109 protein-coding genes, 2 tRNA genes, 1 other RNA gene and 1 pseudogene (1 of these 113 running past the window's edge) are annotated in these 101,932 nt (G+C 56.6%); 54 read left to right on the forward strand and 59 right to left on the reverse strand.

Annotation, left to right across the window (positions count from 1 at the left end; translation table 11 throughout):
* Positions 1-6, reverse strand: partial view of a Zn-dependent oxidoreductase gene (locus ABLV64_RS12000; protein ID WP_080936108.1) — the beginning only. 1,011 nt of this gene lie to the left of the window's left edge; 6 of the gene's 1,017 nt are visible here — the first part of the coding sequence; the start codon lies at positions 4-6; its stop codon lies off the left edge, out of view.
* Between the two features lie 297 nt (positions 7-303).
* Here ABLV64_RS12000 and uxuA point away from each other — a divergent pair, with 297 nt between their 5' ends.
* The 4 genes from uxuA (at position 304) to mtgA (ending at position 5,465) form a co-directional block, all read left to right on the forward strand.
* Positions 304-1,368: a mannonate dehydratase gene (gene uxuA, locus ABLV64_RS12005; protein ID WP_025999212.1), complete on the forward strand. Its 1,065-nt coding sequence runs from the start codon at positions 304-306 to the stop codon at positions 1,366-1,368.
* 148 nt (positions 1,369-1,516) lie between these two features.
* The gene (gene arcB / locus ABLV64_RS12010; RefSeq protein ID WP_017899921.1) at positions 1,517-3,856 is read left to right on the forward strand and encodes an aerobic respiration two-component sensor histidine kinase ArcB; all 2,340 of its coding nucleotides are present in this window, start codon (positions 1,517-1,519) and stop codon (positions 3,854-3,856) included.
* A gap of 233 nt (positions 3,857-4,089) precedes the next feature.
* Positions 4,090-4,743 (forward strand): isoprenoid biosynthesis glyoxalase ElbB, encoded by a 654-nt coding sequence (elbB, locus tag ABLV64_RS12015; protein ID WP_004206211.1) that lies wholly within the window; start codon positions 4,090-4,092, stop codon positions 4,741-4,743.
* Complete coding sequence (gene mtgA / locus ABLV64_RS12020) at positions 4,740-5,465, forward strand: monofunctional biosynthetic peptidoglycan transglycosylase (protein WP_017899919.1); 726 nt, start codon at positions 4,740-4,742, stop codon at positions 5,463-5,465. Before elbB ends, mtgA begins: the two co-directional genes overlap by 4 nt.
* A gap of 62 nt (positions 5,466-5,527) precedes the next feature.
* Here mtgA and npr read toward each other — a convergent pair whose 3' ends face one another.
* The 11 genes from npr to ABLV64_RS12075 form a co-directional block, all read right to left on the reverse strand.
* A complete protein-coding gene (gene npr / locus ABLV64_RS12025) occupies positions 5,528-5,800 on the reverse strand; it encodes a PTS phosphocarrier protein NPr (protein WP_002918431.1) in 273 nt (90 codons plus the stop codon).
* The gene (gene rapZ, locus ABLV64_RS12030) at positions 5,797-6,651 is read right to left on the reverse strand and encodes an RNase adapter RapZ (protein ID WP_004206208.1); all 855 of its coding nucleotides are present in this window, start codon (positions 6,649-6,651) and stop codon (positions 5,797-5,799) included. The genes npr and rapZ overlap by 4 nt, the downstream gene beginning before the upstream one ends.
* 45 nt (positions 6,652-6,696) lie before the next feature.
* Positions 6,697-7,185 (reverse strand): PTS IIA-like nitrogen regulatory protein PtsN, encoded by a 489-nt coding sequence (gene ptsN / locus ABLV64_RS12035; protein WP_004144926.1) that lies wholly within the window; start codon positions 7,183-7,185, stop codon positions 6,697-6,699.
* 70 nt (positions 7,186-7,255) lie between these two features.
* Positions 7,256-7,543, reverse strand: a complete 288-nt coding sequence (hpf, locus tag ABLV64_RS12040; protein WP_004206206.1) for a ribosome hibernation promoting factor — start codon at positions 7,541-7,543, stop codon at positions 7,256-7,258.
* A gap of 22 nt (positions 7,544-7,565) precedes the next feature.
* Positions 7,566-8,999, reverse strand: a complete 1,434-nt coding sequence (rpoN, locus tag ABLV64_RS12045) for an RNA polymerase factor sigma-54 (protein ID WP_032456660.1) — start codon at positions 8,997-8,999, stop codon at positions 7,566-7,568.
* Positions 9,000-9,046: 47 nt separating this feature from the next.
* Entirely contained in the window at positions 9,047-9,772 is a 726-nt protein-coding gene (gene lptB / locus ABLV64_RS12050) for an LPS export ABC transporter ATP-binding protein (RefSeq protein WP_004206203.1), read from the reverse strand.
* Between the two features lie 6 nt (positions 9,773-9,778).
* A complete protein-coding gene (gene lptA, locus ABLV64_RS12055; protein ID WP_002918415.1) occupies positions 9,779-10,324 on the reverse strand; it encodes a lipopolysaccharide ABC transporter substrate-binding protein LptA in 546 nt (181 codons plus the stop codon).
* A complete protein-coding gene (lptC, locus tag ABLV64_RS12060; protein ID WP_004206202.1) occupies positions 10,293-10,868 on the reverse strand; it encodes an LPS export ABC transporter periplasmic protein LptC in 576 nt (191 codons plus the stop codon). Before lptC ends, lptA begins: the two co-directional genes overlap by 32 nt.
* A complete protein-coding gene (gene kdsC, locus ABLV64_RS12065; RefSeq protein ID WP_348843286.1) occupies positions 10,865-11,431 on the reverse strand; it encodes a 3-deoxy-manno-octulosonate-8-phosphatase KdsC in 567 nt (188 codons plus the stop codon). Before kdsC ends, lptC begins: the two co-directional genes overlap by 4 nt.
* 14 nt (positions 11,432-11,445) lie before the next feature.
* Positions 11,446-12,432, reverse strand: coding sequence for an arabinose-5-phosphate isomerase KdsD (gene kdsD / locus ABLV64_RS12070; protein WP_017899916.1), 987 nt, complete (start codon positions 12,430-12,432; stop codon positions 11,446-11,448).
* A gap of 14 nt (positions 12,433-12,446) precedes the next feature.
* Positions 12,447-13,424 (reverse strand): calcium/sodium antiporter, encoded by a 978-nt coding sequence (locus ABLV64_RS12075; protein ID WP_004206198.1) that lies wholly within the window; start codon positions 13,422-13,424, stop codon positions 12,447-12,449.
* A 209-nt stretch (positions 13,425-13,633) separates the two neighbouring features.
* Between ABLV64_RS12075 and mlaF the strand changes: the two genes are divergently transcribed.
* The 7 genes from mlaF to murA all read left to right on the forward strand — a co-directional run bounded on the left by mlaF (position 13,634) and on the right by murA (position 18,440).
* On the forward strand, positions 13,634-14,446 hold the full coding sequence (gene mlaF / locus ABLV64_RS12080) for a phospholipid ABC transporter ATP-binding protein MlaF (protein WP_004206196.1): 813 nt from the start codon (positions 13,634-13,636) through the stop codon (positions 14,444-14,446).
* A gap of 7 nt (positions 14,447-14,453) precedes the next feature.
* On the forward strand, positions 14,454-15,236 hold the full coding sequence (gene mlaE / locus ABLV64_RS12085) for a lipid asymmetry maintenance ABC transporter permease subunit MlaE (RefSeq protein ID WP_004150949.1): 783 nt from the start codon (positions 14,454-14,456) through the stop codon (positions 15,234-15,236).
* Positions 15,237-15,240: 4 nt separating this feature from the next.
* Positions 15,241-15,792 (forward strand): outer membrane lipid asymmetry maintenance protein MlaD, encoded by a 552-nt coding sequence (gene mlaD, locus ABLV64_RS12090; RefSeq protein ID WP_004206195.1) that lies wholly within the window; start codon positions 15,241-15,243, stop codon positions 15,790-15,792.
* Positions 15,793-15,810: 18 nt separating this feature from the next.
* The gene (gene mlaC / locus ABLV64_RS12095; RefSeq protein ID WP_004206194.1) at positions 15,811-16,446 is read left to right on the forward strand and encodes a phospholipid-binding protein MlaC; all 636 of its coding nucleotides are present in this window, start codon (positions 15,811-15,813) and stop codon (positions 16,444-16,446) included.
* Positions 16,446-16,736, forward strand: a complete 291-nt coding sequence (gene mlaB / locus ABLV64_RS12100; RefSeq protein WP_004206192.1) for a lipid asymmetry maintenance protein MlaB — start codon at positions 16,446-16,448, stop codon at positions 16,734-16,736. Before mlaC ends, mlaB begins: the two co-directional genes overlap by 1 nt.
* Positions 16,737-16,872: 136 nt before the next feature.
* Positions 16,873-17,127, forward strand: a complete 255-nt coding sequence (ibaG, locus tag ABLV64_RS12105; protein ID WP_004144910.1) for a BolA family iron metabolism protein IbaG — start codon at positions 16,873-16,875, stop codon at positions 17,125-17,127.
* A gap of 53 nt (positions 17,128-17,180) precedes the next feature.
* Entirely contained in the window at positions 17,181-18,440 is a 1,260-nt protein-coding gene (gene murA / locus ABLV64_RS12110) for a UDP-N-acetylglucosamine 1-carboxyvinyltransferase (RefSeq protein WP_004206190.1), read from the forward strand.
* A 54-nt stretch (positions 18,441-18,494) separates the two neighbouring features.
* Here the strand turns inward: murA and sfsB are convergent, their stop codons facing one another.
* Together sfsB and ispB are read right to left on the reverse strand one after the other, a co-directional pair.
* Complete coding sequence (sfsB, locus tag ABLV64_RS12115) at positions 18,495-18,767, reverse strand: DNA-binding transcriptional regulator SfsB (protein ID WP_004206189.1); 273 nt, start codon at positions 18,765-18,767, stop codon at positions 18,495-18,497.
* 197 nt (positions 18,768-18,964) lie between these two features.
* The gene (gene ispB, locus ABLV64_RS12120) at positions 18,965-19,936 is read right to left on the reverse strand and encodes an octaprenyl diphosphate synthase (protein ID WP_004206188.1); all 972 of its coding nucleotides are present in this window, start codon (positions 19,934-19,936) and stop codon (positions 18,965-18,967) included.
* A 260-nt stretch (positions 19,937-20,196) separates the two neighbouring features.
* On the opposite strand from ispB, the gene rplU reads away from it, so the two are divergent.
* The 4 genes from rplU to cgtA all read left to right on the forward strand — a co-directional run bounded on the left by rplU (position 20,197) and on the right by cgtA (position 23,039).
* Entirely contained in the window at positions 20,197-20,508 is a 312-nt protein-coding gene (rplU, locus tag ABLV64_RS12125; RefSeq protein WP_002918379.1) for a 50S ribosomal protein L21, read from the forward strand.
* Positions 20,509-20,528: 20 nt separating this feature from the next.
* Positions 20,529-20,786, forward strand: a complete 258-nt coding sequence (gene rpmA, locus ABLV64_RS12130) for a 50S ribosomal protein L27 (RefSeq protein WP_002434222.1) — start codon at positions 20,529-20,531, stop codon at positions 20,784-20,786.
* Between the two features lie 93 nt (positions 20,787-20,879).
* The gene (locus tag ABLV64_RS12135; RefSeq protein WP_004206187.1) at positions 20,880-21,845 is read left to right on the forward strand and encodes a DMT family transporter; all 966 of its coding nucleotides are present in this window, start codon (positions 20,880-20,882) and stop codon (positions 21,843-21,845) included.
* Positions 21,846-21,860: 15 nt separating this feature from the next.
* Complete coding sequence (cgtA, locus tag ABLV64_RS12140) at positions 21,861-23,039, forward strand: Obg family GTPase CgtA (protein WP_004206186.1); 1,179 nt, start codon at positions 21,861-21,863, stop codon at positions 23,037-23,039.
* 52 nt (positions 23,040-23,091) lie between these two features.
* Here cgtA and dacB read toward each other — a convergent pair whose 3' ends face one another.
* Complete coding sequence (gene dacB / locus ABLV64_RS12145) at positions 23,092-24,525, reverse strand: serine-type D-Ala-D-Ala carboxypeptidase (protein ID WP_004206185.1); 1,434 nt, start codon at positions 24,523-24,525, stop codon at positions 23,092-23,094.
* Positions 24,526-24,760: 235 nt separating this feature from the next.
* Between dacB and greA the strand changes: the two genes are divergently transcribed.
* Positions 24,761-25,237: a transcription elongation factor GreA gene (gene greA, locus ABLV64_RS12150; RefSeq protein WP_002918375.1), complete on the forward strand. Its 477-nt coding sequence runs from the start codon at positions 24,761-24,763 to the stop codon at positions 25,235-25,237.
* A gap of 152 nt (positions 25,238-25,389) precedes the next feature.
* Here greA and yhbY read toward each other — a convergent pair whose 3' ends face one another.
* On the reverse strand, positions 25,390-25,683 hold the full coding sequence (gene yhbY, locus ABLV64_RS12155) for a ribosome assembly RNA-binding protein YhbY (protein ID WP_002918374.1): 294 nt from the start codon (positions 25,681-25,683) through the stop codon (positions 25,390-25,392).
* 123 nt (positions 25,684-25,806) lie between these two features.
* On the opposite strand from yhbY, the gene rlmE reads away from it, so the two are divergent.
* From rlmE to ABLV64_RS12190, 7 genes are all read left to right on the forward strand, one after another.
* Entirely contained in the window at positions 25,807-26,436 is a 630-nt protein-coding gene (gene rlmE, locus ABLV64_RS12160; RefSeq protein ID WP_002918373.1) for a 23S rRNA (uridine(2552)-2'-O)-methyltransferase RlmE, read from the forward strand.
* A 99-nt stretch (positions 26,437-26,535) separates the two neighbouring features.
* Positions 26,536-28,470 carry an ATP-dependent zinc metalloprotease FtsH gene (gene ftsH / locus ABLV64_RS12165; protein ID WP_004206183.1) on the forward strand — a complete coding sequence of 645 codons (1,935 nt, stop codon included), beginning with the start codon at positions 26,536-26,538 and terminating at the stop codon, positions 28,468-28,470.
* 96 nt (positions 28,471-28,566) lie between these two features.
* Positions 28,567-29,415 (forward strand): dihydropteroate synthase, encoded by an 849-nt coding sequence (gene folP, locus ABLV64_RS12170; RefSeq protein WP_004206182.1) that lies wholly within the window; start codon positions 28,567-28,569, stop codon positions 29,413-29,415.
* The gene (gene glmM / locus ABLV64_RS12175) at positions 29,408-30,745 is read left to right on the forward strand and encodes a phosphoglucosamine mutase (RefSeq protein WP_004206179.1); all 1,338 of its coding nucleotides are present in this window, start codon (positions 29,408-29,410) and stop codon (positions 30,743-30,745) included. The genes folP and glmM overlap by 8 nt, the downstream gene beginning before the upstream one ends.
* A gap of 229 nt (positions 30,746-30,974) precedes the next feature.
* Complete coding sequence (secG, locus tag ABLV64_RS12180; protein WP_002918369.1) at positions 30,975-31,304, forward strand: preprotein translocase subunit SecG; 330 nt, start codon at positions 30,975-30,977, stop codon at positions 31,302-31,304.
* Between the two features lie 9 nt (positions 31,305-31,313).
* A tRNA-Leu gene (locus tag ABLV64_RS12185) sits at positions 31,314-31,400 on the forward strand.
* A gap of 297 nt (positions 31,401-31,697) precedes the next feature.
* Positions 31,698-31,946 carry a hypothetical protein gene (locus ABLV64_RS12190; protein ID WP_072206933.1) on the forward strand — a complete coding sequence of 83 codons (249 nt, stop codon included), beginning with the start codon at positions 31,698-31,700 and terminating at the stop codon, positions 31,944-31,946.
* 41 nt (positions 31,947-31,987) lie between these two features.
* Here the strand turns inward: ABLV64_RS12190 and ABLV64_RS12195 are convergent, their stop codons facing one another.
* The 3 genes from ABLV64_RS12195 to argG all read right to left on the reverse strand — a co-directional run bounded on the left by ABLV64_RS12195 (position 31,988) and on the right by argG (position 35,039).
* Positions 31,988-32,539: a YfaZ family outer membrane protein gene (locus ABLV64_RS12195; RefSeq protein WP_049003352.1), complete on the reverse strand. Its 552-nt coding sequence runs from the start codon at positions 32,537-32,539 to the stop codon at positions 31,988-31,990.
* Positions 32,540-32,892: 353 nt separating this feature from the next.
* Entirely contained in the window at positions 32,893-33,522 is a 630-nt protein-coding gene (locus ABLV64_RS12200; protein WP_004206175.1) for a winged helix-turn-helix transcriptional regulator, read from the reverse strand.
* Between the two features lie 173 nt (positions 33,523-33,695).
* Entirely contained in the window at positions 33,696-35,039 is a 1,344-nt protein-coding gene (argG, locus tag ABLV64_RS12205; protein ID WP_004144895.1) for an argininosuccinate synthase, read from the reverse strand.
* Positions 35,040-35,346: 307 nt separating this feature from the next.
* On the opposite strand from argG, the gene ABLV64_RS12210 reads away from it, so the two are divergent.
* The 12 genes from ABLV64_RS12210 to mtr all read left to right on the forward strand — a co-directional run bounded on the left by ABLV64_RS12210 (position 35,347) and on the right by mtr (position 49,048).
* Positions 35,347-35,423 (forward strand) — tRNA-Met (locus tag ABLV64_RS12210).
* Between the two features lie 208 nt (positions 35,424-35,631).
* Positions 35,632-36,084 carry a ribosome maturation factor RimP gene (gene rimP, locus ABLV64_RS12215; RefSeq protein ID WP_002918364.1) on the forward strand — a complete coding sequence of 151 codons (453 nt, stop codon included), beginning with the start codon at positions 35,632-35,634 and terminating at the stop codon, positions 36,082-36,084.
* Positions 36,085-36,111: 27 nt separating this feature from the next.
* Positions 36,112-37,599 carry a transcription termination factor NusA gene (gene nusA / locus ABLV64_RS12220; RefSeq protein ID WP_002918252.1) on the forward strand — a complete coding sequence of 496 codons (1,488 nt, stop codon included), beginning with the start codon at positions 36,112-36,114 and terminating at the stop codon, positions 37,597-37,599.
* 24 nt (positions 37,600-37,623) lie between these two features.
* Positions 37,624-40,314 (forward strand): translation initiation factor IF-2, encoded by a 2,691-nt coding sequence (gene infB / locus ABLV64_RS12225; RefSeq protein ID WP_004206173.1) that lies wholly within the window; start codon positions 37,624-37,626, stop codon positions 40,312-40,314.
* Positions 40,315-40,416: 102 nt separating this feature from the next.
* Complete coding sequence (gene rbfA, locus ABLV64_RS12230; RefSeq protein WP_002918248.1) at positions 40,417-40,818, forward strand: 30S ribosome-binding factor RbfA; 402 nt, start codon at positions 40,417-40,419, stop codon at positions 40,816-40,818.
* Entirely contained in the window at positions 40,818-41,762 is a 945-nt protein-coding gene (truB, locus tag ABLV64_RS12235) for a tRNA pseudouridine(55) synthase TruB (RefSeq protein ID WP_004206172.1), read from the forward strand. The genes rbfA and truB overlap by 1 nt, the downstream gene beginning before the upstream one ends.
* A gap of 148 nt (positions 41,763-41,910) precedes the next feature.
* Positions 41,911-42,180 (forward strand): 30S ribosomal protein S15, encoded by a 270-nt coding sequence (rpsO, locus tag ABLV64_RS12240; protein ID WP_002918244.1) that lies wholly within the window; start codon positions 41,911-41,913, stop codon positions 42,178-42,180.
* A 242-nt stretch (positions 42,181-42,422) separates the two neighbouring features.
* Positions 42,423-44,558, forward strand: coding sequence for a polyribonucleotide nucleotidyltransferase (gene pnp, locus ABLV64_RS12245; protein WP_004206170.1), 2,136 nt, complete (start codon positions 42,423-42,425; stop codon positions 44,556-44,558).
* A gap of 108 nt (positions 44,559-44,666) precedes the next feature.
* Entirely contained in the window at positions 44,667-45,551 is an 885-nt protein-coding gene (gene nlpI, locus ABLV64_RS12250) for a lipoprotein NlpI (RefSeq protein ID WP_004206169.1), read from the forward strand.
* A gap of 104 nt (positions 45,552-45,655) precedes the next feature.
* Positions 45,656-45,736, forward strand: coding sequence for a protein YrbN (gene yrbN / locus ABLV64_RS12255; protein ID WP_085903200.1), 81 nt, complete (start codon positions 45,656-45,658; stop codon positions 45,734-45,736).
* On the forward strand, positions 45,729-47,660 hold the full coding sequence (gene deaD / locus ABLV64_RS12260) for an ATP-dependent RNA helicase DeaD (protein WP_004206168.1): 1,932 nt from the start codon (positions 45,729-45,731) through the stop codon (positions 47,658-47,660). Before yrbN ends, deaD begins: the two co-directional genes overlap by 8 nt.
* 143 nt (positions 47,661-47,803) lie before the next feature.
* Positions 47,804-49,048: a tryptophan permease gene (mtr, locus tag ABLV64_RS12265; protein ID WP_004206167.1), complete on the forward strand. Its 1,245-nt coding sequence runs from the start codon at positions 47,804-47,806 to the stop codon at positions 49,046-49,048.
* A gap of 44 nt (positions 49,049-49,092) precedes the next feature.
* On the opposite strand, the gene ABLV64_RS12270 is transcribed toward mtr, so the two are convergent.
* From ABLV64_RS12270 to ABLV64_RS12280, 3 genes are all read right to left on the reverse strand, one after another.
* A complete protein-coding gene (locus ABLV64_RS12270; protein WP_065878028.1) occupies positions 49,093-50,100 on the reverse strand; it encodes an LLM class flavin-dependent oxidoreductase in 1,008 nt (335 codons plus the stop codon).
* A gap of 143 nt (positions 50,101-50,243) precedes the next feature.
* On the reverse strand, positions 50,244-51,122 hold the full coding sequence (locus tag ABLV64_RS12275; protein WP_064150911.1) for a U32 family peptidase: 879 nt from the start codon (positions 51,120-51,122) through the stop codon (positions 50,244-50,246).
* Between the two features lie 5 nt (positions 51,123-51,127).
* Positions 51,128-52,123: a peptidase U32 family protein gene (locus tag ABLV64_RS12280; RefSeq protein WP_004206164.1), complete on the reverse strand. Its 996-nt coding sequence runs from the start codon at positions 52,121-52,123 to the stop codon at positions 51,128-51,130.
* 221 nt (positions 52,124-52,344) lie between these two features.
* On the opposite strand from ABLV64_RS12280, the gene ABLV64_RS12285 reads away from it, so the two are divergent.
* Together ABLV64_RS12285 and ABLV64_RS12290 are read left to right on the forward strand one after the other, a co-directional pair.
* The gene (locus ABLV64_RS12285) at positions 52,345-52,869 is read left to right on the forward strand and encodes an SCP2 domain-containing protein (protein ID WP_002918231.1); all 525 of its coding nucleotides are present in this window, start codon (positions 52,345-52,347) and stop codon (positions 52,867-52,869) included.
* Entirely contained in the window at positions 52,863-53,366 is a 504-nt protein-coding gene (locus ABLV64_RS12290; RefSeq protein ID WP_004206163.1) for an N-acetyltransferase, read from the forward strand. Before ABLV64_RS12285 ends, ABLV64_RS12290 begins: the two co-directional genes overlap by 7 nt.
* Here ABLV64_RS12290 and ABLV64_RS12295 read toward each other — a convergent pair.
* Complete coding sequence (locus ABLV64_RS12295; RefSeq protein ID WP_025999208.1) at positions 53,353-53,643, reverse strand: GIY-YIG nuclease family protein; 291 nt, start codon at positions 53,641-53,643, stop codon at positions 53,353-53,355. The two genes, ABLV64_RS12290 and ABLV64_RS12295, sit on opposite strands and share 14 nt — an antisense overlap.
* Positions 53,644-53,692: 49 nt before the next feature.
* Between ABLV64_RS12295 and ABLV64_RS12300 the strand changes: the two genes are divergently transcribed.
* Positions 53,693-54,136, forward strand: a complete 444-nt coding sequence (locus tag ABLV64_RS12300) for a YhbP family protein (RefSeq protein ID WP_065903871.1) — start codon at positions 53,693-53,695, stop codon at positions 54,134-54,136.
* On the opposite strand, the gene ABLV64_RS12305 is transcribed toward ABLV64_RS12300, so the two are convergent.
* Entirely contained in the window at positions 54,098-54,634 is a 537-nt protein-coding gene (locus ABLV64_RS12305) for a type 1 glutamine amidotransferase domain-containing protein (RefSeq protein ID WP_004206160.1), read from the reverse strand. The two genes, ABLV64_RS12300 and ABLV64_RS12305, sit on opposite strands and share 39 nt — an antisense overlap.
* A 128-nt stretch (positions 54,635-54,762) precedes the next feature.
* On the opposite strand from ABLV64_RS12305, the gene ABLV64_RS12310 reads away from it, so the two are divergent.
* Positions 54,763-55,410, forward strand: a complete 648-nt coding sequence (locus tag ABLV64_RS12310; RefSeq protein WP_004206158.1) for an NAD(P)H-binding protein — start codon at positions 54,763-54,765, stop codon at positions 55,408-55,410.
* Positions 55,411-55,485: 75 nt separating this feature from the next.
* Complete coding sequence (locus ABLV64_RS12315; RefSeq protein ID WP_004206156.1) at positions 55,486-56,526, forward strand: permease; 1,041 nt, start codon at positions 55,486-55,488, stop codon at positions 56,524-56,526.
* 121 nt (positions 56,527-56,647) lie between these two features.
* Here ABLV64_RS12315 and dolP read toward each other — a convergent pair whose 3' ends face one another.
* Genes dolP through ABLV64_RS12335 form a run of 4 tightly spaced genes read right to left on the reverse strand, consistent with a single transcriptional unit; the run spans position 56,648 to position 60,283 of the window.
* The gene (gene dolP / locus ABLV64_RS12320) at positions 56,648-57,223 is read right to left on the reverse strand and encodes a division/outer membrane stress-associated lipid-binding lipoprotein (protein ID WP_002918214.1); all 576 of its coding nucleotides are present in this window, start codon (positions 57,221-57,223) and stop codon (positions 56,648-56,650) included.
* 9 nt (positions 57,224-57,232) lie between these two features.
* Complete coding sequence (gene diaA / locus ABLV64_RS12325) at positions 57,233-57,823, reverse strand: DnaA initiator-associating protein DiaA (protein WP_002918211.1); 591 nt, start codon at positions 57,821-57,823, stop codon at positions 57,233-57,235.
* A gap of 25 nt (positions 57,824-57,848) precedes the next feature.
* Positions 57,849-58,235: a YraN family protein gene (locus tag ABLV64_RS12330; RefSeq protein WP_004206155.1), complete on the reverse strand. Its 387-nt coding sequence runs from the start codon at positions 58,233-58,235 to the stop codon at positions 57,849-57,851.
* Positions 58,193-60,283 (reverse strand): penicillin-binding protein activator, encoded by a 2,091-nt coding sequence (locus tag ABLV64_RS12335; protein ID WP_348843285.1) that lies wholly within the window; start codon positions 60,281-60,283, stop codon positions 58,193-58,195. Before ABLV64_RS12335 ends, ABLV64_RS12330 begins: the two co-directional genes overlap by 43 nt.
* A 63-nt stretch (positions 60,284-60,346) precedes the next feature.
* Between ABLV64_RS12335 and rsmI the strand changes: the two genes are divergently transcribed.
* Complete coding sequence (gene rsmI / locus ABLV64_RS12340; protein ID WP_004144878.1) at positions 60,347-61,210, forward strand: 16S rRNA (cytidine(1402)-2'-O)-methyltransferase; 864 nt, start codon at positions 60,347-60,349, stop codon at positions 61,208-61,210.
* A gap of 149 nt (positions 61,211-61,359) precedes the next feature.
* Here rsmI and ABLV64_RS12345 read toward each other — a convergent pair whose 3' ends face one another.
* The 10 genes from ABLV64_RS12345 to ABLV64_RS12390 form a co-directional block, all read right to left on the reverse strand.
* Positions 61,360-62,133, reverse strand: a complete 774-nt coding sequence (locus tag ABLV64_RS12345) for a DeoR/GlpR family DNA-binding transcription regulator (protein WP_004206153.1) — start codon at positions 62,131-62,133, stop codon at positions 61,360-61,362.
* Positions 62,134-62,243: 110 nt separating this feature from the next.
* Positions 62,244-63,287 (reverse strand): galactitol-1-phosphate 5-dehydrogenase, encoded by a 1,044-nt coding sequence (gene gatD / locus ABLV64_RS12350; RefSeq protein ID WP_065903873.1) that lies wholly within the window; start codon positions 63,285-63,287, stop codon positions 62,244-62,246.
* Positions 63,288-63,336: 49 nt separating this feature from the next.
* Positions 63,337-64,719, reverse strand: coding sequence for a PTS galactitol transporter subunit IIC (locus ABLV64_RS12355; protein ID WP_004206150.1), 1,383 nt, complete (start codon positions 64,717-64,719; stop codon positions 63,337-63,339).
* 5 nt (positions 64,720-64,724) lie between these two features.
* Entirely contained in the window at positions 64,725-65,009 is a 285-nt protein-coding gene (gene gatB, locus ABLV64_RS12360; protein WP_002918119.1) for a PTS galactitol transporter subunit IIB, read from the reverse strand.
* A gap of 26 nt (positions 65,010-65,035) precedes the next feature.
* Positions 65,036-65,503, reverse strand: coding sequence for a PTS galactitol transporter subunit IIA (gene gatA, locus ABLV64_RS12365; RefSeq protein WP_004206149.1), 468 nt, complete (start codon positions 65,501-65,503; stop codon positions 65,036-65,038).
* 14 nt (positions 65,504-65,517) lie between these two features.
* Entirely contained in the window at positions 65,518-66,789 is a 1,272-nt protein-coding gene (gatZ, locus tag ABLV64_RS12370; RefSeq protein ID WP_057212872.1) for a tagatose-bisphosphate aldolase subunit GatZ, read from the reverse strand.
* Positions 66,790-66,965: 176 nt separating this feature from the next.
* Positions 66,966-67,781, reverse strand: coding sequence for an HPr family phosphocarrier protein (locus ABLV64_RS12375; protein ID WP_032456650.1), 816 nt, complete (start codon positions 67,779-67,781; stop codon positions 66,966-66,968).
* Positions 67,782-67,791: 10 nt separating this feature from the next.
* On the reverse strand, positions 67,792-69,204 hold the full coding sequence (locus ABLV64_RS12380; RefSeq protein WP_004206144.1) for a PTS fructose transporter subunit IIBC: 1,413 nt from the start codon (positions 69,202-69,204) through the stop codon (positions 67,792-67,794).
* Between the two features lie 10 nt (positions 69,205-69,214).
* Complete coding sequence (pfkB, locus tag ABLV64_RS12385) at positions 69,215-70,129, reverse strand: 1-phosphofructokinase (RefSeq protein ID WP_004206143.1); 915 nt, start codon at positions 70,127-70,129, stop codon at positions 69,215-69,217.
* A gap of 24 nt (positions 70,130-70,153) precedes the next feature.
* A complete protein-coding gene (locus tag ABLV64_RS12390; protein ID WP_004206142.1) occupies positions 70,154-71,008 on the reverse strand; it encodes a tagatose bisphosphate family class II aldolase in 855 nt (284 codons plus the stop codon).
* 350 nt (positions 71,009-71,358) lie between these two features.
* Between ABLV64_RS12390 and ABLV64_RS12395 the strand changes: the two genes are divergently transcribed.
* Both ABLV64_RS12395 and ABLV64_RS12400 read left to right on the forward strand, forming a co-directional pair.
* Entirely contained in the window at positions 71,359-72,162 is an 804-nt protein-coding gene (locus ABLV64_RS12395; protein WP_072140524.1) for a DeoR/GlpR family DNA-binding transcription regulator, read from the forward strand.
* Positions 72,162-73,112, forward strand: coding sequence for a sugar kinase (locus ABLV64_RS12400; RefSeq protein WP_004206140.1), 951 nt, complete (start codon positions 72,162-72,164; stop codon positions 73,110-73,112). The genes ABLV64_RS12395 and ABLV64_RS12400 overlap by 1 nt, the downstream gene beginning before the upstream one ends.
* A 54-nt stretch (positions 73,113-73,166) precedes the next feature.
* On the opposite strand, the gene garD is transcribed toward ABLV64_RS12400, so the two are convergent.
* Positions 73,167-74,738: a galactarate dehydratase gene (gene garD / locus ABLV64_RS12405; protein WP_069135629.1), complete on the reverse strand. Its 1,572-nt coding sequence runs from the start codon at positions 74,736-74,738 to the stop codon at positions 73,167-73,169.
* A gap of 564 nt (positions 74,739-75,302) precedes the next feature.
* Between garD and garL the strand changes: the two genes are divergently transcribed.
* The 4 genes and pseudogenes from garL (at position 75,303) to rnpB (ending at position 77,608) form a co-directional block, all read left to right on the forward strand.
* Positions 75,303-76,073, forward strand: a complete 771-nt coding sequence (gene garL, locus ABLV64_RS12410) for a 2-dehydro-3-deoxyglucarate aldolase (protein WP_004206138.1) — start codon at positions 75,303-75,305, stop codon at positions 76,071-76,073.
* Between the two features lie 26 nt (positions 76,074-76,099).
* Positions 76,100-76,990: a 2-hydroxy-3-oxopropionate reductase gene (garR, locus tag ABLV64_RS12415; RefSeq protein ID WP_004206137.1), complete on the forward strand. Its 891-nt coding sequence runs from the start codon at positions 76,100-76,102 to the stop codon at positions 76,988-76,990.
* A gap of 66 nt (positions 76,991-77,056) precedes the next feature.
* Positions 77,057-77,193: pseudogene (locus ABLV64_RS12420) on the forward strand (glycerate 2-kinase); the annotation flags it as partial.
* Positions 77,194-77,225: 32 nt separating this feature from the next.
* Positions 77,226-77,608, forward strand: an RNA gene (gene rnpB, locus ABLV64_RS12425) — RNase P RNA component class A.
* 225 nt (positions 77,609-77,833) lie between these two features.
* Here rnpB and ABLV64_RS12430 read toward each other — a convergent pair.
* Complete coding sequence (locus ABLV64_RS12430) at positions 77,834-78,298, reverse strand: OB-fold putative lipoprotein (RefSeq protein ID WP_004206136.1); 465 nt, start codon at positions 78,296-78,298, stop codon at positions 77,834-77,836.
* Positions 78,299-78,612: 314 nt separating this feature from the next.
* Between ABLV64_RS12430 and ABLV64_RS12435 the strand changes: the two genes are divergently transcribed.
* Positions 78,613-79,023, forward strand: coding sequence for a Spy/CpxP family protein refolding chaperone (locus tag ABLV64_RS12435; protein WP_004206135.1), 411 nt, complete (start codon positions 78,613-78,615; stop codon positions 79,021-79,023).
* 73 nt (positions 79,024-79,096) lie between these two features.
* Here the strand turns inward: ABLV64_RS12435 and ABLV64_RS12440 are convergent, their stop codons facing one another.
* Both ABLV64_RS12440 and ABLV64_RS12445 read right to left on the reverse strand, forming a co-directional pair.
* Positions 79,097-79,264, reverse strand: a complete 168-nt coding sequence (locus tag ABLV64_RS12440) for a hypothetical protein (RefSeq protein ID WP_004206134.1) — start codon at positions 79,262-79,264, stop codon at positions 79,097-79,099.
* A gap of 24 nt (positions 79,265-79,288) precedes the next feature.
* Positions 79,289-79,990, reverse strand: a complete 702-nt coding sequence (locus tag ABLV64_RS12445; protein WP_004206132.1) for a pirin family protein — start codon at positions 79,988-79,990, stop codon at positions 79,289-79,291.
* Positions 79,991-80,094: 104 nt separating this feature from the next.
* Here ABLV64_RS12445 and ABLV64_RS12450 point away from each other — a divergent pair, with 104 nt between their 5' ends.
* A complete protein-coding gene (locus tag ABLV64_RS12450; protein WP_004144865.1) occupies positions 80,095-80,991 on the forward strand; it encodes a LysR family transcriptional regulator in 897 nt (298 codons plus the stop codon).
* Positions 80,992-81,031: 40 nt separating this feature from the next.
* On the opposite strand, the gene ABLV64_RS12455 is transcribed toward ABLV64_RS12450, so the two are convergent.
* From ABLV64_RS12455 to ABLV64_RS12505, 11 genes are all read right to left on the reverse strand, one after another.
* Entirely contained in the window at positions 81,032-81,400 is a 369-nt protein-coding gene (locus tag ABLV64_RS12455) for a DUF805 domain-containing protein (protein WP_017900662.1), read from the reverse strand.
* 126 nt (positions 81,401-81,526) lie between these two features.
* A complete protein-coding gene (locus ABLV64_RS12460; RefSeq protein ID WP_348843284.1) occupies positions 81,527-82,513 on the reverse strand; it encodes a glutathione S-transferase family protein in 987 nt (328 codons plus the stop codon).
* Between the two features lie 76 nt (positions 82,514-82,589).
* Positions 82,590-82,982 (reverse strand): DoxX family protein, encoded by a 393-nt coding sequence (locus tag ABLV64_RS12465; protein ID WP_002917920.1) that lies wholly within the window; start codon positions 82,980-82,982, stop codon positions 82,590-82,592.
* 350 nt (positions 82,983-83,332) lie between these two features.
* Entirely contained in the window at positions 83,333-83,629 is a 297-nt protein-coding gene (locus ABLV64_RS12470; protein ID WP_004206127.1) for a YqjK-like family protein, read from the reverse strand.
* Complete coding sequence (locus tag ABLV64_RS12475; RefSeq protein WP_004206125.1) at positions 83,626-84,024, reverse strand: phage holin family protein; 399 nt, start codon at positions 84,022-84,024, stop codon at positions 83,626-83,628. The genes ABLV64_RS12470 and ABLV64_RS12475 overlap by 4 nt, the downstream gene beginning before the upstream one ends.
* A 2-nt stretch (positions 84,025-84,026) precedes the next feature.
* On the reverse strand, positions 84,027-84,332 hold the full coding sequence (locus ABLV64_RS12480) for a YqjD family protein (protein WP_002917916.1): 306 nt from the start codon (positions 84,330-84,332) through the stop codon (positions 84,027-84,029).
* A 45-nt stretch (positions 84,333-84,377) separates the two neighbouring features.
* Positions 84,378-84,746, reverse strand: coding sequence for a DUF1090 domain-containing protein (locus tag ABLV64_RS12485; RefSeq protein WP_004206124.1), 369 nt, complete (start codon positions 84,744-84,746; stop codon positions 84,378-84,380).
* 149 nt (positions 84,747-84,895) lie between these two features.
* Positions 84,896-85,273: an EnvZ/OmpR regulon moderator MzrA gene (gene mzrA / locus ABLV64_RS12490; protein WP_072096611.1), complete on the reverse strand. Its 378-nt coding sequence runs from the start codon at positions 85,271-85,273 to the stop codon at positions 84,896-84,898.
* An 8-nt stretch (positions 85,274-85,281) separates the two neighbouring features.
* Positions 85,282-85,944, reverse strand: a complete 663-nt coding sequence (gene yqjA / locus ABLV64_RS12495) for a DedA family general envelope maintenance protein YqjA (RefSeq protein ID WP_004206121.1) — start codon at positions 85,942-85,944, stop codon at positions 85,282-85,284.
* 341 nt (positions 85,945-86,285) lie between these two features.
* Positions 86,286-87,062 (reverse strand): transcriptional regulator ExuR, encoded by a 777-nt coding sequence (exuR, locus tag ABLV64_RS12500; protein ID WP_004206120.1) that lies wholly within the window; start codon positions 87,060-87,062, stop codon positions 86,286-86,288.
* 130 nt (positions 87,063-87,192) lie between these two features.
* On the reverse strand, positions 87,193-88,494 hold the full coding sequence (locus ABLV64_RS12505; protein WP_348843283.1) for an MFS transporter: 1,302 nt from the start codon (positions 88,492-88,494) through the stop codon (positions 87,193-87,195).
* Positions 88,495-88,974: 480 nt separating this feature from the next.
* Here ABLV64_RS12505 and uxaC point away from each other — a divergent pair, with 480 nt between their 5' ends.
* From uxaC to ABLV64_RS12520, 3 genes are all read left to right on the forward strand, one after another.
* Positions 88,975-90,387, forward strand: a complete 1,413-nt coding sequence (uxaC, locus tag ABLV64_RS12510; RefSeq protein WP_004206118.1) for a glucuronate isomerase — start codon at positions 88,975-88,977, stop codon at positions 90,385-90,387.
* An 18-nt stretch (positions 90,388-90,405) separates the two neighbouring features.
* Positions 90,406-91,893 (forward strand): altronate dehydratase family protein, encoded by a 1,488-nt coding sequence (locus tag ABLV64_RS12515; protein WP_017900666.1) that lies wholly within the window; start codon positions 90,406-90,408, stop codon positions 91,891-91,893.
* 129 nt (positions 91,894-92,022) lie between these two features.
* The gene (locus ABLV64_RS12520; protein WP_004206116.1) at positions 92,023-92,577 is read left to right on the forward strand and encodes a YgjV family protein; all 555 of its coding nucleotides are present in this window, start codon (positions 92,023-92,025) and stop codon (positions 92,575-92,577) included.
* Positions 92,578-92,592: 15 nt separating this feature from the next.
* On the opposite strand, the gene sstT is transcribed toward ABLV64_RS12520, so the two are convergent.
* The 5 genes from sstT to ABLV64_RS12545 all read right to left on the reverse strand — a co-directional run bounded on the left by sstT (position 92,593) and on the right by ABLV64_RS12545 (position 97,537).
* Entirely contained in the window at positions 92,593-93,840 is a 1,248-nt protein-coding gene (gene sstT / locus ABLV64_RS12525) for a serine/threonine transporter SstT (protein ID WP_004206115.1), read from the reverse strand.
* 267 nt (positions 93,841-94,107) lie between these two features.
* Positions 94,108-95,079, reverse strand: coding sequence for a TerC family protein (locus tag ABLV64_RS12530; protein WP_004188496.1), 972 nt, complete (start codon positions 95,077-95,079; stop codon positions 94,108-94,110).
* A gap of 272 nt (positions 95,080-95,351) precedes the next feature.
* Positions 95,352-96,341 carry a Gfo/Idh/MocA family oxidoreductase gene (locus ABLV64_RS12535; RefSeq protein ID WP_135683191.1) on the reverse strand — a complete coding sequence of 330 codons (990 nt, stop codon included), beginning with the start codon at positions 96,339-96,341 and terminating at the stop codon, positions 95,352-95,354.
* Positions 96,342-96,414: 73 nt separating this feature from the next.
* Complete coding sequence (locus ABLV64_RS12540) at positions 96,415-96,915, reverse strand: M48 family metallopeptidase (RefSeq protein ID WP_023319188.1); 501 nt, start codon at positions 96,913-96,915, stop codon at positions 96,415-96,417.
* 19 nt (positions 96,916-96,934) lie between these two features.
* Complete coding sequence (locus tag ABLV64_RS12545; protein ID WP_348843282.1) at positions 96,935-97,537, reverse strand: helix-turn-helix domain-containing protein; 603 nt, start codon at positions 97,535-97,537, stop codon at positions 96,935-96,937.
* Between the two features lie 43 nt (positions 97,538-97,580).
* Here ABLV64_RS12545 and ABLV64_RS12550 point away from each other — a divergent pair, with 43 nt between their 5' ends.
* Both ABLV64_RS12550 and rlmG read left to right on the forward strand, forming a co-directional pair.
* Positions 97,581-98,288 (forward strand): B3/4 domain-containing protein, encoded by a 708-nt coding sequence (locus ABLV64_RS12550; RefSeq protein ID WP_154982276.1) that lies wholly within the window; start codon positions 97,581-97,583, stop codon positions 98,286-98,288.
* A gap of 85 nt (positions 98,289-98,373) precedes the next feature.
* Positions 98,374-99,504 carry a 23S rRNA (guanine(1835)-N(2))-methyltransferase RlmG gene (gene rlmG, locus ABLV64_RS12555; RefSeq protein WP_348843281.1) on the forward strand — a complete coding sequence of 377 codons (1,131 nt, stop codon included), beginning with the start codon at positions 98,374-98,376 and terminating at the stop codon, positions 99,502-99,504.
* Between the two features lie 155 nt (positions 99,505-99,659).
* Here the strand turns inward: rlmG and ABLV64_RS12560 are convergent, their stop codons facing one another.
* Entirely contained in the window at positions 99,660-101,681 is a 2,022-nt protein-coding gene (locus ABLV64_RS12560; RefSeq protein ID WP_151628915.1) for an NADPH-dependent 2,4-dienoyl-CoA reductase, read from the reverse strand.
* Positions 101,682-101,932: the final 251 nt, after the last annotated feature.

A 101,932-nucleotide genomic window follows, 5' to 3' on the forward strand; every position in this document is an offset into this window, starting at 1 on the left:
TCTCATTTCTGTTCCTTCCCTTGTCTGTTTTCTGAACAAATAGCGTTATTTTTATTACCATACAAGTATGCAATTGATCATAACTAGCTCTGGATCACATTTGGCGAAGGTCGTCAGAAAAAGCCCGGGAATGATTAATCTATTGAAATAAATTGAGAAAAATTATGAATGCCGCGAAAGCGACCTTACCGACGAGCCGGTCAGCAGGAATGTGATCGTCATCACGACAGTTAAGGCTCAATCAATTATGATTACTGGTATGGTAGTAGGGTGAAATTAAACTATGTTGAGCAGGTGATGACGATGCAGATGACAATGCGCTGGTTTGGACCAGAGGAAGATAAGGTTTCATTAGAGCATATACGCCAGGTGCCCGGCGTGGAGGGAGTGGTCGGCGCGCTCTATGACGTCGCGGTCGGCGAGGTATGGCCGGAGGATAAAATTGAGCGTCTGGTCAGCCAGGCCCATGCCGCAGGCCTGAAAATGGAGGTGATAGAGAGCGTCAACATCCATGACGACATCAAAATCGGCCTCCCTTCCCGTGACCGCTATATTGCCAACTATCAGCAGACCATTCGCCACCTTGCCCGCTTCGGCGTCAAAGTCATCTGCTATAACTTCATGCCGGTGTTTGACTGGATGAAGACGGATATGAACTACGTCCTGCCGGATGGCTCGTTAACGATGGCTTTTGAGAAGAAAGATATCGATAAGCGGCTGGAAGACGTGGTGAAGGAGGTCCTGGAGAATTCAAACGGCTTCGCGTTGCCGGGCTGGGAGCCGGAACGGCTGGCGGAAGTGCAGACCCTGTTTGCCAAATATAGCGCGGTGGATGACCACAAGCTGCGGGAGAACCTGGTCTATTTTCTCCAGGCGGTGATCCCGGTTTGCGAAGAGGTGGGCGTGAAAATGGCGATCCATCCTGACGATCCGCCGTACTCGATATTTGGCCTGCCGCGTGTGGTCAAAAACCGCGACGATCTGGACTGGATCTGCCGGGCTGTCGATTCACCCGCCAACGGCATTACCCTCTGCACCGGCTCGATTGCCGAAGATCCGGATAACGACGTATACGCTATTCTGGCTGAGTTTACCCGCCGCAAGCGGATCCATTTTGCCCACGTCCGCAATATTAAACTGATGCAGGATAAAGACTTTTACGAGTGCGCCCATCCGTCAGAATACGGCTCCCTGGATATGTACAAGGTGATGCAAGCGTTGCACGACAACGGCTTCGACGGCTATATACGCCCGGATCATGGCCGCTTTATCTGGGGAGAGACCGGACGCCCGGGCTATGGTTTATACGATCGCGCACTCGGGGTGACCTACCTCAAAGGTCTCTGGGAGGCGCTAAGCAAGCGCTAGCCTCCTCCTGACCATGCCTCTTTTTAGCGGCTGGTTCGCCTTGGCGACCAGCCGTCATATCGGCTCCTTCCCGCATTTTTTGCACAACTTACAGCGCATTGCTCAGAATTGAGTATTATTGTGCGGAGTTGTTGTGAAGGAATCCCCTATGAAGCAAATTCGTATGCTGGCGCAGTATTATGTCGACCTGATGATGAAGCTGGGTCTGGTCCGCTTTTCAATGCTGTTGGCTCTTGCGCTGGTGGTGCTGGCCATCGTGGTACAGATGGCGGTCACCATGGTGCTGCATGGCCAGGTTGAAAGCATCGACGTTATCCGCTCTATCTTCTTCGGTCTGCTCATCACCCCGTGGGCGGTCTACTTTCTCTCGGTGGTGGTGGAGCAACTCGAAGAGTCCCGCCAGCGTCTTTCGCGGCTGGTGGAGAAGCTGGAGGAGATGCGCGAGCGCGATCTGAAGCTGAATGTGCAGCTGAAAGACAATATCGCGCAGTTGAATCAGGAGATTGGCGAACGTGAAAAGGCGGAAGCCGAGCGTGAGACCACCCTTGAGCAGCTGAAGATCGAGATGAAAGAGCGTGAAGAGACGCAGATCCAGCTCGAACAGCAATCCTCCTTTCTGCGCTCTTTCCTCGACGCCTCCCCGGACCTGGTCTTTTACCGCAATGAGGATAAAGAGTTTTCCGGCTGTAACCGGGCGATGGAACTGCTGACCGGCAAAAGCGAGAAACAGCTGATCCACCTCAAACCACAGGACGTCTATAGCGAAGAAGCAGCGGAAAAGGTGCTGGAAACCGATGAGAAGGTGTTCCGCCACAATGTATCGCTGACCTATGAGCAGTGGCTGGACTATCCCGATGGCCGTAAAGCGTGCTTCGAAATCCGCAAGGTCCCGTACTACGATCGCGTCGGCAAGCGTCGCGGCCTGATGGGCTTCGGGCGCGATATCACCGAACGAAAACGCTATCAGGACGCCCTCGAACGCGCCAGCCGGGATAAAACCACCTTCATCTCCACCATCAGCCATGAGCTGCGTACCCCGCTGAACGGGATCGTCGGGCTGAGCCGAATTTTGCTGGATACCGAACTGACCAGCGAGCAGGAAAAATACCTGAAAACCATCCATGTCTCGGCGGTGACGCTGGGGAATATCTTCAATGATATTATCGACATGGATAAAATGGAGCGCCGTAAGGTACAGCTCGATAACCAGCCGGTGGACTTCACCAGCTTCCTTGCCGACCTTGAAAACCTTTCCGGTCTGCAGGCGCAGCAGAAGGGACTGCGCTTTGTGCTGGAGCCGAGCCTGCCGCTGCCGCACAAGGTGATCACCGACGGCACCCGCCTGCGGCAGATCCTGTGGAATCTTATCAGCAACGCCGTGAAATTTACCCCACAGGGCGGTGGGGTGAACGTCCGCGTGCGCTATGACGAAGGCGATATCCTGCACTTCGAAGTGGAAGACTCCGGGATTGGTATTCCTGAAGCGGAACAGGACAAAATATTCGCCATGTATTACCAGGTCAAAGACAGCCACGGCGGCAAACCAGCCACCGGCACCGGGATTGGCCTCGCCGTATCGCGCCGCCTGGCGCGCAATATGGGCGGCGATATCAGCGTCACCAGCCAGCCGGGTAAAGGAGCGACCTTTACGCTCACCGTCCATGCGCCTGCCATTGCGGAAGAAGTGGAAGATACCCTGGCGGAAGACGACATGCCATTACCGGCGCTCAACGTGCTGCTGGTAGAAGATATTGAGCTCAACGTCATCGTGGCGCGCTCGGTGCTGGAAAAGCTGGGCAACAGCGTGGATGTCGCGATGACCGGTAAAGCCGCGCTGGAGATGTTTGAGCCTGGCGAGTACGACCTGGTGCTGCTGGATATCCAGCTGCCGGATATGACGGGTCTGGATATCTCTCGTCAGCTAAAACAGAATTTTGCCGCGGATGAGCTGCCGCCGCTGGTAGCCCTGACCGCCAACGTGCTGAAGAATAAGAAAGAGTATCTTGATGCCGGCATGGACGATGTGCTGAGCAAGCCGCTATCGGTGCCGGCGCTGACGGCCATGATCAAAAAATTCTGGGATGCGCCGGAAGAGGAGGCGCAGGAAGCGCCGGCGGCCGATCTGCATAAAGCCGACGCGGTGCTGGATACCGATATGCTGGAGCAATACATCGAACTGGTGGGACCGAAGCTTATCAACGATGGTCTCGCGGTGTTTGAGAAGATGATGCCGGGCTATATGTCCGTCCTTGAGTCTAATCTCACCGCCCGCGATCAAAAAGGGATCGTCGAAGAGGGGCATAAGATCAAAGGGGCTGCGGGTTCTATTGGCCTGCGCCACATCCAGCAGCTGGGTCAGCAGATCCAGACGCCGGACCTGCCTGCCTGGTCTGATAATGTCGCTGAATGGGTTGAAGAGATGAAATCCGAGTGGCAAAACGACGTGGCGATTCTGAAGGCATGGGTGGCGAAGACCGGGAAAAAATGACCCCGGACAGACCGGGGTGCGCGAATACTGCGCCAACACCAGGGAACTGGTGGTTGAGCCAGTGTGATTTGAGTGATGTTTTTACGTGGCGCAACCTGAGAAGTGGATTGCTCGCTCATTAAGATAGCAAAGCTTAACTAATTTGTTACATGAATCAGTAAAATATGTGAAGCATAGCGAGTAAATCGACATTTTTGACTGGTTTCAGTGAGTTGCATGGAGGAGCGAAGGCGATGAAAAAAATTGGTGTGGTACTGAGCGGCTGCGGCGTGTACGACGGCAGTGAAATTCATGAGGCAGTGATTACCCTGCTGGCGATCGCGCGCAACGGCGCGCAGGCGGTCTGCTTTGCGCCCGATAAACCGCAGCGCGACGTCATCAACCATCTGACGGGTGAACCGTTGACGGAGCAGCGCAACGTGCTGGTGGAAGCGGCGCGCATCGCCCGCGGCGACATCCTGCCGCTGGCGCAAGCGCGTGAGGAGACGCTGGACGCGCTGATCGTCCCCGGCGGCTTCGGCGCGGCGAAAAACTTAAGCAGCTTCGCTGCCGAGGGCAGCAAATGCGAGGTGGACCACGATCTGCGGGCCCTGGCGCTGGCGATGCATCAGGCCGGCAAGCCGCTGGGCTTTATGTGCATCGCTCCGGCGCTGCTGCCGAAGATCTTTGCGTTTCCGCTGCGGATGACTATCGGGACCGATCTCGACACTGCCGATGTGGTGGAGGAGATGGGGGCGGAGCATGTGCCTTGCCCGGTCGACGACATCGTGGTGGATGAAGAGAATAAAGTGGTCACCACCCCGGCGTATATGCTGGCGGAGAATATTGTGCAAGCCGCCACTGGGATCGAAAAACTGGTCGCCCGCGTGCTGGCGCTGAGCGCATGAAGCTCCGCATTGCGCCCTTCGCGCTGCTCAAACGACTGGCGCTGCGTCTGCTGCTGATCGCCGCCGTCTTCTGGGGCGGGGGGATCGCGCTGTTTAGCGTGCTGCCGGTGCCCTTTTCGGCAGTCATGCTTGAGCGGCAGATAAGCGCCTGGCTGTCCGGCGATGTCCACTATCTGGCGCACTCCGACTGGGTCGCCATGGATAAGATCTCCCCGTGGATGGGGCTGGCGGTGATTGCCGCCGAAGATCAGAAGTTCCCAGAACACTGGGGGTTTGACGTCTCGGCAATCGAAAAGGCGCTGGCGCACAATGAGCGTCACGATACCCGCATCCGCGGCGCGTCAACGCTGTCGCAGCAGACGGCGAAAAACCTGTTTTTGTGGGATGGTCGTAGCTGGCTGCGCAAGGGGCTGGAGGCCGGATTGACCGTCGGCATGGAAACCGTGTGGAGTAAAAAGCGGATCCTGACCGTCTACCTGAATATTGCCGAATTTGGCGAGGGGATTTTTGGTGTGGAAGCGGCCGCCCAGCGCTATTTTCATAAGCCCGCCAGCCAGTTGACGCCGGGGGAAGCGGCTCTGCTGGCCGCGGTGCTGCCAAACCCGATCCGCTATCGCGCCGACGCGCCTTCGGGCTATGTGCGCAACCGCCAGGCCTGGATCTTACGCCAGATGCGACAGCTGGGTGGGGAAGGGTTCATGCGTGAGCATAAGCTCTATTAGCGGGTAAATCCGGCGCCGGGGCTGGTACCGTCGCCAGTCTCCGTCGCCGGGAAGCGTCACCTTTAGTCTTCGTCAAACCCGGCATTAAACAGGGCAATCACCGCGGCGAGGGCTTCCACTTCCTGCGGACCGCTGGCCTCCACCTCTATCTGCCGTCCTTTCGCCGAGTCCAGCATCAGCAGGGCAATGACGCTGTTGGCTTCCGCCTCCGTGCCTTCATCGTTGCGCAGCAACACCTCGGCATCGAAATTCTGCATCAGTTCGAACAGCTTCATCGCCGGGCGGGCGTGCATGCCCAGCTTATTGGTGATTTCAACGGTCTGCTTTACGGTCATGATTTACGTTTTTCCAGCGTCCGATGACGAGACTGCACGTTTTTGCCGCGCGAGCGGAAGTAGTCAGCCAGTTGTTCAGCAATATAAACCGAACGATGTTTACCGCCGGTGCAGCCAATGGCCACCGTCAGATAGCTGCGATTGTTGGTCTCCAGCATCGGTAACCATAGCTCAAGATAGCTCCGGGTCTGGTAAATAAAGTTGTGCACTTCGGTGTGCCGATCGAGGAAGGCGGCCACCGGCTTATCCAGACCGGTCATGGGACGCAGCTTCGGATCCCAGTGCGGGTTTGGCAGAAAGCGCACGTCAAAGACGTAATCGGCATCGATCGGGATACCGTGCTTAAAGCCGAAGGATTCGAAGACCATGGTCAGTTCGCGTTCTCGTTTACCCAGCAGCCGGGTGCGCAACATTTCCGCCAGCTCGTGAACCGACATCTCCGAGGTATCGACAATCAGATCGGCACGCGAGCGCAGGGGCTCCAGCAGATCGCTCTCTTCATCGATGGCGCTTTCCAGCGACAAATTCTTGCTCGACAGCGGATGCAGGCGACGGGTGTCGCTGTATCGACGGATCAGCGTGTTGCGATCGGCATCGAGAAATAGCAGCTGCGGCGAAAAGCACTCCGGCAGGTTTTTCATCGCCTGCTCAAAGATCTCCGGTGATTCCGGCATGTTCCGCACGTCGATGCTGACGGCCGCCGAAATATTGCGGTCAGCCAGCGACCGTGCCAGATCGGGCAGCAGCACGACCGGCAGGTTATCCACGCAGTAAAAGCCCATATCTTCCAGCGCTCGCAGAGCGACGGATTTACCCGAGCCCGAGCGGCCGCTGACGATCATCAGTACCATGTACCGTTTCTCCTCAGTACGATAAAGGATAAGGTGCGACTGCCGTTATGCGTCATCGCTGCTTCCTGCTTCGGTGATGATCTCATACAACTCTTCATCGCTCTGCGCCGCGCGCAGGCGACGACAAATCGCTTTGTCGGCCAGCCGTTTGGCCACCAGGGAGAGCGTATGCAGGTGGGTTTTTGTCTGATCGGCCGGCACCAGCAGCGCGAACAGCAGGTCGACAGGCTGATTGTCGATCGCGTCGAAGGCGATGGGGGTTTCCAGCTGGACAAAAACGCCGACAGCACGCAGCGTATCCTCTTCCAGTTTTCCGTGGGGAATGGCGATACCATTGCCAATCCCGGTACTGCCCATTTTTTCGCGGGTGAGGATCGCTTCGAACACCACCTGCGGCGGCAAACTTAACTGTTTGGCGGCCAGTTCGCTAATGATTTCCAGAGCACGCTTCTTGCTCTGGCAGTGAACCTGGCTACGGGTACATTCCTGGTTCAGGACGTTGCTCAGTTGTAGAGCCGAATCGTTGTTCATCATAATTTCACCTGAGCGCCCCCGCGCCCGTCGCCGATGTTACCTGGCGGCTGACGCAGGGGGGCCCGGACAATTAGTGTTGTTTTAGTTTATCTTTATGCTTCGTTAACTGCCTTGCCAGCTTGTCGATAAGACCATCGACAGCTGCATACATATCCTGCCCTTCCGCACTGGCATGGATTTCGCCACCGTTGACATGCAGATTCGCGTCCGCAATTTGCGTCACTTTCTCTACTTTTAACACAATATAGACCTGATTGATCCGGTCGAAAAATTGTTCCAGCTTGCTGAACTTCGCCGTGACGAAGTCGCGCATCGCGGGAGTGATCTCGACGTTGTGTCCTGTAATGTTGAGCTGCATAGTGTCTTCCTTATCGGTTGTGTCAGACCAGTTGTTTACGCTGGTTTGACGGCGGGATGGATAAAGACTCTCTGTACTTCGCGACAGTGCGGCGCGCGACCATGATACCCTGCTCGGACAGCATGGAGGTGAGCTTACTGTCGCTCAACGGCTTCGCGGGATTTTCCGCGGCGATGAGTTTCTTCACCAGCGCGCGAATCGCCGTCGACGAGGCTTCGCCGCCGCCTTCGGTATTGACATGGCTGGAGAAGAAATACTTCAGTTCAAAAATACCGCGCGGACTGTGCAGATATTTTTGCGTGGTGACACGGGAAATCGTCGATTCATGCATCTCGACGGCCTGGGCGATATCGGCCAGCACCATCGGCTTCATATACTCTTCACCCTGTTCGAAAAAAGCCTGCTGTTGTTCTACGATGCAGCGGCTCACGCGCAGCAGGGTATCGTTGCGGCTTTCCAGACTTTTAATCAGCCAGCGGGCTTCCTGCAGATTGCTGCGAATGAACTGGCCGTCGGCGTCATTGCGGGCGCTGTTGCCCATTGCCGCATACTGCTGATTAATTTTCAGCCGTGGAATGCTGTCGGCGTTGAGCTCCACGGTCCAGCGGCCGCTGACCTTGCGCACCAGCACGTCGGGAATGACATATTCCGGTTCGCTGGTTTGAATGGACTGGCCGGGACGGGGATCCAGGGACTGGATCAGGTTCACCGCCTCTTTCAGCACCTCTTCTTTCAGCCGGGTCACCCGCATCAGGGTGCGGAAATCATGGTTGGCCAGAAGATCGAGATGATTGCTGATAATCAGCCGGGCCTCTTCCAGCCAAGGCGTCTCTTTGGCGAATTGCGAGAGCTGGATCAGCAGACAGTCGCGCAGATCTTTCGCCGCGACGCCAACCGGATCAAAACGCTGGATGCGCTTCAGGACGGCTTCCACTTCTTCGAGGCCGATCTCCTCATCGCCGATGCTGTCGACGATATCTTCAATCTGAACGGTGAGGTAGCCCGTATCGTCGACGGCGTCGACAATGGAGGTGGCGATGGCGCGGTCGGTATCGGTGAAGGGCGTCAGCTCGACCTGCCACATCAGGTAATCCTGCAGCGTCTGGGTGGTCTCGCCTTGATAAACGGGGAGTTCGTCGTCCTGGTAGTCCACGCCGTTGCCTGACGGCGTACCGGCGGTATAGATTTCATCCCAGCTGGCATCGAGAGGAAGCTCGTCGGGCATCTCTTTTTGCTCAAGTGCGTCGACGGTATCGAGAGACTCGCGGTCCTCCACCTCTTTCGCCTCTACCTCGTCGTGAAGATCGGTTTGCTCAAGCAACGGGTTACTTTCCAGCGCTTGCTGGAGCTCTTGCTGGAGTTCTAACGTGGACAACTGCAGCAAACGAATCGCCTGCTGCAGCTGCGGCGTCATGGCAAGCTGTTGGCTAAGCCTTAATTGCAAACCTTGCTTCATGTTCAGGGTAAATATCTCCGGCTAAAACGTCTGTAACCTCTACCCTATCAGAGTCTGAAGTCTTCCCCAAGATACACGCGCTTAACCTGCTCATCTTCGAGGATCTGCTGCGGTGTACCATGAGCGATAAGGTGTCCCTGACTGACAATATACGCGCGTTCGCAGACCGCGAGAGTCTCTCTGACGTTATGGTCGGTAATCAGTACGCCGAGGCCGCTGTCGCGCAAATGCTCAATGATGCGTTTGATGTCGATAACCGAGATCGGATCCACGCCGGCAAAGGGTTCATCCAGAAGAATAAATTTCGGGTTGGCCGCCAGCGCGCGGGCGATTTCGACGCGGCGGCGTTCACCACCGGAGAGCGCCTGACCGAGGCTGTCGCGCAGGTGCTCAATATGAAACTCTTCCATCAGCTCTTTGGCGCGATCTTCCCGCTGCTCGCTGCTCAAATCGTCACGGATCTGCAGGACCGCCATCAGGTTGTCATAAACGCTCAGGCGACGAAAAATCGAGGCTTCCTGCGGCAGATAGCCGATCCCCCGGCGCGCGCGCGCGTGCAGCGGCAGCAGGCTGATGTCTTCGTCATCAATGATAATATTGCCCGCGTCGCGCGGCACAATCCCGACCACCATATAGAAGGTGGTGGTTTTACCGGCGCCGTTGGGGCCAAGCAAGCCGACAATCTCCCCCGAGTTAACGGTGAGACTGACATCTTCCACCACGCGGCGGCCTTTATACGCTTTAGCGAGATTCTTCGCAGTTAAGGTTGCCATAACGGATTAGTTACTCTTCTTTTGCTGGTTGCCGCTTTTGTCCTGCAGCTCGGACGGCACCAGAACGGTGGTGACGCGTCGACCTTTGTCGCTGAAGGCCTGCATTTTTTGCTCTTTCACCAGATAGGTGATCTTGTCGCCCTTGATGTTGCTGTCGAGCTGTTCAAGGTACGCGTTGCCGGTCAGCACGACGTAATCGTTCTGCAGCTCATAGCGCATTTTCGACGCCCGGCCTTTTACCGGTTTGCCGTTATCCTGCATCTGGTAGAAGGTGGCCGGGTTACCGAAACCTTCGATCACCTCTTTGCCTTTTTCATTGCCCGGACGGGTGACCACCACTTTATCAGCGTTAATTTTGATCGTCCCCTGAGTCACGACCACGTTACCGGTGAAGGTGACGACATTGCCCTGCATATCCAGCGACTGCTGATCGGATTCGATATGGATCGGCTGATCGGTATCGCCCGTCTTGGCGAGGGCCGGCAGGCTGGCGGCCAGTAACGCGCCGGCGAGCGCAATCTTAAGGCTGAGTTTGTTTGTTCTGAATTTCATAAGAGGTTCTCACCTTTTCAATCAGCTCGGCATTTTTGCTGCGAAGGTTTCCACGCATTTTCAGGCCGCTGGAATTAAATGTGGTGCCGTATAACGTCACCATGTCATCAGAGGTAACGTCCTGCGTTACCAGATTTATCTGGGCGTTATCCGTCGTAATTTTGCGCAGTTGAGAGTCAGGCGCGAGCGCATTCACCTCAACGTGCCCGTAAAGATAGAGCATCCGGTCATTTGTTAGCTTCGCTTTATCTGCTCTGACTGACCAGGTCGGCACCTTATTGGTATCAAAGGTGGTCATCACCGGTTTGGTAAACCAGGAGACCTCCTGATCGGAAAAATACTCCACGTGCTCGGCAATCAGCCGATAGCTCAGGGCGCCTTCCGGACTGTACACCACGGTGTCAGTGTGTTCGCTTTTATACGTCGGGTCGTTGGGATTGACCTCCTGCTGGGCCGTGTCGTCCGTATTCGCCAGATTCAGGCCGATGAGGATCAGCGCGAGCAGCGACAGTAAAATGATAACCCAACGTCTGGTTTTACTCATATTGATTGCCCTTTGGCCTCATCCAGCTTGCCCTGCGCCAATAGTAACAAATCGCAGACTTCGCGTACCGCGCCGCGTCCGCCATTAATCCGGGTGATGTAATCGGCGCGCGGCAGCAGCAGCGGATGCGCATCCGCGACGGCGACGCTAAGCCCCACTTCGGCCATCACCGGCCAGTCAATCAGATCGTCGCCGATGTAGGCGACTTCCTCTGGCCGCACGCCCAGTTTGTAAGTGAGATCGCGGAACGCCAGCAGCTTGTCCGACTGCCCCTGATACAAATGCGTGATGCCCAGCGTCTGACAGCGATCTTCTACCAGTTTAGCTTTTCGTCCGGTAATAATCGCCACTTCAATGCCAGAGGTCAGCGCGCAGCGGATACCATAGCCATCGCGGACGTTGAACGCTTTCAGCTCCTCGCCGTGATTACCCATATAGATAAGCCCGTCGGATAATACACCGTCGACATCGAGGATCAGTAAACGGATCTTAGCCGCGCGATCGAGAAACGTCTGGCTTACCGGCCCATAGCAGGTCGCTAACGGAGCATCAGCATTATTCATTATTTTTTCCTTACTTACACTACGCCCGCGCGCAGGAGATCGTGCATATGTACCACACCCAGCAGATGGTCGCCATCGGCAACCAGCACGCAGGTGATATGACGGGATTGCATCAGGTTTAGCGCATCCACCGCCAGGGTGCCGGGACGGATACGGATCCCTCCCCGGGTCATGACGTCGGCAATGCTGGCATCGCGCATATCAATGCCGGTGTCGAAGACCCGCCGCAGGTCACCGTCGGTAAAGATACCGATGATGTTCATGTCGTCATCGCAGATAGCGGTCATACCTAAATTTTTACGGGTGATTTCCAGCAGCGCATCGCGCAGGGTGGCCTGCAGGCCGACGTGCGGGATCTCATCACCGGTATGCATAATATCATTGACGCGCAGCAACAGCTTACGACCGAGTGCGCCGCCCGGATGCGAGAGAGCGAAATCCTCAGCGGTAAAGCCGCGGGCTTCCAGCAGGGCGACGGCGAGGGCATCGCCCATCACCAGCGCGGCGGTGGTGCTGGAGGTGGGCGCCAGCCCTAACGGACAGGCCTCCTTCGGCACTTTCACGCACAGATGGATATCCGCCGCGCGCGCCATGCTGCTTTCAGGCCGGCTGGTGATGCAGATAAGCTTCACCTGCTGGCGTTTCAGGACCGGGATCAGCGCGAGGATTTCGTTCGATTCGCCGGAGTTCGACAATGCAATCACCACGTCCTGCGGCGTAACCATGCCCAAATCGCCGTGCGCGGCTTCGCCTGGGTGGACAAAAAATGCCGACGTGCCGGTACTGGCGAAGGTTGCCGCCATTTTGCGGCCGATATGGCCGGATTTGCCCATCCCCATCACCACGACCTTCCCGCCGCAGCGGAAAATCGTTTCGCAGGCGCGGGTGAAATCGTCATTTATATACTGATCGAGCTGGGCCAGACCTTCACGTTCAATTTCCAGCACCTGACGGCCTGCCTGTTGAAAGTCAAAATCCGTGGGCAAATCTATTTGCGACATGATGTTATCCCGAGTCATTCAACGAAGAGCGGCGCTGTCCAGAACAGCATCGCCAACCAAACCACAAAACCGCCGACCAGCAGCGCGCCAACCAGTCGTCCCGGCTGCTGCTGGCGGCGCCAGCACAGCACGGCGAAGATCAGGCTGACCAGCAACATCACGCCATAGTCGCGGGTAAAGGCTTCCGCCGCAAAGGCTCCCGGCGCGATCAGCGCCGGCAAACCCAGCACCAGCGCAATATTGAGGATATTTGCGCCGATGATATTGCCGATGGCAATGTCATCTTCCCCTTTGCGCGCCCCGGCGATGGCGGTGGCCAGCTCCGGCAGGCTGGTGCCTATCGCCACTACCGTCAGGCCGACGGTCAGTTCACTGATGGCAAAATAGTTTGCCAGCACCGTACTGTTATCTACCACCATGCGGGTGGCCATCGGCATGACGATCATCGCCACCCCTAACCACAGCAGAGCGACCGGCAGCGACCCTTCACGGGGCAGTTCGGCCAGCTGTTCGCGGGTCAGACTATCGCTTCCCTGGCGTTCCGCCAGACGGGCGATTTTGATGGTGAACAGCAGCCATAGCAGCGCCAGCGCCAGTAAAAACAGGCCGTCGAGACGGGACAGTTGACCATCATAGAGCACCAGCCCTGCCAGTACGCTGACCAGCAACATTAGCGGTAATTCGCGGCGCAGAATATCAGAATGCACGGTAAATGGCCTGAGTAAGGCAGCCAGACCGAGGATCAGGAGAATATTAGTAATGTTGGAGCCGAGCGCGGTGCCCACCGCCAGATCGGTCTGTCCATGCAGCGAGGCCGCGGTGGAAACCATGATCTCTGGCAGGCAAGTGCCAATACTCACCACCGTCATACCGATGATCAGCGGCGGGATCCCCAACATGCGACAGAGGATGGAGGCGGCATAGACCAGACGATCGGCGCTGTAGACAACCAGCAATAAACCAATAATTAACAGAGCCGTCGCTAAGAGCATCTAAAGTCCTTTCTTCAGGTATAATCGTCGCCTCGCTGGGTTATCCCTACGCAGCGTAACGAATTCTTAATTTTGACTTTATGCGTGCCAAAAGTAAAACAAATGCCAGCTTTCGCTAACCTGTGCAGGTAAGATTCTGTAAAAATGTTGTGATTGTGGCGTAAGAAAGGGCGATGCTTGCCCATCAGGTGCTTAGTAAGGATGATTTTATGAGCCAAACTCAGGCGAATTTAGTTGAAGTGCGCGGTATCCGCTTTTCTCGCGGCGATCGCGTGATCTTCGACGACATCTCGCTGTCGGTGCCGCGCGGTAAAATTACTGCGATTATGGGACCTTCGGGGATCGGCAAGACTACCCTGTTACGCCTGATCGGCGGACAGATCCCGCCGGACAGGGGAGAGATCCTGTTCGATGGCGAGAACGTGCCGCAGATGACCCGTTCGCGTCTGTACACGGTGCGTAAGCGGATGAGCATGCTGTTCCAGTCCGGGGCGCTGTTCACCGACCTCAATGTCTTTGACAACGTCGCCTACCCGCTGCGCGAACATACGCATCTGCCGCCTGCGCTGCTGCATACGACGGTGATGATGAAGCTGGAGGCGGTAGGGCTGCGCGGTGCGGCGAAGTTAATGCCCTCTGAGCTTTCCGGCGGCATGGCGCGCCGCGCCGCCCTGGCGAGGGCCATTGCCCTGGAGCCGGATCTCATTATGTTCGACGAACCGTTCGTCGGGCAGGATCCCATCACCATGGGCGTGCTGGTGAAGCTGATTTCTGAACTCAACAGCACGCTGGGTGTCACCTGCATCGTGGTTTCGCACGATGTGCCTGAGGTGCTGAGCATTGCGGACTATGCGTATATCGTGGCGGATAAAAAGATTGTCGCCCACGGCAGCGCCCAGTCGCTACGTGAGAATGCTGACCCTCGGGTTCGTCAGTTCATTGATGGTATTGCCGACGGCCCGGTGCCGTTCCGTTATCCGGCTGGCGACTATCACCATGATTTATTAGGCATAGGGAGTTGAGCGACTGATGCTGTTTAATGCGCTGGCCGCGCTAGGCCATCGCGGTATTAAAACCACCGCGACCTTTGGACGCGCCGGATTAATGCTGTTCAACGCCGTTGTCGGCAAGCCAGAGTTTCGCAAGCACGCGCCGCTGCTGGTTCGTCAGCTCTACAACGTCGGCGTTCTGTCGATGCTGATTATCATTGTATCGGGCCTGTTTATCGGTATGGTGCTCGGGCTGCAGGGGTATCTGGTCTTAACCACCTACAGCGCAGAGACCAGTCTTGGCATGCTGGTGGCGCTGTCGCTGCTGCGCGAGCTGGGGCCGGTGGTCGCCGCGCTGCTGTTTGCCGGTCGCGCCGGGTCGGCGCTGACCGCCGAGATTGGCCTGATGCGGGCCACGGAACAGCTCTCCAGTATGGAGATGATGGCGGTGGATCCGCTGCGCCGCGTCATTTCTCCCCGTTTCTGGGCCGGCGTCATTTCGCTGCCGCTGCTGACGATTATCTTCGTTGCGGTGGGGATCTGGGGTGGAGCGCTGGTGGGCGTGAGCTGGAAAGGCATTGATGGTGGTTTTTTCTGGACCGCGATGCAAAATGCCGTCGACTGGCGAATGGATCTGGTGAACTGCCTGATTAAGAGCCTGGTATTCGCCATTACGGTAACCTGGATTGCGTTATTCAATGGTTATGACGCTATCCCCACTTCCGCCGGGATTAGCCGGGCGACTACGCGCACCGTGGTGCATGCGTCGCTGGCGGTTCTGGGGCTGGATTTTGTGCTGACTGCGCTGATGTTTGGGAATTGAGTTCATGCAAACGAAAAAAAATGAAATCTGGGTAGGGGTGTTCTTACTGGTGGCGCTGCTGGCGGCGCTGTTTGTCTGCCTGAAGGCGGCGAACGTCACCTCGCTACGTACCGAGCCGACTTACCGTCTTTACGCGACCTTCGATAATATCGGCGGCCTGAAAGCACGCTCGCCGGTGCGCATCGGCGGTGTGGTTGTTGGCCGCGTGGCGGACATCACCCTCGACCCGAAAACCTATCTGCCGCGCGTGGAGCTCGATATTGATGAGCGCTACAACCATATCCCGGATACCAGTTCGCTGGCGATCCGCACCTCTGGCCTGCTGGGCGAGCAGTATCTGGCGCTGAACGTCGGTTTTGAAGACCCGGACCTCGGGACGACTATTCTTAAAGACGGCGGTACTATCCAGGACACCAAGTCCGCTATGGTGCTGGAAGATCTGATTGGTCAGTTCCTTTATAACAGTAAGGGCGGCGACAATCAGAATTCTGGCAATGATAAGGCCGAGGCAGAAGGTCATACTGACGCGACGCCGGCAGCCGGCACGACGCATTAATTTCAGGAGAAACACGATATGTTTAAACGCTTACTCATGGTCGCCATGCTGGTGATTGCCCCGCTGACCGCCGCCCAGGCGGCAGACCAGTCCAATCCGTATAAGCTGATGAATGAAGCGGCGCAGAAAACCTTCGATCGCCTGAAGAATGAACAGCCGAAGATCAAGGCCAACCCTAACTATCTGCGCGACATCGTCGACCAGGAGCTTCTGCCTTATGTGCAGGTGAAGTATGCCGGCGCGCTGGTGCTGGGCCGCTATTACAAAGAAGCTACCCCGGCGCAGCGTGAAGCCTATTTTGCCGCCTTCCGTGAATACCTGAAGCAGGCCTATGGCCAGGCGTTGGCAATGTACCATGGTCAGACCTACCAGATTGCCCCGGAACAGCCGCTGGGCAGCGCGACCATCATTCCGATCCGCGTCACTATCATCGACCCGAACGGCCGTCCGCCGGTACGTCTCGACTTCCAGTGGCGTAAAAATACCCAGACCGGCAACTGGCAGGCCTACGATATGATTGCGGAAGGGGTCAGCATGATCACCACCAAACAAAACGAGTGGAGCGACCTGCTGCGTACCAAGGGCGTTGATGGCCTGACCGCGCAGCTCAAAGCGATCTCCGCTCAGCCGATCACCCTGGAACAGAAAAAATAATGAGCGGGCAGCTGAGCTGGACTCGTGATGGCGAGACGCTGGCGCTGCACGGAGAGCTGGACCAGGATCTGCTGGTCCCGCTCTGGGAGGCACGCGCCCAGGCGACGGCGGGGACAGCGATCATCGATCTCAGTCAGACCACGCGCGTGGACACGGCGGGCCTGGCGCTGTTAATGCATTTTGTAGCGCTGATTCGCCGCCAGGGCCGGGAAGCGCAGCTGATCGGCAAGAGCGAAAATCTGCAAACGCTGGTCGGTCTTTACAACCTGCCTGTCGATATGATCCCATAATCTTTTCAGTGTCTTAGCGCTGAAGCTATTCCGAAAGCCCCGGCAATCTTTTCGCCGGGGCTTTTTGCTTGTTTAAGACCGCGCCACTTTCCTCTAAGATGTTGGGCTGTTTTCACTATCAGATAAATTTGAGCCCATGGAAAATCATGAAATTCAGACCGTGCTGATGAACGCACTCCCCCTCCAGGAAGTCCACGTCTCTGGCGATGGCAGCCACTTTCAGGTTATTGCTGTGGGTGAGATGTTCGATGGCATGAGTCGGGTTAAAAAGCAGCAGAGCGTCTACGCGCCGCTGATGGAATATATTGCTGACAACCGCATCCATGCGCTGTCGATCAAGGCCTTTACTCCGCAGGAGTGGGCGCGAGACCGCAAACTAAATGGCTTCTAAGCTGTGGGGGATCCCCTGCAGCGTATGTGAATTTTTAATAGAGAACAGAATCAATGGATAAATTCCGTGTTCAGGGGCCGACTCGCCTTCAGGGCGAAGTCACCATCTCCGGTGCAAAAAACGCCGCCCTGCCAATCCTCTTTTCCGCGCTGCTTGCCGAAGAGCCGGTAGAGATCCAGAACGTACCTAAGCTGAAAGACATCGATACCACCATGAAGCTGCTGAGTCAGCTGGGCGCGAAGGTAGAGCGCAATGGTTCGGTGTGGATTGACGCCGGCCCGGTCGATGTATTCTGTGCTCCGTACGATCTGGTGAAAACCATGCGCGCCTCTATCTGGGCGCTGGGGCCGCTGGTGGCGCGTTTCGGTCAGGGACAAGTCTCTCTGCCTGGCGGCTGCGCCATCGGCGCGCGTCCGGTCGATCTGCATATTAGCGGCCTGGAACAGCTGGGCGCCGAGATCAAACTGGAAGAAGGTTATGTAAAAGCTTCGGTCAATGGTCGTCTGAAAGGCGCGCATATCGTGATGGATAAAGTGAGCGTCGGCGCCACCGTCACTATCATGAGCGCAGCGACCCTCGCCGAGGGTACGACGATTATCGAAAACGCCGCTCGCGAGCCGGAGATCGTCGATACCGCGAACTTCCTTAACGCGCTGGGCGCAAAAATCAGCGGCCAGGGTACCGATCGCATCACCATCGAAGGCGTGCAGCGTCTGGGCGGCGGCGTTTACCGTGTGCTGCCGGACCGTATTGAAACCGGGACCTTCCTGGTGGCCGCAGCCATTTCCGGCGGCAAGATCCTCTGCCGTAACGCGCAACCAGATACCCTCGATGCCGTACTGGCGAAGCTGCGCGACGCCGGAGCGGACATCGAAACGGGCGAAGACTGGATCAGCCTTGATATGCATGGCAACCGTCCGAAAGCGGTTAACGTGCGTACCGCGCCGCATCCGGGCTTCCCGACCGATATGCAGGCCCAGTTCACGCTGCTCAACCTGGTCGCGGAAGGGACCGGCGTGATCACCGAAACGATCTTTGAAAACCGCTTTATGCACATTCCGGAACTGATCCGTATGGGTGCTCACGCGGAGATCGAGAGCAATACCGCGATCTGCCACGGCGTGAAGCAGCTTTCGGGCGCGCAGGTGATGGCGACCGATTTGCGTGCTTCGGCGAGCCTCGTGCTGGCAGGTTGTATCGCTGAGGGAACCACCATCGTCGATCGCATCTATCATATCGATCGTGGCTATGAGCGTATCGAAGATAAACTGCAGGCGCTGGGTGCCAATATTCAGCGCGTGAAAGGCGAGTAATCGCGTCCTGACAGGGCCCGGGCGTCTCTCCCGGGTCCTTGTCGCATTATCCCATCACTTGTCCATCTTCTTTTGACGCATCATCTGCGTTCTGTCGATAAACTCATGCGTTACCGGATCATGGTAGCGTGACGGCCAGATGACCCATGGCTGTGTATCCAGCGCCGTGGCGATGATTAATTCGCCTTTCGGCCAGGGGCGGGTCAGGGCGTTCGCCAGCGTTGAAGAACTCAGACCGTGCCGTCGCGACTCTGCCGCCAGCGATGTTCCCCGTTTACGTAATCCAGCAACAATATCTGCGGGATGCCAGTCGATGAACTTATCCATAAATTCTCCTGGTGATAAAGATCCTGAACGGCCCATATGGGCAACGGAGACACTATACCCGCGCACCAGGTAAGGTTCTAACAAGTTCTGTTAAAGCGTCGGAATATTCAGAATGTATCAAGATATCGGGAAATTTACGGTAGGGAATGGATTTTTACTGGAACTTTCCCGCGCACTGCGCGGGAAGGGAGAGGGGATTAATGATCGCGCTGAACCGCGATATGCGCCAGCCCGATCAAGGCTTCACGCCAGGGGGTGTCCGGGAGAATCTGCAGCGCGGCAATCGCTTTGTCAGCTTCTTCTTCAGCACGTTTCTGCGTCCACTCCAGCGAACCGCAGGCAGCCATCGTTTCCAGGACGGCATCCAGCAGATGGCGGCCGTTGCCCTGCTCGATAGCCCCGCGGATCATCGCCGATTGATCGGCGGTACCATGGTGCATGGCGTGCAGCAGCGGTAGCGTCGGTTTGCCTTCGTTGAGGTCGTCACCGACGTTTTTACCGAGCCGCTCTCCGTCGGAGCTGTAATCGAGTAAATCGTCGATCAGCTGGAAAGCGGTGCCGAGATAGCGGCCATAATCCTGCAACGCGCGCTCTTCTTCCGCAGTGCAGTCGGCCAGCAGTCCCGCACACTGCGAGGCTGCCTCAAACAGACGCGCCGTCTTGCTGTAGATGACGCGCATGTAGTTCTCTTCCGTGATATCCGGGTCATTGACGTTCATCAGCTGCAGCACTTCGCCTTCGGCAATGACGTTCACCGCTTCCGACATGACCTCGAGGATCTTCAGCGAGCCCAGCTGGGTCATCATCTGAAAGGCGCGGGTATAGATAAAATCGCCGACCAGCACGCTGGCGGCATTGCCAAACGCCGCATTTGCCGTGGCTTTGCCGCGACGCATATCAGACTCATCGACTACGTCGTCATGCAGCAGGGTGGCGGTATGAATAAATTCAATCAGCGCAGCAATGGTGACATGCGCGCTCCCCTGATAACCCACCGCGCGCGCGGCGAGCACAGCAATCATCGGGCGAATGCGTTTGCCGCCGCCGCTGACGATGTAATAGCCTAACTGATTGATAAGCTGAACATCGGAGTTGAGTTGCTCAAGAATCGTCGCATTGACACCCGCCATATCTTGCGCGGTTAACTCATTGATTTTTTCTAAATTCATCGCAAAAGCCGGGCCAAATGTCCTGTTACCATGAATCCAGGTGGGATCACAGAAGGATTAAGACAGAATTAAAAGAAGATATGATTGTACTGAAAAATTGCCGTAGATAAACGTTGTCGTGAAAGTTGTGTTTTTTTTCTGCATTGATCGCTAATCGCTCTTGTCAAAGGCTCGCGTTTTGCGTAATATTCGCGCCCTATTGTGAATATTTATAGCGCACTCTGAATCACACGAAGAGGTGCGCGGAAGCGGAGTTTTATATGTACGCGGTTTTCCAAAGTGGTGGTAAACAACACCGAGTAAGCGAAGGTCAGACCGTTCGCCTGGAAAAGCTGGACATCGCAACTGGCGAAGCTGTTGAGTTCGCTGAAGTGCTGATGATCGCAAACGGTGAAGAAATCAAGATCGGCGTTCCTTTCGTTGAGGGCGGCGTAATCAAAGCTGAAGTTGTTGCTCACGGTCGTGGCGAGAAAGTTAAAATCGTTAAGTTTCGTCGTCGTAAACACTATCGTAAGCAGCAGGGCCATCGTCAGTGGTTCACTGATGTGAAAATCACTGGCATCAGCGCCTAAGACCTGAGGAGTAGATTTAAATGGCACATAAAAAGGCTGGCGGCTCGACTCGTAACGGTCGCGATTCAGAAGCTAAACGTCTGGGCGTAAAACGTTTCGGCGGTGAAGCAGTTCTGGCAGGTAGCATCATCGTTCGTCAACGTGGTACCAAATTCCACGCTGGCACCAACGTTGGTTGCGGCCGTGACCACACTCTGTTCGCTTTGACTGACGGTAAAGTCAAGTTCGAAGTTAAAGGCCCGAAAAACCGTAAATTCATCAGCATCGTTGCTGAATAAGTTTTTCGCGTCCCGGTAACGGATGAAAGCCCCGCAACACGTTGCGGGGCTTTTTACATTCGTCTACCGGAAAATTTTTGCAGGGAAACAGGCATGAAGCAGCAGGCTGGGATTGGCATTATTCTGGCGCTTACCACCGCGATGTGTTGGGGAGCGTTGCCGATTGCAATGAAGCAGGTTCTTGAGGTGATGGCGCCGCCAACGGTGGTGTTTTATCGCTTCCTGATGGCCAGTATTGGCCTTGGCGCGATCCTCGCGATCAAAGGCAAACTGCCGCCGCTGCGGATTTTTCGCAAGCCGCGCTGGCTGGTCTTATTAGCGATTGCCACCGGCGGTCTGTTCGGTAACTTCATTCTGTTCAGTTCTTCCCTGCAGTATCTCAGCCCCACGGCTTCTCAGGTCATCGGCCAGCTATCGCCGGTGGGCATGATGGTGGCTAGCGTCGTGATTCTGAAAGAGCGCATGCGCGGCACCCAGGTGGTGGGCGCGTTGATGCTGCTCAGCGGGCTGGTGATGTTCTTCAACACCAGCCTGATTGAAATCTTTACCCGCCTGACGGACTACACGTGGGGGGTAATTTTCGGCGTTGCTGCCGCCACGGTGTGGGTAAGCTACGGCGTCGCGCAAAAGGTGTTATTGCGCCGTCTGGCATCGCAGCAGATACTATTTTTGCTGTACACTTTATGTACGATTGCATTACTGCCGCTCGCTGAGCCTGGGGTGATATCCCGGTTAAGCAGCTGGCAACTGGCATGCCTGATTTTTTGCGGGCTAAATACCCTGGTCGGCTACGGCGCGCTGGCGGAAGCCATGGCGCGCTGGCAGGCGGCGCAGGTCAGCGCGTTAATCACCTTGACGCCACTGTTTACGCTACTGTTTTCTGATTTATTATCAATGGCCTGGCCCGATGTTTTCGCCAGACCGATGTTAAACCTGATTGGTTATCTCGGTGCGTTTGTCGTGGTTGCGGGCGCGATGTATTCCGCCATCGGTCATCGCCTTTGGGGACGTTGGCGTAAGCGAGAGGCGGTAGTACCGCTGCCCCGCTCAGGCGAATGATTTACGGAGAGTAAAATGAAGTTTGTAGATGAAGCAACGATCCTGGTCGTAGCAGGTGACGGCGGCAATGGTTGCGTAAGCTTCCGCCGCGAGAAATATATTCCGAAAGGCGGCCCGGACGGCGGCGATGGCGGTGACGGCGGCGATGTCTGGCTGGAAGCGGACGAGAACCTGAATACCCTGATCGACTACCGTTTTGAAAAATCTTTCCGCGCCGAACGCGGGCAGAATGGCCAGAGCCGCGACTGTACCGGTAAGCGTGGTAAAGACGTGACGGTAAAAGTGCCGGTCGGGACCCGGGTTATCGACCAGGGCACCGGCGAGACCATGGGCGATATGACCAAACACGGTCAGCGTCTGATGGTGGCAAAGGGCGGCTGGCACGGTCTGGGCAACACCCGTTTTAAATCATCCGTTAACCGTACCCCGCGTCAGAAGACCATGGGTACGCCGGGTGATAAGCGCGACCTGCAGCTGGAGCTGATGCTGCTGGCGGACGTCGGAATGCTGGGGATGCCGAACGCCGGTAAATCCACCTTCATCCGTGCGGTCTCCGCCGCCAAGCCAAAAGTGGCTGACTATCCGTTTACCACCCTGGTGCCAAGCCTGGGCGTGGTGCGTATGGACAACGAGAAGAGCTTTGTGGTCGCCGATATCCCGGGGCTGATTGAAGGCGCAGCGGAAGGCGCAGGCCTCGGTATCCGCTTCCTCAAGCACCTTGAGCGCTGCCGCGTATTGCTGCACTTGATCGACATCGAGCCTATCGACGGTTCCGATCCGGTTGAGAACGCGCGCATCATCATCGGCGAACTGGAGAAATACAGCGAGAAGCTGGCCTCCAAACCGCGCTGGTTAGTCTTTAACAAGATTGACCTGATGGACAAAGCGGAAGCCGAAGCTAAAGCGAAGGCGATTGCTGAAGCGCTTGGTTGGGAAGAGAAATTCTACCTGATCTCCGCCGCCAGCCAGCAGGGCGTGAAAGATCTGTGCTGGGACGTGATGACCTTCATCATCGAAAACCCCATCGTGCAGGCGGAAGAAGAGCAGAAGCCGGAGAAAGTCGAGTTTATGTGGGACGACTATCACCGTCAGCAGCTTGAAGAGGCCGAAGCCGAAGTGGAAGATGACGAAGACTGGGATGACGACTGGGACGAAGACGACGAAGAAGGCGTCGAATTCATCTACAAACGCTAATCCTGACTTCTTTGGATCAAAAAGGGCCGCATCTGATGCGGCCCTTTTGTTTTTAGTTGTTCTGGTACAGATCCTTATAAAGCCGGCTTTCAAAGCGCACCAACGGTATGCGGCGATTACGCTGATCGGCTGGCTCCACGGCGTAGCCGGAGAGGTATTGCACGAAGGCCACCTTTTGCCCGCTGGCGGTAGTGATGAAGCCCGCAAGGTTATAAACCCCCTGCAGTGACCCAGTTTTCGCCGAGACTTTGCCATCGACGCCCGCCTGATGGAGGCCGGCGCGATACTGCAGCGAGCCGTCATGGCCCGCCAGCGGCAGCATAGAGATGAAGTTGAGCTCGGTGTCGTGCTGGGCGATATACTGCAACACCTGCATCATGGTCGCCGGGGCGATCAGGTTGTGGCGCGACAGGCCAGAGCCGTCGGCGATGATGGTGTTGCCAAGATCAACACCAGCCTGTTGACGCAGGATCTGACGTACGGCATCGGATCCTGCCCGCCAGGTCCCTGGTACGCCGAACCGGGCATGACCGATGGTACGAAAAACGGTATCCGCAATCATGTTGTCGGATTTCTTCAGCATGATCCGCAGCAGATCGTGCAGCGGCGCCGACTGGGTGGTGGCTAATACCGTACCGGGCTCATTGGCCAGTGTCTGACGCAGCAGCGTGCCGCTATAGGCGATCCCCGCCTGCTTCAGCTCCGCTTTAAGGATCGCCCCGGCATAGCTGGCGCCATCCTGTATCGCAAAGGCCAGCGGCAGCGGTTCGCTACGCTGCGGCAGGCAGCCGGTGAGGGTATAGCGGTTGAGGTCGCCCGGCACCACGTCCAGTTCGCAATACTGGGCTTCCGATGAGCCGCGCGCCAGGGTGCGAACCTGACTGAACATGGTGACCGGATAATAGGAGGCGACGCGAATGAAGGCGAGATCGCCCGGCTTCTGCGCGCTATACAGCGAGACCGAGAAGCAGTTGCGGTCGACAATCGCCGCCGCAGGCGGAGCGCTGAAGCATTGCGTCATGTCGTTCCACGGCCACCCCGGCGCTTTATCATGGCTGGCGAAGACCGAGGTATCGATAAGCACATTGCCGTCGATACGCTGCACGCCAGCTTTTTTTAGCGTCGCCACCATGTTGCGAATATCCTGCCGCTTCAGCGTTGGGTCGCCGCCGAAGCGGGCGATCAGATCGCCTTTCAGCACGCCGCCGTCCAGTGAGCCTTTGGTTTCCAGCGTGGTGGTGAAGCGAAAATCGGGCCCCAGTTGCAGCAGCGCCGCCAGCGCGGTGATGACCTTTTGCGTACTGGCTGGAAGTGCCATTTGCTGGCTGTGATAGTCGATTTCCGGCGTCGACGCGCCGACCTTTTGCGCCATAAAGGCAAGGTTCGCACCGGCGGGAAGCTGGGTGATGTACTCGTCAATATTCGCCGCCTGAGCGCTAAGCGCTATACCGGCAGTCAATCCGATGATAAATCTGGGAAATCGCATAATCTCGCGCTAACAACCTGAAGCCAGGCCGTCATACTACGGTGCAACGCCCAGTAAAGTAAACGATGACCCATAATGAACTTCGGGTTAAAATACCTATCAAATGAAAAATTGCTGCTGACCTGGGGAGTGTTTCCCGGGTCGGTTTCTTTTTGCTCGTGTCCTGCCCGTGTACAGGACAGGTGGCGGAGCGGGGCTATCCGTTCCCTGAAGGAATGATAAAGAGGTATAACTAATGCAAGCGATTCCGATGACCTTACGTGGCGCTGAAAAACTGCGCGAAGAACTGGATTATCTGAAGTCTGTGCGTCGTCCTGAAATCATTGCCGCTATTGCTGAGGCCCGTGAACACGGCGATCTGAAAGAGAATGCTGAGTATCACGCCGCGCGTGAACAGCAGGGCTTCTGCGAAGGGCGTATCAAGGACATCGAAGCGAAACTGTCCAACGCGCAGGTTATCGATATCACCAAAATGCCGAACAATGGCCGGGTGATTTTTGGTTCAACCGTCAGTGTGCTGAACCTCGATACTGACGAGGAGCAGACCTACCGTATCGTGGGCGATGACGAAGCTGATTTTAAGCAGAATCTGATCTCCGTGAACTCGCCGATTGCCCGTGGTCTGATCGGTAAAGAGCAGGATGACGTCGTGACTATCCGCACACCAGGTGGGGAAGTGGAATACGAAATTACCAAGGTTGAATACCTGTAAGGCGTATTTCCCGCTACGATGTTTATAGATTGTAAAGAAAGGAAAAAGGCCGCATAGCGGCCTTTTATCAACGTCACGAGCATGGCATTTTGCTCGCCTGGCCACAGAAATCCCTCGTTTTACACAAAGTTGTGTCGGGATTGAGGATATTCTTAGCGTGGCAGCGAGATTTTACGCTCTGGCGTTGGGCGGTACAGAACCAGCGTTTTACCGATGACCTGTACGTTACAGGCGCCGGTTTCGCGCACGATGGCTTCCACGATCAAGGCTTTAGTTTCGCGATCTTCTGAGGCGATCTTCACCTTGATGAGTTCATGGTGCCCTAACGCTTGTTCGATCTCGGCCAGTACCCCTTCGGTCAAACCATTGTTGCCAAGCATAACTACCGGCTTGAGCGGATGTGCCAGACCTTTCAGGTGCTGTTTTTGTTTAGTACTCAGATTCATCGTATTTTTTTGCTTACGTTGGGATTGAAAACGGGTCATTCTACCGCCATCTCCCATATATCGCCAAACTACCGCGTCGATTTTTACGCAGTAAAGTACGATGAACCCGAACGGGAATGTTAAATGACAGGTAAAAAGCGTTCTGCCAGCTCAAGCCGCTGGCTTCAGGAACACTTTAGCGATAAATATGTTCAACAGGCACAGAAAAAGGGGTTACGTTCCCGTGCCTGGTTTAAACTTGATGAAATACAGCAAAGTGACAAAATTTTTAAGCCGGGGATGACGGTAGTCGACCTCGGTGCTGCTCCCGGTGGCTGGTCGCAGTATGCGGTCACGCAGATCGGCAACAGCGGCCGCATCATCGCTTGCGATCTTTTACCAATGGATCCAATTGTTGGTGTGGACTTCCTTCAGGGCGATTTTCGTGATGAATTAGTCCTGAAAGCGTTACTTGAGCGAGTGGGCGACAGTAAAGTACAAGTGGTCATGTCCGATATGGCGCCGAATATGTGCGGAACACCGGCGGTGGATATTCCCCGGGCTATGTATCTGGTAGAACTGGCGCTTGAAATGTCTCGTGATGTATTAGCGCCAGGTGGTAGTTTTGTAGTGAAGGTGTTCCAGGGCGAAGGCTTCGATGAGTATCTTCGAGAAATTCGCTCCCTGTTTACGAAGGTCAAAGTTCGTAAGCCGGACTCTTCCCGCGCTCGTTCGCGTGAAGTGTATATTGTAGCGACCGGGCGTAAACCATAACCGGCAGATTTCAAACGAAAGTTTGAAAGAAACTGGATATAGAGTATCCTGACGCTGTTTTTAACACAGTTGTAATAAGAGGTTAATCCCTTGAGTGACATGGCGAAAAACCTAATACTCTGGCTGGTCATTGCCGTTGTGCTGATGTCAGTATTCCAGAGCTTTGGGCCCAGCGAGTCGAATGGCCGCAAGGTGGATTATTCTACCTTCCTGCAAGAGGTCAATCAGGACCAGGTTCGCGAAGCGCGTATCAACGGACGTGAGATCAACGTTACCAAGAAAGATAGTAACCGTTACACGACTTACATTCCGGTTAACGATCCGAAGCTGCTCGATAACCTGTTGACTAAAAACGTCAAAGTGGTTGGTGAACCACCAGAAGAGCCAAGCCTGCTGGCTTCCATCTTCATCTCCTGGTTCCCTATGCTGCTGTTGATCGGCGTCTGGATCTTTTTTATGCGGCAAATGCAGGGCGGCGGCGGGAAGGGCGCGATGTCCTTCGGCAAAAGCAAAGCCCGTATGCTGACGGAAGATCAGATCAAAACCACTTTTGCTGACGTTGCCGGGTGTGACGAAGCGAAAGAGGAAGTCGGCGAACTGGTGGAATACCTGCGTGAGCCGAGCCGCTTCCAGAAACTGGGCGGTAAGATCCCGAAAGGCGTCCTGATGGTCGGTCCTCCGGGTACCGGTAAAACGTTGCTGGCGAAAGCGATCGCTGGCGAAGCAAAAGTGCCGTTCTTTACTATTTCCGGTTCTGACTTCGTAGAAATGTTCGTCGGTGTTGGTGCATCTCGTGTGCGTGACATGTTCGAACAGGCTAAGAAAGCAGCGCCTTGCATCATCTTCATCGATGAAATCGACGCCGTCGGCCGCCAGCGTGGCGCCGGTCTTGGCGGTGGCCACGATGAACGTGAGCAGACCCTGAACCAGATGCTGGTTGAGATGGACGGCTTTGAAGGTAACGAAGGCATTATCGTTATCGCGGCGACTAACCGTCCGGACGTTCTTGACCCCGCGCTGTTGCGTCCGGGCCGTTTTGACCGCCAGGTGGTGGTTGGCCTGCCGGATGTTCGCGGTCGTGAGCAGATCCTGAAAGTGCATATGCGTCGCGTTCCGCTGGCGCCGGATATCGATGCGGCAATCATTGCTCGCGGTACCCCTGGCTTCTCCGGTGCCGACCTGGCCAACCTGGTCAACGAAGCGGCCCTGTTTGCTGCCCGCGGCAACAAACGCGTCGTCTCGATGGTTGAGTTCGAAAAAGCGAAAGACAAAATCATGATGGGTGCGGAACGCCGCTCCATGGTGATGACGGAAGCGCAGAAAGAGTCTACCGCTTACCACGAAGCGGGCCACGCGATTATCGGTCGCCTGGTGCCGGAGCACGATCCGGTACACAAAGTGACGATTATCCCGCGCGGTCGTGCGCTGGGTGTGACCTTCTTCCTGCCGGAAGGCGATGCGATCAGCGCCAGCCGTCAGAAACTGGAAAGTCAGATCTCCACCTTGTACGGCGGTCGTCTGGCGGAAGAGATTATCTACGGTCCGGAACATGTTTCTACCGGCGCGTCCAACGACATTAAAGTGGCGACGAACCTGGCGCGTAACATGGTGACCCAGTGGGGCTTCTCCGACAAACTCGGTCCGCTGCTGTATGCGGAAGAAGAGGGTGAAGTGTTCCTCGGCCGCAGCGTCGCGAAAGCGAAGCATATGTCCGATGAAACCGCGCGTATCATCGACCAGGAAGTGAAATCGCTGATTGAGCGTAACTATGGTCGTGCTCGCCAGTTGCTGAACGACAACATGGATATTCTGCACGCGATGAAAGATGCGCTCATGAAGTATGAGACCATCGATGCGCCGCAGATTGACGACCTGATGGCTCGTCGCGATGTTCGTCCGCCAGCGGGTTGGGAAGAACCAGGTTCTTCTAACAACTCTGACAACAATGGCACGCCTCGTGCGCCGCGTCCGGTTGATGAACCGCGTACGCCGAACCCGGGCAATACCATGTCAGAGCAGCTGGGCGACAAATAAGCTGCCGCTGTTGATGTCTTGTTTTAACCTTAAAACCCCGGGGCGCCCGCTCCGGGGTTTTTCTTTTTTAACCTCTTCTGTCTCAGGGATTTTGTGATGAAACTTGTAGCCCAGGGCTCAACCCTCGATCTCTCTCACCCCCACGTGATGGGTATTCTTAATGTGACGCCTGACTCCTTCTCTGATGGCGGCGCCCATAATTCGCTGATTGAGGCGGTGAAGCATGCCAATCTGATGATCAACGCCGGGGCGACCATCATTGATATCGGCGGTGAATCGACGCGGCCAGGGGCGGCTGAGGTTAGCGTGGAAGAGGAGCTTGCGCGGGTGATCCCGGTGGTGGAGGCTATCGCCCAGCGCTTTGAGGTGTGGATCTCAGTGGACACCTCCAAAGCGGAGGTTATCCGCGAATCGGCCCGAGCGGGGGCGCATATCATTAACGATATTCGTTCGCTGACCGAACCCGGCGCGCTGCAGGCTGCGGCGGAAACCGGGTTGCCGGTGTGTCTGATGCATATGCAGGGACAGCCGAAAACCATGCAGGAGGCGCCGAAGTATGAGGATGTCTTCGCCGATGTAGAGCGCTTTTTTAATGAACACATCGTGCGCTGCGAACAGGCGGGGATCGCAAAAGAAAAATTGCTGCTCGACCCGGGATTCGGTTTCGGTAAAAATCTCACCCACAATTATCAGTTGCTGGCCAGGCTGGGAGAGTTTCATCACTTTGGTCTGCCGCTGCTGGTCGGTATGTCGCGTAAGTCGATGGTAGGTCAGTTGCTGAACGTTGGGCCGTCGGAACGGCTGAACGGCAGCCTGGCGTGTGCCGTCATAGCAGCAATGCAGGGCGCGCAGATTATCCGCGTCCATGATGTCAAAGAAACGGTAGAAGCGCTGCGCGTGGTGGAAGCCACCCTCGCCGCTAAGGGAAAAAAACGTTATGAGTAACCGCAAGTATTTTGGCACCGATGGTATTCGTGGCCGCGTCGGCGATGCGCCGATCACTCCGGAATTTGTGCTTAAGCTCGGCTGGGCGGCGGGTAAAGTGTTAGCGCGCCACGGCTCGCGTAAAATTATCATCGGCAAGGATACCCGTATTTCGGGCTATATGCTGGAATCGGCGCTGGAAGCCGGGCTGGCGGCAGCGGGACTCTCTGCATCGTTCACCGGGCCAATGCCGACGCCGGCGATTGCCTACCTGACGCGCGCCTTTCGCGCCGAGGCGGGGATCGTCATCTCCGCTTCACATAACCCTTTCTACGACAACGGCATCAAGTTCTTCTCCATTGAGGGCACCAAGCTGCCTGATGATGTGGAAGAGGCGATTGAAGCCGAAATGGAGAAAGAACTCACCTGTGTGGATTCGGCTGAGCTGGGTAAAGCCAGCCGTATCGTCGATGCCGCGGGGCGCTACATTGAGTTTTGTAAAGGCACCTTTCCCAATGAACTGAGCCTCTCCACGCTGAAAGTGGTGGTGGACTGTGCGCATGGCGCAACCTACCACATCGCTCCTAATGTATTCCGCGAGCTGGGCGCCCAGGTTATCGCGATGGGCTGTGAGCCTGACGGCCTCAACATCAACGAAGAGGTCGGGGCTACCGACGTGCGGGCGCTGCAGGCGCGCGTGCTGGCGGAAAAAGCCGATCTGGGCATTGCCTACGACGGCGATGGCGATCGGGTGATCATGGTTGACCATGAAGGCAATAAAGTCGATGGTGACCAAATCCTCTACATCATCGCCCGGGAAGGGCTGCGTCAGGGACAGCTGCGCGGCGGCGCCGTCGGTACGCTGATGAGCAATATGGGCCTGGAGCTGGCGCTCAAGCAGCTAGGCATCCCGTTTGCCCGTGCGAAGGTGGGCGACCGCTATGTGCTGGAGATGCTTCAGGAAAAAGGCTGGCGCATCGGTGCGGAAAACTCCGGCCATGTGATCCTGCTGGATAAAACCACCACCGGCGATGGCATCGTCGCCAGTCTGCAGGTGGTCGCGGCGATGGTACGCAACCACATGAGCCTGCATGACCTGTGCAGCGGCATGAAGATGTTCCCTCAGCTGCTGGTGAATGTGCGCTTTACCGAGGGCAGCGGCAACCCTCTGGAGAATGAGCATGTCAAAGCGGTGACCGCAGAAGTGGAAGCGGCATTAGGTAAGCGTGGCCGCGTCCTGCTGCGTAAATCGGGTACGGAGCCGCTGATCCGCGTCATGGTGGAAGGCGAGCATGAAGATCAGGTGCACGAGTTTGCGCATCGCATCGCCGAAGCGGTAAAAAGCGTCTAAGCTTGCCGGCTAAGTGGTTAAAAAGGCGGCGCTTGCCGCCTTTTTTATGATCGAATACCGGCTTTTTGCTGTTTTTTTCTGCAGTTGATACAATGTGTCGAAATTGCCCTTGCGAAGGTCATTCGCTTTGGTTAGTATTCACACCCGCTTCAGTGGGAAACGTTAAAACGTCCCACTTTATTGGTCGAAGCACTTGGTATGCGGCGAATCCGCAAGGAACAGGTTGATTATGTACGAAGCTCTTTTGGTTGTTTTCCTTATTGTAGCGATTGGCCTCGTAGGTCTGGTTATGCTGCAGCAAGGTAAAGGCGCTGATATGGGAGCCTCCTTCGGTGCAGGCGCTTCCGGCACACTGTTTGGGTCCAGCGGTTCTGGTAACTTCATGACCCGTATGACCGGCATCCTGGCTGCGCTGTTCTTCATCATCAGTCTGGCGCTGGGTAACATCAACAGCAACAAGACCAGTAAAGGAAGTGAGTGGGATAACCTGAGCGCGCCGAAAACGGAGCAAACTCAGCCAACTGCGCCGGCTCAGCCGACCAGCGATATCCCGCACTAAGTATTCTGTACCGAGGTGGTGGAATTGGTAGACACGCTACCTTGAGGTGGTAGTGCCCTAACGGGCTTGTGGGTTCGAGTCCCATCCTCGGTACCAATATTCCAGAAGAAAGACGCTGAAAAGCGTCTTTTTTTGTTTTTGTCCCCACCGACCATTTATTATTAAACATCTCTTCGCTGGTCCCCTCCTTTTGCTGTCGTTAAAGTCGCCTCGTCAAATTAACAGAGGTGAAGTGACACAATGAACAAGATCGGGGTGCTTATCGTCGCCGGCGTGCTCGGTTTAGCGGGATGCAGTTCAACATCCCCATCCAAAACGGTGGAGACGATTAATACGCTAACCGTACCGGTATCGCACAGTGAGCCGGGGACTGCGGCGAACAATGCCCAGGCTGTGACGCGCTATTTCCAGGACAATACGGCACTGATTGGTCGCCTTAATCATTCGTTGAAAAGCCATTACTTGCAGGATGTGGAGCGCCGCGATGTGTTCGACAGACACAGCGAGGCATATCAGGTGTATGGCGCGTTGACCCGCCTGGAGCAGATGGCGTCCATGAATGACGTTTACCGTAAAGAGAATAATGTTGCTGGTCTGCAGGAGATCAACCGTGTACTGAAAAGCGTGCCGCTGACCAGCTGAGATGAGACAGGGACTGCCGGAAGGCAATCCCTGTGCATGGATTAAAAGCGGAAGTTAACCCCGGCATAGGCCCCGTCGGCGAGGGTGTTGTCGCGGTTGCCATCTTTCCCCGCCATATCGATATAACGATAGCCAGCTTCGATATTTAGCGACGGGAGCACGTTAAGGCGTAGCCCGGCATTAGCCTCTACATAATCATCGACGCCGCTGGACATCGAGTCCGGCGAGTAATAACCCTCACCGAAGAGCGTGAAGTACTGGCCGAGTGGGAGTTCTGCTCCGCCACCTGCGGCGATAGCGTAACCTTCATCACCGTCTTTAGGGTTCAAATAGACCCCTTTACCGCCCAGCGTCATCAGAAAAGGCCCGAGGTTAAAGTTGTAACCCATTCCCAGTCCTACGCTGTCCCCGTCATTGTCGCTGTGGGCCCACTGGGTGTTGAACGTCATGCCAGGTTCCCCGGCACCAAAGCTGGCGGACAGATTGGTAAACTCGGCGCCGGCTTCACCATGCAGGTTAACGGATGCGCAGGCAGCGCTGCTGGCCTCTAAAGCGATCATCACGGCAACCATTTTTGGAGCAATAGACTTCATTGTTGAATTCCTTCAGATAAAAAAAAGCCCGATACGGGCGTTCGGGCAAAATTAACGGGTTCTTGGATCTCATCGTTATGGTCGCTGCAGACGGCAAACAAGAGGGGTCAACTCCCGCTGCCGCTGCTCACGCCTGGCCGATTTCCGGTGGCATATTCTGAGCTGATGCAGGCCCGGCGGTTAACGCCGTGAGTGGCAGTCTGCTGGTTGATCTCAGGGACATGTTGTCCACCGGTAAATTCAGGAACTCAGCATAAAATTTTTCTTTTTTTACCGTTAGCGTTTATTGATTTAAATTTAAACATTTTCAACAGTAAGGTGAATAACGACAAAAAGATGGTGACGGGCGCGGGTTAGAATTTTTCCGGAAGCGAGGCGATACTTTGCAAATAACCGCCGCGGGCAAAGGCAATATAACCGCCTTTCTTTAAGGCTGACAAGACATTGAGAATACTGCTGCGCGACAGATGGGTCCGGTCCTGAATATATTCCAGAATAGACACGCGCTGCCGAGTCTCTTCGGTTAAGAGCATCATTTCCAGCAGATGGTTACGGATCACCGAATAGGTTCGCTGCTGCAGGACCAGATCGTCACGATATACCATATACGAGGTATGATAAGCCAGCAGGCTGGTGACTTCTTCCCACAGGTTGTGCTGACGGAATAGCGCCGACGCCAGGTCATAATCGATACGCAGCAGTTCGGAAGAGACCTCCGCCCGCAGACTATGGCTGCGGCTGGGCTGCAGCATTTCCGCCACGCCGAACAGATGCGGCTCATAGACGGTCACCATCAATAGCTTGTCGGAATTACGAATAATCGACAGCTCGCCTTTTTTAAAAATAAAGAGTTGGGTCTTACCTTTATATTCCCACGTTAGTCTTTTTCTGGCGATCGCGTTAACGGGCGTCGCGTGTGGCTCAAGCACATCGATCAGTCGGTCAATGGCCTTTTGCGGCCTGATCGGCGGTTTAATATTCATGATGTTTATCACCAGATATGAATTAATCAATTGAGGCTATTATAGTTAACAATTTTGCCGGCCGGGTGATAAGGAAAAAATGCCTCTTTTCGATTTTTCTGCTGCTGACTGGTAACAAAAAATAAAAAGCCGGCGGAGAGCCGCCGGCAGAGAGAGTAAACATCGTCAGGCGATTATTTGCCTTTGTTTTCCAGATTTTCAACCTGCGGTAAACCCGTCGCTGAGGAGGCGCTCAGCAGTCCAGACTGCGCGTAGCCGAACAGCTTCTCGCGAGTATCGGTGATATCCAGATTACGCATGGTCAACTGGCCGATACGGTCTTCAGCGGTAAACATGGAATCGCCTTTTTCCATGGTCAGGCGCTCTGCTTTATAGGTCAGGTTGTCTGATACCGTATTGAGGATCGAGTAGTCATTGCCGCGACGCAGCTCAAGGGTGACTTCGCCGGTGATCTGGCTGGCGACCCAGCGCTGCAGCGAATCACGCAGCATCAGCGCCTGGGAATCGAACCAGCGGCCCTGATACAGCAGACGGCCCAGCTGGCGACCGTGAGCGTGATACTGCTCGATAGTATCTTCGTTATGAATACCGGTCAGCAGACGCTCGTAGGCGATATGCAGCAGCGCCATCCCCGGGGCTTCATAAATGCCGCGGCTTTTCGCTTCGATAATGCGGTTTTCGATCTGGTCGCTCATGCCCAGGCCGTGACGACCGCCGATGCGGTTGGCTTCCAGCATCATTTCAACGTCATCGGCGAAGGTTTTGCCATTCAGCGCCACCGGGTGGCCTTGCTCAAAGCGTACGGTGACTTCTTCCGCAGGGATCTTCACGTTTTCGTCCCAAAACTTCACGCCCATAATCGGGTTGACGATCTTGACGCTGGAATTCAGAAACTCCAGATCTTTCGCTTCGTGGGTAGCGCCGAGCATGTTGGAGTCGGTGGAATAGGCTTTCTCGACCGACATCTTGTAGTCAAAGCCGCAGGCGATCATAAATTCGGACATTTCGTGACGGCCGCCGAGTTCATTGATGAAATCGCTGTCCAGCCACGGTTTGTAGATCTGCAGTTCAGCGTTGGTCAGCAGGCCGTAGCGATAGAAACGTTCGATATCGTTGCCTTTATAAGTGCTGCCATCGCCCCAGATGTTAACGCCGTCTTCTTTCATTGCCGCTACCAGCATGGTGCCGGTGACCGCGCGGCCCAGCGGCGTGGTGTTGAAATAGGTCAACCCGCCAGTGGTGTTATGGAAAGCGCCACACTGAATCGCGGCGATCCCTTCTGCGACCAGCTGTTTGCGGCAGTCGATCAGACGGGCACCTTCGGCGCCGTACTCTTTCGCGCGGCGCGGAATAGCATCGTAGTCGTCTTCGTCCGGTTGACCCAGGTTAGCGGTATATGCATAAGGCACGGCGCCTTTTTTGCGCATCCATAACAGCGCGGCGCTGGTATCCAGTCCACCAGAGAAAGCGATACCAATACGTTGACCAACCGGGAGATGCTTGAGAATCGTCGTCATAAAATAAAACCCTGCTCGATAGACTGTGGTGAGTTCGACCCAACAACCTTAACTGCATTTTTATGCATTAATTGTGAGTATTCATTTAACCATCTTTTACTGGCGACAGGAAGGGCTTCATCATCTTTTTGCTAAAAAAGCCTGAAATACCAGCACAAACGGCAATCGGGGGCGCTAAAATGCATGTTGACAAAATATACTAGTTGCCGTTACAATTCATCCCGATTTTATGTCCCGTCTTCGGTACCAAATCCCAGCAGTATTTGCGTCTTTTGCTCAAAAAGAGTAAAATATGCCACGTTTCAGGCGCGGGGTGGAGCAGCCTGGTAGCTCGTCGGGCTCATAACCCGAAGGTCGTCGGTTCAAATCCGGCCCCCGCAACCACTTTCCCATTAAGTACTTTTTCAAATATACTGTGAGGACTAGGTGTCCTTCGTAGCCGAATTTGAAAGAATTCTTGCGGAAGGTGTTCCAGATCGCCATGGCGATCTCAGGGTTCAGTTATCTAAAGCCCCGATTTATCGGGGTTTTTTGTTATCTGACTTCAGAATAACTGGGCTATACGCCCTTTTTTTATGTCTTGGGGGTGGGTTTGTCCACATTAGAGCAAAAATTGACAGAGATGCTCACTGCGCCGGTTGAAGCGCTTGGCTTTGAGCTGGTCGGCATCGAATTTATTCGCGGTCGCACATCCACACTGCGCATCTATATTGATAGTGAAGATGGCATCAACGTTGATGATTGTGCTGATGTGAGCCACCAGGTAAGCGCCGTCATGGATGTCGAAGACCCGATCACTGTCGCTTACAACCTGGAAGTCTCTTCGCCTGGTCTCGACCGTCCGATGTTCACCGCCGAACACTATCAACGTTTCACTGGCGAAGAAGTTGCGCTGGTGCTGCGCATGGCGGTTCAGAACCGTCGCAAATGGCAGGGCATTATCAAAGCGGTAGACGGTGAAATGATCACGGTAACCGTCGAAGGCAAAGATGAAGTGTTCGCGCTGAGTAACATCCAGAAGGCGAACCTGGTTCCCCACTTTTAACAGTCTGGATTGAGGTGAAAGGCCCCGATGAACAAAGAAATTTTGGCTGTTGTTGAAGCCGTTTCCAACGAAAAAGCGCTGCCGCGTGAGAAAATTTTCGAAGCGCTGGAAAGCGCGCTGGCAACGGCCACCAAGAAAAAATACGAACAAGAGATCGACGTTCGCGTTGAAATCGACCGTAAGAGCGGCGATTTCGACACTTTCCGTCGCTGGCTGGTTGTAGAAGAAGTGACCCAGCCGACGCGCGAGATCACGCTGGAAGCCGCGCGTTTCGAAGATGAAAGCATGAACGTCGGTGACTACGTCGAAGATCAGATTGAGTCTGTCACTTTCGACCGCATCACCACCCAGACCGCGAAACAGGTTATCGTGCAGAAAGTTCGCGAAGCCGAGCGCGCAATGGTGGTCGATCAGTTCCGCGAGCACGAAGGTGAGATCATCACCGGCGTGGTGAAAAAAGTGAACCGCGACAACATCACTCTGGATCTGGGCAACAACGCTGAAGCCGTGATCCTGCGTGAAGATATGCTGCCGCGTGAGAACTTCCGCCCGGGCGACCGCATTCGCGGCGTACTGTACGCAGTCCGTCCGGAAGCGCGTGGCGCCCAGCTGTTCGTGACCCGTTCCAAACCTGAGATGCTGATCGAACTGTTCCGCATCGAAGTGCCGGAAATCGGTGAAGAAGTGCTGGAAATCAAAGCGGCGGCTCGCGATCCGGGATCTCGTGCCAAAATCGCGGTGAAAACCAACGACAAGCGTATCGACCCGGTTGGCGCTTGCGTCGGTATGCGCGGCGCGCGCGTGCAGGCGGTTTCCACTGAGCTGGGCGGCGAGCGTATCGATATCGTCCTCTGGGATGATAACCCGGCGCAGTTCGTGATTAACGCTATGGCGCCGGCAGACGTCGCGTCCATCGTGGTGGATGAAGATAAACACACCATGGATATCGCGGTAGAAGCGGGCAACCTGGCGCAGGCGATTGGCCGTAACGGTCAGAACGTTCGTCTGGCCTCGCAGCTCAGCGGCTGGGAACTCAACGTGATGACCGTTGACGATCTGCAGGCTAAGCACCAGGCGGAAGCGCATGCCGCTATCGATACCTTCACCAAATATCTCGATATTGATGAAGATTTCGCGACAGTGCTGGTTGAAGAAGGCTTCTCCTCGCTGGAAGAGCTGGCCTATGTGCCGATGAAAGAACTGCTGGAAATCGACGGTCTGGATGAAGCCACCGTTGAAGCACTTCGTGAGCGTGCGAAAAACGCACTGACTACGCTGGCGCTGGCTCAGGAAGAAAGCCTGGGAGATAACAAACCTGCCGATGATCTGTTGAATCTCGAAGGTCTGGATCGTGCCCTGGCATTCAAACTGGCTGCCCGTGGTGTTTGTACGCTGGAAGATCTCGCTGAGCAGGGCGTTGATGACCTGGCTGATATCGAAGGGATGACCGACGAGAAAGCTGGCGAGCTCATCATGGCCGCTCGCAACATTTGTTGGTTCGGCGACGAAGCGTAATAAACTGTAGCAGGAAGGAACAGCATGACAGATGTGACTATTAAAGCGCTGGCCTCAGAGATTCAGACCTCTGTGGATCGCCTGATACAGCAATTTGCTGACGCAGGCATCCGCAAAACGGCTGATGATTCTGTGACCTCGCAAGAGAAACAAACTTTGTTGACGCACCTGAACCGTGAGCATGGTTCGGCGCCAGACAAGCTGACGTTACAGCGTAAGACGCGCAGTACGTTGAATATTCCAGGTACCGGTGGAAAGAGTAAATCGGTACAAATCGAAGTCCGCAAGAAACGCACCTTTGTGAAACGCGATCCGCAAGAGGCTGAACGCCTGGCCGCGGAAGAGCAGGCGCAGCGTGAAGCGGAAGAGCAGGCCCGTCGTGAAGCTGAAGAAGCAGCGAAACGCGAGGCGCAATTAAAAGCTGAACGTGAGGCCGCAGAACAAGCTAAACGTGAAGTCGCTGATAAAGCGAAACGTGAAGCTGCGGAAAAAGACAAAGTGAGCAATCAACATACCGACGAAATGACCAAAACCGCCCAGGCTGAAAAGATCCGTCGCGAGAACGAAGCCGCGGAACTGAAGCGCAAATCGGAAGAAGAAGCACGCCGCAAACTTGAAGAAGAAGCGCGCCGTGTAGCGGAAGAAGCACGCCGTATGGCAGAAGAAAACGAAAAAAATTGGTCTGAAACTTCAGACAGCCCGGAAGACACCAGCGACTATCACGTCACCACGTCACAGCATGCTCGTCAGGCTGAAGATGATAACGATCGTGAAGTCGAAGGCGGTCGCGGCCGCAGCCGCAGCAGCAAAGCGGCGCGTCCGGCGAAGAAAGGCAACAAACACGCTGAATCGAAAGCCGATCGTGAAGAAGCCCGTGCGGCCGTTCGCGGCGGTAAAGGCGGTAAGCACCGTAAGGGTTCTGCTCTGCAGCAGGGCTTCCAGAAGCCGGCGCAGGCCGTTAACCGTGACGTGGTGATCGGCGAAACCATCACCGTTGGCGAACTGGCTAACAAGATGGCGGTGAAAGGTTCTCAGGTCATCAAAGCGATGATGAAGCTGGGCGCCATGGCGACCATCAACCAGGTCATCGACCAGGAAACCGCACAGCTGGTTGCCGAAGAGATGGGCCACAAAGTTATCCTGCGTCGTGAAAACGAGCTGGAAGAAGCGGTAATGAGCGACCGTGACACCGGCGCGGCGGCTGAACCGCGCGCACCGGTTGTGACCATCATGGGTCACGTTGACCACGGTAAAACCTCGCTGCTGGACTATATTCGTTCTACTAAGGTTGCCTCCGGCGAAGCGGGTGGTATTACCCAGCACATCGGTGCTTACCATGTAGAAACCGACAACGGCATGATCACCTTCCTGGATACCCCGGGCCACGCCGCGTTTACCTCCATGCGTGCTCGTGGTGCGCAGGCGACGGATATCGTGGTTCTGGTGGTGGCGGCAGACGACGGCGTGATGCCGCAGACTATCGAAGCTATCCAGCACGCCAAAGCGGCGCAGGTGCCGGTGGTAGTTGCGGTGAACAAGATCGATAAGCCTGAAGCCGATCCGGACCGCGTGAAGAATGAACTGTCCCAGTACGGCATCCTGCCGGAAGAGTGGGGCGGCGAGAGCCAGTTCGTCCACGTCTCCGCGAAAGCCGGTACCGGTATCGACGACCTGCTGGACGCGATCCTGCTGCAGGCTGAAGTCCTCGAGCTGAAAGCGGTCCGTAACGGGATGGCGAGCGGCGCAGTGATCGAATCCTTCCTTGATAAAGGTCGTGGTCCGGTCGCTACCGTTCTGGTTCGCGAAGGTACTCTGCACAAGGGTGATATCGTTCTGTGCGGCTTCGAATACGGCCGTGTGCGTGCGATGCGTGACGAACTGGGTCGCGAAGTGCTGGAAGCGGGTCCGTCCATTCCGGTGGAAATCCTCGGCCTGTCCGGTGTGCCGGCTGCCGGTGACGAAGTGACCGTGGTTCGTGACGAGAAAAAAGCGCGTGAAGTGGCGCTGTATCGTCAGGGCAAATTCCGTGAAGTTAAGCTGGCGCGTCAGCAGAAATCTAAACTGGAAAACATGTTCGCTAACATGACCGAAGGCGAAGTTCACGAAGTGAACATCGTGCTGAAAGCGGACGTACAGGGTTCTGTCGAAGCGATTTCCGATTCCTTACTGAAACTGTCTACCGACGAAGTGAAAGTGAAGATCATCGGTTCCGGCGTAGGTGGTATCACCGAAACCGACGCCACCCTGGCTGCAGCATCCAACGCGATTCTGGTTGGCTTCAACGTTCGTGCCGATGCCTCTGCGCGTAAAGTTATCGAAGCGGAAAGCCTGGATCTGCGCTACTACTCCGTCATCTATAACCTGATCGACGAAGTGAAAGCGGCGATGAGCGGTATGCTGTCTCCGGAACTGAAACAGCAGATCATCGGTCTGGCTGAAGTGCGCGATGTCTTTAAATCGCCGAAATTCGGCGCCATCGCGGGCTGTATGGTTACCGAAGGGACCATCAAACGTCACAACCCAATCCGCGTGCTGCGTGACAACGTGGTTATCTATGAAGGCGAGCTGGAATCCCTGCGCCGCTTCAAAGATGACGTTAACGAAGTCCGTAACGGCATGGAATGTGGTATCGGTGTGAAGAACTACAACGACGTTCGCGTTGGCGATATGATCGAAGTGTTCGAAATCATCGAAATCCAGCGTAGCATCGATTAATCATCGGATGGCTAAGCCGCCGGGGAAGCGAAGCGCCACCCGGCAATCATTTTAAAAAGGGGCTTTAGGCCCCTTTTTTGTCTTTATTCTGGAGAATTTATTATGGCGAAAGAATTTGGTCGCCCGCAGCGCGTGGCCCAGGAGATGCAAAAAGAGATTGCGATTATCCTGCAGCGTGAAATCAAAGACCCGCGTCTGGGCATGATGACCACCGTTTCCGGTGTGGAAATGTCCCGTGACCTGGCCTATGCCAAGGTGTATGTCACCTTCCTCAACGACAAAGATGAAGCCGCGGTGAAAGCGGGCATCAAAGCGTTGCAGGAAGCCTCTGGCTTTATCCGCTCTCTGCTGGGGAAAGCGATGCGCCTGCGCATCGTGCCGGAGCTGACCTTCTTCTACGACAACTCACTGGTGGAAGGGATGCGCATGTCCAACCTGGTCACCAGCGTGGTGAAACACGACGATGAGCGTCGTGTGAACCCGGACGACAGCAAGGAGGACTGATGAGTCGTCCTCGTCGTCGCGGCCGCGACGTGCACGGCGTATTGCTGCTGGATAAGCCTCAGGGCGCCTCCAGCAACGATGTGCTGCAGAAAGTAAAGCGTATATATAACGCCAACCGCGCCGGACACACCGGCGCGCTGGATCCGCTGGCGACCGGCATGCTGCCGATCTGCCTTGGCGAAGCGACCAAGTTTTCCCAATACCTGCTGGATTCCGATAAGCGCTACCGCGTGATCGCCAAACTTGGCCAGCGCACCGATACCTCCGATGCCGACGGCCAGGTGGTGGAAGAGCGCCCGCTGACCTTTAGCGACGAACAGCTGGCGGCGGCGCTGGACAGCTTCCGCGGCGAGACGCAGCAGGTGCCGTCGATGTACTCGGCGCTGAAATATCAGGGCAAGAAGCTATACGAATATGCCCGTCAGGGGATTGACGTCCCGCGGGAATCCCGGCCGATTACCGTCTATGAGCTGCTGTTTATCCGCCACGAAGGCGATGAGCTGGAGCTGGAGATCCACTGCTCGAAAGGCACCTACATCCGGACGATTATCGATGATTTAGGTGAGAAGCTCGGCTGCGGCGCGCACGTGATTTTCCTGCGTCGCCTGGCGGTGAGCAAATACCCGGTTGAGCGGATGGTAACCCTTGAGCAGCTGCAGGCGCTGGTCGATCAGGCGGCGGCGCAGGATATTCCTGGCGCGCAGCTGCTCGATCCGCTACTGATGCCCATGGACAGCCCGGCCTCGGACTATCCGCTGGTGACCATCCCGGAGACCTCCGCGGTCTATTTTAAAAACGGCAACCCGGTACGTCAGTCAGGCGCGCCGCTTAACGGGCTGGTGCGGGTGATGGAAAGCGAATCCGGCAAGTTTCTCGGCATGGGCGAAATTGACGATGAAGGCCGCGTGGCGCCGCGTCGTCTGGTGGTGGAATACCCGGCGTAAGCGCTTTTCTTGCGATAAAAGCCTGCTACGAGTAGAATATCGCCGCTTAACGTCCGCTAAAGTGTTTTAACATTTTCGGGCGTTGCATCAGGGGTCGCTGAATTAGAGATCGGCACCCTTTCTTTCTTTTAATTTCTGGAGTTCTAAAATGTCTCTAAGCGTTGAAGCTAAAGCAAAAATCGTTTCTGAGTTTGGTCGTGGCGAAAACGACAGCGGTTCTACCGAAGTTCAGGTTGCACTGCTGACTGCACAGATCAACCACCTGCAGGGCCACTTTGCAGAGCACAAAAAAGATCACCACAGCCGTCGTGGTCTGCTGCGCATGGTTTCTCAGCGTCGTAAACTGCTCGACTACCTGAAACGTAAAGATGTTGCACGTTACTCCGCGCTGATCGAGCGTCTGGGTCTGCGTCGCTAATTCTGCGAGTTTCAGAAAAAGGGGCCTGACGGCCCCTTTTTTCGACCGGGCGGCAGCAATTCATTCAAAACTCATGTATTGTTGCTAGTAATGATCTTCATGCAGAGGTTCGCGCGGCTAATGAGAGGCTTCATCCGCAGGGGCGGGTAAAGGTTGTCATTAGTCGCGAGGATGCAGAGGATCGGGTCAATAGACGCTATGTCGTAGATATGGCGTGATTTATAGATAAAAAGGATAGAATTTTGCTTAATCCGATCGTTCGTAAATTCCAGTACGGCCAGCATACCGTGACCCTGGAAACCGGCATGATGGCGCGCCAGGCAACGGCCGCTGTGATGGTTAGCATGGATGACACTGCGGTATTCGTGACCGTTGTGGGCCAGAAAAAAGCGAAGCCAGGCCAGGACTTTTTCCCGCTGACGGTTAACTACCAGGAGCGTACCTACGCTGCCGGTAAAATCCCGGGTGGTTTCTTCCGTCGTGAAGGCCGCCCAAGCGAAGGCGAAACCCTGATCGCGCGTCTGATTGACCGCCCGGTTCGCCCGCTGTTCCCGGAAGGCTTCGTTAACGAAGTACAGGTTATCGCCACCGTTGTTTCCGTTAACCCGCAGGTTAACCCGGATATCGTCGCGATGATCGGCGCTTCCGCAGCGCTGTCCCTGTCTGGTATTCCGTTCAATGGCCCAATCGGCGCCGCGCGCGTGGGTTACATCAACGACCAGTACGTACTGAACCCGACCCAGGAAGAGCTGAAGTCCAGCAAACTGGATCTGGTGGTGGCCGGTACCGAAGCGGCCGTACTGATGGTGGAATCCGAAGCGGAACTGCTGAGCGAAGACCAGATGCTGGGCGCGGTGGTCTTTGGCCACGAGCAGCAGCAGATTGTTATCCAGAACATCAACGACCTGGTGAAAGAAGCCGGTAAACCACGTTGGGACTGGCAGCCGGAAGCCGTCAACGAAGCGCTGAACGCGCGCGTTGCTGCGCTGGCTGAATCCCGCCTGAGCGATGCTTACCGTATCACCGACAAACAAGAGCGTTACGCTCAGGTTGATGTGATCAAATCTGAAACCATCGCTACGCTGGTTGCAGAAGATGAAACCCTGGACGCTAACGAACTGGGTGAAATCCTGCACGCTATCGAGAAAAACGTGGTTCGTAGCCGCGTGCTGGCCGGTGAGCCGCGTATCGATGGTCGCGAAAAAGATATGATCCGTGGTCTGGACGTTCGTACCGGCGTTCTGCCGCGTACTCACGGTTCCGCACTGTTCACCCGTGGCGAAACGCAGGCGCTGGTTACCGCGACGCTGGGTACCGCACGCGATGCGCAGAACATCGATGAACTGATGGGCGAGCGTACCGACTCCTTCCTGTTCCACTACAACTTCCCTCCGTACTCCGTAGGTGAAACTGGCATGGTGGGGTCTCCGAAGCGTCGTGAAATCGGTCACGGTCGTCTGGCTAAGCGCGGCGTTCTGGCCGTGATGCCGACTATCGAAGAATTCCCGTACACCGTACGGGTGGTGTCTGAAATCACCGAATCTAACGGCTCTTCTTCCATGGCTTCCGTCTGCGGTGCCTCTCTGGCGCTGATGGACGCTGGTGTGCCGGTGAAAGCCGCCGTGGCGGGTATCGCCATGGGTCTGGTGAAAGAAGGCGACAACTTCGTCGTGCTGTCTGACATCCTCGGTGACGAAGACCACCTTGGCGATATGGACTTCAAAGTAGCGGGTTCCCGCGACGGTATCTCTGCGCTGCAGATGGATATCAAAATTGAAGGTATCACCAAAGAAATCATGCAGGTTGCATTGAACCAGGCTAAAGGTGCGCGTCTGCACATCCTGGGCGTGATGGAGCAGGCGATTAACGCGCCGCGCGGCGATATCTCTGAATTCGCACCGCGTATCCATACCATCAAGATCAACCCGGACAAGATCAAAGACGTTATCGGTAAAGGCGGTTCTGTTATCCGTGCCCTGACCGAAGAGACCGGTACCACCATCGAAATCGAAGATGACGGTACCGTGAAGATCGCAGCGACTGACGGCGACAAAGCACAGCATGCTATCCGTCGTATCGAAGAGATCACCGCTGAGATCGAAGTTGGCCGTATCTACAATGGTAAAGTGACCCGTATCGTTGACTTTGGCGCGTTCGTTGCCATCGGCGGCGGTAAAGAAGGTCTGGTTCACATCTCGCAGATCGCTGACAAGCGCGTTGAGAAAGTGACTGACTACCTGCAGATGGGTCAGGAAGTGCCGGTTAAGGTTCTGGAAGTTGACCGCCAGGGCCGTGTCCGTCTGAGCATCAAAGAAGCAACTGAACAGACTCCGTCTGCCGCAGCGCCGGAAGTTCCGGCTGCCGAGCAGGGCGAGTAAGGTTGCCGTTAGCCCTCCGCTTTTGCGGAGGGCGTTTTACGGGCAGGACGCCTCGTTTGCAGCCGGGGAACAGGACGTTCATCCAATCGTTGTCTTCGGGAGTGGGAAATGAAGCCTTTTTTGCGCTGGTGTTTCGTGGCGACAGCTCTCACGCTGGCAGGATGCAGTAGCACCGCCTGGCGTAAGGACGCCGTCCTCGCAGTACCATTGCAACCGACTTTACAGCAAGAAGTGATTCTGGCACGTATGGAACAAATTCTTGCCAGTCGGGCTTTATCCGATGACGAACGCGCACAGCTTTTATATGAGCGCGGAGTGTTGTATGATAGTCTCGGTCTGAGGGCATTAGCGCGAAATGATTTTTCACAAGCGCTGGCAATCCGACCCGATATGCCTGAAGTATTCAATTACTTAGGTATTTACTTAACGCAGGCAGGCAATTTTGATGCTGCCTATGAAGCGTTTGATTCTGTACTTGAGCTTGATCCAACTTACAACTACGCGCACTTGAACCGCGGTATCGCCCTGTATTACGGCGGCCGGGCTAAGTTAGCGCAAGATGATCTGCTGGCGTTTTATCAAGACGATCCCAATGATCCTTTCCGTAGCCTGTGGCTTTATATCGCCGAGCGTAAACTCGACGAGAAGCGGGCGCTTGAAGCACTCAGAGAGCGCTTAGACAAGTCGGACAAAGAGCAATGGGGATGGAACATTGTCGAGTTCTACCTTGGCGACATTAGCGAAAAAGAGCTGATGACTCGTCTGAAGGCAGACGCAACGGATAACACCTCGCTCGCTGAGCATCTCAGTGAAACCAACTTCTATTTAGGTAAGTACTACCTAAGTCTGGGGGACAAGGACAGCGCTACGGCACTGTTCAAACTGGCGGTCGCCAACAACGTACATAACTACGTTGAGCACCGATACGCATTGTTGGAATTATCGCTCTTGGGCCAGGAGCAAGATGACCTGGCAGAATCGGACCAGCAATAGCTGACGAACACATCAGCCCATAGTTTTTTGCTTGCCATCACCTTCGCGGGTGAGGGCGTTGTTGTTCGTTAATACACCTACTTTGAGCCGGTTCACACTTTTCAATGAAAATTACCGTAAATTTTCACGATGAGTTATGTAGACTGGCCGCCATTAATTTTGAGGCACACGTACTACATGGCTGAATTCGAAACCACTTTTGCAGATCTGGGCCTGAAGGCTCCTATCCTTGAAGCGCTTAACGATCTGGGTTACGAAAAACCATCTCCGATCCAGGCTGAGTGCATTCCGCATCTGCTGGACGGCCGCGACGTTCTGGGTATGGCCCAGACCGGTAGCGGTAAAACCGCAGCGTTTTCTTTACCGCTGCTGAACAACATCGATCCTGAGCTGAGAGCACCACAGATCCTGGTGCTGGCGCCGACCCGCGAGCTGGCGGTACAGGTTGCTGAAGCAATGACGGAATTCTCTAAACATATGCGCGGCGTAAACGTGGTTGCCCTGTACGGCGGCCAGCGTTATGACGTGCAGCTGCGCGCCCTGCGTCAGGGTCCGCAGATTGTTGTCGGTACCCCGGGTCGTCTGCTGGACCACCTGAAGCGCGGCACCCTGGACCTCTCTAAACTGAGCGGTCTGGTACTGGATGAAGCAGATGAAATGCTGCGCATGGGCTTTATCGAAGACGTAGAAACCATTATGGCGCAGATCCCGGAAGGGCATCAGACCGCGCTGTTCTCCGCCACCATGCCGGAAGCGATCCGTCGCATTACCCGCCGCTTTATGAAAGAGCCGCAGGAAGTGCGTATTCAGTCCAGCGTGACCACTCGTCCGGACATCAGCCAGAGCTACTGGACTGCCTACGGTATGCGTAAAAACGAAGCGCTGGTGCGTTTCCTGGAAGCGGAAGATTTTGATGCGGCGATTATCTTCGTCCGTACCAAAAACGCGACCCTGGAAGTGGCTGAAGCGCTGGAGCGTAACGGCTACAACAGCGCGGCGCTGAACGGCGACATGAACCAGGCGCTGCGTGAGCAGACCCTGGAGCGTCTGAAAGACGGTCGTCTGGATATCCTGATTGCGACTGACGTGGCAGCCCGTGGTCTGGACGTTGAACGTATCAGCCTGGTGGTGAACTACGACATCCCGATGGATTCTGAATCCTACGTTCACCGTATCGGTCGTACCGGTCGTGCGGGCCGCGCGGGCCGCGCGTTGCTGTTCGTTGAGAACCGTGAACGTCGTCTGCTGCGCAACATCGAACGTACGATGAAGCTGACCATCCCGGAAGTGGAACTGCCGAACGCAGAGCTGCTGAGCAAGCGTCGTCTGGAAAAATTCGCCGCGAAAGTCCAGCAGCAGCTGGAAAGCAGCGATCTGGACCAGTACCGTGCGCTGCTGGCGAAAATCCAGCCGACGGCGGAAGGCGAAGAGCTGGACGTGGAAACGCTGGCTGCCGCGCTGCTGAAAATGGCCCAGGGCGAACGCTCGCTGATCGTGCCGCCGGATGCGCCGATGCGTCCGCGTCGTGAGTTCCGTGACCGTGACGATCGCTTCGAGCGTCGTGGCGACCGCAACGATCGCGCTCCGCGTGGCGATCGCGAAGATCGTCCGAAGCGTGAGCGTCGTGACGTAGGCGATATGGAACTGTATCGCATTGAAGTGGGTCGCGATGACGGTGTTGAAGTGCGTCATATCGTTGGCGCGATCGCTAATGAAGGCGATATCAGCAGCCGCTACATCGGTAACATCAAGCTGTTCGCTTCTCACTCCACCATCGAACTGCCGAAAGGGATGCCGGGCGAAGTGCTGCAGCACTTTACTCGTACCCGCATCCTGAACAAGCCGATGAACATGCAGCTGCTGGGCGATGCGCAGCCGCGCACCGAACGTCGTGGCGGTGGTGAACGTCGTGAAGGCGGTCGTAGCTTCGGCGGTGAGCGTCGTGAAGGCGGTCGTGGCTTCGGTGGCGAGCGTCGTGAAGGTGGTCGTGGTGATGGTCGTCGTTTCAGCGGCGAACGTCGTGAAGGCCGTGCGCCGCGTCGTGACGATGCATCCGCGCCGCGCCGCGATGACTCTGCCGGTCGCCGTCGCTTCGGTGGCGATGCATAATTAACGCAGCCCGCTAGCGTAAACTAAATAATACAGCCCCGATCGTCATGATTGGGGCTTTTTTTATTTCTTTTGTACTCGTGTACTGGTACAGTGCTTCGCACCCATCGTGGGAAAGTATTTTTGACTGGAGATTTCGGTAAATGGCGACACTAACCACTACGGCAACCCGTCCGTCCCTGTTTGGCGGCGTGGTGATCATCGGCGGCACGATTATCGGCGCGGGTATGTTCTCGCTGCCGGTGGTGATGTCCGGCGCGTGGTTTTTCTGGTCGCTGGCGGCGCTGGTTTTCACCTGGTTCTGCATGCTGCACTCCGGTCTGATGATCCTCGAGGCCAACCTTAACTACCGGATCGGCTCCAGCTTCGACACCATTACCAAAGACCTGCTCGGCAAGGGCTGGAACCTGGTCAACGGCGTGTCGATCGCCTTTGTGCTGTATATCCTGACCTACGCCTATATTTCAGCCAGCGGCTCGATACTACATCATACGTTTAGCGAGATGTCGCTGAACGTGCCGGCGCGGGCGGCGGGTTTTGGCTTTGCGCTGCTGGTGGCATTTATCGTCTGGATGAGCACCAGGGCGGTGAGCCGCATGACGGCTATTGTGCTCGGCGCCAAGGTGATCACTTTCTTCCTGACCTTTGGCAGTCTGCTGGGGCACGTCGAGCCGACGACGCTGTTTAACGTTGCGGAAAAGAACGCCTCCTATGCGCCATATCTGCTAATGACGCTGCCGTTCTGCCTGGCCTCGTTTGGCTACCACGGCAATGTGCCGAGCCTGATGAAATACTACGGCAAAGATCCACGCACCATTATCCGCTGCTTAACCTACGGTACGCTGCTGGCGCTGGGTCTGTACGTGGTCTGGCTGCTGGTGACGATGGGCAATATCCCGCGTCCGCAGTTTATCGACATCGCGCAGAAGGGCGGCAATATTGATGTGCTGGTGCAGGCCCTGAGCGGGGTGCTGAACAGCCGGAGCCTGGATCTGCTGCTGGTGGTATTCTCTAACTTTGCCGTCGCCAGCTCGTTCCTTGGCGTCACGCTGGGGCTGTTCGACTACCTGGCGGATCTGTTTGGTTTTGACGACAGCGCGCTGGGGCGCTTTAAAACTGCGCTGCTGACATTTATTCCGCCGATGATGGGCGGGCTGGTGAAACCCGATGGCTTCCTCTACGCCATCGGCTATGCCGGCCTGGCGGCGACGATCTGGGCGGCGATTGTACCGGCGCTGCTGGCTCGCGCCTCGCGTAAACGCTTCGGCAGCCCACAGTTCCGCGTATGGGGCGGAACACCGATGATTGTGCTGATCCTACTGTTTGGCCTTGGCAATGCGGTTGTACACATTCTGTCGAGCGTTAATCTGCTGCCGGTTTACCAGTAAGAGGCTTACCCGGTGGCGCGACGTCCACCGGGCCTGGATTTTGATTAACCCAACAATTCCTCTTTCACCTGCATCGCTAAATCGAAAGAATGCAGCCGCGCCTGGTGGTCGAAGATCTGGCCATTGACCATGATTTCGTCCGCCTCGGTTTCCCGCATAATCGACTCTAAGCCGTGGCGGACTTTAGTTTTATCACCCACCAGCGACATGCGCAGCGCCTGCTGCACGCCATACTGCTCGGACGCTGACCACAGCTGATGCATATTTTCCACCGGCGGCGGCAGCTGTCCGGTTTCGCCGCGACGCAGCTTCACAAACGCCTGCTGCATGGAAGTGAAGAGAAACTCCGCATCGCGGTTGCTGTCGGCGGCGATGATATTGATGCACACCATGGCATACGGTTTTTCCAGCCGCGCGGAGGGCGTAAAGTTGCTGCGATACAGGTGCAGGGCCTGGAACAGCATATCCGGCGCGAAGTGCGAGGCGAATGCGAACGGCAAACCGAGCTGCGCCGCCAGCTGGGCGCTGTAGAGGCTTGAACCCAGCAGCCACACCGGAATGCGCTCCCCGTAGCCGGGAACCGGGCGCACGTGCGGGTTCGGATCGCGGGCGTCAAACCAGTCCACCAGTTCCCCCACGTCGCGCGGGAAGTTATCGACATCGCCGCTCATATGGCGACGCAGGGCGCGCATGGTGGGCTGATCGCTGCCCGGCGCGCGGCCAAGGCCGAGGTCTATACGCCCGGGATAGAGGGTGTTCAGGGTGCCGAACTGCTCGGCGATCACCAGCGGCGAATGGTTGGGCAACATCACGCCACCGGAACCCAGATGCAGGGTAGTGGTATTGGCGGCGAGATAGCCAATCAGCACCGAGGTCGCTGCGCTGGCAATGCCGACCATATTGTGGTGCTCCGCCAGCCAGTAGCGGTGATAACCGCGCGATTCGGCCAGCCGGGCGAGATCCAGAGAGTGGGTAAAGGCTTCTTTGGCAGAAGATCCTTGCGGGATCGGCGCCAGATCGAGCACCGAGAACGGAACAGATTTGTCAGTCATAAAGGCTCACTTTGCTACAGCATCGTCATCAGATTGAAGGTCTTCTTCCAGCCTGGTGCATCCAGGACGCGCCAGCCAGAAAAGCTGCATCTTTAATAATGCATTAAAATCTGAGCACTGCTGTTAACAAAGTGAGCGGTTTATCAGGCCTGCAGCGCCAGCCCGGGCAGCCGTTTCCAGTAGCCGTTGCAATCGCTGTTGCCGGTGAGCGCCAACGGCGCAGCGCCGTTTTCATTGGCGCGGAAGGCGTCGAGCATGGCGAAGGTCTCGTTGCCCATCGGCGACAGGCGTACCATATCCACCAAGCCGTGCATGGACGTCAGCTCATTGCCCAGGTTGTAGACATAGCCGCTCATGGTCTGGATACCGTTGAGCACGAACACCTGCTGGTTCTCCTGGGACAGCATGCTGCGTCCGGTTGGGTATTTGATGCAGCAGGTCTCGCACTCATCCTTTGGCCTATCTTCCGAGCGGGCGGTAAAGCAGCGGGCGGAATAAGCCAGCGGCAGATGGCCGTAGCTCAGTACTTCGACTTCAAACTGATTGCGAATGCCCAGCTCTTCGCACTGGGTCAGTAAATTAGCCAGCCAGTCGCGGGAAAGCTCCACCGGCATGCACCAGCGCACCATGCCCTGTTTTAACAGCAGGCGCAGGGTAACGGCGTTGTAGCAGTTCAGCGCATGCCCGGCGACGAACGGCAGCTTGCGTTCGGCGCAGAGGTTAACCACGCCCAAATCGCTGGCCTCAATCAGGAACTCCCCGTTATCGACATAGCGCTTCAGCTCGCCCAGTTCGGAGGAGGCCTGCACCAGTGCGAGAGTAGACAGCACCACCTGTTTGCCGCTGCTCGCCAGCGCTTTCGCCATCTCAATCCAGTCGCCGACTTTGGTGGCACGGCGTTTGCTGCACACCGCTTCGCCGAGATAAATGGTGTCGGCGCTGCAGTTGGCTGCCTGCTGGTAAAAATCTTCCAGCGTCTCTTTTGGCCAGTAGTAAAGCACCGGCCCTAATGAATATTTCATGTTTCTCACTGCCATTTACGGTGGTAGGCGCCAAGGGTGGTTTGTGTCCCTTCGGACATGGAGCCAAGGGTTTCCATCCATGCGGATTGCGGCACGAAATTCTGTGGATCGGCTTTGCAGCGATCGATCGCCTGGCGCCAGACTTTCGCTACCTGGGTGACGTAGGCCGGGCTGCGCTGACGGCCTTCGATTTTCACTGAGGCGATATTGGCGGCCATCAACTCCGGCAACAGTTCCAGGGTATTGAGGCTGGTGGGTTCCTCCAGCGCGTGATAGCGCTCGCCATCGACCAGGTAGCGGCCTTTACACAACGTCGGGTAACCGGCGTTTTCCCCATCCTGATAGCGGTCAATCAGCACTTCATTGAGGCGCGATTCCAGCCCCTGTGGGGTTTGCTGCCAGCGCACGAAGCGGGCAGGCGAGCAGGCGCCGACGGTGTTGGGCGATTCGCCGGTCAGGTAGGAAGAGAGATAGCAGCGGCCTTCCGCCATGATGCACAGGCTGCCGAAGGCAAAGACTTCCAGCGGCACCGGCGTGGCGCGAGCCAACTGTTTCACCTGGTGAATAGATAACACCCGCGGCAGTACGACGCGCGCCACGTCGAAGTTGCGATGATAGAAGCGAATGGCCTCTTCATTGGTGGCGGAAGCCTGTACCGAGACATGGCGTTCTATATGCGGATAGCGCTCCGCGGCGTACTCCAGCATGGCGATATCGGCCAGAATGAGCGCATCGGCGCCCAACTGAGCCGCCATATCCACCGCGCGCTGCCAGCGGGCGTAGCCGTCGGGGTGGGCGAAGGTGTTGATGGCGATATGCAGCTTACGACGGTGCTGATGCACAAAGCTGACGGCTTCCTGCAGTTTCTTTTCGGTGAAATTAAGGCCGGCAAAGTGGCGGGCGTTGGTGTCATCTTTCAGCCCGATATAGACGGCATCGGCGCCGTTTTCGATGGCCGCCTTAAGCGCCGGAAGGTTACCGGCTGGGCAGAGCAGCTCCATAATTTTTCCTGAAAAATGCGGCCCGTCAGGGACGCTGAATGGTTAACGAGCAGGGATTTTAGTTAACCTTCTGGTGACAATTTTTGATTTGAGGCAGTTAAAAGTGTATTGGCGGCGCCAATAACGGGCTGCCGTCATCGCGTTTTTGTTGATTTACGCCGCTATGTTGTTTATGTGATATGGCACAATAGCGGCACAATTGCATTCATGGAGTAAAGCTTGTGTTGGATAAACTGCGTTCCCGGCTGGTCCACTTTGGCCCGTCTTTAATGAGCGTGCCGGTTAAGCTGGCGCCTTTTGCCCTCAAGCGCCAGGTGCTGGAGCAGGTGCTTAGCTGGCAGTTTCGCCAGGCGCTGGCGGAGGGAGAGCTGGAGTTTCTCGAGGGGCGCTGGTTAAGTATTCATGTGCGTGACATCGGTCTGCTGTGGTATACCTCGGTAGTCGATGGTCGCCTGGTGGTCAGCCAGCAGGCGGACGCCGACGTCAGCTTCAGCGCCGACGCCAGCGATCTGTTAATGATCGCCGCGCGCAAGCAGGATCCGGATACGCTATTCTTCCAGCGTCGTCTGGTTATTGAAGGCGATACGGAGCTGGGGCTGTATGTAAAAAATTTGATGGACGCCATTGAGCTCGAGCAGATGCCCAAAGCGCTGCGCGTGATGTTGCTGCAACTGGCGGATTTTGTCGAAGCTGGACTGAAGAGCCCGCAGAAACCTGAACAGACATCGGTAGGTGAGGCATGCTGATTCGAGTGGAAATTGGGATTGATGCACCGGGAATCGACGCGCTGCTGCGTCGTACCTTCGGCCGCGATGCCGAAGCGCAGCTGGTGCACGATCTGCGTGAAGATGGACTGATCACGCTGGGGGTAGTGGCGACGGATGATGAAGGCCAGGTGATCGGCTACGTTGCCTTCAGCCCGGTTGCGGTGGAAGGTGAAGAGCTACAGTGGGTCGGCCTGGCGCCGCTGGCGGTGGATGAACGCTACCGTGGACAGGGCATTGGCCGGCAGCTGGTCTATGAAGGGCTGGATTCGCTGAATGAGTTTGGCTATGCCGCGGTGGTGACGCTGGGCGACCCGGAGTTATACCGTCGCTTTGGTTTTGAACCGGCCGCGCGCTTCGATCTCCGCTGCCGCTGGCCGGACAGCGCGGAGGCGTTCCAGGTGCACCGCCTGGCGGATGACGCCCTCGAAGGTGTCCACGGCCAGGTCGAATACAGCGACCACTTTAATCGTTTTTGAGCCTTGCCAGCAGGGTTTCGACGGTATCTTCTCCGGCAACGAGGCGCTCTTTTTCGCGCTTCGTTAGCTGCTTAATGCGGTATTCCAGCCGCAAAGCAAGTGAGTGTTCACCAACTTCATGGCTAAAGGCCAGCTGCAGGTCGCCTTTGCCGCGCAACGCCTTCGCGCCTTTCCCTGCCTGATGCTGGCGAAAGCGGCGCGGCACATCGGTGGTGATGCCGGTATAGAGGCGATTATCCGCGGTTCGAATGAGATACAGAAACCAGCACACGGTTATAAAGTCACTATGGTAAGGTGTAGGCACCATAGCATAATGGAGAAGAAAGATGGATACGCTTGCCGCCATTGGCCGCTGGCTGAGTAAACAGCACGTCGTCACCTGGTGCGTCTCCCACGACGACGAGCTGTGGTGTGCGAACGCCTTTTACGTCTATGACCCGGATAGCGTGGCCTTTTACGTGCTCAGCGATGAGCACACCCGCCACGGCCAGATGACCGGCGAGCGGGCAAAGGTGGCCGGCACGGTCAACGGCCAGCCAAAAACCGTGGCCCTGATCCGCGGCGTGCAGTTCCAGGGCGAGATCCGCCGACTGCGCGGCGACGAAGAGGCGCGTATGCGTCAGCGCTACGTCAAGCGCTTCCCGGTGGCCCGCATGTTGTCGGCGCCGGTTTGGGAGATTCGTCCGGACGAAATCAAGTTTACCGACAACACGCTGGGGTTCGGGAAAAAGCTACACTGGCGGCGCGATGCCGGCGCCGAGCAGGCGTAGCGCTTCGCGATTGAAGGCCGGCAGATCGTCCGGCGTTCTGCTGGTGACCAGCTGTTCGTTATCGACCACCACCTCCTGGTCGTAGAACTCGCCCCCCGCGTTTTTCACATCCACCACGATCGGTTTTACCGCCGTGAGCTTACGCCCGCGGATCACATCGGCGCTGATCAGCAGCTGCGGGCCGTGGCAGATGGCGAAGACCGGCTTCCCGCCGTTGACAAAATCGCGGGTAAAGGTGACAAAGCGTTCATCCCCGCGCAGCTGGTCAGGGGAATAGCCCCCGGGCAGCAACAAGGCATCAAATTCACCCGGTGTGACGTCATCGATGGCCCGATCGATGGCGACCTCTGCTTCTCCCTGTTTACCCTTCACCGTCTTGCCAGCCTGCTTTTCGATGGTCACGACCTGATGCCCGGCGAGCTTAAACGCCTCGGCGGGAGAGGTAAATTCAGAATCTTCAAAGTCGTCGGTAATGAGCACGGCTATCTTTTTACTCATGTTTCCTCCGCTATCTGGATGGTCAATGAGGTAATTCCATGAGGATGGTGGATACTTACCTTGTAAGGTATTAAGCCTGGAACATGAGCCCGAAAGTGCAAGGCGGAGAATTCTGTAAAGGAGAATCAATGAGTCAGGTATTATTGACCGGCGCGACCGGGTTAGTTGGCGGTCACTTACTTCGGCTGCTGCAGAATGAGCCGAGCATCAGCGCCATCGCCGCCCCGACGCGTCGCCCACTGGCGCCGGCGGAAGGGGTTTTTAATCCGCACGATCCGCAGTTGACCGATGCCCTGGCGCAGGTGGTTGACCCGGTGGATATCGTTTTCTGCTGTCTGGGAACGACGCGCCGGGAGGCCGGGAGCAAAGAGGCCTTTGTCCATGCTGACTACACGCTGGTGGTTGATACCGCGCTGACCGGCAAACGGCTGGGTGCGCAACATATGCTGGTGGTCAGCGCGATGGGCGCCAACGCCCACTCGCCGTTTTTCTACAATAGGGTGAAGGGGGAAATGGAGGCGGCGCTGATCGAGCAGGGTTGGCCGCGGCTGACCATTGCCCGGCCGTCAATGCTCTCAGGCGAGCGGGAAAAAAAGCGGGCCAATGAGACCTTCCTCGAACCGCTGTTCCGACTCTTACCGGGGAACTGGAAATCCATTGCGGCCCGCGACGTGGCGATTGCCCTGCTGGCGGAGGCGCTGTCGCCTACTCACGAAGGGGTGCAAATTCTCTCATCGTCCGAGCTGCGGGAGCGTGCCGCGCGGCAGGCGGAATAGCGGTTTGCAAACGCAGGCTTCCGGCGTAGTATTCACGGCTTCAATTCATATCCACATTTCTTGCTGGGGAATGCTATGGCTGGTCAGTCTTCATCTCAGGCGGCGTCACCATTTCAATGGTGGAAGCCCGCGCTTTTCTTTCTCGTCGTGATTGTCGGCCTGTGGTTCGTCAAATGGCAGCCATACTACGGGAAAGCCTTCACCGCTGCGGAAACCCACAGTATCGGTAAATCCATTCTCGCCCAGGCCGACGCTAACCCGCTGAAGGCGGCGTGGGACTACGCGGTGGTTTACTTCCTTGCCGTCTGGAAAGCGGCGGTGCTCGGCGTGCTGCTCGGGTCGCTGATTCAGGTGCTGATCCCGCGCGACTGGCTGCTGCGCACCCTGGGACAATCGCGTTTTCAGGGGACGCTGCTGGGGACGATTTTCTCGCTGCCAGGCATGATGTGCACCTGCTGCGCCGCGCCGGTCGCGGCCGGGATGCGCAAACAGCAGGTGTCGATGGGCGGGGCGCTGGCGTTCTGGATGGGCAACCCGCTGCTCAACCCGGCGACGTTGGTGTTTATGGGCTTCGTGCTGGGCTGGCAGTTTGCGCTGGTTCGCCTGGTGGCGGGCCTGGCGACGGTGTTGATTGTCGCGACGCTGGTGCAGAAATGGGTAAAAGAGGCGGCGACGCAGCCTGCCGTGGTGCCTGAAGCGCAAGCGAAAGCGGCCCAGGGCGGCTTCTTTAGCCGCTGGCTGCGGGCGCTGTGGACGTTGTTCTGGAACACCATCCCGGTTTATATCCTCGCGGTACTGGTGCTGGGGGCGGCGCGCGTCTGGCTGTTCCCGCACGCCGATGGCGTGGTGGATAATACCTTGTTCTGGGTCATCGCGATGGCGATCGCCGGCTGTCTGTTTGTGATCCCTACCGCGGCGGAAATTCCGATTGTCCAGACAATGATGCTGGCGGGGATGGGCGTTGCGCCGGCGCTGGCGCTGCTGATTACGTTGCCGGCAGTGAGCGTGCCATCGTTGATTATGCTGCGCAAAGCCTTTCCGGCCAAAGCGCTGTGGCTGACTGGCGGGTTGGTGGCGCTGTGCGGTGCGATTGTTGGAGCGCTGGCGCTGGTGTAGTTTGCCGTAAACGTACGGATAGCCGGATGGGGTGTCGGGCGGCGGCTACGCCTTACCCGGCACACAACGGACAGGGGGCGGTGGCCCGGCTAAGCGTAGCGCCAGCCGGGAAATTGCAGCTTTATTTAATGTAGGTAAAGGCGGTGGTCACCCGGGACACGCCGCTCACCCGGCTGGCGATATCCGCCGCCGCGCGGCCTTCACGGTCGGTCACCAGTCCCATCAGGAAGACTTCGCTGTTTTCCGTGGTCACCTTCACGTTCGATGATTTGACCTGATCGGTGCTCAGCAGCTGCGAACGCACCTTGGTGGTAATCCAGGTATCAGAAGAGGCGGTGCCTAAACCAATCGGCTGGCCCTGGCGCACTTCGTTAAACACTTCCGTGGTTCCTTCCACGCCCATGGCGATTTGCTTGGCGCGGGCAGAGAGATCCGGCGTCGGCGACTGACCGGTCAGCAGGACTTTGCCCTGATAAGCGGTAACGTTGATGCGGGCCTGTTTCTTAATCTGTTCATCTTTCGACAAGGCGCTATTGACGCGCAGTTCCAGGGTGCTGTCATCGACCTGGGTTCCCACCGTACGCGGGTCCGTTGCGGCTTTAGTGCCGACTGCTGCCGTTCCGACAACCGCGGCGGCAACGCAGCCCTGCAGCAGTAGTGCTGAAAGCAGGATGGCGAGGGGCGAGAGAGCCTTCATGTGTTCTCCTTAATCGTCCTGGTGTGGAAAAAGAGTGTTATCTATCAAATCGCACAGACAGTTGACGGTCAGCATATGCATCTCCTGGATACGCGCGCTGCGGTGTGAGGGGATGCGGATTTCGACATCCTGCTGACCTAACAGGCCCGCCAGCTCACCGCCGTCATAGCCGGTTAACGCGACGATGGTCATGTCGCGGGTCACGGCGGCTTCCACCGCCTTGACGATGTCCCGACTGTTACCGCGCGTGGAGATTGCCAGCAGCACATCGCCAGCGTGTCCCAGGGCGCGCACCTGCTTGGCGTAAATCTCGTCATGCAGGCGATCGTTAGCGATGGCAGTTAAGACCACATTATCGGTGTTTAGTGCAATGGCGGGTAAACCAGGGCGTTCCGTTTCAAAACGATTAATCATGCTGGCAGCAAAATGCTGTGCGTTGGCGGCGGAAGTGCCATTACCACAACAGAGGATTTTGTTGCCGTTGAGCAGGGACTGCACGAGCGTCATCGCCGCCCGGGAGATGGCGTCCGGGAGTGCTTCTGCTGCGGCAATTTGGGTTTGAATGCTTTCGGTAAAGCAGGCTTTGATTCTGTCGAGCACGGGATCCCTTACTTCTGGTATTACGCTATTCGCCAAAGGCGTTTTTTAGCCATTGGATGTCGTTTCCGGTGAAGGCTACCACATCGAAACGGCAATCCACAGTCTCAAAGCTCCCATTCTGTCGGCAGAGCCACAAACGGGCGGCTTTAAGCAGGCGTTGCTGTTTTTGCGGGGTGACGCTGGCCGCCGCGTCACCGTACAGAGCGCTGCGGCGGTAGCGCACCTCGACAAAGACGGTGACGGCGCCGTCGCGCATAATGAGGTCAATTTCGCCGCCACGCTCGCGAGCATTGGCGGCAATAAAACGCAGGCCCTGGCTTTCCAGCCAGCGGCGAGCACGGTTTTCCCATGCATCGCCGGTCTGTTTGCTTAGCTGGCCGGGACGATTTGTCCCTGCTGGTATTTGAGCCATGACAGTTTCCTGGTAATCACGCAGTCCTGAGTCGCCGTCAGATCGCCGGTATTCCCGTTCAGCTCGAAGCCCGGCGTCTGGCGCATTTGCGTGAAGTGGTTTGCCAGCGACCAGGCGTCAGCGCCCATCGCATACAGACGCGCCAGCGAGTAGTCATTGCGCACCGCAGACAGCGCCTGCTGCATCAACGCCGGGTTGCTGCCAGCCAGCATCGGGATTTCGCTATACTGCAGGCCTTCCATCTCCAGACGGAAATCCGGACCTGCGGTGCCCTGTGCGCTGCGCGAACTGGCGTACAAGGTGACATTGCTCTGGCTGCCGTTGCGCATCGCGATCATGGGTTTGATATAGCCAATCTGTTCCGGGGTGGCGAGGATATAGGCCGCATCGACGCTGCCGCCGCTGCTAACCGGCATTTCATCCGCCGTGCCGAGGACGCTGTTCTGCGCTGATGGCAGGGTGGAGACCGGGGTGCCGCTCAGCGCAATGCCCCCTCCGCCGTTAACGCCGGCGCGCAGCTCCGCCGTGGAGCCAAAACGCTGCTGCAGGACGCTGGCGCCGCCCAGCTTCAGCCACTCGTCGGCAAACGCGTTGACCACACGATCGCCCAGCGCGCCGCGCGGAACCAGCAACAACGGCGTCTGTTTACCCTGTTGATGGATGTGTCGGGCGGCGTCACGCGCTTCGTCTTCCGGTGACAGCGCGAAATAGCAGATATTAGCGCGGCCTTCGACCTTCTCCGGCTGGTTGAGCGCCAGCACGTTGAGCGGCGTATTGCTCTTGAGAACATCTTCGACATTCTCTTTCAGCAGCGGCCCGACGACCAGGGTGGCGCCGTCCTGCTGAGCCTGGGCAAGGAGCTGGCCGATCGGCTGGCTGGTGGTATCGTAAATTTTCAGTTCCGCAGAGGGATTGGCGGCGGTGGCGACCACTGGCTGCGGCTGTGCGGCCGGGGTGGTGACCGGCTGGGTGGACGCGGTGGTTTGCGGCGTGGTGGCCGCTTCCGGCGCCTGAGCCGCCGGCGTTGCCTGAGTTTGCGCCGGGGCCTGCACCGGTTCGGCGCGACTTCCGGCAGCCGTCAGATCGCTAATTTCCGCCTGCGACGGGCTTACCACGTCATCGTTACCGGACGTGTTCGCCGCCTGAGCGACCTGAGCGGGAATCGCGCTGCCCGTCACCGACGGCGCGCCGTTTTTGGCGGCTTCGAAGCCCTGCTGGATGGTGCGGCCGAAGATCGAGGCCTGGCCGTTCAGCGGCAGGAAAAGCGCAATCTTGTTGATGGAGGCGGGCTTATAGTTTTGCATGTTCACCAGCGCCGTTGGCAGCATTTTGGCGCCAGGGTTTTGCGGGTAGCGCGTCTGCCAGTCTTTGACGCCGGCTTTCAGCAGCGTGGGATCGTTGCGGTTGTCAAACCACATCCGCTGCAGATCCAGCCAGCCCTGGAGGGTGTTTTCATCGGCATTGATCACCAGCGCATTGGCCTGATCCAGGGTCATCGCAGTCAGCGCTTGCCAGGTCGCGTCAATATTTTGCTGGCGCTGTTTGGCATCGCTCAGCAGCGGCTGCTGGGCGATTAAGGCGCGCAGCAGAGTCACCGAGGGTTTGCCCTGGCTGGCATCGATTTGCGCCTGCCAGTAGCGCGCCTGCTGAGGCTGCTCCAGGCTTGCCGGGTCAAGCTTAGCCAGCAGAGTACGGGCACCCTGATAGTCGTTCTGCGCCAGCTTCACTTCTATCGACAGCAGTGACTGTTCACGGGCCTGGGTGCTGTCCAGGTTTGACGGCAGCTGGTTAAACAGGTCGATGGCCTGCTGCTGCTTTCCTTCCTGCAGCAGTGCACGAATGGCGAGTAATTGCCAGTTGGTCTTGCTATCATTCGTGCTTTGCTGCATCTGCTGCAAGTAGAAACTGGAGTTGGCCTGCGACGTACCCTGCATAAACGCCGTGCTTTGATCCTGCGTGTGGGTGCCGCAGCCAGCAAAAAGAAGAGTCGCCAGCAATACGGGCAGACAGCGCGCGGGCTTAGAACGAAGAAATGTTGACGGTACCATAAGTGTCCAGTGATATTTTTTTGGCTCAATGCTCAATATTAAATCGGCAATACGGACGAGACAATGAAACAACACGAATCAGCGGATAATTCTCAGGGGCAGCTCTATATTGTGCCCACTCCGATAGGAAATCTGTCTGATATCACGCAGCGCGCACTGGAAGTGTTGCAAGCCGTTGATTTAATTGCTGCGGAGGATACCCGCCACACCGGTTTGCTGCTGCAACATTTTGCGATTAACGCCCGTTTATTTGCGCTTCACGACCATAACGAGCAGCAAAAGGCGGAAACACTTCTCGCTAAACTGAAAGAAGGGCAAAACATCGCGCTGGTCTCCGATGCGGGCACGCCGCTGATTAACGACCCAGGCTATCATCTGGTGCGTACCTGCCGCGAAGCCAATATCCGCGTCGTGCCGCTGCCGGGTCCTTGTGCGGCTATCGCCGCCCTGAGCGCCGCTGGCCTGCCTTCCGACCGTTTCTGTTATGAAGGCTTCCTGCCGGCGAAATCGAAAGGCCGTCGCGATACCCTTAAAGCGCTGGAAGAAGAGCCGCGCACCCTTATCTTCTATGAGTCGACCCACCGGCTGGTGGAGAGTCTGGAAGATATCTGCGCGGTACTGGGAGAATCTCGCTATGTGGTGCTGGCCCGCGAGCTGACCAAAACCTGGGAATCGATCCACGGCGCGCCGATTGGCGAGCTGGTGGCGTGGGTCAAGGAAGACGAAAACCGTCGCAAAGGCGAGATGGTGCTGATCGTCGAAGGCTTTAAGGCGCAGGAAGAGGCGCTGCCGGCGGCCGCGCTGCGTACCCTGGCGCTGCTGCAGGCGGAACTGCCGCTGAAGAAAGCCGCCGCGCTGGCCGCGGAAATCCACGGCGTGAAGAAAAATGCGTTGTATAAGTATGCCCTGGAGCAGCAGGGGGAGTGATCCTGTAGACCCAATTGAAGTCTGGCAAGCAGCCCTTCAGATAGTGAAGAGCTGCTTGAGCGTCCTCCTACATGTCGGAAGAAATGTCGGAAGAAAAGTGCAGATTCACTTGCGATACCAATGCTGAGTTTTCGCACCGCTAAGCGCAATCACACTATCTTCAGTTCCACCTTTTTGCTGCTTAACGCTGCACGGTCATTTTCGCTAATGCCGTCGTCGGTGATCACGCAGTCTATTTTTTCCATCGGCAGTACCTGGTTAAAGCCCCGGCGATTGAATTTGCTGGCGTCGAGCACGGCGATCACCTGATGCGCGGCGGCGGCCATCACGCTGCTGATGGAGTAACCTTCGTTAAAGGTGGTGATACCGTTGGTGGCGTCGATACCGTCGGCGCCGACAAACATCAAATCGGCGCAAATTCCCTGCAGCGAACGTTCGGCAATTGTGCCGTGCATCGAATGCGTTTTGTGCCGCACGGTACCGCCGCATACCACCAGGGTGATGTCTTTATTTTCCGCCAGGGTAAACGCGGCGGGCAGGCTGTTGGTGATCACGGTGATATTGGTCATCCGCACCAGCGCCTCGGCAATCAGCAGGGTTGTGCTGCCGCTATCGAGGATCACCGTCATACCTTCACGGATCATTGCCGCGGCGGCCTGGGCGATGCGCTTTTTGGGATCGCTGGCAAGCTGATAACGATCTTCCAGTACCACTTCCTGATTTTCGGCGTCGGTCAGGTCGCTGCCCGCACGGGCGGCGCCGCCGTGAAAACGGGTTAACAGCCCTTTCTCTTCCAGTAAGCGGAGATCGGCGCGAATCGTTACCTCAGAGATGCCAAAGAGATTCGAAAGGTCTAGAACCAATACGCTACCCTGCGTATTCACCATATCGACGATTTTGTTCCTTCGTTCAAATGAGTTCATCTTGATTTGCCTGATAATTAACTCATCTCAGTGTAATCGAAGGGTAACGAAAGTTGAACGATAATTTTCGAAAGGTTTGATGAGCCAGCGCCGAGGGCTGGCTCGGGCGGTCAGGAGAGTTTGAGCAGGATTTTGCCCTGCATCGGCGCGCCGTTGAGCGCCTGCACTTCACGCGCAAAGCTCTCCGCGTCACCGCGGTGGGCGATCAGCGGCGCCAGCTGCAGGCGTTTTTCTGTCAGCAGGCGGGTGGCCGTTTGCCACTCTTCTCCTGGCCACGGGCCAGAGTAGTTCATCCAGCTACCGACAATATTCAACTCCTTGCGCAGGATCTGCCCGAAGGTGGCGGCCGGGAGGGTTAAATCGTGATGGAGCGTGCCGACCAGCGCCAGCTGCGCCCGCGGCCCGGCGGCTTCAATCGCTAATGCGACGGTCTGCGGCGTACCGGCGGTCTCGAGGACTAACTGGTCGAACTGAATGGCTTCCAGCGCCTGCTGAATCGCCTGGCCGCTCATCTCGCGGCTGTTGAACACACGGGTTGCGCCAAGGGTTTTGGCCAGTTCCAGTTTCTGCGGATTGATATCGATCGCCGTGACGCTGTTGGCGCCCAGTTCGCGGGCGCACTGCAGCGCCAGCAGGCCAATGGTGCCGGCACCGATAATAATCACGTTTTTACCTTCGCAGCCCTGCGCCAGATGGAAAGCGTGCAGGCCGACGGTTATCGGTTCGATAAACGCGCCGTCATCAATTGGCATCTGGTCCGGCAGGCGGAACAGGTTGGCGCGCTTTACCACCACATATTCGGCGTTGCCGCCTTCGCTGCGTGAGCCGACGAACTGATACTGTTTACATAAAGAGAAATACTCGCGCTGGCACTGCGGGCACTGGAAGCAGGGCAGCAGCGGCACGCAGGCGACGGCATCGCCGGGCTGCAGGTCGGTTACCGCCGCGCCGTAGGATTCCACATAGCCGCTGAATTCGTGTCCCAGCGTAATAGGGTAGTAATGCGCGCCTTTGGCGAAAATGCGCGGGATATCAGAGCCGCATAATCCGGAACTGACTACTTTGACCAGGACATCGTTTTCCGTTTGCAGCTTAGGGATAGGGCGTTCTTCAACGCAGACGTTCCCCTCAGCATGGATTACCACTGATTTCATAACATTCTCCAGCTATAAGATTGAGGGGAGCGAACGCTCCCCTTTTAGATCAAGACATGCCTGTACTTTGTTGCGGGGCAGCGCTTTTTTCTGCTTTTTCCGCCGCGATGAAGCCGCGAGCGCGACGCCAGGTTAGTAAAACGCCGGCCAGATAAATGATACCGATGACCGCGAAGCCAACCACATTTTGCCAGGTAAAGAGCTGGATCAGCAGCCAGGTAATCGGCGAACCACCCTGGTCCATTGAGGCCACCATGCCGCCGGCTTTCAGGGCCCCGGCGTTTGCCGCCAGCTGGGTGTGCAGGCCAATCGTCTGGGTGGCGATCCACAGGGTGATACCCATAATGATGACCCCGGAAATCAACGTGCGGAACAGGTTACCCTGATGTACCGCCACTGCCATTGCCACGAAGAAGCCGATGGTGGCCAGGTCGCCAAACGGCAGAACCTGGTTGCCAGGAACCACGACGGCGATAAGAATGGTCAGCGGGATGAAGATCAGGCTGGCCGAGACCACCGAGGTATGGCCGAGCAGCAGCGCCGGGTCGAGACCAATCAGGAACTCCTGGCCGCCAAATTTGGCCTGCAGACGCTTACGCGCCTGTTTGGCTATCGGCGTAAGGCCATCCATAATCGGCTTGATCACCCGTGGCATCAGCAGCATCACCGCTGCGGTTTTCACCGCCAGCTGAAGAATGCCCTTCAGGTCGTAACCCGCCAGCGCGCCAATCACCAGCCCCATGACGAAGCCAACGGTAACCGGTTCACCGAAGGGACCGAAGCGTTTCTGAATGTCATCGGCGCTAAAGTGAATGCGGTTAAGGCCGGGGATCTTGTCGATGATGGTATCCACGAGGACAGCAACCGGCCCTAAATACGCCGAACTACCGTGGGGTATCGCAATACCCTCAAGGCCGAAGAAATCGCGGGTATCTTTGGCAAACCAGTCGCCCAGCTTATACACAAAGGCGGCATGCACCACCACGCCGAGAATACCTATCCAGTACGACCCGGTAGCGATGTGCAGCATCGCGCCGGTAAAGGTCATATGCCAGATGTTCCAGATATCGACGTTCACCACGCGGGTCATACGGGTAACCAGCATCACGATATTGACCACGATGGCCACCGGGATTGCCACCAGGGCGATTTGCGACGCCCAGGTCATCGGTGATGAACCCGGCCAACCGATATCGATCACATGAAGATTAATCTGGAAATGCTCCGCCATCGCCTTTGCCGCCGGGCCGATGGAGTCGAGCATCAGGCCAATGACCAGCCCGATACCGACGAAACCGATCCCGATATGCAGACCAGATTTAAAACAATCCCCGAGCTTCATCCCCAGTAATTTGGAGAAGATAATGATCACGATCGGCAGCATCACCGTCGGACCAAGATCGAGGATATAACGCATGATTTCGCTAAACATGGCGTTTACTCCGCGAGGATGCCGAGGATTTTCTGTTGTAAGGCTTCAATGCCGACGCCCGAAACGAACGGCATGCCGTGCACCACCGGAATGTCGCCGAAGGTTCGCTCCACGCGTGCGGTGGTGCAGATAAGATCCGCCCCGTCCATGTAGGTTTCGATTTCATTGACCCGGCACTGCACCAAATCCAGTTCAATATTGTGGTCTGCACATAGCTCTTTAATCTCTTCAGCCGCCATCGTGGAGGTGGCGACGGCACCGCCACAGGCGACGATAACTTTACGTTTCATAGGGTACCCCTTTTATTATCAGTATCTTATGAAGCCACGGCGTTAAGCTCGGGCTCAAGGATAAATTGCTGGAACCGCACCGGTAGCTGATCGTCGGAAGCGGCGAGCAGTGCCTCCAGCGTGTGCGGATTTTGTAGCTCACTAAATAACCGGCGCAGCAGCTTCAGCTGTGCCGCCGGGTTTTCAACAATCAGCGCGATGATGAGCGAAACATCGATTTCGCCGTCGTCGTCAGCGCGCTGAAAAGGGACCGGCATGTCCGGACGTATCAGGTAAATGGCCGGCGATTTCGCGTGAACCGCTTCGCAGTGCGGGATAGCGACAGCGTGTTGTTCCAGGGCGATGCCGGTGGGAAAAGTCGCTTCGCGTTCGAGCAGGGCGGCGGGATAGCTGTCATGTACGACGCCTCGCGCCAGCATCTCTGCGCCAATGTGTTCCAGTGCCTGTTGGCTGGAACTGAAATGAATGCCGGTACGAACAAACAGTTGACTCATATATCCTCTTAACTTCAGGCGGTTTCAGAAGAACAGCCGTAGCGATAGGCACGCAGGACATCCTGGATTTTGTCGAGGATCAGCGCGTGCGGCTCGGCGTTCAGTTCATTCAGCGACAGTCGTTCAAACTGCACCGGCATATACTGGCTGATAAGCCCCAGCGGCAGCTTAGCGTCGGTCAGATTAGCGATAAGTTTCTCAACGCTCTGGCGAATACGCGGATGCGGCCAGTAATAACGGATACGGTCGGAAAGGCTGAAGTGGATATCGACCATCGCCTGGCTCCAGGTGGGGCGATAGTATTTTTTCCAGTAGCCCGGCTCGTTAAGCATCACTTCGTCGATCACCTCCATCACGCGGCTGCGAGACTCCGGGGCGATCAGCTCATTTTCCATTTGGGCGAGGGCAAAGATGGCTTCACGCAGGGCAAAGGTGAGCGCCGGGCCGACTTTCAGAATGGCGAAGTGGTCGCGGACCAGCGCACGATAAGCCTGGCGGGTTTGGTAGTCGGTGGAGTGCGCTTCGTAGACCATCGGGGTGCTTTCGATCCAGGCGGAAAGCGCTTTCGCTTCCTGCGGCTGGTAATGAATGATTTGCGTATGGTCAAACTCCACGCCTGGCTGCACGACGATGGCGATCACGCGTTCCAGCGCGGCGTCGAGGCCCAGCTTGCGGAAGGCGGCTTCATGGGTTTCGAGCGTCGCGGCGGCATCCTGCGCCCGGGTGACATGTACGCTGCCGATGGTGCTGGCCTCACCGCCGGGAACCGGAACTTCGGTTCCGATGACGTAGGTCAGGTGGCGCTTTTGCTCAGCGCTGGCGGTCTCTTCGGCAGCCTGACACAGGCGGGCGGCGCGCTCAGCAACCACACCAGGATCCAACGGCACCGGATCGTCAGCACAGGACATTGACGCATCAAGATGGATTTTGCTAAAGCCGGCGGCGACGTAGGCCTTGATCAGGTCGATTGATTTTTCCATCGCCACGGCTGCTGGTTCATCTTGCCAGCAGTTCGGCCCGAGATGATCGCCGCCAAGAATAATGCGCTCAGCCGGGAAACCGACGGTACGCGCGATGTTGTAGACGAAGTCGCGGAAATCGGCCGGCTGCATGCCGGTGTAGCCACCAAACTGATTTACCTGGTTGGACGTCGCTTCGATCAGCACCTTGTTGTTGGTCGGCAGATCGAAACGTAACGCCGCTTCGATAACCAGCGGATGCGCTGAACACACTGAACAGATGCCGATATGTTCGCCGGACTTGTGGCGAGAGATAATTTCTTTCATTTACAACCTCCGTTTTCTTTCGAATATATTCGTTATGTTTTGTTTTGGTCGCAAATGGCTTTGTTTTGAATTGTGATCTGTATCGATAAATAGTGATGTAACGCAGTGAAAGGTGTCGTCTTTCGAGACAAAAACGCCCTGACCAGGAAGGCAGGGCGTTTTTAATTGATTGAAAATTAACTAAATAGTCGGGAGAGCCAGCTGCGTTTCGTTTTGACGGTTTCCTGAGAGACCTGCTGCGGCTGGGCGGCAATTTCGCCGAGACCGGCGTTAAAAGCGTCGCCAATGGCTTTTAACGCCTGCTGCGCATCGTTGCCGCTGGCCATAAAGTGCAGACGATGACCCTGTTTGGCACCCAGCGATACGACGCGCATCAGATTTTTGGCATCAACAATCGCGGAGCGCGTATCCAGGTTTTCGACCTGGATTTGCGATCGCCACTGCTTGACGGCTTTCACCAGCACCGCGCTGGGGCGGGCATGAAGACCGTGCGGATTGCGCAGGGTAAAGGTGGCCTCTTCGTCAAAATGCGGCGCGGGTTGCGGTTCTTCGCCTGCCGGCAGAGGGATATCGCCAGCGAGAATTTCCAGCACCGCCTGAGGGGTATCGGCGCGCGTCAGCGCCTCAGGCACCCGATCGTCGCCCAGGGCATGGGTGAGCTGGCGCAAAATATCGAGATGCTCATTGTCCTGAGCCGCAATACCGACAATCAGATAGGCGGTTTGCTCCTCACCCCAGTCAATCCCCTGCGGACAAGCCAGCACCTTAACGCCCGTTTTGAGCACTGCGTCGCGACTGTGCGGCGTACCGTGGGGAATGGCGATGCCGTTGCCCAGATAGGTGCTGATTTGCTCCTCGCGCTCGCGCATGCCTTGCAGATAGGCTGCTTGCGTATGTCCGGCCTGAGTCAGGGCTGCAACGACACGCTGTAGCGCCTCGTCTTTCGTTTTGACCTGACGATCGAAACAAATATCGGCAGAAGTCAGTTGCATAGCGTGCTCCTTATTTCATGGCGCCAGCAAGAGCTGTCGCTTTGTCAGTGCGTTTTTGCCACAGCCGCCAGCATCCCAGCATAAGTGCGCCGCAGGCGGAACCGGCGAGAATGCACAGCACCCACATCAACGGTTTGCTGACCAGCGGCAGGATTAAGAAGCCGCCGTGCGGTGCCGGAACCTGAATATGCAAGCTGTAGCTGAGTACCGCAGAAATTGAGGAGGCGATCATCATCATCGGGATCACCCGCAGTGGATCCTTGGCGGCGAAGGGAATTGCACCTTCGGTAATGTGCGTGCAGCCGAGGATATAGTTGACCATCCCGGCGGCGCGTTCTTCCTCGCTAAAGCCTTTCGGAAAGAACGTGGTCGCCAGGGCGATGACCAGCGGCGGCGTAATGCAGGCGGCAGACACACCGGCCATAAAGAAATAGTTACCTTGCCCCAGCAGCAGCGTACCGGTGACATAGGCCGCTTTGTTGACCGGCCCGCCGAAATCGAAGGAACACATTGCGCCGACCACGATCCCCAGCAGGATGGGGTTGGCTTCCTGCAGAGAACTGAGCCAGTTCATCATGCCATTGTTGATCGCTGCCACCGGCTGGCCGAGCAGGACCATCATCACGCCAATCACCAGGACGCCGATCAGCGGCATAATGAAGATCGACTTCAGCCCTTCGTACTGCCGCGGCAGACCGTCGAGCAGATGACGGATCAGCAGCATAAAATACCCAGCTGCAAAACCGGCGATGATCCCACCGAGGAACCCGGCGCCGGTGGCGTTCGCCAGCAGGCCGCCGACAAAACCGGCAACCATACCCGGGCGGCCAGATATCGACCAGGCAATGTAGGCGGTAAACACCGGCACCATGATCGAGAACGCCTGCTGACCGACTTTCATCAGGGTGGCGGCAATCACGTTATACTGCGGTGAATTCGGATCGGCGGAGTAGATGCCCCACAGGAAAGAAACGGCGATTAAGATCCCGCCGGCGACAACGAACGGCAGCATGTTGGAAACGCCGCTCATCAGATGTTTGTAAATCTGTCGGCCGAAGGATTCTCGCTCATATTTCTCGGCGGGATCCGTCGTCGCGGAGAGTCCCTGGCGACGCTGCGCCTGACCGTTAACGACTTTATTAATTAATTCCGCCGGATGGTGAATGGCTTCTTTAACCGGCACCTCGATAACGGGTAAGCCATTAAAACGTTCGGCATTAACATCTTTATCGGCAGCGATAATTACGCCATAAATATCCTTCAGGTCTTCCGGCGTAATGGCATTTTCTACGCCGGAAGCGCCATTGGTTTCGACTTTTATTTCAACGTTTAATTTTTTCGCTGCGGTTTTTAAGGCCTCTTCAGCCATAAATGTATGAGCAATACCTGTAGGGCAGCCGGTAACGGCAATAATTTTTTTCATAATCGGACCTTTATAATTGGACGATCTGAAGTTGTTGTAATAATTCTTGCGTACGGTTTAATTTGCCAAGCCCGGCGGAGGCGGCAACATCGGCGCCGGTGGCGCTGGCCAGCGCCAGCGCCTGGGGAATATCGTCTGTGTTAAGCCATTGGCTGAGGAACGCGCCCAGCGCGGCATCGCCAGCGCAGGCCGAGCTGACCAGCTCGATTTTCGGGGCCGAGCAGAACCACAGCTGCTCGCCATTCGAAAAGTAGAGTCCTTGCGCGCCAAGGGTCAGCAGCACGTTACGGGCCCCGAGCTGGTGGAGCGTTTGCATTGCTTCGCGTACCCGCCGTGGGTTGCTGACATCCAGACCAAAGATCTCTTTCAGCTCGTCGTCATTGGGCTTAATCAATAGCGGACGCCACTCTAACAGCTGGCGCAGCACCGGGTGGCTGATATCTAAGATGACTTCACACCCTTTTTGCTGACACAGCACTAGAATCTCGCTATAAAACCGGCTCTCTATTCCCGGTGGCAGACTGCCGCTGATAACTAAATAATCACCAGGCGCGACGCACTGTAAATGATGAAGAATTTGTTCTTTTCCTTCATCGTCAATCCGCGCGCCGGGATTTACCAGTTTGTATTCATCGCTGCCGTCGTTAATAAAGATATTAATACGGGTGGGTTCAGCGACCCATGCCGGCGTGACGTTAATATGCTGTTTGCGTAGTTCCTCAACGATATAGCGGCCGGTAAAACCGCCGAATATGCCCATAACATGGGTTGGCTGCTGGTAATGATGTAATACCAGCGAGACGTTAACCCCTTTACCATTCGGGCAATATTCCGTCTGCCGGGTGCGGTTGACTGCCGCCGGCTGGAGCGGATCGCAAAAGATATTCATATCAATCGCGGTATTCAGTGTCAGGGTGTGGATCACGACAAGGCTCCTTCGATTCGCTGATTACAGTTGTCCTTCGCAGCCACAAACGTGAATCACTTTGCGAACGACCTCTTTCATTGCCGCTTTCGCCGGTTTCATATAGTGGCGAGGATCGTTGGCGCCCGGATTTTCCAGGAAGTAGGCTTTCAGTGCATCCGAGAAAGCAATTTTTAGTTCGGTGGCGACGTTGACTTTGCAGACGCCCAGAGAAATGGCGCGGCGAATATCACTATCCGGCAGGCCGGAAGCGCCATGCAGGACCAGCGGAACGTCAACGCGGTCGCGAATAGCCGCCAGGCGCTCAAAATCAAGCTTCGGTTCGGCGGTGTAAAGGCCATGCGCGGTACCGATGGCAACGGCCAGCGAATCAATACCGGTACGAGCGACAAATTCGCGGGCCTGTTCGGGGTTGGTATAGAGCGCATCTTTTGCATCGACCACCAGATCGTCTTCTACCCCGCCCAGACGGCCCAGCTCGGCTTCTACGCTGGCATCATAGCGGTGGCTCAACTCCACTACGCTTTTTACCAGCGCCACGTTCTCTTCGAACGGCGAGTGAGAGCCATCGATCATGACCGAGCGGATCCCTGCCTGGACTTTGCGTGTGATATCAGCCAGATCCTCATGATGATCGAGGTGCAGAGCGAGCGGGAGATCCCACTTTTTCGCCAGATCGCGGGCGATCGCCACCACGTTGCCGGTGCCGGCATAGCTATAGGTACCGGGCGTGCCGGCAAGGATCAGGGGGGAGTGTAGCTCAGCTGCCGTTTCAACGACGACCTGCATAGTTTCGAGGTTATGGATATTGAAAGCCGGCACGGCATAACCCTGTCGTTGAGCTTTCAACAGCATGTTTTTACTGGAAATGATGTACATTTTAGTCCTCTATTTTCAAGTTGTAAGTTATTTGTGTCTAATAACCTTCAATTTGAAAGTAATGTACCGATCGTCTCGGCTTTTAGGTGTGATCAACCGCACACAATGATGAATTGATTTTTAAAATGAAAGTTAATAATATTTTTAATGTTTCTTTTTTAAAGTTTTCGCCGGGAAGGTGTGTTTTTTTAACTATATGATTATTATTGATTATTTTATTTATGGCGGAGTGGGTATACAGCCGCTGTTTGACATTGCACCAGGGAAATTTAAAAATGAAAGTTATTCCAGGAGAAAATAATAAGGCATAAACCGTGGCAAAACCGTCAACCAGCCTGCTGAAAAGGCGCTTGGACATCGCAGAGATCGTTCGTAAGAACGGCGAGATCAAAGTCGACGATCTGGCCGAAATGCTGGCTGTTTCCGGGGTGACAATCCGTAACGATCTCAACTACCTCGAGCAGCAGGGCTACTTGAAACGCTCCTTCGGCGGGGCGATTTACACTGCCCAGGCTGGCGCGCCGGTTGCGGTGACCCGGGAAGCACCGGCCGTCAGGGATAAAGCGCTGGAGACGGAAATGGCTCGCCAGGTGGCGGCGCAGATAGAAGATGGCGAAACGCTGTTTTTAGGTCAGGGTTCTATTTTGCGCAAAGTGATCCCCTTTCTGGCCAACAGAGAAGAGCTTTGCCTGCTGTTAAACGATCTGGGCCATGTCGCGCTGGCGCAGGAGTTTTTAAATGGGGAAACCGTTCTGCTTGGCGGGGTGCTGTCAGGCCAGGGGCGGATTGTGGAGGGCGATCTGGCGCTGAAGGCGTTAGGCCATTACCGCCCTTCACGTGCCCTGATAGCGGTGGATCATATTGCCGAAGACGGCACGCTGAGCGTGCGTAACGAGGTCACAGCACATTTACTAAACGAGGCTGTCGCCCAGAGTAAACGAGTCATTGCGATTGTCGCGTCCCGACCAGTCTATGGCGAGAAACGTTATGCTGTGGGTGAATTGCAACAGATCAGCAGCGTCGTGACCCCGCAGGTGGTCGCGGCAGAGTACCATGCCTGCTTCCTCGCTGCGGGTTTGACCAACAGCTATACCAACAATGAATGCCTGACATGGCTCAACACGGCTTTGCATAAGACAAACCAGGAGCGGTGATGAACGTAACCATTTGCACCATCGGCGAGCTGCTGGTGGAGTTTCTCGCCAAGGAAGAGAATCAGGGTTTTTCCCGCCCCGGTGAATTTTGGGGGCCCTATCCGAGCGGGGCGCCGGCAATCTTTGCCGATCAGGTAGCTAAGCTGGGTTTTGGTTCCGTGCTGTTTAGCTGCGTGGGCAGCGACGCCTTTGGTGAGATGAACATTGCGCGGCTGGAGAAAGACGGCGTTAACGTCAACGGTATCGCCATGCTGCAGAAAGCGACCACCGGTAGCGCCTTCGTCAGCTATCGTAGTCAGGCGCAGCGCGATTTTATTTTTAACATGCCCAATAGCGCCTGCGGTTTACTGACCGCCGACCACATTGATGAGGCGCTGCTCAACCGGTGTCAGCATTTTCACATTATGGGATCGTCGTTGTTCTCGTTCCGTATTATCGATGCGATGCGTAAAGCGATTGAAAATATAAAAGGCCGCAACGGGACGGTGTCGTTCGACCCCAATATTCGCAAAGAGATGCTTAACATCCCGGAGATGTCGCAGGCTTTTGAATATATCCTCGACTACACCGATATCTTCCTGCCGAGCGACGGCGAGCTGGATTACTTTGGCCTCAATCCGGAGCGCAATGAGCAGGTCCTGGTTGATAAGCTACTGAAACGCGGCGTGAAGCATGTGGTGATTAAACGCGGGCCGCGTGGCGCCAGCTACTTTAGCGCCAACGAGACACACCATGTCGCCGGCTTCAACGTGCCAGTGGTGGATCCGACAGGCGCCGGGGACTGCTTTGGCGCCACCTTTGTCAGCCTGTTCCTCAATGGCGCCACGCCGCAGGAGGCGCTGAGATGGGCAAATGCCAGCGGCTCGCTGGCGATTAGCCAGCGTGGACCGATGGAAGGTACCTCGACGCAGGCGCAGATCAGCGCTTTTCTTGCCGCACAGCACGCTTAATCAACAAGCCCGGATAAATCCGGGCTGAAGGGGAGTGGGCTGCCAGTGTCGCGATCAGGTCACCGGCGCCGGGTTAAACACCGCCAGCTGGTTATGCAGACCCCATTGATCGGAGAAGGTTTTCTTGCGTCCGCTGGCGACGTCGAGAATAAATTCGAACAGCTTCAGCCCCACCTCCTCAATCGTCTCTTCGCCGGTGGCGATGGTGCCCGCGTTAATGTCCATTAAGTCATACCAGCGGTTAGCCAGCTCGGTGCGAGTCGCCATTTTTATCACCGGTACCGCCATCAGTCCGTAAGGCGTGCCGCGGCCGGTGGTGAACACCTGCACCGTGATGCCAGAGGCCACCTGCAGGGTGCCGCAGACAAAATCGCTGGCGGGGGTGGCGGCGTAAATCAGGCCACGTTTGGTCGGGCGCTGCCCGGGGGAAAGCACCTCAACGATGGCGCTTTTTCCTGATTTGGCAATCGACCCCAGCGCTTTTTCCACCACGTTGGCCAGGCCGCCTTTCTTGTTACCGGGTGAGGGGTTGGCGCTGCGGTCGGTTTTGCCCATATCGAGATAGTTATCGTACCAGGCCATCTCTTCCAGCAGGCGTTTACCCACCTCTTCGTTGATCGCCCGCGGCGTCAGCAGATGGATAGCGTCGCGGACTTCGGTCACCTCTGAGAACATCACCGTCGCGCCGCAGCGCACCAGCAGATCGGAAGCGTAACCCACCGCCGGGTTGGCGGTCACGCCGGAGAAAGCGTCGCTGCCGCCGCACTGCATACCCACCACCAGTTCAGAAGCCGGGCAGGTTTCCCGCTGACGCTGGTTGAGTTTCGCCAGATGGCGCTCGGCGACCTGCAGAATGTCATCGACCATCGATTTAAAGCCCACGTGCTTTTCATCCTGCAGGCTGACGATACTGGCGCTGTCCACCGGGATACTTTTGACATCTTCCGTCCCCTGCAGCAGCCGCTCGGGCTGCAGCTTTTCACAGCCAAGGCCAATGACCATCACTTCGCCGCCGAAGTTCGGGTTAAGGGCGATATTGTGGATGGTGCGTATCGGCACCACCGCCGCTGGCGCATTAATCGCTACGCCGCAGCCATAGAGGTGATTCAGACCCACCACGCCGTCGACGTTGGGATATTTCGGCAGCAGGTCGCGTTCAATGAGTTTCACCACGTAATCGACCACGCCCGCAACGCAGTGCACGCTGGTGGTGATACCCAGCAGATTTTTGGTGCCCACGCTGCCGTCGGCATTGCGGTAGCCTTCGAAGGTATAGCCTTCCAGCGGCGGCAGCGGGGCCGGCACTTTGGTGGCCAGCGGCAGGGTGTTCAACGGCGGTGCGGTGGGCAACGCCACTAACGACTCGTCAATCCAGCTTCCTTTGGGGATGTCGCGCATTGCCAAGCCAATGACTTCTCCGTAACGGATAATTTCACCGTGGGCTGGGATATCCACCAGGGCGACTTTATGACCCTGTGGAATGTGCTCGATGAGCGTCAGGCCGTCCGGGAAACGCGTTCCGGCGGTTAATCCCCGATCGTTGACAATAATCGCCACATTATCTGTCGGGTCAACTTTTATATAAAACGCGGTAGGCGATTGTTGTCGAATTGAAATATCAGCCATTGTCCAGTTATCTCCAAACAGGTGCTAAAAATATCATTAAATGGTAATTCTGGCGCTGTTAAGCAGAATAATGAAATAAAGCATGTCAGGTGTGTCGGCGTGAAGATGTGATCTGAATCACTCCTTGTCGCCATGGACGCGCGCGGAGGGTGGGGAATCGTAAGAAGTGTGGATTAGCGCCCATAGCTTAAGGCGATTGCCCAACTAAGGCTTTAAAAAATGTGTTTATATTGTGTTTATGCATAGTGTCTGGCGAGTGGGAGCTGACTATACTGAGTCGTGTTTTTGTGACGTCCGATATGCGCATGGTTTGCCTTTTAATCGCGGGTTAATAATTTAGCAGTCACCTAACGAATATTAAAAGATGGTTAATTTGCGATGGGCTTACATTTTCCGGACTCAAGGGCAGGAAATAAAAAAGGACACCCATTCGCTGGTTTATTCTGCGGATAATATTTGGGGTCAGGCGATACGCTTTTCCAGCCTAATGGGGCTCTCTCGCCGGGCTGGTGATATAACGAATGAATTGCAGAAGTTAGCAACGATTAACGCAAGGTAAAAATCATGGATAACGCAATTTTCCCGAACAAATTTAAGGCCGCGCTGGCGGCTCATCAGGTGCAGATTGGCTGCTGGTGCGCGCTGGCCAATCCGATCAGCACCGAGGTGTTGGGTCTGGCGGGTTTCGACTGGCTGGTACTGGACGCGGAACATGCGCCGAACGACGTCACCACGCTTATCCCACAGCTTATGGCGCTGAAAGGCAGCTCCAGCGCTCAGGTGGTGCGCGTGCCGACCAACGAGCCCATCATCATTAAGCGCATGCTGGATATCGGCTTCTATAACTTCCTGGTGCCATTTGTCGAGACAGCGGAACAGGCGGCGCAGGCGGTGGCTTCTACTCGCTACCCGCCGGAAGGGATCCGCGGAGTCTCCGTTTCCCATCGCGGCAATATGTTCGGCACCGTGCCGGACTACTTCGCCCAGTCCAATAAAAACATTTCCATTCTGGTACAGATTGAGAGCCAGACCGGGGTGGACAACGTCGAGGCGATTGCCGCGACCGAAGGTGTCGACGGCCTGTTCGTCGGCCCGAGCGACCTGGCCGCCGCGTTAGGTCATCTGGGCAATGCCGCCCATCCTGAGGTGCAGCGCGCCATCCAGCATATCTTCGCCAGCGCGAAGAAGCACGGTAAGCCAAGCGGCATTCTGGCGCCGGTGGAGGCCGATGCGCGGCGCTACCTGGAGTGGGGCGCCACTTTTGTCGCTGTCGGCAGCGATCTGGGGGTCTTCCGTTCCGCAACCCAGAAACTTGCTGATGCCTTTAAAAAATAATCACCAGGATGAAGAGAGAGAACAATATGACAATCAAAGTGGGTTTTATCGGTCTTGGCATTATGGGCAAGCCGATGAGCAAAAATTTGCTGAAGGCGGGTTACTCGCTGGTGGTGTCTGACCGTAATCCGGAAGCGATTGCCGACGTGATCGCCGCGGGCGCAGAGACCGCGGCCACGCCGAAGGCGATTGCCGAGCAGTGCGACGTGATCATCACCATGCTGCCGAACTCGCCGCATGTCAAAGAGGTGGCGCTGGGGGAAAACGGCATTATTGAAGGCGCGAAACCGGGCACCGTGGTGATCGACATGAGCTCTATTGCGCCGCTGGCCAGCCGGGAAATTAGCGAAGCGCTGAAGGCCAAAGGTATTGATATGCTGGACGCGCCGGTAAGCGGCGGCGAACCAAAAGCGATCGACGGCACCCTGTCGGTGATGGTCGGCGGCGACAAGGCGATCTTCGACAAATATTACGATCTGATGAAAGCGATGGCCGGCTCCGTGGTGCATACCGGCGACATTGGCGCGGGCAATGTGACCAAACTGGCCAATCAGGTGATCGTCGCCCTGAACATCGCTGCCATGTCCGAAGCGCTGACCCTGGCCACCAAAGCCGGCGTCAATCCGGATCTGGTTTATCAGGCGATCCGCGGCGGTCTGGCGGGGAGTACCGTGCTGGATGCCAAAGCGCCGATGGTGATGGATCGTAACTTCAAGCCGGGCTTCCGGATCGATCTGCATATTAAAGATCTGGCCAATGCGCTGGATACCTCCCATGGCGTGGGCGCTCAGCTGCCGCTGACGGCGGCGGTAATGGAGATGATGCAGGCGCTGCGTGCGGACGGTCTGGGCACCGCTGACCATAGCGCGCTGGCATGCTACTACGAAAAGCTGGCGAAAGTGGAAGTGACTCGCTAACAAGAAGAGCCCCTGCGCGGCCTGGTGCAACAGTGCCAGACTGCCACGGGGGGCGAGCATGGACGCGGTATTGATGCCGTATTCCGCGTGTTAACCTCAGTTGCGACGCAGGAAACGGCGTTTCGCGCGCGTTGGACAATATTTATCATGCATCGCGCAATATCGCCGCCACCTTGCTGGTCGGGATGACGACAGAGGGATGACAACGGGCGGTAAACCCACTATACTGCGCGCCGAAGCTGACCAGACAGTCGCCGCTTCGTCGTCGTCCTCCTTCGGGGGGAGACGGGCGGAGGGGAGGAAAGTCCGGGCTCCATAGGGCAAGGTGCCAGGTAACGCCTGGGGGGTGTCACAGCCCACGACCAGTGCAACAGAGAGCAAACCGCCGATGGCCCGCGCAAGCGGGATCAGGTAAGGGTGAAAGGGTGCGGTAAGAGCGCACCGCGCGGCTGGTAACAGTCCGTGGCACGGTAAACTCCACCCGGAGCAAGGCCAAATAGGGGTTCATAAGGTACGGCCCGTACTGAACCCGGGTAGGCTGCTTGAGCCAGTGAGCGATTGCTGGCCTAGATGAATGACTGTCCACGACAGAACCCGGCTTATCGGTCAGTTTCACTCCTTAGAAAACCCCGCTTCGGCGGGGTTTTTGCTATCTGAATACCGGACGCAGGATGAATGACTGTCCACGACGCTATACCAAAAGCACGCGGCTTACCGGTCAGTTTCACCTCTTTATGTCAAAACCCCGCTCCGGCGGGGTTTTTGCTATCTGAATCCGTGACGCGAATGAATGACTGTCCACGACGCTATACCAAAAACGCGCGGCGTAGCGGTCAGCTAGCGTTATTTAACCACCTTAGGATTCTGCAGCGTCGGTACCGTAGAATCTTGCACCTGATGAACCTGGCCGATAATCGTGGCGATGCTGCCGTTGCTTAAAGACTCGACGTCTGCGCTGTTATGCGATCCAAAATTAAAGGTCAGACGTTTATCCGTTTTATTCTGCTCATCGCGCATGGTCACGGTAAAATAGTAGCTGCCGGCGATGCCGCTCATTCTGCGAATGTCGACAATCACGCCGCGCACCTTAACCCATTTACCCAGATAATCGCTGCTGGCCTTCGCCGGATTGAGAGTAAACGGCTGCAGAAACTGCGCGACGGAATACGTTTGCATCGAAGCGACGGCGTCATCTCCCGGCTGAAATAATTTATCGCCTGCGGAATAAAAGGCTTTAGAGGCCAGGCCGCAGCCGCTTAACAACAATATGAAAAATACCAACGGTAATACACGAAAGCGTAATAACATACCTATCTCCTTATTTATTTTTTTAATGATATCCCTGATTCACTGGATAACGTGATGTGCGCTGATTAAATTAAAGAAAAAGTCACCGCTGTCAACTATTTGATCTGCTTCTTTAATTGAAAGTAATGAGTTAATGTTGTTGTATGGAGTGTACGAATTAACATAGTGACCTCATTCATGTAATAAATGTGTTTGGTGTTTTTATTCTTATCACGAATGAAAATAATCTTTAGGTATTATTTTTTACAATTATTCATTCCCGGCTGTAAAATAATAAACCGCTATTTCTGGCAATTTCACATCAGGATAAGACAATGAAATTAATAACCCGTATTGCGTTCGCCACCCTTCTGACCAGCGGTTTCTCTCTGACGGCACAGGCCGCGGACGTGCAGGCGGCGCCAGCGCCAGCGCAGGATCCTATTGTCCAGCACTTAAAACTCACCAGCGATCAGGTGGCGAAAATTAAAAGCCTGCATCAGCAGCTGGAAAATAATGTGCAGCAGATTTCACAGCAAGACATTAAAGATGGCGCGCTGATTAACGTGATTGATTCCGGTAAATGGAATGAGAAAGCGGTGAAGGATCAGCTGGCGGCTTTCAGTAAAATTGATCAACAGGTACGTTATTATCGCGTGAAGTACTATTTTGATGTGAATCAGGTACTGACACCCGAGCAGCGTACCCAGGTGAAAAAAGATCTTGCCGACGCGCTGAGTGAATAATGCCATCGGCCCCTTTCGGGGCCGATATAAGTGGGAAGTCATCAAGGATAGCCGAATAATCCATACTGCAGGTTCAGGCGAGACTTTCTTCATCCCGCAGGCGAATCTCCGCCTCGGCAACAATGGCTTCCAGTTCGCTAAGCATCTCATCATAACCAAAGCTGACGACGCCGACGGTTTCCGGCGGCGTCGGGGCTAGCGGCGTCGGAGACGCCTTTTTTCTGTTTTTCTTCTTACTCACTGACAGACTCCATCACTTCCGTTGTTACACCGGTAAATCTATCAGCAAAGCGCGCAGCGGCGTATCGGCGACGAGGGTAATGTTAGCTTCGTCACGAATAAATGCTCCATCACCACAGGTGAGAGCCTGTTTTGGTTGTTCCTGCGCGACGGCATGGACCGTGCCGTGGATCGACTGCAGGTAGGCGCGTGGCCCATGCAATTGCACGTTGATCTGCTCACCTTTTTCCAGCGCGATATGATAGACCCAGGCTTGCTGGCGAAGCTGGAGGCTATTATTCCCCCCATCCGGTGAGGCCAGCAGCTGTAGCGGCGCGTTGGCGACCTCGATTTTCTGCTGCAACGGGTTTTCCCGCTGCGGGCAGGCATCAAGCCACAGCTGCATCCGCGTTAACGACTGCTCTTTGCTCAGATTATGCTCGCTATAGCTCACGCCAGGCTGGGTGGCGATAAGCAGTGCTTCACCGGCTTTTGCCTGCACGTGGTTGCCGTCGCTGTCGCGATACTCCGCTTCGCCTTCCAGAATCAGGTTCAGGATATCGACTTTTGGGTACGTTCTGGCCTGGAAGGAAGCGCCTGGCGCCAGCACTTCCTGATTGAGAACGCGTAAGGACGCGAAGCCCAGTAATTTCGGGTCGAAGTAGTGGCCAAAGGAGAAGGTGTAGCGGGCCTGCAGCCAGCCGAAGTCTGCTTGTCCGCATTGTTTGGCTGTTCGGGTAGTAATCATGTTCTTGACCTCTCTTTACACTAAATCAATGGTAAAGGTATGGACGCTGTATTGTTAGCCAGATATTCTGCCCGGTATGTTCAAATTTCCTGAATGAGAAAGCGATGGCCAAAGAGAGAGCATTAACGCTGGAAGCGTTACGCGTGATGGATGCGATCGACCGTCGCGGGAGCTTCGCTGCCGCGGCTGATGAGCTGGGACGCGTGCCTTCCGCCCTGAGCTACACCATGCAAAAACTGGAGGAGGAGCTGGACGTGGTGCTGTTTGACCGCTCAGGTCATCGCACAAAGTTCACCAACGTCGGACGGATGCTGCTGGAGCGCGGGCGCGTGCTGCTCGAGGCGGCGGACAAGCTCACCACCGACGCCGAAGCCCTGTCACGCGGCTGGGAAACTCACCTGACGATCGTCACTGAAGCGCTGGTGCCCACGCCGGATCTGTTTCCGCTGATTGAGAAACTGGCGACCAAGTCCAACACTCAGCTGTCGATTATCACCGAGGTGCTGGCCGGCGCCTGGGAGCGGCTGGAGCAGGGGCGGGCGGATATCGTTGTCGCGCCGGATATGCATTTTCGTTCCTCCTCGGAGATTAACTCGCGCAAACTCTATTCGGTGCTCAGCGTGTACGTCGCGGCGCCGGACCACCCGATCCATCAGGAGCCTGAACCGCTCTCTGAGGTCACCCGTGTGAAATACCGTGGCGTCGCGGTGGCGGATACCGCGCGCGAGCGGCCCGTTCTCACCGTTCAGCTGCTGGATAAACAGCCGCGCTTAACGGTGAGCACCATTGAAGATAAGCGCCAGGCGCTGCTGGCCGGGTTAGGCGTGGCGACCATGCCCTATCCGCTGGTGGAGAAGGATATTGCCGAAGGACGCTTGCGGGTGGTCAGTCCGGAATATACCAATGAAATTGACATTATCATGGCCTGGCGACGGGACAGCATGGGCGAAGCGAAGTCCTGGTGCCTGCGCGAGATCCCTAAGCTTTTTGCCGGCAGATAGTCGAGGACGCTCCTCCCGCTAGCGGGAGGAGCAGGAAGATTTAGTATGAAAAGGGTTTTGGATCGGGCCCGAATCGGTTGTTGCCTTCCGTTCCGCGCTGGCAGTTAAAGATCAGAATCACCAGCCAGCCGATGACCGGGATCAACAGCAGCAGCAGCCACCATGCCGAGCGGTCGGTGTCGTGCAGACGCCGAAACTGCACCGCCCACCACGGTAAAAAGACCAGTATGCCATAGATGGTCGTCAGAATGCCTTCGCCGCCCGCCCGCTGCCAGCCCAGCATTTTATCGATGATGCTCAATACGCCGGTCAGGATGAGGTTGACCAGAATAAACATCCAGTACTCTTTGCGCCGCGCACGGCCGCCAAATCCTATATAGTTTTTTAATACCTTGAGATACCAGTCCATTTCTACGCCTCAATTAACCGTCAATCACTTGTTTTTTAAGCGATCGCAATAAGAATAGACGTGAATGAATGGTGGGTAAATATCTGTTTTCTGAATTATTGGGCGCCATCACTGGCGCCCGACGGATCAACGGAAGCGCTGGTCGCGACCGTGTGGTTCGCTGAGATCCTGCTGCGGCCCAATGGAGATGATGCCGGTAGGGTTAATGGTTTTATGGCTGCGGTAATAGTGGTGACGAATATGCGGAAGACTCACCGTCTCCGCGATACCCTGCATCTGGCAGATGTCGCGCAGGAAACCGTAGAGATTGAGATAATCGCTGATGCGTCGTTTGTCGCATTTAAAATGGGTCACATACACCGGGTCGAAGCGTACCAGCGTCGTCCACAGGCGAATATCCGCTTCCGTCAGCTGATTGCCCGTCAGGTAACGATGCTGACCGAGGATCTGCTCCAGCCGCTCCAGTGAGGTAAACACCGCATCCACCGCTTCGTCGTAAGCCTGCTGACTGGTGGCAAAGCCGGCTTTATACACGCCGTTATTGACGTTGTCGTAGATCCAGCCGTTCAGATCATCAATTTGTTCCCGCAGCGCCGGCGGGTAGTAATCCCCGGCTCTGGCGCCCAGGCCATCGAAGGCGGTATTAAACATACGGATGATTTCTGCCGACTCATTGCTGACGATGGTCTGCTGTTTTTTATCCCAGAGTACCGGGACGGTGACGCGGCCGGTGTAGTGCGGGTCGGCGTGCAGATACAGCTGATAGAGAAAATCGTGCTGATAAAGGGTGTCACCGGTGGCTTCCGGGAAGCTGTCGTCAAAGGTCCAGCCGTTTTCCAGCATCAGCGGATGGACCACGGAGACAGGAAGAAAGGGCTCCAGTCCTTTCAGCTTACGCATAATTAACGTGCGATGCGCCCACGGGCAGGCGAGAGAGACGTACAGATGATAGCGATCTTTTTCCGCCGCAAATCCCCCTTCGCCACTCGGGCCGGCCGCGCCATCGGCGGTGAGCCAGTTACGGAAGGCGGAAACGGAACGCTTAAAACGCCCACCGGTGGATTTTGTGTCATACCAGGTATCCTGCCAGACGCCGTCGACTAATTGTCCCATCTTTGTTCCTCCTTCTGACTTCAGATAGCAAAAGCGAGGAGTGGTCTCCTCGCTTTTTTCATTCAGTATAGTGCGCTTACCATTTCTTATTCAGTACACGGTCGATGCTGAATGCGCCCGGTCCGGTAATGGCCAGCAGCAGGTAACCGCCAGCGATGGTCAGGTTTTTCATGAACATCAGGGAGTTCACGCCTTCCGCAAAGTTGCTGTGGAACAGGAACGCGGTCAACAGGGTAAAGCCTGCGGTGAACAGCGCGGTGGTCCGGGTCAGGAAACCGAACAGAATCGCCAGTCCGCCGCCGAATTCAAGGAGGATGGTCAGCGGCAGCAGCGCACCCGGTACGCCCATGGCTTCCATATACTGCTGGGTTCCCGCATAACCGGTGATTTTGCCCCATCCTGCAGTGATAAACAGAATCGGCATCAGAATGCGCGCTACCAGTACACCAACATCTTCTAATTTTTTCATTTCTTACTCCAGAAAACCCAAAGGGCGGCGGTTTTGTTTTTTAGCGCAATCCCGCGTAGTTACGCGGTGTTGCTGTCGATGGAGAGGATAGTAGCGAGGCGGAGAGGGAATTGTTAGCAAGGAAAACTGTAGATCTAGTTCAAAGTTTCTGAGTAATCGGCAAAAGGGGGGCGAAAGATTCCTGAACGCGATAGATCACTACCGCTCCTGGTATAGGCCTGGCCAGGCGGATAAGAGGACTGGCTGACCGCGGATGGCGGCCAGGAGGCAAGCTGTTACGAACGGCGTTGCGTATCGGGCGGGGAAGTGGCAGAGCGGGGCGCCGGGAAAAGCGCCCGCGCTCCGCGCGGCTAGCGGAGTGTCGACTGGCGCAGGATCCCGCGGACCAGCCGCCAGGTACTCCATAAACCCAGTCCGCGTTTGGTCCAGCGCATTAAAAAATGCGGGTGCCGTACGGACCACACGGCCATCAGACCGCTGCCTACCATCAGCCACGAACGTAAACTGAGCAGCGTATGCCAGCCTCGGTCTAAGGGCGCAGTCGCATCCAGCCAGTGGCGGCGACAGGCGCTCAGCTCCAGCCGTTGCTGCTGGATCTGGCGCAGCAGCTGCGCCTTTTGCCGTTCACGCTCCTGTCGGCCATTCATGGTTTATCTTCCTCCAGAAGGGCACGGTCGTTCTCCAGCTCTTTTCGCGTCAGGCGCAGCAGCGTGGAGCGTCGCGCCTTACGTAAGGTAAGGATTCCGACAATCGCGGCGGCGAGTAGCAGCACGACGGTGGTGGCGATCATGACGTGCAGGCGGTACTGAGCGTCAACGGCCCAGATAACCAGCACCAGCAGACTCATGAGGCCAAACGCGGCAAACAGCAGCGTCAGTCCGGTCATGATCAGCAACTGGAAGAGGTTGGCTTTCTCCTCCTCCAGCTCCACGACGACCAGGCGCAGCCTTGTTTCCACCATTTCGACCAGCAGCGTAACGATACGCTGGCCAATGGAGAAGACGCGCTGACCCGGCCCCTGCGTGTGTTGTGTATTCGCCATAATCAGCGACGCGACAGCAGGACACCCAGCACCAGCCCGACGGCGGCGCCAATCCCGACCCCAGTCCACGGATTTTCGCGAACATAATCATCCGCTCGCGCGGCGGTCTCACGAGTTTGACGCAGAATCGCTTCGCTGGTCTCACCCAGGCGGGCGCGGCTCTCTTTCAGCGCGCTCTCCGCTTTACTGCGCAGTTTACCCATCTCTTCTTTCGACTTGTCCGCCGAGGAATTCAGTACTTCCTCCAGGGTGTCCGCCAGCGTTTTCAGTTCTGCACGAAGGTCGTCAGTCACATTCTCTTTAGCCATGTCGTTCTCCTGTAGCGTGGTCCGTATTGCGAAAGTTAATGGTGATTAGTAATCCCGAGACTCCAGCGTTTTCAACTCCTGTTGCGCTTCATTGAGTTTATGCTGGCGTTTGTTGATTTTGTCCGCATCGCCTTTCTTCCGGGCTTCCTGCAGATCGCGCTGACGTTCAGCGATCTCTTCCCGCTGTTTGGCAATTTTTTGCTGATGATCGGCTTTGAGTTTACTGTCGCTGCAGTTCTCCCGTACCTGACGTAGCGCGGTATTTAGCCCATCAATGCGACTTTGATTGTGATGCTTTTCGGCATAGCTGATCTCTCGTTGAATATCCTGCTCTTTTTCCTGGCAGGGAGAGGCGGCTATGGCGCTGGCGCTAAGTGAAGACAGGGCCAGAAGCAGAGCGATGCGGTGTTTCATGGATAGTACCTTCCATTGTCTTAGGGTATACCCGGAGGATAAACCCGTTCCCGTTGGTAAACGTGAATGCGTTGATTCACGCAGGTTTAAGCATAGTAACAAATGCGGGAAACCACCAGACTGCGTTGAAAACGCAGTCTGACGGCCGTTTACCCGAGCCGATGCGGCGCGTCGCGCAGGCGGGATAACCAGGCGGTGGGCGAGTTATCGTCCTCCAGCAAGGCGATAATATAACCATGTGGCAGAGCGCGACCGAGAACCTCTTTCGCCGCCGCGCCCTGGGCGGTGGAATCAAACTTAATCAGCAGGCCATCCTTTTGCGGCGTAATGCTCTTGAAGCGGATACCGTTAGCGTCGAGGTGATGCCAGACGGAGAAACCATCCGGCATACTGACGCCCTGGCCAACCGGACGGATCGCCAGCGTGGCCTCCTGCTGCTGCACCGCCAGCCAGAGCCAGAACAGCGCGCAGAGCAAAAGAGAGCCACCCAGCAGCCAGCTGAGCTGGCGCAGGGAAGGGCGTTTTATGACCATCATCAGCCCCGGCTTCTGTATTTTTTCTTCCACAGCACCACCAGCGAGCCGATCAGTCCGAAGACCAACAGCGCAACCGGCAGGAGCATCAGGCAGGACATCAGCTGATCTTCATACTTAAGGAATACCGGGGTTTTGCCCAGCAGATAGCCCAGCGAGGTCAGGATGAGCACCCACAGTAGGCCGCTCATCCAGTTAAAGAACTGAAAGCGGGCGTTATTGAGACCGGAAAGCCCGGCGATGGTCGGCAGCAGCGTGCGCACGAAGGCGATGAAGCGGCCGATCAGCAGCGCGGAGAGGCCATGCTTATGAAACAGGTGATGCGCGCGCTGATGATAGTGAGAGGGCAGATGCGACAGCCAGTTTTGCACGATCCGTGTGTTGCCTAGCCAGCGCCCCTGGATATAGCTCAGCCAGCAGCCGAGGCTGGCGGCGGCGGTGAGCAGCAGCAACGTTTCCGGAAAGCCCATCGCCCCTTTGGCGATCAGCACGCCTACGAGCACAAGCAGGCTGTCCCCCGGCAAAAACGCGGCAGGCAGTAACCCGTTCTCAAGGAACAAAATCATAAACAAGACAAAATACAGCATGCCAATCATGGAGGGATTCGCGAGCGTTTCGTAATCCTGAGCCCACAAGGCATTCAATAACTGGGTTAATAGTTCCATTCACGATTCCTGGTACATCGGTTAACGGCACGTCTGAGCGCGTGGCATGTAGGGCGACAAGATTTTTATGAGATTATGGTCGCTGCTTCGGCGCTCTGAACGCTTCCCTGTATAAAACTGAAGTAAGTCAATACCTACTCCCAGAACGGCAAAATGCATCTAATTGTAACAAATCGCCTGACTTTCCGTCAGAGAAATTGCAAGGTGTTGCTCGTTGATTTTGCTGATTGCGGCGATGTGAGGCGAGAGGATTTACACAGGCTGACACTATATATGTTTTGCTTACCTCAGCCTGCCCGGGGAACAGGCGCGCAGGGGCCGCGCGCCGGGGGGATAAAGGCTTATTTCGCGCCGTTGGCCGCCGTATCGAGATGAACCACCGGGTTTTCGGCAAATAAGTAGCGATCGGCATTAAATTCAAAGTCGTCGCTGGTTTCGTTAAACAGCATTTGCTTGGTATTTTCCAGATGCTGCCACATCGCCAGTTTGGCGGCGTTCGGATCTTTTCGCAGCAGAGCCTTCAGGATCTGATCGTGGTCGTCGCACCAGTTATCGACGGTGCGCAGGTCAATATGCTCATGCAGCTTTTTCCAGTACGGGTTATGCACGCGCTGGGTCCACATTTTTTCCACGATCGCCGCCAGGGCGCTATTCTGCGTGGCCAGCGCCACCTGGACATGAAACTGCAGATCCCACTCGGAGTCGCGGAAACACTTCTCGTTGCGCGCTTTCTCCTGAATCTCCATCAGCTTCATGATGTCCTGCTTGGTCACCTGAGTGGCCGCGAATTCGGCGATATTGCTTTCAATAAGCTGCCGCGCCTGCAGCAGCTCAAAGGGGCCATAGTTGGCGAACTCAAGGCTTTCATCGGCCACTTGCTGGTATTTCGGATGGTTAGAGATAACGTGAATGCCCGACCCTTTGCGGACTTCGACATACCCTTCCACTTCCAGCATGATAATGGCTTCACGAACCACGGTGCGGCTAACGTTTTTTTCATCGGCGATAAAGCGCTCGGCGGGCAGCTTATCCCCTACAAGGTAGACACCTTGTTCGATGCGCGTCTTCAGCTCAGCGGCAAGCTGCTGATAAAGACGGCGTGGTTCAATGATTTCCATATTCGCTCCCGCAAGATGGCGACAATATTCGATTTGTTATACCACTTTTACGCGATTTCCACCACTGGCAGGGATGAAAAAGCCGCCTGAGAAGGCGGCTTGGCAGGCGATCACCTCAGCATAAGCGTCTCTAACTCTGGGTGGCCGGTTTGCGGCTGCTAAGCGGCGGCGTGTCATCGTCAGCCGGTTTGTTTTTCAGCACCGTCCAGATGACCAGCGCGCCCAGCAGGTCAAAGACCGCCAGTACGGCAAACAGCGGGCTGAAGCCGATGGTGTCTGCCAGCGCGCCGACGACCAGGGCGAACATGGTGCTCGCCAGCCAGGCGGCCATCCCGGTCAGACCGTTGGCGGTAGCGACTTCGTTACGGCCAAAGACGTCGGAAGAGAGGGTAATCAACGCCCCGGACAGCGCCTGGTGAGCGAACCCGCCGATGCACAGCAGGGCAATCGCCACGTACGGGCTGGTGAACAGGCCGATCATCCCCGGGCCAATCATCAGCAGGGCGCCCATGGTGACCACCATTTTACGCGACACGATCAGATTGACGCCGAACCAGCGCTGGAACAGCGGCGGCAGGTATCCACCGACGATGCAGCCGAGGTCGGCGAACAGCATCGGCATCCAGGCGAACATGGCGATCTCTTTCAGGTTAAAGCCGTAAACCTTAAACATGAACAGAGGGATCCAGGCGTTAAAGGTACCCCAGGCCGGCTCGGCGAGAAAACGCGGCAGGGCGATACCCCAGAACTGACGGTTGCGCAGGATCTGCCACGGCGACATTTTCTTCGCGTTATTGGTCTGGTGTTGAGACTCCTGGCCGCCAATGATGTAGTCGCGTTCTTCGTCAGATAATTTCTTCTGATCGCGCGGGTGTTTGTAGAAGATCAGCCAGGCGATGGCCCAGACGAAGCTCAGCACCCCGGAGATAATGAACGCCATCTGCCAGCTGTGCATGACAATCGCCCACACCACCAGCGGCGGCGCGATCATGGCGCCGATAGAGGAACCCACGTTGAAGTAGCCCACCGCGATAGAGCGCTCTTTCGCCGGGAACCATTCGGAGCTGGCTTTCAGCCCGGCGGGAATCATCGCCGCTTCCGCCGCGCCCACCGCGCCGCGGGCCAGCGCCAGGCCACCCCAGCTGCCGGCGAGGGCGGTCGAGCCACAGAATATCGCCCAGGCGATAGCGAAGAAGGCATAGCCGACTTTAGTCCCCAGAATATCAAGGACATAGCCTGCGACAGGCTGCATGACGGTATAGGCAGCGGAATAGGCTGCAATGATATAGGAGTACTGTTGGGTCGAGATGTGTAACTCTTCCATCAGCGTCGGCGCGGCCGCCGCCACGGTGTTACGGGTCAGGTAGCCCAGCACGGTGCCCAGCGTCACCAGTGCGATCATGTACCAACGTAACCCTTTAATTTTACGCATGTAAACCTCATCGTCTGTAATTTCTCCGCACCAGGTGCGGCCTCTCCTGACGGCGATACGCGGTCGGGAAAGCGAAACGGAGGGTTCAGGAGGGCGGTCCCCTCTGGCCCGAACCTTACCATCAGTTGTTATGTAAAAAGTCGGTATCCATTCCGTATAAGCCGATGCCATCAACACCGGTAAAGCATTCCGTCGGTTTATATGTTGCGACGGCAGAAAGATAACTTGTCATACAACTTTAAAAGTTGAGTGCTGTCACAAAAGTGGGAAAGTTAGTGTGGTCTTTATGACTGGCGAGGAAAGCCAGATACGGCGCGCCCTGGCGAGACGTTTGCCGCGGACAGGCGGTTTTTTTTATCAGCGTTTATTGATCTAACTCACGAAAAACAGTTCGGCCTGTGGAAATTGGTGTGATAACTTTGTCAGCATTGTAGTCAATCATCTGAAAGGCTCCTGTTCCGGAGCGAAGAGGACACACGAATGACACCGTTTATGACCGAAGATTTTCTACTCGATAGCGAATTTGCCCGCCGCCTGTACCACGATTACGCGAAAGATCAGCCTATTTTCGACTACCATTGTCACCTTCCGCCGCAGCAGGTTGCCGAAAATTATCGTTTCAAAAATCTGTATGACATCTGGCTGAAAGGCGATCACTACAAATGGCGCGCGATGCGCACTAACGGCGTGCCGGAGCGTCTGTGTACCGGGGATGCCTCCGATCGCGAGAAATTTGACGCCTGGGCAGCCACCGTGCCTCACACAATTGGCAACCCGTTATACCACTGGACCCATTTAGAGCTGCGTCGCCCATTTGGTATTACAGGTAAGCTGCTGTCACCTTCCACCGCCGATGAGATCTGGGAACAGTGCAATGCGTTACTGGCGCAAGACGCCTTCTCCGCCCGCGGGATCATGAAGCAGATGAACGTGAAGATGGTCGGCACCACCGACGATCCGATTGATTCCCTGGAACACCATGCGGTTGTCGCCAAAGACACTTCATTTGATATCAAGGTGTTGCCGAGCTGGCGCCCGGATAAAGCGTTCAACATCGAGCAGGCGACCTTCAATGACTATATGGCTAAGCTGGGTGAAGTGTCCGACACCGATATTCGCCGTTTTGCGGACCTGCAAAGCGCGCTGACCAAACGTCTGGACCACTTTGCCGCTCACGGTTGCAAAGTCTCCGACCACGCCCTGGACGTAGTGCTGTTTGCGGAAGCGACCGACGCCGAGCTGGACGCCATTCTGGCGCGTCGCCTGGCTGGCGAAACCCTTAGCGAACGCGAAGTGGCGCAGTTCAAAACCGCGGTGCTGGTGTTCCTCGGCGCAGAGTATGCTCGTCGCGGCTGGGTGCAGCAGTACCACATCGGCGCGCTGCGCAATAACAACCTGCGTCAGTTCAAACTGTTAGGCCCGGACGTGGGCTTTGACTCGATCAACGATCGTCCGATGGCTGAAGAGCTGTCTAAGCTGCTGAGCAAGCAGAACGAAGAGAACCTGCTGCCGAAAACCATTCTCTACTGCCTGAACCCGCGCGATAACGAAGTGCTGGGCACCATGATCGGTAACTTCCAGGGCGAAGGGATGCCGGGCAAGATGCAGTTCGGCTCCGGCTGGTGGTTCAACGATCAGAAAGACGGCATGGAGCGGCAGATGACCCAGCTGGCGCAGCTCGGCCTGCTGAGCCGCTTTGTCGGGATGCTGACCGACAGCCGCAGCTTCCTCTCCTACACGCGCCACGAATACTTCCGCCGCATTCTGTGCCAGATGATCGGCCGTTGGGTGACCGCCGGCGAAGCGCCTGCGGATATCGCGCTGCTGGGCGAGATGGTGAAAAACATTTGCTTTAACAATGCGCGTGACTATTTCGCCATTGAACTGAACTAAGACCAGAGGTCGGTTGATATGCAATACATCAAAATCCATTCGCAGGATAACGTCGCGGTCGCGCTGGCGGATATGACGGCCGGTAGCGTGGTGACGATCGACAATGACCCGGTCACCCTCGGTCAGGATATCGTTCGCGGACACAAGTTTGCACTGCGCGCTATCGCGAAAGGGGAAAACGTCGTTAAGTATGGGCTGCCGATTGGCCATGCGCTGGCGGATATCGCGCCGGGCGAGCATGTCCATGCGCACAATACGCGCACCAATCTCAGCGACCTTGACGCGTATCGCTATCAACCGGAACAGGTTGCCCAACCGCCGCAGCCAGCGGATCGCGAAGTGCAGATTTATCGTCGCGCCAATGGCGACGTCGGCGTGCGCAATGAGCTGTGGATCCTGCCGACCGTCGGCTGCGTCAACGCCATGGCCCGCCAGATGCAGAACCGTTTTCTGAAAGAGGCAAACGGCGCGGAGGACATTGATGGGGTGCATCTCTTCAGCCATACCTATGGCTGCTCGCAGCTCGGGGACGATCACCTCAATACCCGCACCATGCTGCAGAATATGGTTCGCCATCCGAACGCCGGGGCGGTGCTGGTGGTGGGCCTTGGCTGTGAAAACAACCAGGTGGAGGCCTTTCGCGAAACGCTGGGCGAGTATGATCCGCAGCGCGTGCACTTTATGGTTTGTCAGCATCAGGACGATGAAGTGGAGGCGGGAGTGGCGCATCTCCACCAGCTGTATGACGTGATGCGTCAGGATAAACGTCAGCCGGGTAAGCTGAGCGAGCTGAAGTTTGGCCTCGAGTGCGGCGGGTCTGACGGCCTGTCCGGCATTACCGCCAACCCGATGCTGGGGCGCTTCTCAGACTATGTGATCGCCAACGGCGGCACCACCGTGCTGACCGAAGTGCCGGAGATGTTCGGCGCTGAACAGCTGCTGATGAGCCACTGCCGCGACGAAGCGACCTTCGACAAGCTGGTGACTATGGTCAATGACTTTAAGCAGTACTTTATCGCGCACGACCAGCCTATTTACGAAAACCCCTCTCCGGGCAACAAGGCTGGGGGGATCACCACCCTCGAGGATAAGTCGCTGGGCTGTACCCAGAAAGCGGGCTCCAGCCAGGTCGTGGATGTCCTGCGCTACGGCGAACGTCTGAAGGTTCATGGTCTGAACTTGCTGAGCGCGCCAGGCAATGATGCCGTCGCCACCAGCGCGCTGGCCGGCGCCGGCTGCCATATGGTGCTGTTCAGCACCGGCCGCGGCACGCCGTACGGCGGCTTTGTGCCGACGGTGAAGATCGCCACCAACAGCGAGCTGGCGGCAAAGAAAAAGCACTGGATCGACTTCGATGCCGGACAGCTGATCCACGGCAAAGCGATGCCACAGCTGCTGGAGGAGTTCGTGGATACCATTGTGGCTTTCGCCAACGGCAAACCGACTTGTAATGAGCAGAATGACTTCCGCGAGCTGGCCATCTTTAAAAGCGGTGTTACCCTGTAAAGGCGCATTCATATTGGCGCCCGGGCGGCGTTGATAGCGCATTGGCCTGATAGCGCAGCGTCATCGGGTAAGCAGCAGCGGCGTTTCAGCCTGTGAAGCGCCGTTTGTTTTTTCTCTCAGGGAGCTTTCATGACCGCGTATTGGCTGGCTCAGGGCGTCGGCGTCATCGCCTTTCTTATCGGCATTACCACCTTTATCAACCGCGACGAACGTCGCTTCAGGCTTCAGCTGGCGGTCTATAGCGCCGTTATCGGCGTCCATTTTTTCCTGATGGGCGCCGCGCCTGCCGGGATGAGCGCCGGGCTTAATGCGCTCCGCACGGTCATTTCCCTGCGCACCCGCAGCCTGTGGGTGATGACAGTCTTTATCCTGCTGACGTTGATCCTCGGCCTTGGCAAGCTGCAGCATGCTATGGAGCTGCTGCCGATTATTGGCACTGTCGCCAGCACCTGGGCGCTGTTTCGCTGTAAAGGGCTGACCGTCCGCTGCGTGATGTGGTGTTCCACCGCCTGCTGGGTGACGCATAACCTGTGGCTGGGTTCGATTGGCGGGACGCTGATTGAAGGCAGCTTCCTGATCGTCAACGGCCTGAATATCATTCGCTTCCGCCGGATGCAAAAGCGGGGTATCGATCCGTTCAGGGTTGAAAACGCGGTGCAGGAAGAGAGCCCCTCCGCGCGGTAGCGGAGGGGAAAGGCATTAACTGCGCAGGGCGTTTTTCGCCAGCTGGTCGTCTTCCGCCATGCAGGCGGCGGCGGTAAACAGGGCGTCGGTGGAGGAGTTCAGCGCGGTTTCGCAGGAATCCTGCAGCACGCCGATGATAAAGCCGACGGCAACCACCTGCATCGCCACATCGTTCGGAATACCAAACATATTACAGGCCAGCGGGATCAGCAGCAGCGAACCGCCCGCCACGCCGGAGGCGCCGCAGGCGCACAGCGAAGCGACCACGCTCAGCAACAGCGCCGTCGGCAGATCCACCGGAATGTTCAGCGTATGGACCGCCGCCAGCGTCAGCACGGTAATCGTGATTGCCGCGCCCGCCATATTGATGGTCGCCCCCAGCGGAATGGAGACCGAATAGGTATCGCGATCCAGGTTCAGCTTCTCGCATAGCGCCATATTCACCGGAATATTGGCGGCGGAGCTGCGGGTGAAAAACGCGTAGACGCCGCTTTCGCGCAGGCAGGTCAGCACCAGCGGATAGGGGTTACGGCGAATCTTCCAGAACACCAGCAGCGGGTTAATCACCAGCGCCACCAGCAGCATACAGCCCACCAGTACCAGCAGCAGCTGGGCGTAGCCCCACAGCGTTTCAAAACCGGTGGTCGCCAGGGTGGAAGAGACCAGGCCGAAGATCCCCAGCGGCGCAAAGCGGATCACCACTTTAACGATAAAGGTCACCGCGTGGGAGATATCGTTGATCAGGTTTTTAGTGGTGTCGTTACCATGGCGCAGGGCGAAGCCAAGCCCCACTGCCCACACCAGAATACCGATATAGTTGGCGTTCAGCAGGGCGTCGACCGGGTTGGACACCATGCTCATCAGCAGACTACGCAGCACCTCAACAATCCCCGACGGCGGCGTGATGCTGTCGGCGGCGGTGGTTAAGTGCAGAGTCGACGGAAAGAGAAAACTGAACAACACCGCGGTCAGCGCCGCACTAAAGGTGCCCAGCAGATAGAGAAACAGAATAGGGCGAATACTGGTTTTTTGTCCGTGCTGATGGTTGGCGATCGAGGCCATGACGAGCATCAATACCAGCACCGGCGCTACCGCCTTTAACGCGCCGACGAACAGGGTCCCCAGCAGGCCGACGGCGATAGCCGCTGGCTTAGAGACCAGCGCCAGCAGCACGCCAAGCACCAGGCCGATTAAAATTTGTTTCACCAGGCTGCCTTGCGCCAGGCGGGAGAGCCACCCTGATGGGGGAGTGCGTGTTGTCATAATTCATTCCTTCCAGTGATGTAGCAAGCCATCCCAGCCACGTATTATTTGTTACGTTTATGTCAGGATGTAAATAGATGTTTGCATAGCCGAGTATACGGAAAGAAAGCCTGGCGGGAAGCGTAAAATACTGTGATTTTAATCTGGATCTTATTTTTTAACTACGCAGTAACATAATTGTGACATGAGCAGGCATTCTCGTTATGAGAAGGTCTGCTATAGCCGATTACCGCGCCGCCAGCGGGAGCCGACGGCGCGCCAGGCAGGTTATTCAGGCAGTTTGCGCTGCTTGTCGTGCTGCTTGTTGACCCAGGCGTTAATCAACAGCGTGACGGTCAGGATGCCGCCCACGACCCCCAGCGAGATGGCGACCGGGATATGGTAGAAGTCGACGATCAGCATCTTCACGCCAATAAACACCAGGATCACCGACAGGCCATATTTGAGCATCGAGAAGCGCTCAGCGACCCCCGCCAGCAGGAAGTACATGGCGCGCAGGCCGAGAATGGCAAACAGGTTCGAGGTCAGCACGATAAACGGGTCGGTGGTGACCGCGAAGATCGCCGGGATACTGTCGACGGCGAATATCACATCGCTCAGCTCGACCAGAATCAACACCAGCAGCAGCGGCGTGGCGAACAGCACCCCGTTTTTACGGGTGAAGAAGCGCTCGCTCTCGATTTTATCGGTCATTCGCAGATGGCTGCGGATCCAGCGCACCAGCGGTTTGTCGCCGATGCCGGAATCATCCTCTTTCGCCAGCGCCATCTTCACGCCGGTAAACAGCAGGAAGGCGCCGAAGACGTACAACAGCCAGTCGAACTGGGAGATAAGCCAGCTGCCGGCGAAGATCATAATGGTGCGCAGAACAATCGCCCCGAGGACGCCATACACCAGCACCCGGCGCTGCAGAGCAGGCGGCACGGCGAAGTAGCTGAACAGCATCAGCCAGACGAAGACGTTATCGACCGCCAGCGCTTTTTCAATCAGATAACCGGTGAGGAAGGCCAGGGCCTGCGGATCGGCGACGGCGCGGCCCTGGGTTTGCACCAGATACCACCAGAACGCGGCGTTGAACAACAGAGAAAGTGTGACCCAGAGGATAGACCAGCCAGCGGCCTGCTTCATGGTCATGCTATGCGAACCGCGTCGTCCCTGAAGCAGCAGGTCGATCGCCAACATGATCGCGACGACGACAGCGAATCCACCCCATAGCAACGGCGTGCCGACAGTATTCATTTGATATTCCTTACATAAAAACAAAAACGGCTGACGTCGGAAGACGGCAGCCGCTGCGCTTTTATGCATAGACCTCGCCTTCCGGCAAGGTCTCACTTACAACAACCAAAGTTCATCGCGATGGGCTTTGGTGATTGCCCGGCGACCGGATGCGGTATTACACGCATCGTAATGACGATCGGCCGGCAAGGAAGTTACTCCCCTTTGCTCGTAACAAAATATGTCACGAGGCGGTTTTCGTCAATGGCGGCCAGACGGGCCTTTACACTCTTTTACGCCAGCGGCTGCGTATCGGCCGGGAAGATCACCCCGGTCTGGCGACGAATTTCGCTCGACAGTTTCGCCGTGATACGGCTCACAGCCAGGCCCGGATGGTCGACATCCTCTGTTTCCACCAGCCGCGCGAAGGTCTCCGCCTCATACAGCATAGTATTGATATGCTGCGGCTGCGTCAGGTCCTGGGCTTTGCCGCCGCGCGGCACAAACGCCAGCTTCTGGCACTCGGAGATTTTTTCGATCACCAGTACCCCCTCTTCCCCCTGAATTTCGCTGGGGATCGCCGAGTCGCTCACCTTGGAGTGATGCAGCGTCACGTCGAAGTCGTCATAGCACAGCACCACGGTGCCCTGGGCGTCCACGCCGCTGTCCAGCAGGCTGGCGGTGGCATGAACGGCCCGCGGTTCGCCCCACAGCGCCACAGCGGACGCCAGGCAATAGAAGCCGATATCCATAATCGAACCGTTGGAGAACGCCGGATTAAAGGTGTTGGGGTTTTCCCCGTCGAGGTAGCGCTGGTAGCGCGAAGAGTACTGGCAGTAGTTAATGAAGGCTTTACGCAGTTTACCCACTTTGCCGAGGGTTTCCTTCAGCAGCAAAAAGTTGGGCAGGCTGGCGGTTTTGAAGGCTTCAAACAGCACCACGTGGTTGGCTTTCGCCACCGCGATGGCCGCCTCGACCTCCTGTAGATTCGACGCCAGCGGTTTTTCGCAAATGACGTGCTTCTTGTGGCTCAGGAACAGCCGCGTCTGCGGGAAGTGCAGGGAGTTCGGGCTGGCGATATACACCGCATCAATGGCGTCGCTTTGCGCCAGCGCCTCCAGCGAGGTATACAGATGCTCGACCGGATAGTCATTGGCGAAGGCTTGCGCCTGTTCGAGGCTGCGGGAGTAGATGGCGGTAAGTTTATATTTGCCGGTTTCATGGGCGGCATCGACAAACTGCTTAGTGATCCAGTTTGTGCCAACAACTGCGAAACGTATCATAAACGGTGACGAACTCCATTAAAGGGAACCTGTCGCCACTCTATCATGCCCCCATGACAAAACCAGTGCGTGACTACGCAGAACGCTTCAACGAAAGGTGCGTCAGCCACAGGCGGGTGTCGAACTCCAGCTGGTGGTATTGCGGCTCCATATGGCAGCACAGCTGATAGAAAGCCTTGTTGTGATCCTTCTCTTTCAGATGCGCCAGCTCATGAACCACGATCATGCGCAGAAAGGCCTCCGGCGCGTCGCGAAATACCGTTGCCACGCGGATCTCCGCTTTGGCTTTCAGCTTGCCGCCCTGAACGCGGGAAATGGCGGTATGCAGGCCGAGCGCATTGTTCAGCACGTGGATCTTACTGTCATACATCACTTTGTTGATCGGCGCCGCGCCGCGCAGAAAGCGGTTTTTCAAGTCCTGGGTGTACTGATATAGCGCTTTATCGCTGTTAACGTCGTGCCCTTGCGGATAGCGCTTTTGCAGCACCTCGCCGAGGCGGTCTTGCTCGATTAACGTGGTCACCTGCGCCAGCAGCGATTCAGGATAGCCCTGTAAATAAATGAGTTTTGTCATCGTCTTATCATTACGTCTGTCAGGAGGGCAGTTCAGCCACGGTCATGGTAAAGACCAGCGGCGCGGGTCCCGCATTCCGGTACCCGTGCTCTGTTTCGGTACGGGCCACCGCGGATTCTCCGACCGCCACCGTGCGGCAGGTCTCGCCAAGCGTCAGCGTCAGCGCGCCGGCTTCCACGTGCAGCAGCTCGAAGGTCGTCGCCGGGTGGCCGGGCGAGGTAAAGGCTTCGCCGGGCTGCATCTCCCAGCGCCACAGCTCAATCATATTCGGCCCGGCGGTGCCGGCGAGAAGCCTGGCGCTGCCTCCCAGCGGGCCTTGCCAGAGGGTGGGGATCTGCTCGGCGGGAATAATATGCAACGCGGGTTCGCTTGCCACTTTGACGATATCCGCCACCGAAACGCCCAGCGCGGCGGCGAGTTTGCAGAGGATCGCAATGCTGGGGTTGGCGGCCTCTTTTTCCATCTCGACCAGCATACCTTTGCTGATGCTGGCCCGGCGCGATAGCTCGTCCAGCGACATTTTTTTCGCTTTACGGTAGGCCTTCAGCCGCGTGGCGACGGCGCGACTTACCTGGTCGACATCAGCTCCTGAATCGGTCGTTATATTGACTTTTACGTTCATTGGTCACTATGATGAAACAAATTGGTCATTACAGGATTATCGAATGCGTAGCGTAACGCCGTCAATCGAATCTGCGGTCAGCCGCCTGGCGCCGGGCTTTCGGGCATTAAGTATTGTGGTGGAGAGTGCGCCGGTGGCCAACCCCGCCATCGCGGAGCAGGCGCTGGCCGAGGCCTGCCAGGCGGTGCAGCAGGATGATGTGCCCTGGGCGCAAGCGCACCTGGCGGCATGGGATGAAGCCTTCAGCGCCTTCGGCGCGAAGGCGAAACGTACCCCCTGTTCGGCGCAGGCGCTGCGCAAGCGGGTGCGGAAAGAGGGGAGCCTGCCGGCCATCGATCCGGTAGTGGATATCTACAACGCGATCAGCATTCGCTATGCCGTCCCGGTCGGTGGGGAAAATCTGGCCGCCTACCGTGGCGAACCGCGGCTGGCCATTGCCCGCGGCGATGAGCCATTCGATACGCTAAAATCGGCAGAGCCGGTGGTGGAATATCCGGAGCCGGGCGAAGTCATCTGGCGGGATGATATAGGCGTAACCTGCCGACGCTGGAACTGGCGACAGGGCGTACGTACCCGGCTGGACAGCGGCGCGCATACGATGTGGTTTATTCTCGAAAGCCTGCCGGCGATGCCGTTGTCGGCCCTGCAAGAGGCGGGAGAGCGGCTGGTAGGCTATCTGCAGCAGCTGATGCCCGGTGCCCGCGCGTCGATAACGCTGCTGCAAGCCGATGGCGAGGGCGATCTACGCTGAGCGGCGATGATCAGCGATCTCTCTTCAACTGGACAGGATTTGCGTATAAACTCGCGGGTTTTACTATTCCGGAGGCGGAGAGGCGATGAGCCAGGCAGAGTTAAACGGTGAGTTATTCACATTAGAGCGGTTCCCACCTAACGCTGTCGAAGAAGCGCTTCAGGCGTGGGAAGCGGCGGATGAATATCTGCTGCAACAGGTGAATGACGTCGACGGCCTGACGCTCATCTTCAACGACGGCTTCGGCGCGCTCGCCTGCGCGCTGGCGGAGCGCAACCCCGTCAGCATCAACGATTCCTTTATTTCCGAGCTGGCGACCCGCCACAACCTGCGGATGAACGGCATTGATGAAGAGAGCGTGCGCTTTCAGGATAGCCTGAGCCCGCTGCCGGCCGCGCCGGCGCTGGTGCTGATTAAGGTGCCAAAGCAGCTGGCGCTGCTGGAACAGCAGCTGCGCGCCCTGCGCCAAGTGGTGACGCCGGAAACCCGTATTATCGCCGCGGCGAAAGCCCGCGATGTGCATAACTCGACGCTGGCGCTGTTTGAAAAAATTCTCGGTACCACCACCACCTCGCTGGCATGGAAAAAAGCGCGTCTGATCCACTGCGTTTTCACCGCCCCTGAGCTGGCCGATGCGCCGCAAACCTACAGCTGGAAGCTGGACGGCACGCCGTGGACCATCCACAACCATGCCAACGTTTTTGCCCGCAGCGGTCTGGATATCGGCGCGCGCTTCTTCCTGCAGCATTTACCGTCTAATTTAGAAGGCGAGATCGCCGATCTCGGCTGCGGCAACGGGGTGATTGGCCTGCAGGCGCTGGCGCAGAACCCGAACGCGCGGGTCATGTTCACCGATGAGTCGCACATGGCGGTGGCTTCCAGCCGGTTGAACGTCGAGCACAACCTGCCGGACGATATCGACCGCTGTGAATTTATGGTCAACAACTCGCTCTCCGGCATTGAGCCGGACCGCTTTACGGCGATCCTGTGCAATCCGCCGTTCCATCAGCAGCACGCCATTACCGACCATATTGCCTGGCAGATGTTTAACGACGCCCGCCGCAGCCTGAAATACGGCGGCGAGCTGTACGTCGTCGGCAACCGCCACCTCGATTACTTCCGTAAGCTGAAGCGCGCGTTTGGTAATTGCACGACGATTGCGACGAACAATAAGTTCGTCATTTTGAAAGCGACCAAGGTGCGTAAGCAGCGCTGATTCGTGTTGCTGTTTCCCCGGCTTGCGGCTGTCGCCTTAGCCGGGCTACCGACTGTCGCCTTAGCCGGGCTACCGACTGTCGCTTTAGCCGGGCTAGCGTGCGGGATTATCGTGGTAGCCCGGGGAAGGCGCATCGCGCCGCCCCCTGGACACGGCTAAATCGTCAGCGCCAGCTTCGTGCCCTGGGCAATCGCCCGGCGCGCATCCAGCTCCGCCGCCACGTCGCAGCCGCCGATCAAATGCACCGTTTTCCCTGCCGCGCGCAGCGGTTCCGCCAGCTCGCGGCGCGGCTCCTGACCGGCGCAGACAATCACATGATCCACCGCCAGCAGCTGGCGTTCGCCGCCGATAGTCACATGTAACCCCTCATCATCGATCTTCTCATAGCTGACCCCCGGGATCATTTTCACGCCGCGCGCCAGCAGCGTCGCGCGATGGATCCAGCCGGTGGTTTTGCCGAGCCCTTCGCCCGGTTTGCTCGCTTTGCGCTGCAGCATCACAATTTGTCGCGGGCTTTGACTCAGTTGCGGGCCCTCAGGACTCAGCCCTCCCGCCGTTTGCAGGCTGGTATCGATACCCCATTCGCGGCAGAACTCGCCGATATCCTGGCTGGTGGCCACGCCCGACTGGCTTAGGTACATCGCGGTGTCGAAGCCGATGCCGCCGCAGCCGATGATCGCCACCTTCGCGCCAACCGGCGCTTTGTCGCGCAAGACATCCAGGTAGCTGAGCACCTTGGGATGATCGATCCCGGCGATCGCCGGCAGGCGCGGGGCGATACCGGTGGCGAGGATCGTCTCATCGAAAGCCAGCAGATCATCTGCCGTAACGCGGGTGTTCAGGCGCAGATCGACGCCGTTAAGATCGAGCATGGTGCGGTAGTAACGCAGCGTCTCGTGGAACTCCTCTTTGCCAGGGATCTGTTTGGCGATATTAAACTGGCCGCCGATCTCCGGCAGCGCATCGAACAACGTGACCTGATGGCCACGGGCGGCGGCGTTAACGGCAAAGGCCAGACCGGCCGGCCCGGCGCCGACCACCGCCAGCCGTTTAGGCGCGTTGGCAGGCAGGACCGGCATCAGGGTTTCATGACAGGCGCGCGGGTTGACCAGACAGGAGGTGACTTTGCCGACGAAGATCCGATCGAGACACGCCTGGTTGCAGCCGATGCAGGTGTTGATCTGATCGGCACGATCGTTCTGCGCTTTTGACATAAATTCGGCGTCGGCGAGGAACGGGCGGGCCATCGATACCATATCGGCATCGCCGCGGGCGAGAATATCCTCCGCGACCTGCGGATCGTTGATGCGGTTGGTGGTGATCAGCGGGATCGACACCGCGCCTTTCAGCTTGCGGGTGACCCAGCTAAAGGCGCCGCGCGGTACCGGCGTGGCGATGGTTGGAATGCGCGCTTCGTGCCAGCCGATCCCGGTGTTGATGATGGTCGCTCCCGCCGCTTCAATCGCTTTGGCCAGTTCAGTGACTTCCGCCAGCGTGCTGCCGTCGTTGACCAGATCGAGCATCGATAGGCGGTAGATGATAATGAAATCGTGACCGGCGCGCTGGCGCACGGCCTTGACCACTTCAACGGCGAATCGCATACGGCGCGCGTAATCGCCGCCCCATTGATCGCTGCGCTGGTTAGTGCGCGCGGCGAGGAATTCGTTAATCAGATAGCCCTCAGAGCCCATCACCTCGACGCCGTCATAGCCCGCTTCCCGCGCCAGCTGGGCGCAGTGGGCAAAATCATCGATCAGCGTGAGGATCTCGTCGTGGCTCAGCTCATGAGGGGTGAACCGGTTTATCGGCGCCTGCAGAGGCGAAGGGGCGACCAGCGCGGGCTGGTAGCTGTAGCGCCCGGTGTGCAGGATCTGCAGGGCGATTTTACCGCCTTCCTGATGTACCGCGTCGGTGATCTGGCGATGATGCGCCAGATGGCTGGCATCGTTGAGCACCGCGCCGCCGGCCATGGTCACCCCGGACGGGGCGGGAGCGATGCCGCCGGTGACGATCAGCGCCACGCCGTGACGCGCGCGCTCGGCGTAAAAGGCCGCTAACCGCTGCGCGCCGTCGGGCAGTTCTTCCAGACCGGTATGCATGGAGCCCATCAACACGCGGTTTTTAAGGGTGGTGAAGCCCAGCTCAAGCGGGGCGAAAAGCGACGGATAGCGGCTCATAATGGCTTCCAATGTAAAATTATTGTTATGTGGTCGGATGAGTTACTAATTTAGCCGTCGTGGAGAAAAAGGGAAAAGGGGAGTGCGGTGATTGTGATGGGATTCAAAGAACGGCGAAGCGTTGCCCCTCACCCCGGCCCTCTCCCAAAGGGAGAGGGAGAAAGGCGGACCAGCACTGGTATTCAGGCTTGCGCCAGACGGTTCCTTCTCCCGCCGGGAGAGGGTTAGGGTGAGGGCGAAGACGGGCACCG

It is taken from the genome of Klebsiella sp. JB_Kp031, from assembly GCF_040064295.1.
GTDB lineage: Bacteria > Pseudomonadota > Gammaproteobacteria > Enterobacterales > Enterobacteriaceae > Klebsiella > Klebsiella quasipneumoniae.

What these genes read in the sequence shown, in the direction of transcription:
- uxuA (WP_025999212.1), top strand. Translation starts at nt 304, where the DNA reads ATGCAGATGACAATGCGCTGGTTTGGACCAGAGGAAGATAAGGTTTCA.
- arcB (WP_017899921.1), top strand. Translation starts at nt 1,517, where the DNA reads ATGAAGCAAATTCGTATGCTGGCGCAGTATTATGTCGACCTGATGATG.
- elbB (WP_004206211.1), top strand. Translation starts at nt 4,090, where the DNA reads ATGAAAAAAATTGGTGTGGTACTGAGCGGCTGCGGCGTGTACGACGGC.
- mtgA (WP_017899919.1), top strand. Translation starts at nt 4,740, where the DNA reads ATGAAGCTCCGCATTGCGCCCTTCGCGCTGCTCAAACGACTGGCGCTG.
- npr (WP_002918431.1), bottom strand. Translation starts at nt 5,800, where the DNA reads ATGACCGTAAAGCAGACCGTTGAAATCACCAATAAGCTGGGCATGCAC.
- rapZ (WP_004206208.1), bottom strand. Translation starts at nt 6,651, where the DNA reads ATGGTACTGATGATCGTCAGCGGCCGCTCGGGCTCGGGTAAATCCGTC.
- ptsN (WP_004144926.1), bottom strand. Translation starts at nt 7,185, where the DNA reads ATGATGAACAACGATTCGGCTCTACAACTGAGCAACGTCCTGAACCAG.
- hpf (WP_004206206.1), bottom strand. Translation starts at nt 7,543, where the DNA reads ATGCAGCTCAACATTACAGGACACAACGTCGAGATCACTCCCGCGATG.
- rpoN (WP_032456660.1), bottom strand. Translation starts at nt 8,999, where the DNA reads ATGAAGCAAGGTTTGCAATTAAGGCTTAGCCAACAGCTTGCCATGACG.
- lptB (WP_004206203.1), bottom strand. Translation starts at nt 9,772, where the DNA reads ATGGCAACCTTAACTGCGAAGAATCTCGCTAAAGCGTATAAAGGCCGC.
- lptA (WP_002918415.1), bottom strand. Translation starts at nt 10,324, where the DNA reads ATGAAATTCAGAACAAACAAACTCAGCCTTAAGATTGCGCTCGCCGGC.
- lptC (WP_004206202.1), bottom strand. Translation starts at nt 10,868, where the DNA reads ATGAGTAAAACCAGACGTTGGGTTATCATTTTACTGTCGCTGCTCGCG.
- kdsC (WP_348843286.1), bottom strand. Translation starts at nt 11,431, where the DNA reads ATGAATAATGCTGATGCTCCGTTAGCGACCTGCTATGGGCCGGTAAGC.
- kdsD (WP_017899916.1), bottom strand. Translation starts at nt 12,432, where the DNA reads ATGTCGCAAATAGATTTGCCCACGGATTTTGACTTTCAACAGGCAGGC.
- ABLV64_RS12075 (WP_004206198.1), bottom strand. Translation starts at nt 13,424, where the DNA reads ATGCTCTTAGCGACGGCTCTGTTAATTATTGGTTTATTGCTGGTTGTC.
- mlaF (WP_004206196.1), top strand. Translation starts at nt 13,634, where the DNA reads ATGAGCCAAACTCAGGCGAATTTAGTTGAAGTGCGCGGTATCCGCTTT.
- mlaE (WP_004150949.1), top strand. Translation starts at nt 14,454, where the DNA reads ATGCTGTTTAATGCGCTGGCCGCGCTAGGCCATCGCGGTATTAAAACC.
- mlaD (WP_004206195.1), top strand. Translation starts at nt 15,241, where the DNA reads ATGCAAACGAAAAAAAATGAAATCTGGGTAGGGGTGTTCTTACTGGTG.
- mlaC (WP_004206194.1), top strand. Translation starts at nt 15,811, where the DNA reads ATGTTTAAACGCTTACTCATGGTCGCCATGCTGGTGATTGCCCCGCTG.
- mlaB (WP_004206192.1), top strand. Translation starts at nt 16,446, where the DNA reads ATGAGCGGGCAGCTGAGCTGGACTCGTGATGGCGAGACGCTGGCGCTG.
- ibaG (WP_004144910.1), top strand. Translation starts at nt 16,873, where the DNA reads ATGGAAAATCATGAAATTCAGACCGTGCTGATGAACGCACTCCCCCTC.
- murA (WP_004206190.1), top strand. Translation starts at nt 17,181, where the DNA reads ATGGATAAATTCCGTGTTCAGGGGCCGACTCGCCTTCAGGGCGAAGTC.
- sfsB (WP_004206189.1), bottom strand. Translation starts at nt 18,767, where the DNA reads ATGGATAAGTTCATCGACTGGCATCCCGCAGATATTGTTGCTGGATTA.
- ispB (WP_004206188.1), bottom strand. Translation starts at nt 19,936, where the DNA reads ATGAATTTAGAAAAAATCAATGAGTTAACCGCGCAAGATATGGCGGGT.
- rplU (WP_002918379.1), top strand. Translation starts at nt 20,197, where the DNA reads ATGTACGCGGTTTTCCAAAGTGGTGGTAAACAACACCGAGTAAGCGAA.
- rpmA (WP_002434222.1), top strand. Translation starts at nt 20,529, where the DNA reads ATGGCACATAAAAAGGCTGGCGGCTCGACTCGTAACGGTCGCGATTCA.
- ABLV64_RS12135 (WP_004206187.1), top strand. Translation starts at nt 20,880, where the DNA reads ATGAAGCAGCAGGCTGGGATTGGCATTATTCTGGCGCTTACCACCGCG.
- cgtA (WP_004206186.1), top strand. Translation starts at nt 21,861, where the DNA reads ATGAAGTTTGTAGATGAAGCAACGATCCTGGTCGTAGCAGGTGACGGC.
- dacB (WP_004206185.1), bottom strand. Translation starts at nt 24,525, where the DNA reads ATGCGATTTCCCAGATTTATCATCGGATTGACTGCCGGTATAGCGCTT.
- greA (WP_002918375.1), top strand. Translation starts at nt 24,761, where the DNA reads ATGCAAGCGATTCCGATGACCTTACGTGGCGCTGAAAAACTGCGCGAA.
- yhbY (WP_002918374.1), bottom strand. Translation starts at nt 25,683, where the DNA reads ATGAATCTGAGTACTAAACAAAAACAGCACCTGAAAGGTCTGGCACAT.
- rlmE (WP_002918373.1), top strand. Translation starts at nt 25,807, where the DNA reads ATGACAGGTAAAAAGCGTTCTGCCAGCTCAAGCCGCTGGCTTCAGGAA.
- ftsH (WP_004206183.1), top strand. Translation starts at nt 26,536, where the DNA reads ATGGCGAAAAACCTAATACTCTGGCTGGTCATTGCCGTTGTGCTGATG.
- folP (WP_004206182.1), top strand. Translation starts at nt 28,567, where the DNA reads ATGAAACTTGTAGCCCAGGGCTCAACCCTCGATCTCTCTCACCCCCAC.
- glmM (WP_004206179.1), top strand. Translation starts at nt 29,408, where the DNA reads ATGAGTAACCGCAAGTATTTTGGCACCGATGGTATTCGTGGCCGCGTC.
- secG (WP_002918369.1), top strand. Translation starts at nt 30,975, where the DNA reads ATGTACGAAGCTCTTTTGGTTGTTTTCCTTATTGTAGCGATTGGCCTC.
- ABLV64_RS12195 (WP_049003352.1), bottom strand. Translation starts at nt 32,539, where the DNA reads ATGAAGTCTATTGCTCCAAAAATGGTTGCCGTGATGATCGCTTTAGAG.
- ABLV64_RS12200 (WP_004206175.1), bottom strand. Translation starts at nt 33,522, where the DNA reads ATGAATATTAAACCGCCGATCAGGCCGCAAAAGGCCATTGACCGACTG.
- argG (WP_004144895.1), bottom strand. Translation starts at nt 35,039, where the DNA reads ATGACGACGATTCTCAAGCATCTCCCGGTTGGTCAACGTATTGGTATC.
- nusA (WP_002918252.1), top strand. Translation starts at nt 36,112, where the DNA reads ATGAACAAAGAAATTTTGGCTGTTGTTGAAGCCGTTTCCAACGAAAAA.
- infB (WP_004206173.1), top strand. Translation starts at nt 37,624, where the DNA reads ATGACAGATGTGACTATTAAAGCGCTGGCCTCAGAGATTCAGACCTCT.
- rbfA (WP_002918248.1), top strand. Translation starts at nt 40,417, where the DNA reads ATGGCGAAAGAATTTGGTCGCCCGCAGCGCGTGGCCCAGGAGATGCAA.
- truB (WP_004206172.1), top strand. Translation starts at nt 40,818, where the DNA reads ATGAGTCGTCCTCGTCGTCGCGGCCGCGACGTGCACGGCGTATTGCTG.
- rpsO (WP_002918244.1), top strand. Translation starts at nt 41,911, where the DNA reads ATGTCTCTAAGCGTTGAAGCTAAAGCAAAAATCGTTTCTGAGTTTGGT.
- nlpI (WP_004206169.1), top strand. Translation starts at nt 44,667, where the DNA reads ATGAAGCCTTTTTTGCGCTGGTGTTTCGTGGCGACAGCTCTCACGCTG.
- yrbN (WP_085903200.1), top strand. Translation starts at nt 45,656, where the DNA reads ATGAAAATTACCGTAAATTTTCACGATGAGTTATGTAGACTGGCCGCC.
- deaD (WP_004206168.1), top strand. Translation starts at nt 45,729, where the DNA reads ATGGCTGAATTCGAAACCACTTTTGCAGATCTGGGCCTGAAGGCTCCT.
- mtr (WP_004206167.1), top strand. Translation starts at nt 47,804, where the DNA reads ATGGCGACACTAACCACTACGGCAACCCGTCCGTCCCTGTTTGGCGGC.
- ABLV64_RS12270 (WP_065878028.1), bottom strand. Translation starts at nt 50,100, where the DNA reads ATGACTGACAAATCTGTTCCGTTCTCGGTGCTCGATCTGGCGCCGATC.
- ABLV64_RS12275 (WP_064150911.1), bottom strand. Translation starts at nt 51,122, where the DNA reads ATGAAATATTCATTAGGGCCGGTGCTTTACTACTGGCCAAAAGAGACG.
- ABLV64_RS12280 (WP_004206164.1), bottom strand. Translation starts at nt 52,123, where the DNA reads ATGGAGCTGCTCTGCCCAGCCGGTAACCTTCCGGCGCTTAAGGCGGCC.
- ABLV64_RS12290 (WP_004206163.1), top strand. Translation starts at nt 52,863, where the DNA reads ATGCTGATTCGAGTGGAAATTGGGATTGATGCACCGGGAATCGACGCG.
- ABLV64_RS12300 (WP_065903871.1), top strand. Translation starts at nt 53,693, where the DNA reads ATGGATACGCTTGCCGCCATTGGCCGCTGGCTGAGTAAACAGCACGTC.
- ABLV64_RS12305 (WP_004206160.1), bottom strand. Translation starts at nt 54,634, where the DNA reads ATGAGTAAAAAGATAGCCGTGCTCATTACCGACGACTTTGAAGATTCT.
- ABLV64_RS12310 (WP_004206158.1), top strand. Translation starts at nt 54,763, where the DNA reads ATGAGTCAGGTATTATTGACCGGCGCGACCGGGTTAGTTGGCGGTCAC.
- ABLV64_RS12315 (WP_004206156.1), top strand. Translation starts at nt 55,486, where the DNA reads ATGGCTGGTCAGTCTTCATCTCAGGCGGCGTCACCATTTCAATGGTGG.
- dolP (WP_002918214.1), bottom strand. Translation starts at nt 57,223, where the DNA reads ATGAAGGCTCTCTCGCCCCTCGCCATCCTGCTTTCAGCACTACTGCTG.
- ABLV64_RS12330 (WP_004206155.1), bottom strand. Translation starts at nt 58,235, where the DNA reads ATGGCTCAAATACCAGCAGGGACAAATCGTCCCGGCCAGCTAAGCAAA.
- ABLV64_RS12335 (WP_348843285.1), bottom strand. Translation starts at nt 60,283, where the DNA reads ATGGTACCGTCAACATTTCTTCGTTCTAAGCCCGCGCGCTGTCTGCCC.
- rsmI (WP_004144878.1), top strand. Translation starts at nt 60,347, where the DNA reads ATGAAACAACACGAATCAGCGGATAATTCTCAGGGGCAGCTCTATATT.
- ABLV64_RS12345 (WP_004206153.1), bottom strand. Translation starts at nt 62,133, where the DNA reads ATGAACTCATTTGAACGAAGGAACAAAATCGTCGATATGGTGAATACG.
- gatD (WP_065903873.1), bottom strand. Translation starts at nt 63,287, where the DNA reads ATGAAATCAGTGGTAATCCATGCTGAGGGGAACGTCTGCGTTGAAGAA.
- ABLV64_RS12355 (WP_004206150.1), bottom strand. Translation starts at nt 64,719, where the DNA reads ATGTTTAGCGAAATCATGCGTTATATCCTCGATCTTGGTCCGACGGTG.
- gatB (WP_002918119.1), bottom strand. Translation starts at nt 65,009, where the DNA reads ATGAAACGTAAAGTTATCGTCGCCTGTGGCGGTGCCGTCGCCACCTCC.
- gatA (WP_004206149.1), bottom strand. Translation starts at nt 65,503, where the DNA reads ATGAGTCAACTGTTTGTTCGTACCGGCATTCATTTCAGTTCCAGCCAA.
- gatZ (WP_057212872.1), bottom strand. Translation starts at nt 66,789, where the DNA reads ATGAAAGAAATTATCTCTCGCCACAAGTCCGGCGAACATATCGGCATC.
- ABLV64_RS12375 (WP_032456650.1), bottom strand. Translation starts at nt 67,781, where the DNA reads ATGCAACTGACTTCTGCCGATATTTGTTTCGATCGTCAGGTCAAAACG.
- ABLV64_RS12380 (WP_004206144.1), bottom strand. Translation starts at nt 69,204, where the DNA reads ATGAAAAAAATTATTGCCGTTACCGGCTGCCCTACAGGTATTGCTCAT.
- ABLV64_RS12390 (WP_004206142.1), bottom strand. Translation starts at nt 71,008, where the DNA reads ATGTACATCATTTCCAGTAAAAACATGCTGTTGAAAGCTCAACGACAG.
- ABLV64_RS12400 (WP_004206140.1), top strand. Translation starts at nt 72,162, where the DNA reads ATGAACGTAACCATTTGCACCATCGGCGAGCTGCTGGTGGAGTTTCTC.
- garD (WP_069135629.1), bottom strand. Translation starts at nt 74,738, where the DNA reads ATGGCTGATATTTCAATTCGACAACAATCGCCTACCGCGTTTTATATA.
- garL (WP_004206138.1), top strand. Translation starts at nt 75,303, where the DNA reads ATGGATAACGCAATTTTCCCGAACAAATTTAAGGCCGCGCTGGCGGCT.
- garR (WP_004206137.1), top strand. Translation starts at nt 76,100, where the DNA reads ATGACAATCAAAGTGGGTTTTATCGGTCTTGGCATTATGGGCAAGCCG.
- ABLV64_RS12430 (WP_004206136.1), bottom strand. Translation starts at nt 78,298, where the DNA reads ATGTTATTACGCTTTCGTGTATTACCGTTGGTATTTTTCATATTGTTG.
- ABLV64_RS12435 (WP_004206135.1), top strand. Translation starts at nt 78,613, where the DNA reads ATGAAATTAATAACCCGTATTGCGTTCGCCACCCTTCTGACCAGCGGT.
- ABLV64_RS12445 (WP_004206132.1), bottom strand. Translation starts at nt 79,990, where the DNA reads ATGATTACTACCCGAACAGCCAAACAATGCGGACAAGCAGACTTCGGC.
- ABLV64_RS12450 (WP_004144865.1), top strand. Translation starts at nt 80,095, where the DNA reads ATGGCCAAAGAGAGAGCATTAACGCTGGAAGCGTTACGCGTGATGGAT.
- ABLV64_RS12455 (WP_017900662.1), bottom strand. Translation starts at nt 81,400, where the DNA reads ATGGACTGGTATCTCAAGGTATTAAAAAACTATATAGGATTTGGCGGC.
- ABLV64_RS12460 (WP_348843284.1), bottom strand. Translation starts at nt 82,513, where the DNA reads ATGGGACAATTAGTCGACGGCGTCTGGCAGGATACCTGGTATGACACA.
- ABLV64_RS12465 (WP_002917920.1), bottom strand. Translation starts at nt 82,982, where the DNA reads ATGAAAAAATTAGAAGATGTTGGTGTACTGGTAGCGCGCATTCTGATG.
- ABLV64_RS12470 (WP_004206127.1), bottom strand. Translation starts at nt 83,629, where the DNA reads ATGAATGGCCGACAGGAGCGTGAACGGCAAAAGGCGCAGCTGCTGCGC.
- ABLV64_RS12475 (WP_004206125.1), bottom strand. Translation starts at nt 84,024, where the DNA reads ATGGCGAATACACAACACACGCAGGGGCCGGGTCAGCGCGTCTTCTCC.
- ABLV64_RS12480 (WP_002917916.1), bottom strand. Translation starts at nt 84,332, where the DNA reads ATGGCTAAAGAGAATGTGACTGACGACCTTCGTGCAGAACTGAAAACG.
- ABLV64_RS12485 (WP_004206124.1), bottom strand. Translation starts at nt 84,746, where the DNA reads ATGAAACACCGCATCGCTCTGCTTCTGGCCCTGTCTTCACTTAGCGCC.
- yqjA (WP_004206121.1), bottom strand. Translation starts at nt 85,944, where the DNA reads ATGGAACTATTAACCCAGTTATTGAATGCCTTGTGGGCTCAGGATTAC.
- exuR (WP_004206120.1), bottom strand. Translation starts at nt 87,062, where the DNA reads ATGGAAATCATTGAACCACGCCGTCTTTATCAGCAGCTTGCCGCTGAG.
- ABLV64_RS12505 (WP_348843283.1), bottom strand. Translation starts at nt 88,494, where the DNA reads ATGCGTAAAATTAAAGGGTTACGTTGGTACATGATCGCACTGGTGACG.
- uxaC (WP_004206118.1), top strand. Translation starts at nt 88,975, where the DNA reads ATGACACCGTTTATGACCGAAGATTTTCTACTCGATAGCGAATTTGCC.
- ABLV64_RS12515 (WP_017900666.1), top strand. Translation starts at nt 90,406, where the DNA reads ATGCAATACATCAAAATCCATTCGCAGGATAACGTCGCGGTCGCGCTG.
- ABLV64_RS12520 (WP_004206116.1), top strand. Translation starts at nt 92,023, where the DNA reads ATGACCGCGTATTGGCTGGCTCAGGGCGTCGGCGTCATCGCCTTTCTT.
- sstT (WP_004206115.1), bottom strand. Translation starts at nt 93,840, where the DNA reads ATGACAACACGCACTCCCCCATCAGGGTGGCTCTCCCGCCTGGCGCAA.
- ABLV64_RS12530 (WP_004188496.1), bottom strand. Translation starts at nt 95,079, where the DNA reads ATGAATACTGTCGGCACGCCGTTGCTATGGGGTGGATTCGCTGTCGTC.
- ABLV64_RS12535 (WP_135683191.1), bottom strand. Translation starts at nt 96,341, where the DNA reads ATGATACGTTTCGCAGTTGTTGGCACAAACTGGATCACTAAGCAGTTT.
- ABLV64_RS12540 (WP_023319188.1), bottom strand. Translation starts at nt 96,915, where the DNA reads ATGACAAAACTCATTTATTTACAGGGCTATCCTGAATCGCTGCTGGCG.
- ABLV64_RS12545 (WP_348843282.1), bottom strand. Translation starts at nt 97,537, where the DNA reads ATGAACGTAAAAGTCAATATAACGACCGATTCAGGAGCTGATGTCGAC.
- ABLV64_RS12550 (WP_154982276.1), top strand. Translation starts at nt 97,581, where the DNA reads ATGCGTAGCGTAACGCCGTCAATCGAATCTGCGGTCAGCCGCCTGGCG.
- rlmG (WP_348843281.1), top strand. Translation starts at nt 98,374, where the DNA reads ATGAGCCAGGCAGAGTTAAACGGTGAGTTATTCACATTAGAGCGGTTC.
- ABLV64_RS12560 (WP_151628915.1), bottom strand. Translation starts at nt 101,681, where the DNA reads ATGAGCCGCTATCCGTCGCTTTTCGCCCCGCTTGAGCTGGGCTTCACC.